Below are 85,382 nucleotides of genomic sequence, written 5' to 3' on the forward strand. Positions count from 1 at the left end.
GCGGTCAGGGGGAGGCGGCCGAGCCCGGGTGGTCGTCGCCGTCGGGCGGCAGGGACGTCGAGGCGAGCCCCGTCGGGGTCGGGGACAGCCCGCCCGGCGACGGGAAACCCGTGTCGGGCGGCGGCACCGACACCGAGGGAGAGGGCGAGGGCGACGGCGGTGCCGCCGGCACGCCCTGGTCGGATGCGGCCAGGCGGACCGCGGTCAGCGCGCCCGCCCCGGCCAGCAGGCACACCGCGCACACGGCCGCAACGGCGAGCGTGCGGCGTCGGCGCCGCGCCCCGCGGGCCACCACGAGCTGCGCCGGCTCGGGCACGACGGCCCGGCCGCCGGCCGCGGCGGCCCGCTTGAGGGCGGCTGACAGCGCCTCGTCGTGTCCGTCCGCGGCGGGGGCCGGGATGCGGCCCGGGACGTCAGACACCGTGCTCCTCCTCCGAGATCAGATGGGGCCGCAGCGCGGCCCTGGCGCGGGAGAGATGGGTCTTGACCGTGCCCGCCGAGATTCCCGTCTCGGCGGCGACCTGTTCGACGGTGAGATCGCACACGTAGTGCAGGACGGCGACGCGCCGCTGGCGTTCGGAGAGCTGCCGCAGCGCCGCGACCAGCGCGACGGTCTCCGCGTCCGGCGCGGGCGCCGAGCCCGGCAGCTCCCCGTGGCGCAGCCGCCAGGCAGCGGCCGCCCGGCCGCGCCCGTGCCACCGGCTCACCGCGAGCCGCCAGGCCGTGGTGCGGATCCACGCCTCGGGCCGGCCGTCCCACCGCAGCCGGGAGCGCCGCGCCCAGCCGCGTACGAACGCCTCCTGGACCACGTCCTGGGCCTCGTGCAGATCCCCCGTCATCAGATACACCTGCCCGACCAGGTGTTTCACGGAGTGCGCGTAGAACTCCTCGAACTCCTCGTCGGTCAATGCGGCTCCTGTCGGGTGGCGGGTCTCACCGCTTATACGCACGCGGGAGGTGATCCGGTTGACGCCGGTACGAGGTTTTCTTCTCTCCGCGTCCGCACGTGGCCGCCGCCCGGTCCGCGCGCCGCCCGCCTCGTCGCCCGGGACCGGGGCGCGGCTGTCGTACCACCGTCGTACGCTGGAGACCCCCGGCCCGCCCCTGGTCTTCGACATGGGGAACCCCAGACGTGTCGGGCGCATCGCGTTGCCCACCCCCGGGATCCTCCCGGATCCTCTGGACGGAAAGCCCTTCATGAGCCTGCACGGTCTGCTGGATGCCGTCGTACGTGACCCGGCCCTCGCCGAAGCGGTCAAGGCGGCCGGGGACGGCCACCGGATGCACGTCGACCTGGTGGGGCCGCCCGCCGCCCGGCCGTTCGCCGTGGCCGCCCTCGCCCGTGACACGGGCAGGCCGGTGCTCGCCGTCACCGCGACCGGGCGCGAGGCGGAGGACCTGGCCGCCGCGCTGCGCTCGCTGCTGCCCGGCGAGGGCGTCGTCGAGTACCCGTCGTGGGAGACGCTGCCGCACGAGCGCCTGTCGCCCCGCTCCGACACGGTCGGCCGCCGCCTCGCCGTGCTGCGCCGGCTCGCGCACCCCTCGGCCGACGATCCGGCGGCAGGCCCCGTGCAGGTCGTCGTCGCACCCGTGCGCTCCGTGCTCCAGCCGCAGGTCAAGGGCCTCGGCGACCTGGAGCCCGTGGAGCTGCGGACGGGACAGCAGGCCGATCTGAACGAGATCGTGGAGGGCCTCGCGGCCGCCGCGTACTCCCGTGTCGAACTGGTCGAGAGGCGCGGCGAGTTCGCGGTGCGCGGCGGCATCCTGGACGTCTTCCCACCGACCGAGGAGCACCCCCTCCGGGTGGAGTTCTGGGGCGACGACGTCGAGGAGATCCGTTACTTCAAGGTCGCCGACCAGCGCTCGCTGGAAGTCGCGGAGCACGGGCTGTGGGCGCCGCCGTGCCGTGAGCTCCTCCTGACCGACGAGGTTCGGCGACGGGCCGCCGTGCTCGCCGAGGCGCATCCCGAGCTCGGGGAGCTGCTCGGCAGGATCGCCGAGGGCATCGCGGTCGAGGGCATGGAGTCCCTCGCCCCGGTGCTCGTCGACGACATGGAGTTGCTGCTGGACGTGCTGCCGAAGGGCTCCATGGCCGTCGTGTGCGACCCGGAGCGGGTGCGGACCCGGGCCGCGGATCTCGTGGCGACGAGTCAGGAGTTCCTCCAGGCGTCGTGGGCGGCGACCGCGGGCGGGGGAGAGGCCCCGATCGACGTCGGCGCGGCCTCGCTGTGGGGCATCGCGGACGTACGCGACCGGGCGCGCGAGCTCGGCATGATGTGGTGGTCGGTGTCCCCCTTCGCGGCGGACGAGGAGATGTCGGACGACACCCTCAAGCTGGGCATGCACGCCCCGGAGTCGTACCGCGGCGACACGGCCCGGGCGCTCGCCGACACCAAGGGCTGGCTGGCCGACGGCTGGCGCACCGTCTTCGTCACCGAGGCTCAGGGGCCGGCCGCCCGCACCGTCGAGGTGCTGGGCGGCGAGGGCATCGCCGCCCGCCTGGAGGCGGACCTCGCCGTGATCGCGCCGTCCGTCGTCCACGTCGCCTGCGGCTCCATCGACCACGGTTTCATCGACCCGGCGCTCAGGCTGGCGGTGCTGACCGAGACCGACCTGTCCGGCCAGAAGGCAGCCGGCAAGGACGGCCGGCGGATGCCGACCCGGCGCCGCAAGACCATCGACCCGCTCACGCTGGAGACCGGCGACTACATCGTCCACGAGCAGCACGGCGTGGGCCGCTACATCGAGATGGTGCAGCGCACCGTGCAGGGCGCCACCCGCGAGTACCTGCTCGTCGAGTACGCCCCCGCCAAGCGCGGCCAGCCCGGTGACCGGCTCTACATCCCCACCGACCAGCTGGAGCAGGTCACCAAGTACGTGGGCGGCGAGGCGCCGACGCTGCACCGGCTCGGCGGCGCGGACTGGACGAAGACCAAGGCGCGCGCCAAGAAGGCGGTCAAGGAGATCGCCGCCGATCTGATCAAGCTGTACTCGGCACGGATGGCCGCCCCCGGCCACTCCTTCGGCCCCGACACCCCGTGGCAGCGCGAGCTCGAGGACGCCTTCCCGTACACCGAGACGCCCGACCAGTTGTCCACGATCGCCGAGGTCAAGGAGGACATGGAGAAGACGGTCCCGATGGACCGCCTGATCTGCGGCGACGTCGGCTACGGCAAGACGGAGATCGCGGTGAGAGCGGCCTTCAAAGCGGTGCAGGACGGCAAGCAGGTCGCCGTCCTCGTCCCGACGACGCTGCTGGTGCAGCAGCACTTCGGCACCTTCACCGAGCGGTACTCGCAGTTCCCCGTCGTCACCCGGGCGTTGTCCCGCTTCCAGTCGGACGCGGAGGCGAAGGCGACGCTGGAGGGGCTGCGGGACGGTTCCGTCGACATCGTCATCGGTACCCACCGGCTCTTCTCGTCCGAGACGAAGTTCAAGGACCTGGGGCTGGTCGTCGTCGACGAGGAGCAGCGCTTCGGCGTCGAGCACAAGGAGCAGCTGAAGAAGCTGCGGGCCAATGTGGACGTCCTGACGATGTCCGCCACCCCGATCCCGCGGACCCTGGAGATGGCGGTCACCGGCATCCGCGAGATGTCGACGATCACGACGCCCCCGGAGGAGCGGCACCCCGTGCTGACCTTCGTCGGCCCGTACGAGGAGAAGCAGATCGGCGCGGCCGTGCGGCGTGAACTGCTGCGCGAGGGCCAGGTCTTCTACATCCACAACCGCGTGGAGTCGATCGACCGGGCGGCCGCGCGGCTGCGGGAGATCGTGCCCGAGGCCCGTATCGCCACCGCCCACGGCCAGATGGGCGAGAGCGCCCTGGAACAGGTGGTCGTGGACTTCTGGGAGAAGAAGTTCGACGTGCTCGTCTCGACGACGATCGTCGAGTCCGGCATCGACATCTCGAACGCCAACACACTCATCGTGGAGCGCGGCGACAACTTCGGCCTCTCGCAGCTGCACCAGCTGCGTGGCCGTGTCGGCCGCAGCCGCGAGCGGGGGTACGCGTACTTCCTCTACCCGCCGGAGAAGCCGCTCACGGAGACCGCGCACGAGCGGCTCGCGACCATCGCCCAGCACACCGAGATGGGTGCCGGCATGTACGTCGCCATGAAGGACCTGGAGATCCGCGGCGCGGGCAACCTCCTCGGCGGCGAGCAGTCCGGACACATCGCTGGCGTCGGCTTCGACCTGTACGTACGGATGGTGGGCGAGGCCGTCGCCGACTACCGGGCCTCGCTCGAGGGCGGCGTGGAGGAGGAGCCGCCGCTGGAGGTCAAGATCGAGCTGCCGGTCGACGCGCACGTCCCTCACGACTACGCGCCGGGAGAGCGGCTGCGTCTCCAGGCGTACCGTGCGATCGCCTCCGCCAACTCGGAGGAGGACGTCAAGGCGGTCCGCGAGGAGCTCACCGACCGCTACGGCAAGCTGCCCGAGCCCGTCGAGAACCTGCTGCTGGTGGCGGGCCTGCGGATGCTGGCGCGGGCGTGCGGTGTCGGTGAGATCGTGCTCCAGGGGTCAAACATCCGGTTCGCGCCGGTCGAGTTGCGCGAATCGCAGGAGCTGCGGCTGAAGCGGCTGTACCCGCGGACGGTGATCAAGCCGGCCATCCACCAGATCTTGGTGCCGCGCCCGACGACGGGCAAGATCGGCGGCAAGCCGGTGGTGGGCCGTGAACTGCTCGCGTGGACGGGCGAGTTCCTCACGACGATCCTCGGGTCGTAGCGGCCGGGGCGGGTTCGGGGCGACGTGCCCCGGCTCGGGGAACCGGGGGCCGATGTGACCTGGGGCCGGCCTGGCCCGGCGCTCGGGAGCCCGGGGCCCGACATGACCCCGCCCGACGTTGCCCCGGGCCGACGTGACCCGGGCCGCCGTGCCACGGGGTTCCTGACCCGGGGCTCGGGACCCGGGGCTCGGGAGCCCCGGGTCGACTTGCCCCGCGGGCTGACCGCCCCGGGGCGTGCCGGGGACGGCCTGGCCGGGGCCGGCCCGGAGCGCTGCCCGCTGCCGGAGGGCGGCCCAATCCGGCCCGGAACCGGCGTCGGCCGCCGAAGCCGGCCCGGGCTCGGGCGGGTGTCAGAGCTCGTCGAGGTCCAGTGCCTCGGCCATCGCGCGGTAGCCGGCGTCGCCCGGATGCAGGTGGTCCCCCGAGTCGTACGCAGGGAGGATGCGGTCCGGGTCGGCTGGGTCGGCCACGGCGCGGTCGAAGTCGACCACCGCGTCGTACTCGCCCGACGTACGGACCCACTCGTTGAACGCCTCGCGCTTGGCTTCGTTGACCGGGGTGTAGTAGAAGGAGCCCTTGACCGGGGTCAGCGTCGCACCGATCACCTTGATGCCCTTGGCATGCGCCTGGCGGATCAGTGAGCGGTGGCCGTCGATCAACTCGTCGACCGACACCTCGGGGGTCGGCCCGCCGGGGATGCCCTCCCAGCCGTTGCCGCCGAAGTCGTTGATGCCTTCGAGGACGACGACCGTGCCGACGTTCGGCTCGCTCAGCGCGTCGAGCGCGAAACGGGTGGTGCCTTTCTCACCGGCCCAGACCGTGTCGTTGGTGACCTGGTTGCCGCCGATCCCGTGGTTGAGGACGCTGCGCGGGTGCCCGGCGGCGGCGAATCGCTCAGCCAGCTCGTCAGGGTAGCGGTTGTCGGTGTTCGTGCCGGCGCCGACGCCGTCCGTGATGGAGTCGCCGAAGGTCACCACGCCGTCCCGGCGCGCGGCGAGGCCGCCGGAGACCTCGACGCCGGAAAGGTAGTACCAGGACTCAGCGGTCTCCTTGAACGCCGAGCCGGCCAGGTCGGAGCGGTGGTCGCCCTGCGCCCGGTAGCTCGTGGCGCCGGCGAAGTGGTGGAAGGTGGCAGGGCCGGTCGGCCCGGCCAGATACAGCGTGACGGTCACCGACTCCAGGGCCCGGACCGGGAACGGCACCCCGTCGCTGCGTGCGGTGCCACCTGCCGGGATCGTGACGGACCGGCCCTTCCCGAAGGAGAGCGGCCGCACGGAACCGGCCCGCACCGCACCGCCCCCGGCCGTGCGGGCCACCGTCGCTCCGGTGATCCGCAGCGGAGTGGTGCCGTAGCGGTTGGAGAGTTCGATACGGGCCTTGGTACCGCCGGTCGAGACGCGGACCACCTGCCGGAGCGTGTGGTCGGAGAAGCCCTGCGTCGACCAGTTGGGGCCGAAGGGTGCCGTCGGCGCCTGCGGTGAGGCAGCCCAGGCACCCCGCCACGCACCGCCGTTGTACTCGACCGCGACGGCGGCGGAGCCTCCGGCCGGGCCGTGCGTGCCTGCTACCGGCAGCGCGGTGAGCGTGGCCGCGGCCAGCAGGGCAATGCCGGTGCGCCGCATGGATTTCGTGGATCTCATGTAGTCCCGCCCGTTGTAGGTTGCGAAGCCGATCTCGAAGGTGCTCGCGTACACGCGAACACCTTCAAGGGGTGATCGACTCCGCTTATTCCCCGGGCAGTTGGCGCCTGTCGGCCGTGAACAGAAGGCTGCTGAGGGCGCGGAACATCTCCTCCGGGTCCCGGCCGTCGAACGGGCCGGTCAGGTTGTGGCTCAGGAGCAGGGTCGCGAAACCGTGGGCCAGGGACCAGGCCGCTATGCCGGCGGTGCGGGGCTCCGGGGTCGCGGCGAGGCTGGTGATGCCCGCGCGCAGTTCGGCCGAGGCGCGTTCCTTGGCGGCCACGAGGTCCGGGTCGTCGCCGCGGTACAGGTCCGGCTGGAACATGACCTGGAAATGAGCGGGGTGGTCCAGGGCGAAGCGGACGTAGGCCACGCCCCGTTCGCGCAGGTCCGGCGCCTGGGCGAGCGCCCCGGCCAGCAGTTCGTAGCCCTCCGCCGCGATCGCGGTGACCAGGCCGGCCCGGTCCCCGAAGTGGTGGGCCGGTGCCGCATGGGAGACCCCGGCGCGGCGGGCGAGATCACGCAGGCTGAGCGCCGCGGGGCCGTCGGCGGAGATGACGTCGAGGGCCGCGGCCAGCACCGCGCGCCGCAGATCGCCGTGGTGGTAGGTGCGCTCGCTCATGAGCGCCAGGGTACGCGGAATCTAGCCATTGACAAGTTTGGCGGGGTGAGTCAATCTAGTCAATGTCTAGATGGAGCGGTCGAGGAAGCGGAGGAGACGTCATGACCGACGAATTCGGGCGTGTACGGCAGATGTGGCATCTGCTGGAGCCCCTGCACGCCGTGCTGTACTACGCGCCGCAGGCCTACGAGGAGGCCGCGGCCCTCGGCTACGGAACCGACGAACGCTGGCCCAGCTACTTCGCCTGGCGTGCCGCACCCCTGGGCGAGGCGGGGGCAGTGCAGGTCTCCTCCGCGTTCTACAGCTTCAGCCCGGCGATGGTGCGGCGGTACGTCCCCGACACCTGGCGCGTGGCATCACCCGCGGAGGTGATCGCCGCCAGGCTGCGCGCCGTGGACCGGACGTACCGGGACGTCCTCGGCGACGCCGTCGCGTCGAAGGAGCTCGCGGAGGCCGCCGGCCTCGCCCGGCGCGCCGCGGAGGCCGCGGACTGTGCCGGGCGTCCGCTCGCGGCTGCCAACTCCGCGCTCCCCGCCGACGAGCCGCACCTCGTCCTGTGGCAGGCCGCCACCCGGCTGCGCGAGCACCGGGGCGACGGGCACCTCGCCGCGCTGCTGACGGCCGGTCTCGATCCCGTCGAGTCGCTCGTCTCCTTCGCCGGTATCGGTGCCGCCCCGGTCGAGACCTTCGCGAGCCGCGGCTGGAGCGAGGCGGAGTGGACGGCCGCACACGAACGACTGGTGGCACGCGGTCTGTCGGCAGCCGACGGCAGGGCCACCGCCGACGGACGGGCACTGCGGACCGAGGTCGAGCGGCGTACGGACGAGATGGCCGCCGCCCCCTGGGCGGCGCTGGGTGCCGACGACACGGCGCGCCTTTCCGAACTGCTCGGCGCGTACTGGGTCGCGATGCTCGGCACCGGACTGCTGCCCGCGCAGAACACCCTCGGTATCGGCAAGGTCTGAGCCCGGCAGTACGGTACGGACCGTGAACAGACGTGGGGCGGTCGGGGGAGGGGCGGCGGCGCTGCTCGCGGCGCTGTTGCTGACCGGATGCGACACCGTCGGCATCGACGGGGGCGGCGCCGAGGGCGACGGGAGCCCATCGCATGCCGCTCCGGGCGGCGGTGGTACGAGTCCGCTCGTCAATCCGCGGGGCACGGAGCCGGGGCTGGCCGCCCTCACCACCGAGCAGGACAAGGCCGCCGCCCGCGCGGTGATGGCGAAGGTGGCCACCAAGGGGCGTGGCCCGAGGACCGGTTACGACCGGGACGAGTACGGCTACGCGTGGATGGACACGGCAGACGGCGTCCCTCTGGCGCGCAACGGCTGCGACACGCGCAACGACATGCTCGCCCGTGACGGGCAGCGCCTCGCCTTCCGTGCCGGCTCCGACTGCGTCGTCGTGGAGATGACCGTCCACGATCCGTACACCGGCAGGACCATCGAGTGGCGCAAGCAGCGCGCTGCCGAGGTGCAGATAGACCATGTCGTGCCGCTGTCGTACAGCTGGCAGATGGGTGCGGCCGGCTGGGGCGAGGCCAAACGCCGGCAACTGGCCAACGACCCGCTGAACCTGCTGCCGGTCGAAGGCCGGGCGAACAGCGCGAAGAGCGACTCCGGGCCCGCGTCCTGGCTGCCGCCGAACAAGGCGATCCGCTGCTCCTACGCGGTGCGTTTCGCGCAGGTCGCCGTGAAGTACGAGCTGCCGGTGACGGCTGCCGACAAGCGGATCATGCTGGCCCAGTGCGGCGGATAACCGGTGGGGTCCGTGGCCGGCGCTGATTAGCCTGCCGCCATGGACCTCACGATCACTACCCTCGCCGAGCGCCCCGAACTCCAGGGCCCCATGTGGCAGATGCTCGACACCTGGGAGGAGTTCATCGTCAACGACCCGGTCGGCTGGGCGTACGTCGGACGGATCGTCGGCGAGCTCCCCGAGTATGTGCTGGTGGCGACGGATCCCGAGGGGCAGGTCGTGGCACGGGCGTTCAGCGTGCCGTTGGCCATGGACGTGGACGGGCGCCGGGAACTGCCCGCCGGCGGCTGGGACCAGGTGATGCTGTGGGCGTTCTCCGACCTGCGGCACGGCCGGAAGCCGGACATCATGAGCGCCGTCGAGATCACTGTGGCCACCGACCGGCAGGGCCGGGGGACATCGGGCCGGATGCTGGCCGCGATGCGGGACAACGCCCGCCGTCTCGGCTTCGACCAGGTGATCGCACCGGTGCGACCGAGCGCGAAGAAGGCCGAACCGCAGACCCTGATCGACGAGTACGCCCACCGCACCCGCGAGGCGGACGGCCTGCCGCACGACCCATGGCTGCGGGTGCATGTGCGGGCCGGCGGTGTCATCGAGAAGGTGGCGCACACATCGATGACGGTCACCGGCTCGCTGGACCAGTGGCGTAAGTGGACCGGGCTGCCGTTCGACGCGACCGGTCAGGTCGAGGTCCCGGGCGCCCTGGTGCCGGTGCACTGCGAGGTGGAGCGCGGCTACGCGGTGTACGTGGAGCCGAACGTATGGGTGCGGCACCGGTTGTGACGCGCCGGAGCGGGCTGTCCGGGTGGGCGGCCCCGCTCGCGCTGTCGGGCGGAAGCCGGGGATGCGGCCGCGGCGGAGAACGCGTCAGCCGGGGAGGCCGCCCGCTTCGGCGGCCTCCCCGGCTGACATGGGTGGGACGGTCAGACCGTCAGCTCCCAGTGCGAGGCGTCGTAGTCGAAGCCGGGGGAGACCTCCACCGTCAGGTTCTTCGCATCGGCCGGGGCGTCGAAGGCGTAGGTGACCGTGGCCTTCTTGCCGGGCAGGATCGAGCCCTCGAAGCCGGTGCCCGCCTTGTCGTCGAAGATCTGCTCGGCGGTCACGCCGTCCTTTCCGGCGCGGGCGTCGACGGTGACGAGGTTCGCGTCGTACTTCTCCTTGCCGGCGTTCTCGATGGTGATGGTGACCTGGTAGGCCTTGTTTCCCTTGGTGTGGCCGACCGCGAACTCGCCGGGCGTGTACGGCTTGGGCGCGGAGACGGTGACCTGCACGTCGTCGTCGTAGACGGACGTCTCGTCCGCGGCAAGGGCCTTGCCCTTCTCCTCGGCCGAGTCGTCCTTGGCCGCGCCGTCCTGGTCGCCCTTGGTGGTGTCCTTGGTGGTGTCCTTGGGAGCGGTGTTCTCGACCGACTTGTTGATCTCGTCGACCGCTTCGTCCACCGCCATCACCGTGACGATGCCGATGGCGATGCTCGCGATCAGTGCCAGCAGGCCCAGCACCGTACCGGCCGTGGCCGCGCCCTTGTTGGTGGCCTCGCCACGCTTGGCACGGCCGCGGCCGACGAGGCCGAGGACCAGCGCGAGCAGTCCGAGGACGGTGCCGATCCAGAAGAGGAACGGGATCACTCCGAAGATGATGCCGATGATTCCGAGCACCAGGGCGGCGGTGCCGAGGCCGTTGCGCGCCGGGCTCGGCGCTGTGAACTGGCCCGGCTCCGGCTGCGGCTGGGTGTACTGCGACATGGGTCCCCCCCATTGGTTGTGGCGGGCCCGATTGCCGTGACCCGTGCTGCCGTGGGTCAATGACAGCAGAGCTTGTGAACCGAGTCAACATGGAATTTGTTGGCTCTTTAATTCGATGGTGTGAAGCGCACGCTGCGCGTGAACCCGAGTACAGTGCCGATCGCAGTACAAGCGGAACTTTGACGGGGAGACAGCCGAGTGCCGGAGAACCAGCCAGAGGTGACGGCCGCCGAAATCGCCCGGCTCGCCGGCGTGGGCCGTGCCGCCGTGAGCAACTGGCGGCGCCGGCACGCCGACTTCCCCAAGCCCGCCGGCGGGACGGAGACCAGCCCGTCCTTCGCCCTCGCGGATGTCGAGCGCTGGCTGCGTGACCAGGGAAAGCTGGCAGAGGTGCCGCTGCGTGAACGGGTCTGGCAGCAGCTCTCCGGCCACCCGGCCGGAGCCGTCACCGCACTCGTCCACGCCGGCTGTGCGCTCCTCCTCGTCCACCACAGGCCCTCCGGCTGGCCCGCCCTGAGCGCCGTATCCGACGCCCGGATGGCCGAGACGCTGCCCGCCGTGCTCGAGGAGGTGCTGACCCTGCGCTTCGGCGGTCCGCGAGCCGTACGGACACCGGTCGCGGGCGAGCTCGCGCCCTCCGTGCCCCTCATGCGCGGGGCCGCCGCGCTCGCCGCCGAGACCGGCGCCCGCCAGGCGTTCGAGTTCCTGCTGGGCCGCCACCTCGACGCCAACCCGCGCCAGTACACACTCACCCCGGCGGAGCCGGCCGCGCTGATGGCCGCCCTCGTCGGGGCGGCCGGGATCGTGCTCGACCCCGCCTCCGGGACCGGCTCCCTGCTGCGTGCCGTCGACCGCCCGGCCGCGCTCCACGCCCAGGAGCGCGACCCGGACCTCGCCGCACTCACCGCGCTGCGCCTCGCCCTGCACACGGACGCCGACGTACGGGTAGGGGTCGGCGACGCCCTGCGCGCCGACGCGTTCCCCGCGCTCGCGGCGGACGCCGTCCTGTGCCACCCGCCGTTCAACGAACGCAACTGGGGCCACGAGGAACTGGCCTACGACCCGCGCTGGGAGTACGGCTTCCCCGCCCGCACCGAGTCCGAGCTCGCCTGGGTCCAGCACGCCCTCGCCCGACTGCGCCCCGGCGGCACCGCCGTGCTGCTGATGCCGCCCGCCGCCGCCTCCCGCCGCTCCGGGCGCCGCGTCCGCGCCGGGCTGCTGCGCCGCGGTGCGCTGCGGGCGGTCATCGCCCTCCCCGCCGGCGCCGCGCCCCCGTACGGCATCCCGCTCCATCTGTGGGTGCTGTCCAGGCCCGACGCCACCGAACGCCCGTCGCCGGAGTTGCTCGTCGTCGACACCGCCACGACCGAGCACGCCGCCGCGGGCCGCGACAGACTCGACTGGCAGGCCATCCGCACCGCGGTGCTCGACGCCTGGCGGCCCTTCGAGCGGCACGGGTCGGTGGCGGAGACCCCCGGTGTGAGCCGGTGCGTCCCGGTCATCGAACTCCTCGACGACGACGTTGACCTGGCACCCGCCCGTCATCTCCCGCTCCCCGCGACAGGCGGTGGCACCGCCGAACTGGGCCGCGTCCGCGAGCGGTTGACGCAGACCCTCGGGCGGACCGCCGAGCTCACCCCCCGGCCGGCGCGCTCCGCGCCGCCCGCCGCCCCCGTGCACTGGCCCTCCACCACCGTCGGTGAACTCGCCCGCGCCGGCGCCCTCGTCCTGCGCGCCGGAGGCACCGGTGCCGCACCCGCGGACGGACCGGTGGCCGTCCTCACCGAGCAGGACGTCCTCGCCGGCCGGAACCCCTCGGGCGCACTTCCGGCAGGCCCCGAAGAGGAGCCCGTGCTGATCGAGGCGGGCGACGTCGTCGTCCCGGTCCTCGGGGCCGGCACGATCGTGCGCGTGGCGGACGAGGAGCTGGCCGGCGCCGCGCTCGGCCGCAACCTCCAACTGCTGCGTCCCGATCCGGCCGCGCTCGATCCCTGGTTCCTCGCCGGCTTCCTGCGCGGCAGCGCCAACCAGCGCCAGGCCAGCAGCTACGCCTCGACCGCGACCCGGCTCGACGTCCGCCGCCTCCAACTGCCCCGGCTGCCGCTCGCCGACCAGCGGCGCTACGGCGACCGTTTCCGTGCGCTGGGCGAGTTCGAGGAGGCGCTGCGTCTCGCCGGAAGGCTCGGCGAACAACTGGTGCAGGGGCTGTACGACGGACTCACGGACGGCAGCGTCCTGCCGGAATGACCGGCTCGGCAGCAAGGCCGGCACAGGGCCGTCGCGCACGGAGTGGCCCGCGCGCACCGGGGCCGTCGATCTCGGAGTGACGCATGGGACAACGGTTCCGTACAACCGGCAACCGTTTGTCGTCGTCGGTGTATACGCTTCAGTCCGCTTGAGTCCTTTTTCCCCGTTCAGGCCTCCAGGAGCAGGAATGCACGGCCACGGCTTCGCGCCGCCGCAGCCCCGGCGCCCTTCGACAGCGCTGCTCGTCGTCGTGCGCCTCGTCTTCGTGGCGCTCGCGCTGCTCAGCTTCGGACTTCTGGCCTGGGGCACGATGCTGCGCATCGCGATCATGAGGGGGCGGCGGTCGGACTGGCTGCTGTTCTGGCTGTCGCTCGCGGTCGCCGTGACCTGCCTCGTCGTCATCGGGGAGTTCTCTTCCGAAAGCGAGACGCCGGCGGCCGTGGCGCCCCCGGAGTCGGTGGATTACGTGTGCCTCCTCGCCATGCTGGGGCTGGCGCTCGGTGTGCCGACGCACTACCTGGTCGCCGACATCCGCCACTACCAGGAGCCGCGCACGGCCGCGGCATGGCCGCCGCCGTTGCCGACGGGCTCGCCGTACGGTCCGGCGGCAGCGGCCGCAGGGCTGTACGGGATGCCCCGACATCAGCCGGCGGGCTACGGCTACCCGCCGGCGCAGCCCCCGGCTCATGTCCCGGCCGACCGGCCCCCGACCCAGGTCCCGGCCGTGCAGCCCTCGATCCATGTCCCGGCCGACCAGCCTCCGGTGCCCCCGATACCGGCGCCCCCGATACCGGCGCCCGCCCCGTCCACACCGCCGTCCTCCGCGCCCGCCACCGGGCGGATCGACCAGGTCCGCGCCGAACTCGACGAGCTCAGCGACTTGTTGCGCAAGAAAGAGGACAAGTGAACGGCCGCGTCGTCGCGAACCGTTACGAGCTGTCCGCGCTCATCGGGCAGGGCGGCATGGGCCAGGTCTGGACGGCGTACGACGGGCGCCTCGACCGCCGCGTCGCCGTCAAGCTGCTGCACCCCGGCCACATGGCCGCCGCCACCGCCGCCGACGAGATGCGCCGCCGCTTCGTGCGCGAGTGCCGGGTGACGGCCCAGGTCAGCCACCCCGGTCTGGTCACGGTCCACGACGCCGGCAGCGACGACGACGACCTGTACCTCGTGATGCAGTACGTCGAGGGCGCCGACCTCGCCGACCACCTCGCGGAGCACGACCCCTACCCGTGGGAGTGGGCCGTCAGCGTCGCCGCCCAGTTGTGCGCGGTGCTCGGCGCGGTGCACGCCGTGCCGATCGTCCACCGCGACCTCAAGCCGCGCAACGTGATGGTGAAGCCCGACGGGACGGTCACCGTCCTGGACCTCGGAGTCGCCTCCGTCATCGACACGGACACCACCCGGCTCACCCACACCGGATCGCCCATCGGCAGCCCCGCCTACATGGCGCCCGAGCAGGCGATGGGCGGCGCTGTCGGCCCGTACACCGACCTGTACGCCCTCGGCGTCCTGCTCCACGAACTCCTCAGCGGCAACGTCCCCTTCGCGGGCTCCACCGCGCTCGGCGTCCTCCACCGCCATCTCTACGAGCCGCCGCTCCCGGTCCGGCAGCTGCGCCCCGAGGTCCCCGAGCCGCTGGAGGCCCTCGTCCTGCGCCTGCTCGCCAAGGACCCGGAGCACCGGCCGTCCGGCGCGCAGGAGGTGTACGAGGCGCTGGCGCCGCTGCTGCCCTCGCGCGGCGCCCCGGCAGGTCCGCTGGATCCCACCCGCCCCTTCCTTCGCCCGCACGCCCCCTGGCCGGACCGTGCGAGCACTCCGCCGCCGCCGGCCGCACCGCCGATGGCGCACGAGCCCAGGCCGGACGTCGCCGCCGCCGTCGACGAGGTCAAGCGCCTGCTCGGCGAGGGCAGCATCACCCGGGCCGTGGACATCCTCGGCGGCATCCTCCCGGCGGCCGCGGCCGAGCACGGCGAGCACTCACCGGTGGTGAGGATCCTGCGCAAGCAGTACGCGGCGACGCTCATGGACGACGGCCAGTACCGCCGCGCGCTGCCCGAGCTGCGCCGGCTCGCCGACGATCGCACGGCCGAGGCGGGGCCTTCCGACCCGCAGACCCTGCAGTTCCGCTTCGACGCGGCCCAGTGCCTGGAGCAGCTGGGCGAGGCGGCCGCCGCGCTCGCTGAATACCGCGCGGTCCTGCCGTACTACGAGAGTGCCGACCACGAACGGGCGCTCCAGGTGCGGCACCGCATCGGCCACCTGCTGCTTGCGGTCGGCGATCACAAGGCCGCACGGCACCAGTTCCAGGCGCTGCTGTCGGACGCGGAGCGCGTGTACGGCTCGTACCACCAGCTCCCGTTGGAGCTGCGGCGCGCACTGGAGCGGCAGCAGCAGTTCCGCGCGGGCTGAGACAACGGAAGCGGCCCCGCTGCCGTGCGCAGCAGCGAGGCCGCTCCCGGGCCCGGTCAGCTCGCCCGGAGATAGGCCGACGTCGAGACGCGTCCCAGCATCCGCAGCCTGGACGCGCCGGCCGCCAGGTGCTTGTCCAGGGCGTCCTGCACGCCCGGCCACTTGTTGTCCCCGTAGTCGTCGAGCACCACGATTCCGCCGGGGGCGACGATCTCCTCGACCCATTCCAGGTCCGCCCGGACCCCGTCACCGGAGTGGTCGCCGTCCACGATGACGACGCCGTACTCCCGGTCGGAGACTGCCTTGCGCACGTCGGGGTCGGACGAGAAGCCCCGCTCGATCCTCGACGCGTACGCCTCCGGGCTGCCGGCCAGCGCCAGGTTGGCCCGTACGACGTCCTCGTCCACGGGGGTGCCCGTCGGGTCGGCGTGGTGGGTGGTGCCCGGCTGGAGCTGCGAGCCGGCCAGCGGGTCGACGATCGTCAGGTCCGGCCGTGTCCCCGCCCGGTGCATCATCCGCAGCAGGGCGGACGCGAACTGCCCGTACAGTGTGCCGATTTCGAGGATGCTGCCGTTGGGCGGGGACAGCAGGGGGACCGTGGCGAGCTTCCCGCACACATTGGACGTTGAGCCCGCCAGCCGGCCGACGCCCAGTGCCTCCTGGGCGACGACCGTGCGGTAGGCGACGACGACGCTGCGGTGTGCGTGCTCGCTGCCGCCGCTCACCTGCTGTATCTGCCGCACCAGCGTGTCGATCGCGCCGCGCGTCGGCATCCGGTGCGTTCCCCTGCCCGTGCTGTCGAGGAGCAGGCCCAGCGCGTACTGCCGGGTCCGCATCTCCTCGACCTCTCTGCGCAGGGAATCGACGTCGGCCCGCAGGGGCTTGGTCACACGCTCCACGCCCCGTCTCACGTGCGGCTCGACCAACGTGAGGGCGGGACGCAGGACTTGCTTCGTCAAACGGCTGGGCACAAAAGGCATGCCCGGGAACGTACGCGTGATCAGCCCCCGACCCCACCAAGGGCCGATGCTGCGCAGGTGAAGTCTTGATGTCGCCGCCGTGAAGAAGGCCGCGGTCCTTCCTTGAGGGGAAGGGCCGCCCGTCACACCTCCCGGCGACCCGCTCCGGCGCCGGGACGCCGCCTGACGACCCAGACCGTGACGGCCAGCGCGACCAGCGCACCGGCGCCCGCGGCCGACCCCGCGAGCAGGCCCGGCGGCCGGAAGGAGCACGTGACGGTGGTACGGGTGCCGTCCAGCGGCACGGCGACCAGACCGAGGTACGCGTCCGCCGGGCGCCCGTCGCAGCTCCAGCCCGCGATCCGCGGTGCCGCGAGCACGGCCGTGCCCTTCGTACCGGGCGGCAGCTCGGCCGTGACGCCGCTGTCCGTGACCTCGACCGCCACCGCGCCGGTCCTGCTCAGCCGGGCGACCGCGGCCGTCAACCGGTCCCGGTCCAGACAGCCGATGATCGCGTCCCGCGGCGCCGCGCCGCCGTAGACGACGGGGGCGCCCGGCTCGGTGACCGTGCCGAGCGGCGTGAGCGCCGCCCGCCGCTTCGGCAGTCCGCCGAGCAGCCGGACCTCGGGGCCGTCGCCGACGCGCGCCGTTCCCGTGTGGTCGGGCGCCCACAGGAACACCTCGGTGCCGACGCGGCAGGCGCCCGCGACCGGGGACTCGTACACCTTCGCGCCCAGCAGCATCTCCTGGTTGCGGAACGGAGAGGTGCCGTAGCGCGGCTCCGGGCCCGCCGGGCGCACGGTCACCAGCGGGGGTGTGTCCTGCCGGATCACCCGCGGCCGCTGCCCGGGGGCGGTCCGCAGCCGGGCCCCGACCGAGAAGACGGCGTCCGTGACGGGGTTGTCCAGGGACTGCAGACTGCGGCCGCGTGACGTCCAGCCGCCGCCGAGCGCCGCCAGCGTGCGCGTCAGCACCTCGGGCGTGTGGCTGCTGTAGTACGACGCGCCCTGACCGCCCAGCAGGATCGGGTCGTTGCCCGTGAGCTGCGTGCGCCCGGGGTCCGTTCGGTAGCGGGGCCAGCCGTCGGCCGCGGCGACGGCGGCCGCCCGCTCGTCGTGCGAGGCGCCCCACGACGGGTAGTCGTCGAGCCTGGCCGGGCGCTCGCGATCGGCGTACGCGGTCGTCGCGGCGGCCTGGCCGACGAGCGCCCCGGTCAGCAGCACCGCTGCCACCGCCACGGCGCGGCCCCGCGCGGCGAGCAGCAGACCGCCGACCGCGGCGGCCAGGCCCGCGGCGAACAGCAGGTACGCCGGTCCGGTGACCAGTTCGCTGCTGCCGGCGCCGAGCGCCATCGCGGTCACCACCGCGCCGCCCCCGAGCAGCGCCCGCCGACTGGGCCAGCCGCGCGACAGGCACGTCCAGGCCGTGATCACCACAAGGCCGGCGAGGACGAAGGTCTGCCGGTAGGGGCTGCCGTTGGGGGTCGCGAAGGCGTGCCACACCAGATGCGTCGGCCCCCATTGCATCGAGACGGCGACCGCCACCGTGAGCGCGGTCCACACCCGTCTCTCGCGCCGGGGCACGGACCGGTTGAAGGCGAGCCCGCCGGCCAGCAGCAGTGCGCCGCCGCCGATGAAGACGGCGGGGGTGAAGAAGCTGTACGTCGCCGGCAGGGTCCGGGCGAACACGTCCGTCCAGCCGGCGGGGGTGAATTCCTTCGTCCACCCCGGGTAGGCGTGCCGCGCGCCGAGGAACACGGGGACGAGGACCGGAGCGGACAGGCCGATCCCGAGCAGCACCGTCCATCCGGACCGCAGCAGGGCCCGTATCCGCTCCTGCGCCTGAGTCTCCGCCAGCAGCCGGGCCACCAGCACCAGCGCGGCCCCGAGCGTGGCCATGTACGCGGTGTAGAAGTTGGCGACCCACGCGAGCGCGACGATCACCGGCCCCAGCAGCGGCCTGACGCCCTTGCGCGCCCACTCGCCGACGAGGCACAGCAGCGGGAAGGCGATCAGACCGTCCAGCCACATCGGGTTGTACGACGCCTCCACGACCGACCAGCCGCACAGGGCGTAGGACGCGCCGAGCACGCCCGCCGCCCAGCGGCGGCCGTTGCCCTTGTGCAGTGCGGTGAGCAGCCAGGTCATGGCCGCGGCGGCGGCCGCCATCTTGACAAGCGTCACGACGTACACGGCGAGGTCGATCTCGTCCCGCGGGAAGACACCGACGAGCAGCGAGATGGGACTTGTCAGATAGGTGCCGAGGTCGGGCAGTGCGCTGGTGCCGTAGCCCGACTGCCAGTTGAGCAGCACACCGCCGTCCGCGCGGCCGTGGAGCAGATCCCACAGGCGGGCGTGGAACGGGACGAACTGGTTGCCGAGGTCGTTCACGCTGCGGGTGCGCGGTCCGAAGGGAAAGGTACGGGCGACGGCGTCACCGGCGCTCATGGTCCCGACGGTGATCAGCGCGGCGAGTGCGGCGGCACGGCCGCGCGCGGAGGGCAGAGTCCACATGATGCATCGAATATGCCAGCGCCGATCGTGAAAACGTGCTGGGCGCGGGCCAGTTCACCCAATGGTCGCCTGTATGTCATGCGAAACACGGGGCGGCGACATTCGGGCGGGTTGTTGTTCTCCCGTGCTGATCTCGATAGTTGTCCCGTGTTTCAACGAAGAGGAGATCATCGGCCGCTTCCACGACCATGTGACCGCCGAAATGGACCTGCTGGAGCAGGAGTTCGAGCTGGTCTATGTGGACGACGGAAGCCAGGACCGGACGCTCGATCTCCTCCAGGAGATCGCCGAGGCCGACTCCCGTACGCGTTATGTGTCCTTCAGCCGCAACTTCGGCAAGGAGGCGGCGATGCTCGCCGGCCTCCAGCACGCCGAGGGCGACGCGGTCGTCATCATGGACGCCGATCTGCAGCACCCGCCGGAGCTGGTGCGGCGCATGCTGCAACTGCACGAGGAGGGCTTCGACCAGGTCATCGCCAAGCGCACCCGCAAGGGCGACCGGGTCACCCGCACCGTCACCGCGCGCGCCTACTACTGGCTCATCAACCGGCTGGTCGACGTCGAGCTCGTGGACGGCGTGGGGGACTTCCGGCTGCTGTCCCGCCGGACGGTCGACGCGATTTTGGAGCTCACCGAATACAACCGGTTCTCCAAAGGGATCTTCGCCTGGGTCGGATTCCGTACGACGACTTTCGAGTACGAGAATGCGGTACGTGAGCAGGGCCGCTCCAAGTGGAGCTTCGGAAAGCTGCTCAACTACGGTCTGGACGGGCTTCTCTCGTTCAACAACAAACCGCTGCGGGCGGCGATCTACCTGGGAATGCTGCTGCTCGCGGTCGCCATGGCGTACGCGGCGTGGATCGTCGGTGTCGCCCTGGTGAACGGTGTGGACACCCCCGGGTATGTCACCCTACTCGTGGCGGTCATCGCGCTCGCCGGCGTGCAGATGCTGATGCTCGGAGTGGTCGGCGAGTACGTCGGCCGCATCTACTACGAGGTGAAGCGGCGACCGCACTTCCTGGTGAAGGCGACCAACGCCGGCCTCCGCCGGGACGACGAGCGGAACAGGCGCACGGGGGAACTGGTAGGGCGATGACGGTACGGGGCCAGATGGTCAGGTTCGCCCTGGTGGGAGTGGTGAACACCGGGACGTACTACGGCCTGTACCTGGTGCTGCTGATCTGGCTTCCGTACGTGGCGGCGCATGTCGTCGCCTTCCTGCTGAGCATGGTCGGGTCGTTCTTCCTGACCTCGTACTTCACCTACCGCACGCGACCGACCTGGCGGAAATTCCTGCTGTTCCCGCTCACCAACGCGGCGAACTTCGTGGTCACCACGGCCGGCGTGTACCTGCTGGTGGCCGTGCTCGGGTTCGGCAGCCGGTACGCGCCGCTGATCGCGGCGGCGGCGGCGATCCCGATCACGTTCGTGGTCTCCCGCACGATCATGCTCCGCCCGGAGCGCCGGTCCGAGCCCGCCCCGGAGCCGGAGCGCACCTCGGCCGGCTGACACGGTGACGCGCCTGCGCATCCCCTGCCGCAGGCGAATCGTTTGGCGAATCAGTGGCCCAGGTCACTGTCGACTGCCTACCATCGATCACCGCAAGGTCTTGTGCATCGAAGCACAATCCCAGGGGAGGCCCCTTTGCACCGCCGCCGTCGCACCGCGCTCGCCGTCTCCGCCGCGATCATCGCCGCCGCGCCGCTCCTCGCCGCCTGCGGCAACGAGGCCCACCCCGGGGCCGCCGCCGTCGTCGGCGGGCAGCGGATCGACGTGTCCACCGTCCAGGCCAAGGTCAAGGACGTGCGCGAGGCGCAGCGGGCATCCGATCAGGCCGCTCAGATGATCAAGGACACCGGGCAGCTCGGGCGGGCCAAGCTGTACGACCTCATCGTGGACAAGGTCGTGGAGAAGGCAGCCGCCGACGCCGGGGTGAAGGCGAGCCGCAAGGAGGTCCAGGACGCGCGCGCCGCGCTCACGGAGCAGTCCGGCGGCCAGGAGCAGCTGACCGCCATGTACCTCCAGCAGCGCGGTGTCGCCCCGGACCAGCTCGACGACGTCGTGCGCCGGGACGTCCTCGTGAACAAGATCGCGGAAGCGCTCGGCGCGACGAACGGACCCGAGGGCCAGCAGAAGATGAACGAGGCCTTCACCGCTGCCGCCAAGTCGCTGCACATCGAGGTGAACCCGCGCTACGGCGCCTGGGACGACACCGAGCTGGAGCTCGGCACCTACAAGGCGCCCTGGATCACCCAGGTGACCAAGGAGGCGGAGGCGGCCCCGGCCGGTGCCTGAGCCGAGGACACGGTGCCTTGGCCAGGGGCGCCAGGCCGTGAGTCGAGGACACGGTGCCTTGGCCAGGGGGCGCCAGCTCCTGGGTCGAGGACGCCGGGGCTTTCGCCGGGGCACCTGAGTGGAAGGAGGGGACCCGGCCGAGGCAGGAAAGGGGCCCCTCCGGCCCGCTCCCGGGCCGAGGTAGGTTCGAGGAGTGACCGAACCTGTCGACGCCGGCCGTATCGTCCTGCTCACCGCCAGCCACCGGGTGGCGCCCGGACTGCTGTCCTGGCCGGCGTGGCAGACGCTGCACGCCGCCGACCGGGTGCTGTGCGCCGACGCCGCCCACCCCCAGCTGCCGTATCTGCGCGAGGCGGGCGTGGCCGTGGAGCATGCCGCGCCGAGTGCCCGCGAGCTCGTCGACGCCTGCGCTGGGGGCACCTCCCAGGCCGAAGGCTCTAGGGGAGGGCGCACCGTGGTCGTCCTCGCCGCCGGTGAAGGGGACCGGGCGCTGACCGACGGACTGGCCCGGCTCGGCGGCTCGGGACAGCTGAACATGCCCGACCTGGAGCTGCTCCCCGGCTCGTACGACCTGCCCGGCGCCCGGCTGCTCGACCTCGTCGAGGTCATGGACCGCATTCGCCGCGTATGCCCCTGGTCCTCGCAGCAGACGCACAAGGGTCTGGCCAAGTACGGCATCGAGGAGGCGTACGAGCTCGTCGAGGCCATCGAGGACGGCGACCGCGACGAGCTGCGCGAGGAGCTCGGCGACGTCCTGCTCCAGGTCGTCTTCCACGCGCGCATCGCCGAGGAGGACGCCGAGAGGCCGTTCTCGATCGACGACGTGGCGGGCACCATCGTCGAGAAGCTGATCCACCGGCATCCGCACGTCTTCGGCGACGAGAGCGCCGAGACGCCGGAGGAGGTCAAGGCGCACTGGCTGCGCACCAAGGCGATCGAGAAGCAGCGCACATCGGTGACCGACGGCGTGCCGCTCGGGCAGCCCGGCCTCGCCCTCGCGGCCAAGCTGGCCTCCCGGGTCCGTACGGCCGGCCTGGACGCGCCGCCCCCGGCCGGCGAGGGCATCGGCTACGAGCTGCTCGCCCTCGCCGTACGCGCGGAGGCGGACGGTGTCGACCCGGAGGCGGCCCTGCGCGCGGCGGCCCGCGCCTACCGCGACGCGATCCGCGCGGCGGAGGGGCACGGCGGGGCGGATACCGTCGAGGGGTGACCGACCCGAACACCCCGCCCGAGCTCTTCACCTGGGAGTTCGCCACCGACCCCTACCCCGCCTACGCCTGGCTGCGCGAGCACTCGCCCGTGCACCGGACCGCGCTTCCGTCCGGGGTCGAGGCGTGGCTGGTGACCCGTTACGCGGACGCGCGGCAGGCACTCGCCGATCCCCGGCTGTCCAAGAACCCGGCGCATCACGACGAGCCCGCCCACGCCAGGGGCAGGACCGGCATCCCCGGTGAGCGCAAGGCCGAGCTGATGACGCACCTGCTCAACATCGACCCGCCGGACCACACCCGGCTGCGCCGCCTGGTGTCGAAGGCGTTCACGCCCCGGCGCGTGGCGGAGTTCGGGCCGCGCGTGCAGGAACTGACGGACCGGTTGATCGACAACTTCGCTACAAAGGGGAGCGCCGACCTCATCCACGAGTTCGCCTTCCCGCTGCCCATTTATGCCATTTGCGACATGCTGGGCGTTCCCCGCGAGGATCAGGACGACTTCCGTGACTGGGCCGGGATGATGATCCGTCACGGCGGAGGTCCGCGCGGTGGTGTCGCCCGGTCCGTGAAGAAGATGCGGGGATACCTGGCCGAGCTGATCCACCGCAAGCGGAACGACCCGGGGGACGACCTCATCTCGGGGCTCATCAAAGCGTCCGACCACGGTGAGCACCTGACCGAGAACGAGGCCGCCGCCATGGCGTTCATCCTTCTCTTCGCGGGCTTCGAGACGACCGTCAACCTCATCGGCAACGGCGTGTACGCGCTGTTGCGCAACCCGGAGCAGCGCGAGCGGCTGCAGCTCTCGCTGGCCGCGGGTGAGAGCGGACTGCTGGCGACCGGTGTCGAGGAACTGCTGCGCTACGACGGGCCCGTGGAGCTCGCCACCTGGCGGTTCGCCACCGAGCCACTGACCGTCGGCGGACAGCGGATCGCGGCAGGCGACCCCGTACTCGTCGTACTCGCGGCCGCCGACCGCGACCCCGAGCGCTTCACGGAGCCCGACGCGCTCGACCTCTCCCGGCGCGACAACCAGCACCTGGGATACGGGCACGGCATCCACTACTGCCTGGGCGCCCCGCTCGCGCGGCTCGAAGGGCAGACGGCGATCGCGACCCTGCTCAAGAGAATGCCGGACTTGCGACTTGCGGGCGATCCGGCCGATTTGCGGTGGCGTGGCGGACTCATCATGCGCGGATTGCGCACTCTGCCCGTTGAGTTCACCCGCGAAACTAGCTGACGGGCCGTCAAAACTGTGACTTTCACGTGATCTGCGCTGCATCGACTTGTGACTTACGTTCGAGTGCGGCTACGTTCACCGTCGACTCGGCAGGCATCAGCAGGCCGCTCAGTCCCCAGTAGTCACGCGAAAGGCAACCGCATGCGCTCCGGGAACGGACGTCACCGTCGACCCCGTCAGGCTCCGGCCATCGTCGTTGCGGCAGGGGTGACCGGCTCGGCCATCGCGCTCCCGCTGCTCGGCGCGGGCTCCGCCTCCGCCGCCGACGCCAACGCCTGGGACCGCGTCGCCGAGTGCGAGAGCGGCGGCATGTGGAGCGCCGACCTCGGCAACGGCTTCTACGGCGGGCTTCAGTTCTCGCAGCAGACGTGGGAGGACTTCGGCGGCACGGTGTACGCGTCGAGCGCCGACCTGGCGAGCCGTTCGCAGCAGATCGCCGTCGCGGAGAGGGTGCTGGAAGCCAAAGGCCCCGAGGCCTGGCCCGTCTGCGCCTCGATCGCCGGCCTGACGGACGACGGCGCCGCGACCGGCGTCGACCCCGGAGACACCCTGCCGCTGCCGGACGCGAACTCGGAGCCCGACGCCGAAACGAATCCCGAAGCCGGTCCCGACGCAAGCGCGTCGGCCGATTCCGCCGACCCGTCCACCGGCCATGCGCAGGGCTCGGGGCGGGCCGCCGCGCCGGACGCGTCGACGACCCCCGCACCCAAGGACGGCGACGCCTCGAGGCCCCCCTCGTCCGATCCGGCCGACTCGTCCGGCGTGTATGAGCCGGGTGCTCCAGGCAGCGGCGAGGCGTCCGACGGGGCGACGGGCAAGCACCGTGGCACGCCCGCGCCGGACGATGCCGAAACGGGCATCGAGGGCAATGAGCGCGATAGCGGGCGTCATGCTTCACGGGGTGACGGATCGGCGCGTGACGGGGCAACGGGTGGCGCGTCCGACGGCGCCTACACCGTCCGGGAGGGCGACACCCTGTGGGCCATCGCCGAGGAGCGGGAGGTGCCCGGCGGCTGGAGCGCCCTCTACGAGGCGAACGAGGCGACCGTCGGTGCCGACCCCGACCTCATCCGGCCCGGTCAGAGCCTCGATGTCGGCCTGAACCGACCGTAGTTCGGGCGTCGATTCGCCGGTATATGTCCGATCTGTGCAAGTGAGACAAGGGTCTCTTTGCTGCAACTGCCGGATCTGGCCCAGCAAATTCGCCCAAGCCGTGCCCGACCTGCGCAAACACCTTCTTATTGGAGGGTGGTTCGGGCGATTTCTCCCCGATGTTCGACTTTGAACATCGGGGAGTGGTGTGTTTACGGTCTGAACCGCTCGCCATCGCGGGCACCGTCGACCGTCACGCCGAATCCTGCCGTCGGTCGGGGGGAACAGTCGTCGCTCAGTGCGCCGAAGGCAGGAGCGGGGGACCCAAGGTAAGTGCCGGTCCCGGTCGTCGATCACGACGGCCGTGAACGGCTTGGGGTGAAGCCGCGCGATGCACGATCGCGCGGCCGGGCAGCTCGTCCACAGGTCCTGACGGACCCGGGGACACCCACCGGCCCGAACCCGACAGCTCACCTCGCAGGCGTCGGTGAGGAGAAGCTCCATGCTGCGTTCCAGCAAGGCCGCGCACCGCCGTCCGTCGAAGGTCGCCCGTATCGCCACACTCGCCGGCGTCGCCGGTGCCGCCATCGCCGCCCCGCTGCTTGGTGCCACCTCGGCATCCGCCGCCACCGCCTCCGAGTGGGACGCCGTCGCCCAGTGCGAGTCCGGCGGTAACTGGTCCATCAACACCGGCAACGGCTACTACGGCGGCCTGCAGTTCTCCGCCTCCACCTGGGCCGCCTACGGCGGCACCGCCTACGCCGCCAGCGCCGACCAGGCCTCCAAGTCGCAGCAGATCGCGATAGCCGAGAAGGTCCTCGCCGGCCAGGGCAAGGGCGCCTGGCCGAGCTGCGGCGTCAACCTCTCCAGCGCCCCCTACAACGGCGGCTCCGCCGAGCCTGCGCAGCCCGCCGCCCAGCCGGCCGAGCGCGCCGAGGCCCCGACCACCCGCTCCGAGCGCGCCGAGGCCCCCGCCCCGAAGAAGGCCGCCGCCAAGCCCGTCAAGAAGGGCGACGGCGAGTACAAGGTCAAGGCCGGGGACACCCTGGGCAAGATCGCCGAGGCCGAGAAGGTCAAGGGCGGCTGGAAGAAGCTGTTCGACCTCAACAAGGACATCATCGACGACGCCGATGTCATCTACCCGGGTCAGCAGCTCCACCTGAGCTGACCCGCCGACCGGGCCGGCGGCTCCATGCGAGCCGCCGCGCGCCCGCTGTCCGCGCCCGCGCGCGGACACTCCCCAGCACCCCGGCCTGGCGCACCTTCCCCCGTTGCGCCGGGCCGGGGTTCGGCCATGAGGGCTTACTTACGAGTAGCTTGCGGGTGTTTTGTCCGGCACGCCCAGCGTTCATGCCCTTTTTCGTCCCACGGGGCGGGCATCGGCCGGGCTTTGCCCCCGCGCCGGTTAGGCTCTTGCCGCAAGGCCAAGCAGACCTCTGCATATTTCTCGCGTCACATCCCAGAAGGAGATGCTCGTGCCGTCCATCGACGTCGTCGTAGCCCGGGAAATCCTGGACTCCCGAGGCAACCCCACGGTCGAGGTCGAGGTTGGCCTCGACGACGGCAGCACGGGTCGTGCTGCTGTTCCGTCCGGCGCCTCCACCGGTGCGTTCGAGGCCATTGAGCTCCGCGACGGTGACCAGAACCGCTACCAGGGCAAGGGTGTCGAGAAGGCCGTCCTCGCCGTCATCGAGCAGATCGGCCCGGAGCTCGTCGGCTACGACGCCACCGAGCAGCGCCTGATCGACCAGGCGATGTTCGACCTGGACGCCACCGACAACAAGGCCTCGCTCGGCGCGAACGCCATCCTCGGCGTCTCCCTCGCCGTCGCACACGCCGCCTCCGAGGCGTCCGACCTGCCGCTCTTCCGCTACCTCGGCGGCCCGAACGCGCACCTGCTGCCCGTTCCGATGATGAACATCCTGAACGGCGGCTCGCACGCCGACTCCAACGTGGACATCCAGGAGTTCATGATCGCTCCGATCGGTGCGGAGTCCTTCTCCGAGGCCCTGCGCTGGGGCACCGAGGTCTACCACACCCTCAAGAAGGTGCTGAAGACCAAGGGCCTGTCCACCGGTCTCGGCGACGAGGGCGGCTTCGCGCCGAACCTCGACTCCAACCGCGCCGCCCTCGACCTCATCCTCGAGGCCATCAAGGAGGCCGGCTACACCCCGGGCAAGGACATCGCGCTCGCGCTCGACGTCGCCGCGTCCGAGTTCTACAAGGACGGCGCGTACGAGTTCGAGGGCAAGGCCCGCTCCGCCGCCGAGATGACCGAGTACTACGCGGAGCTCGTCGCCGCCTACCCGCTCGTCTCCATCGAGGACCCGCTGTTCGAGGACGACTGGGCCGGCTGGAAGGTCATCACCGACAAGCTCGGCGCCAAGGTGCAGCTCGTCGGCGACGACCTGTTCGTCACCAACCCGGAGCGCCTGGCCCGCGGCATCGAGGAGGGCACCGCCAACGCCCTGCTCGTCAAGGTCAACCAGATCGGTTCGCTGACTGAGACCCTGGACGCCGTCGAGCTCGCCCAGCGCAACGGCTTCAAGTGCATGATGTCCCACCGCTCCGGCGAGACCGAGGACGTCACCATCGCCGACCTGGCCGTCGCCACCAACTGCGGCCAGATCAAGACCGGCGCCCCCGCCCGCTCCGAGCGCGTCGCCAAGTACAACCAGCTGCTGCGCATCGAGGAGATCCTCGACGACGCCGCGGTGTACGCGGGCCGCTCGGCGTTCCCCCGCTTCAAGGGCTGATCACCGGCCGACGCCCTGTCGTCCGTACGTCCCCGGCCACGGTCCCGTACCGTGTCCGGGGACGTACGCGTGTGAAGGGGAGGCGAGAGAGATGGCCCGCAGGACGGAGCCGGACCGGTTCTCCACCGCGACCAGGCTGCGACTGCTCGGCGAGCAGACCGCCGCCCGCGTCTACCGCTCGCAGAGCCGCCGCCAGGCCCGCCGCTCCCGGCTCACCGGCCGCGCCGCGTTCCTCGCACTGGTCGTCTGCTCCCTCGTCGTCGCCCTCGCGTACCCGATGCGCCAGTACGTCTCCCAGCGCGCCGAGATCGCCGAAGAGAAACGCCGGATGGCCGAGGCCCGCGAGCGGGTCGAGGAGCTCCGGGACGAGAAGGCGCGCCTGAACGACGACATGTACATCCGGCGGCTGGCGCGCGAGCATCTGCACTATGTACTCCCCGGTGAGACCGGTTACACGGTGATCGACCCCGAGACCGCCGAGGAGCGCATCGAGGACGACGGCGCGGCGGACCGGCCCTGGTACTCCAACGTCTGGAACGGCGTGGACAACGCCGACCGCAAGTAGCCACCCAGCAGCGAACACAGCAACAAGGCAGGCATGGAAACCCCTCCTCCCACCACCGAGCACACCGCGCCGACCGACGCGGACATCGCCGCGTTCGAGCAGCAGCTCGGCCGGCCGCCGCGCGGACTGCGCGCCATCGCCCACCGGTGCCCCTGCGGGCAGCCGGATGTCGTCGAGACCGCACCCCGTCTGCCGGACGGGACGCCCTTCCCCACGCTGTACTACCTGACCTGCCCGCGTGCCGCTTCCGCGATCGGCACGCTGGAGGCGAACGGCGTCATGAAGGAGATGCAGGCCCGCCTGGCCACGGACCCCGAGCTGGCCGCCGCCTACCGCGCCGCGCACGAGGACTACATCGCACGCCGCGACGCGATCGAGGTGCTGCAGGGCTTCCCCAGCGCGGGCGGCATGCCGGACCGGGTGAAGTGCCTGCACGTCCTGGTGGGCCACTCGCTCGCGGCGGGCCCCGGCGTGAACCCACTGGGTGACGAGGCGATCGCGATGCTGCCCGAGTGGTGGCGCAAGGGTCCGTGCGTCTCGCCCGAGCTGCCCGAGGAGGCCGGGAAGTGACCCGCGTCGCCGCCATCGACTGCGGCACCAACTCCATCCGGCTCCTCGTCGCCGACGTCGACGCGGAGTCCGGCACCCTGGTCGACCTCGACCGGCGCATGATCATCGTCCGGCTCGGGCAGGGCGTCGACCGCACCGGGCGACTCGCACCCGAGGCGCTGGAGCGGACCTTCGCGGCGTGCCGCGAGTACGCCGCCGTCATCAAGGACCTCGGGGCGGAGACCGTGCGCTTCGTCGCCACGTCCGCCTCGCGCGACGCCGAGAACCGCGACGACTTCGTCCGGGGCGTCCTCGACATCCTCGGCGTCGAGCCGGAGGTCATCACCGGCGATGCGGAGGCCGAGTTCTCCTTCACCGGTGCCACCCGCTCGCTCGCCGGGCGCACCGACCTGGACGAGCCGTACCTCGTCGTCGACATCGGCGGCGGCTCCACCGAGTTCGTGGTCGGCGAGGAGCATTCCCGCCCGTCGCCCACCACCCTCAACGCAGGCGCTACGCGCCACCCCCTCTCTCTTGCCGCCCGGTCCGTCGACATCGGCTGCGTCCGGCTGACGGAGCGGCACGCGCCGAGCAGCCCTGCGACGCCCGAGCAGATCGCCGCGATCCGCGCCGACATCGACGCCGCGCTCGACCTCGCAGCCGAGACCGTCCCGATCGGCGAGGCCCGCACCCTCGTCGGCCTCGCCGGCTCCGTGACCACGGTGGCCGGGATCGCGCTCGGCCTGCAGAGGTACGACTCCACGCGGATCCACCACTCGCGGATCTCCTACGAGCAGGTCGAGGAGGTCACGACGATGCTGCTGAACGCGACGCACGACGAGCGCGCGGCGATCGGCGTGATGCACCCCGGCCGGGTCGACGTCATCCAGGCCGGGGCGCTCGTCCTGCTCACGATCATGCAGCGCATCGGTGCCCGCGAGGTCGTCGTCAGTGAGCACGACATCCTCGACGGCATCGCCTACAAGGCGGCCGAGGGCTGGATCTAGCGGCTCCGGCTAGGCGGCTTCCGCCGACGGGGCGGGGGTGAGCACGACGAACTCCGCCCCGGCCGGGTCGTTGCACACCGCCAGCCGGCCGACGCCCTCCGCGTCCTCCGGGCCCATCGAGACCGAGCCGCCGTTCTCCCGCACGAGGGCCACCGTGGCGTCGCAGTCCGCCGAGCCGAAGACGGGGTGCCAGTACGGCTTCGCGTCGCCGGACGCGAACATGTCGGGGACGGCCATGAGACCGCCGAACATCCGCTCCGGCGGATGGTCCTTCGGGGTGAGCATCGTGTACGTGCCGCCACCGCCCGGGAGCTCCATGTCCTGGCCGGTCCATCCGAAGACCGTGCCGTAGAAGTCCCGCGCGGCCGAGGAGTCGGTCGTGTACAGCTCGACCCAGCTCAGGCTGCCCGGGCCGTCCGCAACCTCGATGCCCGGGTAGCTGCCGGGCTGCCAGACGGCGAACTGGGCGCCCTGCGGGTCGGTGAGCTGGGCGAACCGTCCCTCCTCCGACTCTTCGGACGGCGCCGTGCGGACGGAGCCGCCGGCCTGCTCGACGGCCTTTGCGGTGGCCTCGATGTCGGGGGTGTGGAAGTAGACCATCCAGGCCGAGCGGGCGCCCTCCTCGGTGAGCGGCCCGATGGCGCCGACCGTCTTGCCGTCGAGTCGGAGGGCCTTGTAGTCGCTCGCCTCGGCGCCGAACGGCTTGGCTTCCCAGCCGAAGACGGCGTTGTAGAAGGCCGCCGCCGCCGGGACGTCGCGGGCGCCCAGGTCGATCCAGCACGGGGAGCCGGGGACGAAGTCGGTGGTGATCATGTTCTGGTTTCTCCCTCTCCTGGGCGTGGTGCGGGACTCCTGGCTCAGCTTTCCCAGCCTGGCACCACCGGTGGCCGGTCGCGCGCCGAACCGCCCGGCGGGTCACGTGACCGCCCGGCTGCGCGGGGACTGGTCGGTGCTTGCGGCTGCACGCTCACGTGACCGCCCGGCTGCCGGCTCCCAGTGGCCACGAGATGCACCTGCTCGTCGCCATCCGTGCCGCGCGCCGCACCGTCCCGCCCGCAGTTCCGCCACGCTCACCACGGCGCACGCATATGGGTGAGCACGACCAGTCCCCGCCCACCTCCACGTCGTCGACTGTGCGGTCGCGATCACGGCGCTCGGCCGCCCGCAGGGTCGCGCCGAGCAGTCGGAGGACGTCATCCCGCACAGTGCCGGGCTCGCCAAGTGCTTCGCGGAGGTCTTCGACCAGCGCTGGAGCACGGGCCGCCGGTACGGCACGGGCCCCGGTACCGGCGCTCCGGCCGAGGACCGTTCGCCGAGGGAGCGCGAGGTCCTCGCCCTGCTCGCCGCGGCGCCGTGCGGCGAGGCCACCGCGGGCGGGCCCGGCTACTCCGGGCGGACACCCCGCGCCGGTTGCTGACGGTGCCGGCCGGACGAAGCCGGGCGCCGACAGCCGCTTCGTGGCAGGCGTGCCGCGGACGGTCCGGGCTCGTCGACGGAGCGGAAAGCCGGGGCCCATGGCTGCCTCCACGGGCCCGCCGAGGCATCCCCGCGCGACCCTGCGGAGAAAGTTCGTGAAGTTCTTCACAAGGAAAAGTGCGCTGATGGGCCCATCAGGGCCCCGAAACCCTGTCTCTACCCCCGTGTTGGCCGTGTGACAGCGGATTCCAAGGCATTCGGTATGCGTGGCCCGCACAGGGGAAGGAGGAGTGGTTCACCGACGGAGAGGCCTTAGGGGCCAGCTCACGCGGGGTGGAGAACGTCTCCGATACACCGTGGTTCCCGTAGCCCGCCATGACCTCGGTCACGTGGGCGGCGGAGTGTAGCAGAGGACACCCGAGTGCTTGTGAAGGGGCTCACGAGCACCCCCTCCGAGGGGGGTGGATACTCGATGGCATGAGCACCACGGAGCGTCCCAGGATCCTCGTTGTAGGCGGTGGGTACGTAGGCCTGTACGCAGCACGTCGCATCCTGAAGAAGATGCGCTACGGCGAGGCGACCGTCACGGTCGTCGACCCTCGCTCGTACATGACGTACCAGCCCTTCCTCCCCGAAGCTGCCGCCGGCAGCATCTCGCCTCGGCATGTCGTCGTCCCGCTGCGACGCGTGCTGCCCAAGGCTGAGGTTCTCACCGGTCGGGTCACGACCATCGACCAGGACCGCAAGGTCGCGTCCATCGCGCCGCTGGTCGGCGAGGCGTACGAGCTGCCCTTCGACTACCTGGTCATCGCCCTCGGCGCGATCTCCCGGACCTTCCCGATCCCCGGCCTCGCCGAGCAGGGCATCGGCATGAAGGGCATCGAGGAGGCCATCGGCCTGCGCAACCACGTCCTCGAGCAGCTCGACAAGGCCGATTCGACGACCGACGAGGACGTCCGCCGCAAGGCGCTGACCTTCGTCTTCGTGGGCGGCGGCTTCGCCGGCGCGGAGACCATCGGCGAGGTGGAGGACCTGGCCCGCGACGCGGCCAAGTACTACACCAACGTCAAGCGCGAGGACATGCGCTTCATCCTGGTCGACGCCGCCGACAAGATCCTTCCCGAGGTCGGCCCCAAGCTGGGCAAGTACGGCAAGGAGCACCTGGAGGGCCGCGGGGTCGAGATCTACCTCTCCACCTCCATGGACTCCTGCGTCGACGGCCATGTGGTGCTCAAGAACGGCCTCGAGGTCGACTCCAACACCATCGTGTGGACCGCCGGTGTGAAGCCCAACCCGGCGCTCGCCCGCTACGGCCTGCCGCTCGGCCCCCGCGGTCACGTGGACTGCGGCGAGACGCTTCAGGTCCAGGGCACCGACTACATCTGGGCCGCGGGCGACAACGCCCAGGTCCCGGACGTCGCCGCCCGCAAGGCCGGCGTAGAGAACGCCTGGTGCCCGCCGAACGCCCAGCACGCGCTGCGCCAGGCGAGGGTCCTCGGCGACAACGTGATCTCCGGGATGCGCGGCTTCCCGCAGAAGACGTACGAGCATGCGAACAAGGGTGCGGTGGCCGGTCTCGGTCTGCACAAGGGCGTCGCGATGATCGTCATGGGCAAGGTGAAGATCAAGCTCAAGGGCCGGCTCGCCTGGTACATGCACCGTGGCTACCACGGCGTGGCCATGCCGACCTGGAACCGCAAGATCCGCGTCTTCGCCGACTGGACGCTGGCGATGTTCCTCAAGCGCGAGGTCGTCTCCCTCGGCGCCATGGAGTCGCCGCGCGAGGAGTTCTACGAGGCCGCCAAGCCGGCCCCGGTCGCCGCTAAGCCGGAGGCCGAGAAGGCCAAGGCGTCGTAACGACACCTGTGCACTGACCCGAAGGGGTCGCCCGCCATCCGTGGTGCGGGCGACCCCTTCGGCGTTCCCGCCCCCGCTCCTCCTGATAGGTGTGTCGCGCAGGCTCTTGCGTGTGCATTGCGTGGTGCAGGGAATCACACAAAGTGGGCATCTTGTTGACGGAAGCGGAGCGTTCCGGGGAACCACCGTCACGGAGGTGTGCGCCATGGCCGACGCCGCACTGCGGCTGACCAGTCTTGCCGAGGAAGTGCTGGGAGTCCCGCTCCCCGTCCGTATCCGGGCCTGGGACGGCAGCGAGTCCGGTCCACCGGACATGCCCGTCCTCGTCGTGCGCCATCGCCGGGCGTTGCGGCGGCTGTTGTGGCGGCCGGGCGAGCTGGGGCTCGCGCGGGCGTGGGTCGCGGGTGACATCGACGTCGAGGGCGATCTCTACCGGGCGCTCGATCTGCTGTCCGAGTTCGTGTGGGAACGCGATCCGGACGCCGCCACCGTCCACCCGCTGCGCGACCCACGGCTGCGTGCCGCCGCCCGCGGCCTGCTGAAGCTCGGCGGCGCGCTGCCCCCGCCCGCCCCGCCCGCCGAGGAGGTTCGGCGCCGCACCGGACCCCTGCACACCAGGCGGCGCGACCAGGAAGCCATCAGTCACCACTACGACGTCGGCAACGACTTCTACGAGCTGGTTCTCGGTCCGTCGATGGTCTACTCGTGCGCGTACTGGGACGAGGGCGAGGGCACCCTGGAGGACGCCCAGCGCGACAAGCTCGACCTGGTCTGCCGCAAGCTGGGGCTGGGCAAGGGTGACCGGCTGCTCGACGTCGGCTGTGGTTGGGGCTCGATGGCGAGGCACGCGGCTCGCGAGTACGGCGCACAGGTCACCGGCATCACGCTGTCCCGCGAGCAGGCCGCGTACGCCCGCAAGCGGATCGCCGACGAGGGACTCACGGACCGGATCGAGATCCGCGTGCAGGACTACCGGGACGTCAGGGACGGTCCGTACGACGCCATTTCGTCCATCGGCATGGCGGAACATGTCGGCCGGGTCCGCTACCGCCAGTACGCCGACCAGCTGATGTCCCTGCTGCGGCCGGGCGGCCGCCTGCTCAACCACCAGATCGCACGCCGCCCCGAGAAGAACGAAGCGGCGTACCACGTGGACGAGTTCATCGACCGCTACGTCTTCCCCGACGGCGAACTGGCCCCGCTCGGCCGCACGGTCGCCACGCTGGAGGAGGCGGGCTTCGAGGTCCGTGACGTGGAGGCCATCCGAGAGCACTATGCCCGCACACTGCGCGCGTGGGTGGCCAACCTGGAGACGGACTGGGCCCGCGCGACCCGGCTGACCTCCGTCGGCCGCGCGCGGGTGTGGCGTCTGTACATGGCGGCGTCGGCGGTCTCGTTCGAGCGGAACCGGATCGGAGTCAACCAGATCCTGGCGGTCCGCACGCCGGTGTCGGGCCAGTCGGGTGTCCCGGCGCGACTGCGGGACTGGCGGGGGTAGGGGGCGTTCCAGGCCCGGAGGCTTCGCCTCCGGGCCCTCCCCCTACGCCCTGCGGGCGTGGGGGGACCCCCAGCGCCTCAAACGCCGACGAGGCTGCATCGCAAGCCCGTCCGGCGTTTGAGGACACCGCGCGGAGCGCGGTACTGGTCCGGGCGGGCGCGGTATCGGGATGGGGCTCCCACCCACGGCCGCCAGGCCGTAGGGGGAGGGCGGGTAGGGGAGAACGACCCATGCAGCGGCCACCCCCGCAGCGGACCCGCCCCCCGCCCCGGCCTACTCCGTCTTGATCGCCGTCAGCATGTTCAGTCGCGCCGCACTCCGCGCCGGCCACAGCGCCGCCAGCACGCCCACCACTCCCGCCAGCAGCAGGAAGATCCCGATCCGGTCCCACGGCAGGATCAGCGCGTAGCCGGGGATCTCGCTGCGGATCGTCTCGCCGATGGCCCACGCCAGGAAGGCGCCCAGGCCCACGCCGATCACCGCGCCGAACACCGAGATCACCACGGCCTCCAGGCGGATCATCCGCTTCACCCTGGCCCGGTCCAGGCCGATCGCCCGCAGCATGCCGATCTCCTGCTGACGCTCGAACACCGACATCGCCAGGGTGTTGACGACACCGAGTACCGCGATGATCAGGGCCATCGCGAGCAGGCCGTACATGATGTTCAGCGCCGTATTGATGAAGCCGCCGAACATGTTCCGGATGTCCTGCTGGTCCATGACGCTCATCGCCGGGTTGTCGCCCAGTGCGTTCACCAGCGCCTGCTCGTTCGCCGCCGTCGCGCCGCCGTCCATCGTCACCCAGATCTCGGAGATGTACGGCTTGGTCTCGTACGGGGCCACGAGGCCGGTCGGCACCAGCACCGACGAGAGGAACTCGTTCCCCTTGTACACGGCGCCGATCGTCACGTTCTTCTTCTCCGGCTTGTCCGCGTCGCCGAAGTTCGCCGGCAGCGTGTCACCGACCTTGTAGCCGTTTTCCTCGGCCGTCTTCTCCGCTACCGCGATCTCGCCCTTGGCCAGCGTCGCGAGCGAGCCGGACACCGTCTTCAGGTCGAAGACCTTCTCCACGTCCCCGGGGGTGACCGCCGACGCTCCGTGCCACGTGCCCTTGATCTCCAGCGACGTCGACTGCTGCGGCGAGACCGCGCTGACGCCCTTCGCCTTCCCGATCGCCTCCAGCGCCGACCGGTCCAGTCCGCCGCCACTGGCCATCGACACCATGTAGTCGGCCCGGATGTTGTCCGTCGTCATCTTGTCCACGGCCCGGCCCATCGTCGCGCCGAGCACCGAAAGCCCGGTGACCAGCGTCAGGCCGATCGCCAGCGCGGAGGCGGTGGCGCCGGTGCGGCGCGGGTTGCGGACCGCGTTCTGCCCGGCCAGCTTGCCGGACACCCCGAACACCTTGTGGAGCAGTGGGCGCACCAGGGCGATCACCGGCCGCGACAGCAGCGGGATCAGGACGATCATGCCGACCAGGGCGAAGAAGGCGCCGGCGGCGATGAGCATCCGGCCGTCCTTGCCGACCGCCGCGCCGCCGAGGACGCCGGCCGCGCCGAGGAGGGTGATGGCGCCGCCGATGCTGTTGCGCAGGACGAGAGACTTGGTCGTCGCGGCCGCGTGCACGCTGCTCATCGCCGCGACCGGCGCGATCTTCGCGGCCCGGCGGGCGGGCAGCCACGCCGCCAGCATCGTGATCAGCACGCCGACACCGAACGCCGCCACCACCGCTGTCGGCGAGACGACCAGAGGACCGGCCGGCACCTTCGCGCCGAACGCGCTCATCGTGGACCGCAGTCCGGTCGCGAGCCCGAGACCGAGCAGGAAGCCGACCACGGAGGCGACCGCTCCGACGACCATGGCCTCCAGGATCACCGAGCGCTTGACCTGACGGCGCGAGGCGCCGACGGCGCGCAGCAGCGCCAGCTCCCTGGTGCGCTGGGCGACGAGCATGGTGAAGGTGTTGGCGATCAGGAAGACGCCGACGAACAGGGCGATGGCCGCGAAGGCGAGCAGCATCGTGTTGAGGTTCGACAGGCCCTGCTCGATCTGTGCGGCCTGGTCGTCGGCGAGCTGCTCGCCGGTCTGCGCCGAGGCGTCCTCGGGCAGCAGCGGCTCGACCGCGTCGAGGATCTTCGTCTGGGAGGCCCCGGCCGCGGCGGTGATGGTGACGTCCTTGTAGGAGCCGGGCTGCAGGTAGAGCTTCTGCGCGACGGCGGTGTCGAACAGGACCAGGCTGCCGCCCGCGTTCACCGCGCCGTCCTCGGTGGTGAACACACCGGCGAGGGTGTACTCCTTCACCGGTCCGTTGGTGGCCACACGCACGGTGTCGCCGACCTCGTACTCGCCCTTGGCCGCGGAGTCCTTGTCGAGGGCGATCTCGTCGGTCGACGCCGGCCCGCCGCCGTCGGTGAAGTCGTACGCCGGGTCCTTGCCGTCCTTGTCCGGGGCGAAGTTCGCTCCGGTGTTGGACCAGCCGTTGCCGATCAGCTTGCCGTCCTGGTCGGCGACGCCGGCGAAGCCGGAGACGCGTCCGGTGGCGGCGGCCACGCCGTCGAGGGCCCGGATCTTCTCCAGGGTCCGGTCGTCGATGCCGGGGTTCCTCTCGCTGTCACCGGGGTCGGCGTAGGTGGTGACGGCCACCGCGACGTCGTCGTAGCTCTTGGCGGACTGTTTCCGGTAGGCGTTGCCGAGGGTGTCGGTGAAGACCAGGGTGCCGGAGACGAAAGCCACGCCGAGCATCACGGCGAGCACGGTCATCAGCAGCCGGGCCTTGTGCGCGAGCACATTGCGCAGGGCGGTACGGAACATGGTGTGTGTCCTGGGAATGGGCCGGCACACCGTGGCCGAGCCCGACGGCTCGGCCACGGGGCCGGACGGTGACAACAGGAGGTGGGGGGGAGGGACGGGCGGCGGCCGGTGTACGGGTCGGACCCCGATGCCGCGCGCGAGCGCCGTGCAGGAGCAGACGCGCCCGTACGGCGCGGGGGGCGGGCGGTCCCGCCCGGTCGGCGAGACGTTCCGCCCCGATCGGCGGGCGGCGTCGCGCCCGCGCGGGACGGACCGGTCCGCGGCCGGAGGGAGCGTCAGCTCGTACGGCCCTTGGCGTCGAAGGCCTTCATCCGGTCGAGCACACCGTCGGCGCTCGGGCTGAGCATCTCGTCGACGATCCGCCCGTCTGCCAGGAAGATCACGCGGTCGGCGTAGGAGGCGGCCACCGGGTCGTGCGTCACCATGACGACGGTCTGGCCGAGTTCGCGCACCGAGTTCCGCAGGAAGCCCAGCACCTCGGCGCCGGAGCGCGAGTCCAGGTTCCCGGTCGGCTCGTCACCGAAGATGATCTCGGGCCGGGAGGCCAGGGCGCGAGCCACGGCGACGCGCTGCTGCTGGCCGCCGGAGAGCTGGGCCGGACGGTGGCCGAGCCGGTCCCGCAGACCGACCATCTCGATGACACGCTGCATCCACTCCTTGTCGGGCTTGCGGCCCGCGATGTCCATGGGGAGCGTGATGTTCTCCTGGGCGGTCAGCGTCGGCAGCAGGTTGAACGCCTGGAAGATGAAGCCGATCTTGTCGCGGCGCAGCTGGGTCAGCTGCTTGTCCTTCAGGGTGCCGAGTTCGGTGTCGCCGATGCGCACGGAACCGGAGCTGAAGGTGTCGAGGCCGGCGACGCAGTGCATCAGCGTCGACTTGCCGGAGCCCGATGGCCCCATGATCGCGGTGAACTCCGCCTGGCGGAAGTCGACGCTCACCCGGTCGAGGGCGACCACCTGGGTCTCGCCCTGTCCGTACACCTTGGACAGGTCCGTGGCGCGGGCGGCCACTGCGGTGGCGCGGTGAGCGAGGGGCGTGGTGGTCACGAGAAGGGCTCCTGTCGGCCTTGTGCTGCGGGGACCACTCCATCGTGTCGTCGGCCGGGCCGCGAATCGTCACTCCGGATGCCCGTTCAGGTGGCCATCTCCAGTCGGACCGGGCGGCCCGCTCGTCATCCTTGGGTATGACGGCGTCCCTGAGGCCGGGCGCAGGCGTGCCGACCTGACATAGGCGCCCGGCAATTTTCCGTCAATCCGGATGCCGTATGCCGGTGGCGACGACCCCTGTGCTGCGGGTGCGAACGGCTGCTCACCAGCGCTGACGGACCCTCAAGCACCAATAAAATAAGACAACATCGGGCCATCGGGCCCGATGTCGGTTCGATCTCCACCGATAGGCTCGTGTGCCAACGCGGAGCCGCGTACACGCCCGGATGGTGGAATGCAGACACGGCGAGCTTAAACCTCGCTGCCCCTCGGGGCGTGCCGGTTCAAGTCCGGCTCCGGGCACGGCAGGCGTCCGCCGGTGTGACCCGCAGGCCGCCCGGCCACCGGCCCGGCGGCCCTTCGGCACGTCATGATCCCGGAAAGATCCTCCCCGGGCACTAGGGCGTTTGCTTTGCTTCCCTATTACTCTTGCCTTCTAGGCCGCGCACGGTGGCCAAGGAGGAGTGAGATGAGGAGCAGCAACCCGGTCTTCTCGCGACGGGGGTTCAGCCGCGACAACGGCTACGCGGGCTTCAACGCGCAGCAGCCGCAGGCCGGGGGCCCCGCCGCTGGAACGAACCCGTATGCACAGGGCGCGGGCAACCCGTACGCCACCAACCCCTACGCCCCGGCAGGCACGCAGTTCGGCGCCCCGCCGCAGGCTCCCGCCCGCACGGGCGTGATGACGATCGACGACGTCGTCACGCGGACCGCCATGACCCTGGGCACGGTCGTCCTCACCGCGATCCTGTCCTGGGTGCTTCTGCCGGTCGACCCGGAGAACCTCGGCACGTCGTACGGCATCGCCATCGGTGCGGCTCTGGTCGCGATGGTTCTGGCACTCGTCCAGGCCTTCAAGCGCAAGGCCGCGCCCGCGCTGATCCTGTCGTACGCCGCCTTCGAGGGCGTCTTCCTCGGCGTGATCTCCAGTGCGGTGTCCACGTACATCTCCGACGGCGTCGTCGCCCAGGCCGTGCTCGGCACGATGGCGGTCTTCGCCGGCGTGCTGATCGCGTACAAGATGCGCTGGATCCGTGTCACGCGCCGCTTCTACGGCTTCGTGATGGCCGCGGCGATGGGCTTCGTCCTGCTGATGCTGGTGAACCTGCTGTTCTCCGTCATCGGCGGCGGTGACGGCCTCGGCTTCCGCACCGGCGGCCTCGGCATCCTCTTCGGAGTCATCGGCATCATCCTCGGCGCCTGCTTCCTCGCTCTGGACTTCAAGCAGGTCGAGGACGGCATCGCGTACGGCGCTCCGCGCGAGGAGTCCTGGCTGGCGGCCTTCGGCCTCACCCTGACCCTGGTGTGGATCTACCTGGAGATGCTGCGCGTGCTGTCGATCCTGCAGGGCAACGACTGACCGCGGTCGTCACCCGCGCGACAAGCGCACGAAGGGCCCGCCCGGCACGTGCCGGGCGGGCCCTTTCCGTTGTCGTGCCCGAGTTGGCCGAAGCCGCTAGAGCAGCTTGCGCGCGGCGCGCCTCAGGTCGTACTCATGGATGATCGCTTTTGCGTGGCCATACGCGAGGTTGTGTTCGCCGCGGAGCCAGCTCACCTTCTCCTCGAAATTGAAGAGGGACGGTCCTTCCTCGACGGTGCGCAGCCAGTCGGAGATCTCACGACCGGTGCATTCGGGGATTCGGGAGAGCAGATTTCGATGGGTCTCTTCGGAGAAGACTTGGGACATCGGCGCCTCCGGACGCATTGCGCGTGTGCTCTTCACGCCACCGTGCCTGAGCGCGGGCGTATTGGCAACAGTCCCGAGAAGGCGCGTAGGGTCGCGGGGTGCGTGATACGAGTGAACTGATCACCGTCGGTGAGCGTTTCGCGGACCGGCTGCGGGCGGCGCCGCAGAGCCGGCTCCAGCGCGGTGCGGCGGCGGAGGGACTGGCGCTGGCCAGGGAGTTGTCGGTGCGGGCGCAGCGTCTGGAGGACCCGGTGGGAGAGCCGGCGATCATGCCGGACGAGGGGGTTTTCGTGGTGGCGGATCAGCTGATGGTCGCGGTCCGTGACCTTGCCGAGGCACTGCGTGTCACTTCGGTGTTTTCGGACGAGGTTGACGCCGCGATCGCTCTCGTCGAGGAATCCACGGCGCGCGCGGGGCTCTAGGGCGCGCCGGAATCCGGGACGTCCGATCAGGGAAGCCCGCGGGCCTCAGTGGGAGGCGATCACGCGGTCCGCGAGGATGTACACGCTCTCCTCGCCGCAGGCGAAGGTCAGGGCGTACGCGCCGGAGACGCCGGAGCCGCCGAGCAGCACGGGCGCGTGGCCCGCGCGCAGCGCGTCGGCGAGGCGTTCGGCGGTCTCGCGGTGGCCGGGCGTCATGCACAGCGTCGTCCCGTCGGCGAAGACGTAGACGTCGAGCGTGCCCAGCGGGCCGGGTCGGACGTCGGCCAACTCGGTACCGGTCTCGGCCAGCTCCTCCAGACGGGCCACCGTGCGCTCGTGGTCGGTGACCACCGGGGTCTGCACCGGGACGAAATCAGGGTGCGAGGGGTGGCGGCGGCGGGCGGCGGCCAGTTCGGGGGAGTCCTCGGCGAACTCCGTCATCTCCGGCAGGTCCGCCATGTCGTCCAGCGCCTCCACGGCGTCCAGGTCCATGGCCTCCATGCCCACGAAGTCGGCCTGGCGGGGCACATAGAACGGCGGGTTCTCGTCCCCGGAGCCGGCGAGTCCGCCGAGCAGCGAGGAGCCGTCGCCCGGGAAACGGGCGGAGGCGTCCGCGGCGTCCCGCGCCTCCTGCGCCGCCCAGAAGGCGCGCGCCTCGGCCAGCTCACGCTCCCGCTCCTCGGCCAGCGCCTCGGCGACGGCCGCGCGTATCTCGGCGGTGTCGCCGCTGCGGGCCGCGGGTACGGAGGCGGTGCGGCCGGGCCCGTACGACGCGGCGAGATCGGCCCGCAGGGCGGTGACCTGCTTGCGGAGTCCGTGTGCGGCGTGCAGGGCAGCGGCGCCCACGGCCGTGGCGGCGGCCGCGGTCAGCAACAGGGCAAGAGACATGGCGCTCACTGACGTACTCCCGATGTGGATCGATACCCCCGACTTCCTACATCAGCTTGCGGTGAGCCCGCGCCTCCTGTCAGTGCATTACGTCACGAATTGGACAGGACTTTGTCCCCTGCCGTCAGCCGGGAAACGGCCTTGACCTGGTAAAAGGCTCTCCCCCAGGAGATAGGTCACATCCTGGGGGAGATTGCGTCACGAACTGAGATCCACAGCGCGTAGACCGCTACGGGGGCCGTACTGTCCCGGTTTGGCTCAGCCGCTCGACTCTTTCGTCGCGTTCCGCTTACCACCGCGGAGGGCGGGTGCCGCAGGAGGAACGAGGGTGACTCCTGCCCTCCGCTACGGCTCAGCTCAGCCGCCTGGTTTCTTGGTCGCGCTGGGCTTCGCCACCGCTGCGTGCAGGTGCCGCCGCTCGTTCCTCGGGCGGCCCCTACCCTCCGCTACGGCTCAGCTCAGCCGCTCGATGACCATCGCCATGCCCTGGCCGCCGCCCACGCACATCGTCTCCAGGCCGAACTGCTTGTCGTGGAACTGGAGGCTGTTGATCAGCGTGCCGGTGATGCGCGCGCCGGTCATGCCGAAGGGGTGGCCGACCGCGATCGCGCCGCCGTTGACGTTGACCTTGTCCAGGTCGAAGCCGAGCTCGCGGTAGGACGGGATGACCTGTGCCGCGAACGCCTCGTTGATCTCGACCAGGTCGATGTCGGAGGCGGTCAGGCCCGCGCGCCGCAGAGCCTGCTTCGACGCCTCGACCGGGCCGAGACCCATGATCTCCGGCGAGAGGCCCGAGACACCGGTCGAGACGATGCGGGCGAGCGGGGTCAGGCCGAGCTCGCGGGCCTTGGTGTCGCTCATGATGACGAGCGCGGCCGCGCCGTCGTTGAGCGGGCAACAGTTGGCCGCGGTGACCATGCCGTCGGGGCGGAAGACGGGCTTGAGGCCCTGGACGCCCTCCAGGGTGACGCCCGCGCGCGGGCCGTCGTCCTGGCTGACGACGGTGCCGTCGGGGGTCGTCACGGGGGTGATCTCCCGCTCCCAGAAGCCGTTCTTGATGGCTTCCTCGGCGAGGTTCTGCGAGCGGACGCCGAACTCGTCCATCTCCTGGCGGGTCACGCCCTTCCAGCGGGCCAGGTTCTCCGCGGTCTGCCCCATGGCGATGTACGCGTCGGGGACGAGGCCGTCCTCACGCGGGTCGTGCCAGGTGGTGCCCTCGGTCTCGGCGACGGCAGCGGTGCGCGCCTGAGCCTCGGCGAAGAACGGGTTGTACGTGTCCGGCAGCGTGTCGGAGTTGCCCTTGACGAAGCGGGACACCATCTCGACACCCGCCGATATGAAGACGTCGCCCTCGCCGGCCTTGATGGCGTGCAGGGCCATGCGCGACGTCTGCAGCGACGATGAGCAGTAACGGGTGACGGTGCAGCCGGGGAGGTGGTCCATCCCCATCTCCACGGCGACGATACGGCCCAGGTTGTGGCCCTGCTCGCCGCCGGGGAGGCCGCAGCCGAGCATCAGGTCGTCGATGTCGCGGGGGTCGAGCTCGGGCACCTTGGCGAGCGCGGCCTGAATGATCGTGGCGGCGAGGTCGTCGGGCCGCAGTTCCTTCAGGGAACCCTTGAAGGCCCGGCCGATGGGGGAACGGGCGGCAGAGACGATCACGGCTTCGGGCATCACGGCTCCATGAGGGGGAGGAACGACGGGCAGGTCTGTCTGGGAAGTTACCCGTACGTACCGCCCCGGTCACCGTACGGGCCATGTGATGCGGACCTCTTTTCTAAGCGGGCGCTTGCTCAGTGCGGGCGCTCGGCCGGCGGGCCGAGGCGGCGGACGGCTCGGAGCTCGCGCCGGCGGCCGGGTCGGCAGTCGGTCGTCACTCGGTCTCCACCCGCGCGTCGGCGGGTTCCCGCTCCGGGGTGGGCGGAACCTCCGCCGCCGGGAGACGGCGGCGCCTGCGGTGCTTGAGCAGCGCCCACGGGGCCCGCACGCCCGTGACCTCGGTGCCCGCCTCGGCAGCGGCGGTCGCGGCCGCACGCGCCACCGGCAGCACGTCCTCGTCACGGTCCACATCGATGGCGTCGGTCTCCGGCCACAGGCCGAGCGCCGCGCACAGGGTCGGCAACATCGCCATCGCCGCCGTCGCGTACCCCTCGGCGGACGGGTGGTAGTTGTCCGCGCCGAACATCTCCCGGGGGTTCGCGGCGAACTCGGGGCCCAGGAGGTCGCCCAGCGAGACCGTGCGTCCGCCCTGTTCCACCACCACGATCGTCTGCGCCGCCGCCAGCTGCCGTGACACCCGGCGCGCCAGCCAGCGCAACGGCTGGTACACCGGCTCGATCGTGCCCAGGTCGGGGCAGGTACCGACGACAACCTCCGCCCCCGCGGTGCGCAGCCTGCGCACCGCGGAGGCCAGACAGCGCACCGACTGCGTCGGCGGCATCCGGTGCGTGACGTCGTTCGCGCCGATCATGATCACGCACACGTCGGGCGTACGCGTACGGTCCGCGAGGAGCTGGGTCACCTGCCGTTCGAGATCATCCGACTGGGCGCCCGGCAGCGCGATGTTGCGGACCTCGACCGGACGCTCGGCCACCGCCCCCAGACCGGACGCCAGCAGCGCCCCCGGCGTCTGCCCGGCCCTGCGCACGCCCTGGCCCGCCGCCGTGGAGTCGCCGAGGACCGCGAGATACAGCGGGTTGTCCCGGCCGAAGGCCAGCCCGTACAGGCCGTTGCCCCGTGGCGGGAGGGGGGCCGTGCCTCCGCCGACCGAGCGCTTCGCCAGCTGGACCTCCGCCAGCAGCACGCCCACCGCCGCCGCACCGATCAGGCCGATACCGCCTCCGCCGTAGGCCGCACCCGCCGCGATGCGCCTCGCCACCCTCGCCCTCGACACAGCCACCTCCTCGCGGCCCCCGTGCAGGCCGCTGCCTTGCCGTACACCAGCTAACTGCCCCGTAGCCGGTGTCGCCCAATCCCGCGCGCATCCGGCATACGCTGGCGAGACCATTACGGAGACCCCGGAGAACACTGTGCGTATCCACAACTCGATGATCAGCCTCGTCGGCGACACCCCGCTGGTGAAGCTGAACAACGTGACCGCAGGCATTTCGGCGACCGTCCTCGCCAAGGTCGAGTACTTCAACCCCGGCGGGTCGGTGAAGGACCGCATCGCGCTGCGGATGATCGAGGCGGCCGAGCAGAGCGGGGAACTCGAGCCCGGCGGCACCATCGTCGAGCCGACCAGCGGCAACACCGGTGTCGGACTGGCGATCGTGGCCCAGCAGAAGGGCTACAAATGCATCTTCGTCTGCCCGGACAAGGTGTCCACCGACAAGATCAATGTGCTGCGGGCCTACGGCGCCGAGGTCGTCGTGTGCCCGACCGCGGTGGACCCTGAGCACCCGGACTCGTACTACAACGTCTCCGACCGCCTCGTCCGCGAGACTCCCGGCGCCTGGAAGCCGGACCAGTACTCCAACCCCAACAACCCCCGCTCGCACTACGAGACCACGGGTCCCGAGCTGTGGGAACAGACGGAGGGGAAGATCACCCACTTCGTCGCGGGCGTCGGTACCGGCGGCACGATCTCCGGCACCGGCCGCTACCTCAAGGAGGTGAGCGACGGCCGTGTGAAGATCATCGGCGCCGACCCGGAGGGCTCGGTGTACTCCGGCGGCTCCGGCCGGCCCTACCTGGTCGAGGGCGTCGGCGAGGACTTCTGGCCGAGCGCGTACGACCGGACCGTCACCGACGAGATCGTCGCCGTGTCCGACAAGGACTCCTTCCAGATGACCCGGCGCCTCGCCAAGGAGGAGGGCCTGCTCGTCGGCGGGTCCTGCGGTATGGCGGTCGTCGCCGCCCTGCGCGTCGCCGAGCGGCTCGGCCCCGACGACGTCGTGGTCGTCCTGCTCCCCGACAGCGGCCGCGGCTACCTCTCCAAGATCTTCAACGACGAGTGGATGGCCGACTACGGCTTCCTGGAGGAGACCGGGTCCGCCACCGTCGGCGACGTGCTGCGCCACAAGGAGGGCGGTGCCATCCCCAGCCTGGTGCACATGCACCCGGAGGAGACGGTCGGTCAGGCCATCGAGGTGCTGCGCGAGTACGGCGTCTCGCAGATGCCGATCGTCAAGCCGGGCGCCGGTCACCCGGACGTGATGGCCGCCGAGGTCATCGGTTCGGTCGTCGAACGCGAGCTGCTGGACGCCCTGTTCACCCAGCGCGCCTCGCTGCACGACCCGCTGGAGAAGCACATGTCCGCCCCGCTGCCGCAGGTGGGCTCGGGTGAGCCGGTCGCCGACCTGATGTCGGTGCTCGGCGATGTGGCGGACGCGGCGATCGTGCTGGTCGAGGGCAAGCCGACGGGTGTGGTGAGCCGTCAGGACCTGCTGGCCTTCCTGGCGGTCGACGCCAAGTGACCGCAGACAGGCGTCTCTTCGCGGAAACGGTACGGGGGTGTCACGTCCGCGCAGCACCCGCTTAACACGCGTCCGGCACAGTGGTGGATGTCGGCAGGGGGACCGGGCAGGTAACCCGGCCGGCAACCAGCGGCGTCAAGGACTTCCGGAGCGGCTCCCGGACCCCTGGACGCCCTGGACGCGGAGACCGGTCCTGACCCGGTCCGTGTCCTTCGCGGGGACCGCCGTCGTCCCGCCCCCCGGTCCGCCGGGGGTGCGGCGGTCCCCGCGCCAGTCTTTCTCCCGCGCGGCCCTCTCAGCACCTCGGTCCTCCCGGTGGGATGGGGTCCCCGCGCCCCCCGGCTGTCAGTGCCACGGGTGCGTCGCGTGGGCCGCGTCCACGCCGACGAGAGCCGACGTCCGGTGGTCATCTCGCGCGACCGCCGCGTCGGTTCCAGCGGGTTGGAGCAGTACGGGCAGTGGAGCGGGCCGGCATGCGTGAGTTCCGCCGGCGGGGCCCAGGGGCGGGCGGTGTGCCGGTCGCGGCGGCGGTCATCGGAGCCAGCCCTCCTTTCGCAGTCGGTCGAGGAAGGACGGCACGTCGGTGGCCAGCGGAGCACCGGGGAAGCGTTCGGCCAGTTCCTCGACGATCGCCCGCACGCTGCGGGTGCCGTCGCACAGGCCGACGACCAGGGCGGCCCGGCCCGTGAGAACGACGACACGTTCGGGCAGCACCAGCAGGTCCGTGCCGCGTACGCGGTCGTGCCGCCGCTCGATGACCGGGTCGAGGGCCGGCCGCCACTCGGCCGACGCCCTCACGCCCCCTCCGGACAGCCTGCGTGGGCCACCGCGTCGAGGAGTGACCACAGGAGGTCGCACTTGAAGCGGAGCGCCGCCACGGCACGCTCTTGTTCTTCGCGCGTGCGAGCCCAGCCGAGCACGAGGCCGAGCGCCTCGGCGCCGTCCCGGTGCCCCTGGGAGACCCGGGTGCGGAAGTAGCCGAGGCCGTCGGGCTCGATCCATGGATAGTGGCGTTCGAAGGCGTTGATGCGGGTGCGCATCAGGTCCGGGGCGGACAGCTCGGTGAGTGAGGCGGCGACGCCTTCGAGGGGCGGGCGCAGGCGGCAGAAGTTGACGTATCCGTCGACCATCAGTCGTACGCCCGGCAGCACGGTGTCGCCGCGGAGCAGCGTCTCGCGGTCCAGCCCGGCCGCCTCGCCCAGCCGCAGCCACCGCTCGATGCCGCCCTCGCCGTCGTGCTGCCCGTCGTGGTCCTGGATGCGGCGCAGCCACATACGGCGCAGGCGGGGGGTGTCCAGCTTGGCGGTGATCAGGGCGTCCTTGACGGGGATGTGGCGCTGGTAGTGGAAGCGGTTGACGATCCAGCAGCGAAGTTCCGCCGGATTGAGGGCGCCGCTGTGCATACGGAGGTGGAAGGCATGGCGGTCGTGATACCGCTCCTCCGCGACAGCGCGCAGCCGTGCCTCGAACTCGGCTCTGCTCCAGGGCGCGTCGACCGGGGTGAGTGTCGTGGTCACAGTGCGATCACCATCCCGTCGTAGGCCACCTCGACGCCCTGCTCGGCGAGCCGCTTGTGCTGCGGCGCCTCCGGGTCGACGAGGGGTCGGTGTTGTCGAGGTGTGCGTAGAGGCGCCGGGCGGCGGCGCGGGGCGAGGCTCGGCGGTGACTCCCGGGCGGATTGATCATGCCCGCGACATAGCAGGCGCCTTCGCGCACTGGCCGGCCGCGGTTTCCGTCGGCGGCTGCGCAGCCTCCCCCGGTCCCGGCCGGAACCCCTCGCCGATACCGCCGGACCGTGGCCAGGAGTGCCGTCACGGCGGTGAGCGAGGCCGTGCCCGCCCCGTCGGCCGTACGGGAGCGACTGCCACGGCGATTACGGGAGGGGTGCAGCGCCGGGCGCCATGGACGTGCCATGTCGACACCTTTCTCTTGTTCCGCCTTGGTCGGCACGCGCGCCACCGGCAGAACCGGCAGGCGGACCGGACAGCCTCCACGGTGTGGCAGGCCCGGACCCGCCCGGAACGGCGAACGACGCGCCGCGACCCTCTGCTACGGAGCCTTGACTCTTCGTATGCGGCCTGCCACTTGGATTGACCCGTCAGTGAGAGCCGTCGCTTGAAGTGACACTTGACACAGCTGCTTGCCAGGCCACTCTCATTTGCGTTCCGGGTGCCAGACATCCGTTCCGCACCACTGAAGGTGAGAGTGGCCGCGGTGTACGCGACGGGCAGGGATCGGTAGCGGCTGAGCGCTTCGGGAGGGAGGAGGGCGTGCACGTCCTACTGCGCCGACTTGCTCTGGTGCCTGAGCCTCACCCTGGTGAGTCCCTGCTCAGCTGGGTGGACGCGCTCGCCAGGGTCAACCGCGTTTCCCACTCACGGCGTTGAGACTGGCGGGCCTGATCTGTCCCAACGCTCTCTCGGTTCAGCCGCCGGTATCCTTCGGCTTCCACGTCGCGGACACCGTCGCGCGTGATGTGTACCTGGCCACCGGAGTACCGCCGGAGCGCATTCCGGAGATGGTGCTCGCCAAGTACGCGGGGCGTGGGCTGACACGGCTGCCACAGCACCATCCACAAGGCGCCGAAACCTGCGCACGTGGCGGAATCAGCAGCAAATGGTCCTGCGCCGCCGCTCCAACGTCTGCCCGACGTGACTGCGCGGGAGCGGCGGCCGGTGGTTGCTGAAATCGCGCCTGGCCTGGGCGTTCGCCTGCGTCCACCATCAGCGGTATCTGATCTCCGCATGTCGGGGCTGCGGCGCCGCGCTCCATCCCCCTGCGACCCGGGACCGCGGAATCGTGGATCTGCCCGGGCCCTGCGCCAAGGCTGGGATTGTTCAAGCCGACGCGACCGTGTGGGCGGGACATCCCGGGCATGCGTCCGGAGCCTGTACGGGACACACAGCTGCTTGAGTGCCAGCAGCGTATCGACATGCTCCTGGAGGGCCGGGGCGACGGTGGCGCCGATGTATTGGAGGCCTTCGATGCGCTCTACCGCTCGCTCCAGGGCGCCTGCTCTTCGGTATGGCCCGCAGCGCTCTCAGACACCGACGACGTAGTCCGTCGGGCCTGGGACGGGTTCCAAGCGCCGGAAGGCTACAAGACGTGGCGCGAGCCGCTGATCGTGGCCGGCGCCATCAAGATCGCCACCGGCAACGGTTCAGCTCGCGGAGATGTTCGCTGTGAGTACGCGGATGGCTTCGCGGGTGTTGTCCGCGGCGAAGCGAACCTCTCGCACCTCCTGCGGAGGCTTCCCGGGCTTGGGCGTCACCGAGTAGGGTTCGCGCAGCTTGATGCTGAGCGTGGTGGAGTCGCCGATCGGCATCGCCAGCACCCCATCGCTGATGTTGACCGCCCTTCGGTAGCCGCTGTGCCGGGACGAACGAACCGATTCGACGAGTTCCAGCGGAATGGTGATCCGAGTGAAGTGGGCGAAGCGCAGGACGATTTTGCCGTCACCGACCGTGTGAGGGCGGATGGAGAGCGCCGCGATGAATCCGAGCACCCATACCATTCCATACACGGAGAGTACGAGCAGGGCGATGCGCGCCACCGCCCAAGGGATCAGCAGTTCGACGGCGAGGATCTCCAGTGGCACAAGGAAGACCATCACCCACATAATTGGCTTGATTTCGGAGCCATAGCTCAGGATCTGGTGTCCTTCAGGCGCGTCCGGCTTCCGACGGATCCAGCGCCAAAGTGCACGGAAGAGTCCGAACTCCATGCCCATCGCTTTGGCGACGGGTGCGGGTAACACCGCGGACAGCGCCTGGTTGAGGGCCTCTTGCCCGTCGGCTCCCTGGCTCTTAGAGGTGCGGAACGCCCGTCTGGCCAGGGTGATTTCAGTGATGACAATCCCGGCCAGCAGGAGTTCGAGGAGCAGTCCCACCGCGACAGCTTCGCCTAGGCTGAACACGCCGGTCCATACGAGACAGACCTGGGCGAGGACCACGGTGGGTGCCGCCCACCGGGCAGCGGCTGCAAAGAACTTCCTCAACGTTACTCACCTGTCCTTGCGCGGGTGCTCGGTGTCCTGGCAATCATGGCAGGCACCTCTTCATGAGGAGCCGGTGGGCAGGCACCTCTTCATGAGGAGCCGGTGGTAAGTGTGTTGGTGGCCATATTCGTTCGCATAAATCAGGGCGCGGAGGGTGCACGGCAGAGAGATGACCCGGCCTCCCTGGTGGCCGTCACAGTTTCACCCAGTCCTGTTCCACGACAATCCAGTGTTCACCGGTCAGTTGCTGTTCGAGGAATGCGTAGGGCAGGAGGCCGTAGCCCTTGTTGCCCCATTGGGGCCCCCAGCTGTTGCGCACCTGGAACGCGCCTGGCCCGGTTCCTCGGTCGTACGGAGCGGTGTCGACGCGGTCGTCGTAGCCGGTCAGGAGGATGACGTGTGGCCCCACGGACTGCTCAGTCGTCATCTGTACGGGGATGACACCGCCATTGACCAAGGACATGGAGATCGAGGGGCAGAGCCGGATCTCCACGCTCACCGGGATCCCCAGGGCAATCGCGCGGCGGGTCAGGTCCAGCGCGCCTGCTCCGTCGGGGGTGGACAGTCGGCTGATTGCGGGGTGTGTGCGCCGGGCGGTGGCACGGCAGTGCTCGGGTGGGTCTCGATCCACCCTGGTCAGGCCGTGCTGATCGTAGGGCCAGGCTGCTTCCTCGCACAGCCCGGATTCCGCCCAGGCCCGGAAGCTGTGTTCCAGCCGCGAGCCCTTGCGGTCGGCGGATCCCGCGAGTACGCGGGAGAGGCGGTAATTGAACAGGACCGAGCCGGTGAACTCCACACGCTCAGCCCGCCGGGCGTAGTAGCCGGCTATGGCTGTGGTGACTGCGGCGGTGCACAGCGGAACCTGGCCCTGGTTGATCACGGGCGGCATCCAGCTGGACAGGTCCATGTGTTCCGGTGTCCGGCCGCTACTCCACCAGGGGGGGTGGATCCGGGAGAGATAGGCGGCGTCGGCGGTCATGGTGTTCGGCGGGGTGTCTTGCCCTGTCGTTCCGCCAGTCATGTCCGGTCCTGCTTCTGAGTGGTGCCACGGTTCAGAATCGTCTGGTCGATTCGCTTCTGGCGGCGGGCTGCGCCGGCGTAGAACTGCTGCAGTGCTGCGCCGTCGAAGTCCGATACGGGCCTGGCCTCGGGGAGGAAGGCGCCGATGCTTTCACCGCGGACGAGGAGCGCGCTGTCCTCTCCCGCTGTGGGGACAACCTGCGGGGTGATGTAGTCGATCGCGAGGTTGAAGCGCCCGTTGCCTGTGTGGTTGGGACCTGAGCAATGGCATGGGAAATTGCCCGCCGGTATTTTCTGGCAGGCGATCGTGGTGGCATGTTGAGATGCTGGATTTGATGAATGTTGGACTTGTGCAGGTGGAGATAGGGGTGCGAGATGCCCTTGAGGCGTCTACTCGTTCACCAAGGTCCTTGGTGGTTCGAGCCGACCTGTCGCCGGCGAGGGGCGATTCGGGTCCTCAGGTGAAACTGGCAAAGCTCAATCTCGTCAGCGTCCTGCGGTCCTGTGCCGTGCGGCTGCGAGGCGTCGGTGTTGTTGAACGCTGGAATGTCCACCTGGCAAGAAAATCAACAGAAGCCCCCGTGATGTGATCTTTGCTTGAAGGCAATCACATGCCAGGTTCTTTCGGTAGGGGGCTGTCGGGCTGATGGAAGATATCAAGCTTTGTGTGACTGGGCGGGGCTACATAGTTGCTGGTGACATGCCTCCAAGTCTCTCTACGCCCGGTCGAATTGGCTCGAAGTGTTCTGCTGTAGATGGTCATCGACTGATGAAGGGGTCCTTGGCGAGATCTCGACGCCCGTTGCCGCGGCAAAGGGTCTCTTGGTCCGGGGCGGATTCTGAGACAGTCAAGGGTGCCCAATCAAGATCTTGACCGGCGGCTTGGCTTCGTCCCAGTTCCGCTTGCGGGGGAAGCCTTCGTTAGCTGGGTCGACGCGATGTCGGCCACTCTGAGGCTCTCCAGACCGGACAATGGGGGCTCTCGGTCTGGCTGGCCGTGCTGCGTTCAGTAGCTACCTTCCGTTTGAGTGAACCGGAGCTGGCGTGCGTGGAGCGCCGCACGGGGCTGCGGCCGAGGCAGGTGGAGCGGATGCTGTTCAGCTTCCATGCGCCGACGGCGCTGCCTTGGCTCGATCCGGCCAGCGGGCGGAGCTGGCGGGCTTCGGATCCATGGCTGCGGCGGGAGCACTCAGCCGCGTGCCCGTTGTGCGTGCAGTCGTCCGGCGGGCGGTGGCTGCTGAGTTGGCGGCTGAAGTGGACGTTCCTCTGTGCGGATCACCTCGTGCACCTGGTGTACCGCTGTCCAGCCTGCGGTACACGGTTGTACTGGCGGTTGGAGGCGACAGGGGCTGGCCGGCGTACGCACTGCACCAAGCCGTTGCGCGGCGTTGATGGTGGTGGGCGCGGCCGTCGGGGGGCCGCCGCCTGTGGCTTCCCTGTGGCGGAGATCCCGGCCGTGCCGGTGGAGGACGTAGAGGCGGTGCACATACAGCGCCGCATCAACGCCCTACTCATGCCCGCGGATGTCGAACACAACGCTGCCTCTCCCCGCATGCTGGGCGATCTCGCCGCGCTGGCCCAAGTGGTGCAGAGCCAGGGCTCTCTCACCCTCACCGTCCTCGAGGGGATGGAAGCCGAGGTGGCTCGTGCTGTCGGGGAGGCTCAGGGGCAGCCCTTCCATCCCGATCTGGCGTGGGTGCTGGAGAACGGGTCACCCGCTGCGGTCTCTGTGCTGGTGCGGGCCGCCGGCCGGGTGCTGCTGGCCGGCGATCTGGCGGCCGGTGCGGCCTGGCTGGTGGAGCGGTGCCGGGAGCGGAACTGGAACGGGCCGCTCACCCGCGGAGCTCCACTGCGCTCTCCGGATCTGCAGCGTCTGGTGGCCTTGCTCAGGCGCGGTGAGGGTGAGGCGGAGCGGCGCCGCGCCGGGCGGTGAAAGCCGTGTCAGGGCATGGGCTGGGATGGCTGGCCGAGGGCCTCGGTGGGGTGTTCGCCCGCGCGCGGCAGCCATGCCGGTTCGAAGTCGGGATGGTGGGCGTAGGCCAGGAGCAGAGATCGTACGGCGTAGCGCAGTGCGCAGCCTTCTCGGCTTCGGGGATCTGTGCCTTCACAGGCGTCGAGGATGAGGCGGCAGCGTACAGGTGGAGGGCGCGGGTCTCGTTGGTGGGGTCGCCGGCCTGGAGTTCCTCGGCAAGGCGGGCGCGTAGAAAGACGGTCTCCGGGGCTGTGCACCACCCGGTGCTCGTCAAGGGTTGTGGCTGGGCCCGGGTCGTGGCGCGGGCGGTGTGCTCGGCGCACAGCATGCGGGGGCCTGCCGCTGAGGGGATCACGCTGGCTCCATACCCTCACGGTCGACGAAGCGCACCAGCACCGGCATCACCACGGCCAGGAACACCGTTGCCTCCGCGGGAGCGGGACCCCAGCCGAACCGGGCCCGAGACAGCCATCGCGCCTCCCGCTCGCCCATCAGCACCCGCCTCCACTAGGCGCACCCTGAAGCCGCTCCAGGACCCCCGGCAGACCCAAACGCAGCAGCACCACGCACGCCCGGTACGCCGCGAACCACTCAGCCCGCGACACCTCCACCCCGCCCAACATGGGCCGCACCGGCCCGCCCGCGATCTCCAGCCACCTCTGCTGAAGCCCCGCGACACCAGGAGGCGCCGACCGTACGCGCACCATCGGCAGCCACTGCGGACACGGTCGCCGACCGACCATGCTGGCGCAGGACAGCGGCGCGCCCCCTTCGCGACGCGTTCGACAACACCCGAGGCCGCATCCCACCCCACCGCAGCACGCACCGGCACGACGGACACTGGTCCAGCAGCACCACCTCATGCACGGGGCACACACCCGCGCAGGCCAGCTTCCACCACAGCGGCCACACCCCACCAGATGACAGCAGACACAGCTGCTCCCATAGACCTCCACCCAGCCACTGCCGGCGGTTGCCCTCGCCACTTGCCCGTCACGAGTGCCTCTGCATATGGTCATGCAGAGGCAGAGGTGACTGAATAGATGTTGCCGGAACCTTGATGCGCTGAGGGGGATGGCATGAACGACAGCCCGGCCGCGCGGCTGCAACTGCTCTTCGAGGGGCACCGCCTGACCCCCACCCAGCGGCGCATCGCGCACAGCATGGTCCGCCGGGCCGCGGACGTGCCGTTCCTGTCCAGCGTGGAGCTCGCCGAGCTCGCGGGCGTCAGCCAGCCCTCGGTCACCCGCTTCGCCGTCGCCCTGGGCTTCGACGGCTACCCGGCGCTGCGCAGGCATCTGCGCGAGGTCGCGCCGCCGGAGGCCGTCGCGCAGGAGGACACGTACAACGAGTACCAGCAGGCGGTGCAGGGCGAGATCGAGAATCTGCGGCAGCTGGCCGAGATGCTCGCCGATCCTTCCCCCGTGGAGCGCGCGGGCCGGCTGCTCGCCGCCTCCCGCCCGCTGCCCGTGCTCGGGCTGCGGGCCGCCTCTTCGCAGGCCCGCGGCTTCGCCTACTTCGCCGCCAAGGTGCACCCGGACGTACGCCTCCTCGACGAGGGCGGCTCGATGCTGGCCGACCGCATCGACACCGCGCGGCGGGCCGGGGCGAGCGCGCTGCTGTGCTTCGCGCTGCCGCGCCACCCCCGGGAGGTGGTGGCGGCGCTGGAGTACGCACGCGGGGCCGGGCTGAGCGTGGTGACCGTCGCGGACTCCGCGTTCGCGCCCGTCGCAGCCCACAGCGATCTGTTGATCCCGGCCGCCGTTGGCACCGGCCTCGCCTTCGACACGGCGTGCGCCCCGATGCTGCTGGGGCGGGTGCTGCTGGAAGCCATGTGCGACGGTCTCCCGGACGCCCAGGCACGGCTGGAGGACTTCGACGCGCAGGCGGCGGAGCGCGGCCTGTTCGTGGACTAGCCGCGGGGGCCTGATTTCCGCCGATTCTCATGCACCGCTCAGAAACGGCCGCTACTCTCCCGCCGGAACGGCAGCTCGACGTAACTGGGCGGAACTCGGCGGAAAGGACTTTGCAGTGGGGCGCGGGGCGCAGTCGTTGGCGCGAGTGGCGGTGGCGGTACGGGCGGGGGCGGCTCCCCTGTGGTGGCTCGGCGTGCTCGCCGCGGGGATCGGCACCCTGGTACCGGGGCTCACCGGCCGCCGGATCGGGCTCCTCGCCTCCGCGGCGGTCTTCCTCGTGACCTCCGCCGTCGGCGCACTCGCCCGGCGCCGTCGCTACACGCACCTGGCCGGCTGCGCCACGCGCGCGGGACGCCACGACATACTCCAGGACCGGCGCGTGACGCTGCGGCTGCGACGGCGCGCCCACCGCTGGTGGCTGGTGCTCGCCTTCCTGGCCGCCGTCGGCTCGTCGTTCGCCGTGCCGGTCGTGGGCGGCGCGCTGCTCGCGGGCGCGGGGGCGGGCCTGTGGGCCAAGGCGCTCTGGCTCGGACGGCGGGAGCGGGCGGAGGAGACCCTGCTCTGGCTGCGCACCGACTGGCTGGCGCAGGGCCCGGCCGGCAAGCGGGTCAAGGGCTATACCACCACCGGGATCGCGGCCGGGGACGCCGCGCCCGGAGGGGCGCGGCGCCGGAGGTGAGCGGGCTGGGTCAGACCTCCAGTTCGGCCTCGATCTTCTTCAACTGGTGCCTCGCCATCGCCAGGTTCGCGCGCTCCTTGTCCAACGCCAGGTACAGGAACAGGCCGTTTGCGCCGCGGCCCTTCATCAGGCGGATCAGGTGGTACTGCGAGCCGAGGGTGATCAGGATGTCCTCGATCTCGTCCTTGAGGCCCAGGTGCTCCATGGTGCGGACCTTGGCGCGGACCACGTCCGTGTTCCCGGCGGCGGCGACGGTGAGGTCCAGGTCCTTGCCGCCGCCGATGGTGCCCAGCGCCATGCCGCTGGTGTAGTCGACGAGCGCGGCGCCGATGGCACCTTCGATGGTGGTGGCTTCCTTGAGCGCGGTCTCGGTGTTGGCCATGGCAGGCGCACGTTCCTTCCGTCGGTTGGTTGTCGTTCTTGCGGTGGTTCTGTTGTGGGTCGTTCCGGTGCGGTTTCGTGCGGGTGGGTCTGCGGGGGCGGCGGCCATGTGTCAGGCCTCCTGCGGTCGTTCGAGGGCGGCGTCCACCAGCGCCCCGACACGGACACAGGCTCGGCGGGCCTCGAGATGGAGCCGGCCCACGTTGATACGCGGCTCGGCCAGTACGGTGAGCACGGCCGACGAGCCGGCCGCATAGGTGGCGATGTAGCCCGCCTCGCCCCGTACGAGCAGCTCCTTGAAGCCGCCCTGTCCGGTCGCCTCGGTCAGCCGCAGCGCGACCCCGAGCGCGGCGGCGGTGAGCGCTGCGACGCCCTCCGCGTCCGGAGTGTCGGTCGCCAGCACCAGGCCGTCGACGCTCGCGGCGAGCGCACCGGTCAGCTGCGGCACACGAGCGCGCAGTCTTCTGAGTTCACCGAGCACCTCGGTCTCGGCCGTCATGAGCTGTCTCCTCTCGGCGCGCAGCCTCAAAGCACGCCTCATGACGGTGTGCGCAGGGCCCGGTGGGTCGTGCGGTGGGTCACAGGCTTGCCTCCAGAGCGTCGCGGAGCCGGCGTAACAGGGCGATGTCCGGGTCGGCGGGGAATCCGGCGACCCAGTCGGGCAGCGGGGCGGGGGCGGGCGCGACGGGCTCCGACGGTGTCTCGACGAGCCCTGCGGCGGCCATCCGCCGTACCTCGATCAGAGTGTTGAAGGCGGGCCGGCCGACGGCCCGGGCGATCGCCGGCGGGGTGCGCACACCGTCGGCCAGCTCCAGCAGCGTCCGCTGTCTGCGGGTGGCCGTGGCGCCGTGGCCCGGCGGACGGCGGCGCAGCGGTGCGGTGTCAACCCCGGGGTGCGGCCACACGGAGTCGAGCAGCCCGCGCCGCCGACGGGCCTCCCGGACGACGGCCGCGGCGGGCACGGGGCGCACGGTGCCGATCCAGTGCGCGACGCCGTAGCGGAAGCGGGTCGGTCCGCTGCAGGGCGCCAGGGCGAAGAACGCGGCGTCGTGGAGGGCACCGAGGTGGCAGATCTCCAGTGCGCCGCCGGTGACCTGGCCGCTGTCGACGAGGAAGCGTGCCACCTCGCGGCGTGCGCCGGCCCTGGCCACCGCCTCCTGCCAGCCTTCGGGGGCCAGTTGGCCGCCGGCGGTCAGCAGCACGTCGAGGCCGGGTGCTGCCGGGCTCTCGGCGTGCACCACCTGGCCGTCGGCGAGGTAGAGGGCCCCGTGGTCACGGACCAGGACGCCGGTGGCACGCTCCTCGGCCAGCCGCACGAGCATGGGGGAAACGGCCGTGGCCGCTGCGGTCATCCGAGGACCAGCCGCTCTGCGAGGTCCGCGAGGCGCAGCCGGGCGAGCGCCAGATTGCCGGTGTCCCGGTCGAGCCACAGATGCAGGAACACACTGCTGTCGAACGTGGTCTCCACGAACCGCATCACGTGGTATCCGGTGCGGGTGGTGACGATGAGGTCCTCGACGGGTAACCCCTTGGCGCCGTCGGGTGCCGGGGGCTCGTCGGTCGCGAAGGACGGGTACTCGGCGGCCATCCTGGCCAGTTCGGCCGTCTCGGCCGCGGTGGCCTCGTGGTCGCCGCCGGGGGTCTCCCCGACGGTGCCGAGGGCGAGGCCGCTGGTCCAGTCAACGATGGAGGCTCCCCGGGCCCCGGGCACCACCATGGCTTGCAGCAGGCACTCGTCGATTCCGGGCACGCGGACTCCCCTCCCCGCCTCGGTGCGCCGCGCAACCGGCACGGCGTGACGGAGAGGTTACTCAACGTGGCGCCCGCTGGGGGTGAGTTCTGGCATTTTCCAACGGAACATGCGTGCGCCCGATAGGGTTCACCCCCGTCCGAGGCCTATCCGGCGCGGGTGCCTGCCTCCTCCTCGTGGCGCACCCTCATCACCAGTTTGTTGACTCCCCACAGCACGATGCCGATGCCGATCAGCACACCGGCTCTGATGTAGACGTCCGCCGCCCGGTCGGCCAGCGGGCTGGCGAGGATCAGCGAGGTGACGGCGCCGAGGACCGGCAGGATCGTCGGCGTGCGGAAGTGCCGGTGTTCCACGCGGTCCTTGCGCAGCACCAGGACGGCCACGTTGACCACGGTGAAGACGCAGAGCAGCAGGAACGCGGTGGTGTCGCCGAGCCCGGCGATCTCGCCCGTCGACACCAGCCCGACGGCCAGCAGCGTCACGAACACGATGCCGGTGACGGGGGTGCGGCGCCTGCGGAGGACCTTTCCCATGCCGCGCGGCAGCACCTTCTCGTTGGCCAGCCCGTAGCAGAGCCGGGAGGCCATCATGATGTTGATCAGGGCCGAGTTGGTGACCGCGAACAGGGCGATCAGCGCGAAGAGTTTCGGCGGGAAGGCGACGCCGCCCGCCTTGACCACCTCCAGCAGCGGGCCGCTCGACTGCTCCAGCGTGCGGTAGTCGACGAGCAGCGAGGACACCAGCGCGACGAGCACATAGATGGTGCCGGTGACGGCGACACCGGTGAAGATCGCGCGGGGGAACGTACGGACCGGATCACGGGTCTCCTCGGCCATGTTGACCGAGTCCTCGAATCCGACGAACGCGAAGAAGCCCAGCGCCGTCGCCCCGAGGACGCTCGTGATCAGCGCGTATCCGGTGCCGGACGCCTGGAACTCACCCAGCCGGGACGGCTCCCCGTCGCCGGTCACCACCGCCCAGGCGCCGATGCCCAGGACCACCACGAGGCCGGTGAGTTCGACGAGGGTCAGCACCATATTGGTCTTCACGGACTCCGACACGCCCCGCAGTGCCAGTGCGGCGAGGGCGAGGATGAAGACGATCGCGATGAGCGTCGGCGGGACGGCGTCGGTGAACTCCTGGAAGTAGTCCCCGCCGAAGGCACGGGCGGCCGCGCTCGCCGAGGACAAACCGGAGCACATCACCATGAACGCGACGATGAAGGTCAGGAAGGGGACCTTGAACGCCTTCTGGGTGTACAGCGCCGCCCCGGCGGCCTTCGGGTACTTGCCGACCAGCTCCACGTACGACGCGGCCGTCAGGATGGCGACCACGAAGCCGATCGCGAACGGCAGCCACAGCGCCCCGCCGACCTTGCCCGCCACCTTGCCGGTGGTGGCGTAGATGCCGGTGCCGAGGATGTCGCCGATCACGAAGAAGATCAGCAGCTTGGGCCCGATGGCCCGTTTGAGCCCGCCCTCCGCCGCTGGTGCCTCGGACGCTTCGGATGTGGCCATGGAACACCTCTCCCGGAGTCGGATGGGAAGGTTTCTGCCCTGCGTGCTGTGCGTGATGCGTGCCGCCACCCGTGCGGCGGACCCGCCGGACGCGGGTGTCCGGTCAGTCGCCCCGGCGCTCGACAGCGGCGGCAACGTCGTGCAGGTCCCTGGTGACCGCGTTGCGCACGGCTCTGGCGCCGAGCCCGCCGAGGACCTTCGCGAGCAGGCCCATGAAGCCCCCGGGCAGCTTGGCGCCGAAGGTGATGCGGACCGTCGTCGAGTCCCGGCCCGCCGGCAGCAGCCTGAACTCCGAGATGTAGTGGGTGCCTTGGGAGTCCGCCTCGACGACATAGCGCCCGGGCGGCTCGCAGGCCGTCACGTACATCTCCTCCGTGGCCTGCCGGCCGAGCATCCGCCGGGTCTCGCGCCACCGGGTGCCCACGCCGAAGCCGCCGGACGAGAGCACCTCGATCCGCTCCACGCCGCTGAGGATGCGCTCCCAGCCCTGGATGTCGGTGAGGGCCTGCCACACGGCGCCGGGCTCCGCGAGGATCATGCGCTCGACGACGACACTGCTGGTGGCCATGGGTCCATGGAACCACCGGCGTCCGGCGATCGCCCCCGCGCCACGGCGCGTCGGCCGATCAGGGCCGTCGGGCGGGGGCTCGGCCGAGGAGGGCGTCCCGCTGAGCTCCGCCGGACTCCGCGACGATCTCGTCGAGGGTCTGGGCGGCCCGTACGCGGGTGAAGCGGACCCCCTCGGGGCCGGTGGTGAAGCCGTGCACGGCGGGCCTGGGCAGGCTGTTGTAGCCGTAGTGGCTGGAGAAGTAGTACGCGCCCGTGTCGAGCGCCGCAATCACGTCGCCCTGCTCCAGCAGCGGCAGCGCCCGCCTCTCGGCGAGCAGGTCACCGGCGAAGCAGGCCGGTCCCGCGACGTCCTGCTCCACCTCCGGTCCCGACCGCGGCAGGCCCTTGCCGTCGTACGCGGCGATGCGCAGCGGCCAGGACACGGGGTCGTAGACGGTGCGGGTGGCGACCTGGACGCCGGCGTGGGTGACGGCGATGTGGCGGCCGCCCGCCGTCTTTGCGTACTCGACGCGGGCGAGGACGACGCCGTGCTTGGCGATCAGCGACCGGCCGAACTCGGTGACCAGTCCGTAGCGGCCGTCGAAGAGGCCCGGCACGTGCTCCTTCAGCTGCCGCGCGTACTCGGCAAAGGTCGGCGTGTGCTCGTCGGAGGCGAAGTTCACCGGCAGGCCACCGCCGATGTCGATCGTGTCGACCTGGCGGCGTCCGGCCGCCGCGTTGATCTCTTCGGCCAGCTCGTACACGGCGAGGACGCCCTGGGCCATGCGCGCGAGCGCGATCCCCTGGGAGCCGGAGTGGGTGTGCAGCCGGGTGAGCCAGGGCCGCGCCAGGAACGCGTGTACGACCGCTTCCCTGGCCCCCTCGTCGGTGAGCGCGAACCCGAACTTGGAGGTCGCGGTCGCCGTCGACAGCGCGCCGATCGAGCCGCCGCCGACCTGGGGATTGACCCGCAGGCCCACGGGGGAGGCCGTCGGCCCCTCGGCCGTCAGGGCGTCGAGACGGGCGAGTTCCTGGACGTTGTCCGCGTTGACCGCGATCCCGAGGGCGAGCGCCTCGCGCAGCTCGGCGGCGGACTTGGCGGGGGAGTCCAGCACGGTCAGCCCGGGCGGCAGGCCCGCGGCCCGGGCGAGCGCCAGCTCCCCGGAGCTCGCGACCTCCGTGCCGATGCCCTCGGCGTGCAGCAGGGCGAGGACCGGTACGAGCGGCGCGGCCTTGACGGCGAAGGCGTGCAGCACGGGGGCGTCGGTGACCGCGGCGAACGCAGCGCGCAGGGCGGCGGCCGACGCTCGGATTCCCGCCACGTCGAGCAGGGCGGTCACGGGCTCCGCCTCGGAGAGAACTCCCTGGTCCACGGCCGCGCGCACGGCCAGGTTCCGACGCTCGGCAGCCAGGTCGGCAGTCAAGTCGGCAGCCAGGTCGGCAGTCATGTCCGCGGTCATGCCCTTCAGCCAATCATCCGGCCGGTCGCACCGCAGCTGTTGACTAAAACTATTCAGACGTACAGGATGTGAATAGGAGATCCACATTCGAGGGTCGTCGTAGTCGCTGTCGCGAGGAGGCATCGCCATGTCAGGACCCCGCCCCGTTCGGGCGCCGCGCGGTACGGAGCTGAGCGCCCTGGGTTGGCAGCAGGAGGCCGCGTTGCGGATGCTGCAGAACAACCTGGATCCGGAGGTGGCGGAGCATCCGGACAAGCTGGTGGTGTACGGAGGCACGGGCAAGGCGGCGCGGGACTGGCGCTCGTTCGATGCCATGGTGCGCACGCTGCGGACCCTGAAGCAGGACGAGACGATGCTCGTGCAGTCAGGCCGTCCCGTCGGCGTCATGCAGACCCACGAGTGGGCGCCGCGGGTGCTGATCGCGAACTCCAACCTGGTCGGCGACTGGGCGAACTGGGAGGAGTTCCGGCGTCTGGAGCAGCTGGGTCTGACGATGTACGGCCAGATGACGGCCGGGTCGTGGATCTACATCGGCACGCAGGGGATCCTGCAGGGCACCTACGAGACGTTCGCCGCCGTCGCCGCGAAGAAGTTCAACGGCACGCTGGCGGGGACGATCACGCTGACCGCCGGGCTCGGCGGCATGGGTGGCGCCCAGCCGCTCGCCGTCACCATGAACGACGGCGTCGCGATCTGCATCGACTGCGACCCGCGCGCGATCGAGCGCCGTATCGAGCACCGCTACCTGGACGTGGAGGCCGACTCCCTGGAGCACGCCCTCCAGCTGGCGGTCGAGGCCCGCGATGCGCGCCGCCCGCTCTCCATCGGCCTGCTGGGCAACGCGGCGGACCTCCTTCCACACATGCTCGCCGAGAGCGCGCCCATCGACATCGTCACCGACCAGACCAGCGCGCACGACCCCCTGTCGTACCTCCCCGTCGGCGTCGACTTCGGCGACATGCAGGCGTACGCGGCGAAGGACCCGGCCGGGTTCACCACCCGGGCCCGTGACTCCATGGCCCGGCACGTGGAGGCCATGGTCGGCTTCATGGACGCGGGCGCCGAGGTCTTCGACTACGGCAACTCGATCCGCGGCGAGGCCCAGCTCGCGGGCTACGAGCGGGCGTTCGCCTTCCCCGGCTTCGTCCCCGCCTACATCCGGCCGCTGTTCTGCGAGGGCAAGGGCCCGTTCCGCTGGGCGGCGCTCTCGGGCGAGGCCTCGGACATCCACAAGACCGACAAGGCGATGCTGGAGCTCTTCCCGGAGAACGAGTCCCTGGCGCGCTGGATCAAGATGGCGGGCGAGCGCGTCCACTTCCAGGGCCTGCCGGCGCGGATCTGCTGGCTGGGCTACGGCGAGCGGGACAAGGCCGGTGAGCGGTTCAACGACATGGTCGCCTCCGGTGAGCTGGCGGCGCCGCTGGCGATCGGCCGGGATCACCTGGACTGCGGTTCGGTGGCCTCGCCGTACCGGGAGACCGAGGCGATGCTGGACGGTTCGGACGCGATCGCGGACTGGCCGCTGCTGAACGCGATGGTGAACGTGGCCTCGGGCGCCTCCTGGGTGTCCATCCACCACGGTGGCGGAGTGGGAATGGGCCGCTCCCTCCACGCCGGTCAGGTCACGGTCGCGGACGGCACGAAGCTCGCGGGCGAGAAGGTCCGCCGGGTGCTGACCAACGACCCGGGCATGGGCGTCATCCGCCACGTCGACGCCGGCTACGACATCGCCGAGACCGTCGCCACCGACAAGAACGTCCGCATCCCCATGCGGGAGGAGTCGTGACCGACGGCGCCGCGGGCGCCGCCGGCCGGTCGTTCACGCAGATGTGGCGGGAGCTCCTGCCCATCGGGCGGGACGCCCGCACCCGCGGGTACCGCCGCTACGCCTGGACCGGCGCCGACGCCGAGTGCCGTGCCTGGTTCCGGGAGCAGGCCGAGGCGCGCGGGCTCACGTACGAGACCGACCGCAACGGCAACCAGTGGGCCTGGCTCGGCGACCCCACCGCCGGTGACGCCGTCGTCACCGGCTCCCACCTCGACTCGGTCCCCGACGGCGGAGCCTTCGACGGCCCGCTCGGTGTCGTGTCCTCCTTCGCCGCGCTCGACGAACTGCGCCGCAGGGGTGCGGAGTTCACCCGGCCGCTCGCCGTCACCAACTTCGGCGACGAGGAGGGCGCCCGGTTCGGGCTCGCCTGCGTCGGCTCCCGGCTCAGCGCCGGGCAGCTGACGCGGGAGGCCGCGTACGAGCTGCGCGACGGCGACGGGATCAGCCTTCCGCAGGCGATGGAGGCGGCCGGGTACGACCCCGCCGCCATCGGGCCCGACCCCGAACGGCTCGCCCGCATCGGTGCCTTCGTCGAGCTGCATGTCGAGCAGGGCCGCGCGCTCGCTGCAATGGACAGCGGCTCCGCCGCGGGGACGGGCCACGCGGTCGGCATCGCCTCCGCCATCTGGCCCCACGGCCGCTGGCGCTTCGACTTCCACGGCGAGGCCAACCACGCCGGCACCACCCGCCTCGTCGACCGGCGCGACCCGATGCTGACGTACGCGCAGACCGTGCTCGCGGCCCGCCGTGAGGCGGAACTCGCGGGCGCCGTCGCCACCTTCGGCAAGGTCTCCGTCGAGCCGAACGGCGTCAACGCCATCCCCTCCCTCGTCCGCGGCTGGCTCGACTCGCGCGCCCCCGACCAGGCGGCGCTCGACACCGTCGTCACGGCGATCGAGCACGCGGCGAAGGAACGCGCGGACCGCGACGGCGTGGATCTGACCGTCGTACGGGAGTCCTTCACCCCGGTGATCGACTTCGAGCACGCCCTGCGCGACGAGCTGAACAGGATCCTCGGCGGTGCCGTGCCGGTCCTCGGCACGGGTGCCGGACACGACGCGGGAATCCTGTCCGCGTCCGTCCCGACCGCCATGCTGTTCGTACGCAACCCCACCGGCGTCTCGCACTCCCCGGCCGAATTCGCGCCCGAGGACGACTGCGTGGCCGGGGTGATCGCACTCGCCGACGTACTGGAGGGCCTGGCGTGCAGGTGACGTACTGGCTGGAACACGCATGGCTCGGCGCCCACGTCGAGCCGGGCGTGGCCCTGGAGGTCCGCGACGGGCGTATCACGGCCGTCCGTACGGGGGCCGGCGGCCCGCCGCCCGGGGCGGTGGTCCTGCGCGGGCTCACCGTCCCCGGCCTGGCGAACGCCCACTCGCACGCCTTCCACCGGGCACTGCGCGGCACCGTCCAGGTCGGCAGCGGCACGTTCTGGACCTGGCGCGAGGTGATGTACCAGGTCGCGTCGCGGCTGTCCCCCGACACGTACTTCACGCTGGCCCGCGCGGTGTACGCCGAGATGGCGCTCGCCGGGATCACGGCGGTCGGCGAGTTCCACTACGTCCACCACGCGCCCGGCGGCGCGCCCTACTCCGACCCCAACGCCATGGGCGAGGCCCTGATCGCGGCGGCGGCCGAGGCGGGCATCCGCATCACGCTGCTCGACACGGCGTATCTCTCCTCCGCCATCAGGAACAAGCACAGCGGCGAACCGCCGAACCCGCACCAACTGCGGTTCTCCGACGGCACGGCGGACGCCTGGGCACAACGCGCCGACGCGCTGAAGGACGGCGAGCAGGTACGCATCGGAGCGGCGATCCATTCCGTACGGGCCGTCCCGGCGGAGCAGCTGTCGACCGTCGCGTCCTGGGCGTCCGCTCGCAACGCGCCCCTGCATGTCCACCTCTCCGAGCAGACCGCGGAGAACGACGCCTGCCTCGCGGCGCACGGGGTCACACCGACCCGGCTGCTCGCCGACCACGGCGTCCTCGGCCCGCGCACGACCGGCGTGCACAACACCCACCTCACGGACGACGACATCGCCCTGCTCGGCGGCACGGCGACGGGCACCTGCATGTGCCCCACGACGGAACGCGACCTCGCCGACGGCATCGGCCCCGCCCCCGCGCTGCAGGCGGCGGGCTCGCCGCTGTCGCTCGGCAGCGACAGCCACGCGGTGATCGACCTGTTCGAGGAGGCGCGGGCGATGGAGCTCGACGAACGGCTCCGCTCGCGTACCCGCGGCCACTGGACGGCGGCGGCGCTGCTGCGCGCCGCGACGGCCGACGGCCACGCCGCACTCGGCTGGCCCGACGCGGGCCGCCTGGAGCAGGGCGCCCTCGCCGACTTCACCACCCTCACGCTGGAGTCGGTGCGCACGGCCGGACCGGTGCCGGGGCTGGGCGCGGAGACGGCGGTCTTCGCGGCGTGCGCGGCGGATGTGCGGGACGTGGTGGTCGGGGGCCGCCGGATCGTGCGCGACGGGTCCCATGCCACGGTCCCGGACGCGGGGCCGGCGTTGGCGGAGGCGGTGGCCGCGCTGCGGTAGTGACGCGCTGCATTGTTCCCCACCCCGCCCCCTTCCCTCCCTTTACCGGGGGCTCTGCCCCCGGACCCCGTCTCCTACGCCCTGAGGGCGTGCGGGACCCCCAGCGCCTCAAACGCCGGCGGGGCTGGATTTCGCGGAGCGAGAATCAGCCCGTCCGGGGGCACTCCCCTGGCTTCGCCGGGGGGCCACCCACGGGCGCCAGGCCGTAGGGGGAGACCCCGGACACCCCACGGCGCGCGGTACGGGTCCGGGGCTTGCCCCGGTTACGGGAAGGGGCGGGGTGGGGAAGGAAAGACTCCCGGAAAGGACCCCATGACCACCACCCTCGTCACCAACATCGCCACCCTCGTGACCAACGACCCCGCCCTCGGCAACGGCCCCCTCGGACTCATCGACGACGCCGCGCTCGTCATCGACGGCGACCGCGTCGCCTGGGCCGGGTCCGCGAAGGACGCGCCCGACGCCGACACGCGGCACGACGCCCAGGGGCGCGCCTGCATCCCCGGGTTCGTGGACTCCCACTCGCACCTCGTTTTCGCGGGGGACCGTACCCAGGAGTTCAACGCCCGCATGTCCGGCCGTGCCTACTCCGCCGGCGGCATCCGCACCACCGTCGCCGCCACCCGCGCCGCGAGCGACGAGGAACTGGAGGCCAACCTCACCCGCTACCTCGACGAGGCCCTGCGCCAGGGCACGACCACGTTCGAGACCAAGTCCGGTTACGGCCTGACCGTCGAGGACGAGGCCAGGGCGCTGCGCATCGCCGCCCGGCACACCGACGAGGTGACGTTCCTCGGCGCGCACATCGTGTCCCCCGACTACGCCGACGACCCGGCGGCCTACGTCGCCCTCGTCACCGGCGAGATGCTGGACGCCTGCGCGCCGCACGCCCGCTGGATCGACGTCTTCTGCGAGAAGGGGGCCTTCGACGGCGACCAGGCCCGTGCGATCCTCACCGCGGGCAGGGCGAAGGGCCTCGTGCCCCGCGTCCACGCCAACCAGCTCGGTCACGGCCCTGGCGTCCAGCTCGCCGTCGAGCTCGATGCCGCATCCGCCGACCACTGCACCCACCTCACCGATGCGGACGTCGACGCGCTCGCGAACGGCGCCACGGTCGCGACCCTGCTGCCGGGCGCCGAGTTCTCCACCCGCGCCGAGTGGCCCGACGCACGCCGGCTCATCGACGCGGGCGTGACGGTCGCGCTGTCGACGGACTGCAACCCCGGCTCGTCGTTCACGTCGTCGATGCCGTTCTGCATCGCGCTCGCCGTACGCGACATGGGGATGACACCCGACGAGGCGCTGTGGTCCGCGACGGCGGGTGGCGCGGCCGCCCTGCGCCGCACGGACGTCGGCCGCCTCACCCCCGGAGCCCGGGCCGACCTCGCCCTGCTCGACGCCCCGAGCCATGTCCACCTCGCCTACCGGCCCGGAGTGCCGCTGGTGCGCGACGTGTGGCGGGCCGGGAAGCGGGTCTGAGGCGGGTCTAGGGCAGAAGGTGCGCGTAGCTGCGCGGGTGCTCGGCCAGATAGTCGCGCAGCGACTGCGCCGGGTGCCCCGTCAGCCGCGGCACCGCGTCCGAGACCGCGGCCATCTCGCCGGCGGCCATCGCCTCGTACGAGGTCACCCAGCCGGTCACCTCCCACTCCGCGGCGCCGTAATGGGCGCGGGAGGCGTACGCCTCGTCGTGCGACTCGGGGACATAGCGCACGGTGCGGCCCGCGGCGCGGGTCAGCTCGGCCGCGGCCTCGGCGAGGGAGAACGCGGTGGGACCGGTCAGGTCGTACACCGCGCGGTCGTGCGGGCCGACCCCGTCGAGCAGCACGGCCGCCGCCGCGTCGGCGATGTCGTCGTGGGCCACGGCGGCCACCCTGCCCTGTCCGGCCGGACCGCGCAGCATCCCGTCCGCGCCGGTCATCGCGGGGAACGCGGCCAGGTAGAAGTTGTCCCGCAGGAACGTGTGGTGCACCCCGCGGCCGCGGATGTACTCCTCGGTGTGGAAGTGGTCGCGGGCGAACGTGAACGTCGCGTCCGGCGCGGCGCCCACGAACGACACGTACACGATCCGCTCGATGCCCACGGCGAGCGCCGCGTCCACGGCCGTGTGGTGCTCCTGCACCCGGCCGGGCGACTCGTGCGCCGAGACCAGGAACAGGGTGTCCGCCCCGTCCAGCGCCGCCCGCATCGCCTCGCCGTCCCCGTAGGAGGCGGGCGGCGCGACGGCGGCGTCGGGCAGGTCCGGCAGCCGCGCCGGGTCGCGGCCCACCAGCCGGGTCGCGAGGCCCGCCGCGGAGAGCCTGGCCGCCACCCGGCCGCCGACGCGTCCGCTCGCTCCGGTGACCGCGATGACTGGGGGCATGGCAGGTGTCCTCTCGTACGACCGGGGCTGTGCCGACCAGTGTCACGGGCGGCCGCGCCCGCGCGGGGTGCGACATGCGACAGTGGGCCGATGCGAACCATCGGACTGATCGGCGGCATGAGCTGGGAGTCCAGCGCGGAGTACTACCGGCTGCTCAACGAGCTCGTACGACAGCGCCTCGGCGGGCTCCACTCCGCCCGATGCGTGCTGCACTCGGTGGACTTCGCCGAGATCGAGGCACTCCAGGCCGCGGGCGAGTGGCAGCGGGCCGGCGACATCCTCGCCGAGGTGGCGAAGGGTCTGGCGGCGGCGGGCGCCGAGCTGCTGCTGATCTGCACCAACACCATGCACAAGGTGGCGGACCAGGTGCAGGCGGCGGTCGGTGTGCCGCTGCTGCACCTCGCGGACGCCACCGCCGGCGCCGTACGCGCCCAGGGCCTTGCCACCGTCGGACTGCTGGGTACCGCCTTCACCATGGAGCAGGACTTCTACCGTGACCGGCTGGCCTCTCACGGCCTCACGGTCCTCACCCCGCACGCCGCGGAGCGCGCCCTGGTCCACCGGGTGATCTACGAGGAGCTGTGCCTCGGAGTCGTGCGCGAGGAGTCCCGGGCCGCGTACCGGCAGGTCATCGACGGGCTGGTGGCACGCGGCGCCGAGGGCGTGATCCTCGGCTGCACGGAGATCGAGCTGCTCATCGGCGCGGACGACAGCCGGGTGCCGGTGTTCCCGACGACCCGGCTGCACGCGGAGGCGGCGGTGACGGCCGCGCTGGCACCGCAGGCACCGTAAGGGCCCGTTCCTTTGGCGGAACGGGCCCTTACGGGACGAGGGGAGGTGTCGGCTCACTCCTCGAGAGTGAGCGCCTTGCGCATCTTGACCAGCGTCTTCGTCAGCAGCCTGGACACGTGCATCTGTGAGATGCCGAGTTCCTCGCCGATCTCCGACTGCGTCATGTTGGCCACGAACCGCAGGCTGAGGATCGTGCGGTCCCGCGACGGCAGGCCCGCGATCATCGGCTTGAGCGACTCGATGTACTCGATGCCTTCGAGTCCGTGGTCCTCGTAGCCGATGCGGTCGGCGAGCGCGCTCTCGGTGTCGTCCTCCTCGGGCTGGGCGTCCAGCGAGCTCGCGGTGTACGCGTTGCTCGCCGCCATGCCCTCGACGACCTCGTCACGGCTGATGTCCAGGCGTTCGGCGAGCTCGTCGACGGTGGGCGCGCGGTCCAGCCGCTGGGAGAGCTCGTCACCCGCCTTCGCGAGATCCAGGCGCAGCTCCTGCAGCCGCCGCGGCACCCGCACCGACCAGGACGTGTCCCGGAAGAAGCGCTTGATCTCGCCGATGATGGTCGGCATCGCGAACGTGGGGAACTCGACGCCGCGGCTGAGCTCGAACCGGTCGATCGCCTTGATCAGGCCGATCGTCCCGACCTGGACGATGTCCTCCATCGGCTCGCTGCGCGTGCGGAAGCGTGACGCGGCGAACTTGACGAGAGCCAGGTTGAGTTCGATCAGGGTGTTGCGGACGTAGGCGTACTCGTGTGTGCCCTCTTCGAGGGTCGTGAGCCGCGCGAAGAGCGTCTTCGACAGCGCTCGGGCGTCCAGCGAGTCCACCTCGTCGCAGGGCGGAATCGCCGGCAGATCCGCAAGGCCTTCCAGTCCCTCGAAATGCTGCTGCCCGAGGGCCGCGGTCGCGGCCGCACCGGCGGGGCCGGGGTCGGGAGCGGACGTGGGGTCAAGGGGTGCCGACGGCGCGGTGGGGGTACGCGGTGCGTCGAGCCGGGGTGACATGGTGTCCTCCATCGTTCTCGGCATACGGCTGCCGATGCCATGCATGCTGCTGCGGTGAGCGGCGCCTCCAAAGCCGGCCGTGTCGGGTGTGTCCTTACTAGCCCTACCCGTTGACCAGGGGCGATCGCAAGTGTCATATGTCATGTATGTCCGGTTTATGGGGGAGTTCGGGTACCGGTCGACGCCGGGAAGGCGTAGGGTTCGACGGGCGTCCTGCGCCGCCCGGGCGGCGGCGATGTGACGTGCGACACGAAAAACGGTGGACGACACGGCGAAGAGGGACGGGCATGGACCGCGAGACGGTCGGCAGCGTGAATCGGGGCCGACTTCAGGTCGAGGTTCGGACCGAGGGTCGCAGCGAGATTGTGCAACCGGCGGGTGAGCTGGATCACCACACCGCCGAACTGCTGCGCGCGCCCTTGGACGAGGCGCTCGAGCGAGGCCGTGTGCGCCTCGTGATCGACTGCTCACGGCTCGAATTCTGCGACTCCACCGGACTCAATGTTCTGCTCGGTGCCCGGCTGAAAGCCGAGGCCGCTGGGGGAGGGGTCCATTTGGCCGGGATGCAGCCCGTAGTGGCGAGAGTCTTCGAGATCACCGGAGCCGAGGCGGTCTTCACCGTGCACGACTCCCTCGAAGCGGCCCTGTCCGACTGACCCTGCTTCCGGCCCGCCCGCCCCCTGTTGTCAGCGTCACGTGCGTCGCGACGACCTAGTGGGTGTTGTCACGATTCGGCCGGGCAGGAGAACCTCCGCGGAACGTTGAACGCCCAGCACTCTGCGTACTCAATCCATGGCGAACTGGTGAACCGGTGAATCGGTGAGGTGAAGCGCTGATGAGCACCACCCGGCAGCAACAGCCGGGCGATCTCGGCCCCGAGCCGGGAGCCGCCGCCGCGGCGCCGACCGTCCCCGTATCCGCCGCGTCGCCGGTCGGCGGGACGGTGCGCAGCCTCGCGCTCGGCAGCGCCAGCGGGATCGTTCCGCTTGCCCGCGACTTCACCCGGCAGGCCCTCCACGACTGGGGCTGGCTGCCCGCCGGGACGGCAGACCGCAGGGCGGCGGCCGAGGACGTGCTGCTGGTGGTCTCCGAGCTGGTCACCAATGCCTGCCTGCACGCAGAAGGCCCCGAGGAGCTGCGCATCGGATGCGACGGGAAGGTGCTGCGGCTGGAGGTCACCGACCGCGGTACGGGCCAGCCCGCGCCGCGCACCCCGCACCGGGCGGGGCGGCCCGGTGGTCACGGCATGTTCATCGTCCAACGCCTCTGCCTGGACTGGGGCGTTCTGCGCAAGCCCGGTTCGCCGGGCAAGACGGTGTGGGCCGAGCTCGCCGCACCAGCGTGAGCATGGGGCGGCACCTTGCCGAATCTCTTGTGGAGCACGTCGATACGGCGTGCTCTTTGTCTTCCCTCCCCAGGGCCCCCGGCGTACCTTGAGCGCCCGATCTGATGTGCCGTCAGTAAGCCGTCAGTCCATGTGCGCACGAGGGGAACCGAGGTGTCGTACCGGAACCGCAAGCGGACAGCTCTCGCGGCGGCGGCCGCCGCGGCGGGCTCGGCAGTGCTGATCGCCGCCCCCGCCGCGCAGGCCGCCGTCGTCGACGTCGACTACCAGTGCCGGACCCCCATCGGCCCCAAGGGTGCGGTCTCGCCGATCGACATCAGGGCGGAGAAGAGCGGCAGCGCCTACCGGCTCACGATGTCCTTCGAGAAGGGTGTCTCCTCCAGCCCGGTCGAGCTGGGCAAGGGTGCGATGAACCCGAGCGCCGTCATCGAGGTGGGCGGCGCCGACCCGGGAGAGGTGCGGGTCTCGGGACCTGCCAATGCCGAGGCGATCCCCGCGAACACGCCTATCAGGATCAACGACCTGTCGGGCACCTACACGCCACGCCGGAGCGGCAAGGTCACCTTCACCGCGGGCGTGCTGACGATCAAGGCACTCGGTACGACGACGACGTGTACGCCCCGGAACAGCCCCGGTCCGTCGCTGGCACTGGACGTCACGGCCGTGGGCGGCGCCTCCGCGTCCGAGCTGCCGAGGACGGGCCCGCTGGACTCGGCGTTGGCGCTCGGCACGCTCGGCGGGACGGTGCTGCTCACCGGTGCCGCGGGAGTCCTGTGGCTGACCCGGCGCGGCGGCGCCCGGGCCGCGGACTGACCGTGCGGGCCGTGCTCGCGCTCGCCCTCGCTCTCACGGCGGCACCCCTCGTCCCGGCGGCGGCCGTGCCCGACGCCCCTGCGGCGGATGCGGCGGCGGGTTCGGCTGTGGCGGGGTCCTGGCCGTGGGCGGCGGGTTCGGCTGCGGTGGCGTCCGGGACATGGGCGGCGGACCGGGACCACCTGTATCTGGAGGGCCCCCCGGGCGCCGTTCTGGAGGACCGGCTGACGGTGACGAACCGGGCCACTGAGCCGGTCACCCTGCGACTGCGGGCCGAGGCCGCGGGGCTGTGGATCGCGCTCGCCGCCCGTACCGTCACCGTTCCCGCCCGCACCCGCGCGAAGGTTCCGTTCACCGTCACCCTCCCCGTGGACACCCCGCCGGGCGGCCGGACGGTGACGATCACGGCGTCCGGCGCGGGCCGCGAGGAACCGGTACGACTCCATCTGCGGGTGGGCGGCCCCACGTTGGCAGCGCTCACGGTCGAGGACGTGTCGTACGCGAACGGCTCGATCCGCTACGCCCTCGTCAACCGCGGCAACATCACGCTGACGCCGAGCGTGGCGTTCCGCGCGGACGGCCTCTTCGGCGAGGTCCTGCATCGTGCGGCCCGCCCGCGCGCCGAGCTCCCGCCCGGCCGCCGGATCGCGCTCACCGAACGCTGGTCCGACCCGCCCCACCTGGACGCCGTGGACCTGCGGGTGACGGCGACGGCGCCCGGAGCCGCCCGGGCCGAGGCGACGTCCTCCACGACCTTCGCGGCCCGGCCGGTGACGGCGGCACTGCTGACCTGCCCGGCCGCCGCGGCGGCCTTGGTCCTCCGCCGTCTGCTGCGCCGCCGCCGTCCGCGCACCGTCCCCGAACGCCGACCGGCGGGAGCAGGAGCCTGACCATGCAACGAGCCCTGCTGGCCGCCCTGTTGGCCGTCCTGCTCCTCCTCCTGCCCGCCGCCCCCGCCCTCGGTGCGTCCGCGCCCACGCCGGCCGTCGAGCTCTCCGCGTCCCAGGCCGGCAAGGGTGGGGACATCACGGTCAGCGGTACCGGCTGGCGGGCCGAGACCCTGCTGATCCTGCTCATCTGCGGAAGCTCCGCCCCGGGCACGGGCGTCATCGGCGGCACCAACTCCTGTGCCAACGCCGACGGCCGTGCGGTGACCACAGACTCCCGGGGCTCGTTCGAGAAGCGGTTGCCGGTCGCCGAGCCGCCCGAACCGTGTCCCTGCGTCGTGCACGTCGCCACCGTGACCGGGGAACAGCAGGTGGTGGACGCCGAGTTCGTCGTCGCCGGGCATCCCACCGCGCCGCTCCCCGAGCAGACGGGCGGTGGCCGTCTCGCCGTCGTGACCGGCACCCGGCTGCGGGGCGAGTCCGGCCTGCTCGTCCGCTTCGGCGCCCCGCCCACCCGCACGCTGGAGTTCACCGTGGGCAACGTCGGGACGACGCCGGTGAAGGACCCCCTCTTCCAGGTGGGCACGGCGCACGGCGTGTTCGCGCCCCAGTGGGAGGAACAGCAGTGGCGCGGGACGATCGCGCCAGGGCGCAGGGCGCGGATCGAGCTGCCCGTCCGGCTCGCGGCGGGCGCCCACGGCGACTACTCGGTCTCGGTGAAGTACGGCGGCAAGGTCATCGCCGAGCAGCCGTGGGGCGTCGGCCGGCCCTGGGGCGTGACCGTCTTCTGGATCCTGCTGGTCGTGGTCGTCCCCACGGCGCTGTTCCGCATCGGCATGGCGATCGTCGACCGGGTACGTCCGCCGGGCTCGCGCCACGCCCGCCGCTCCGGCCGGGTCCGCCCGCCCGCGGCCCCCTCGACCACCACGGCGGCACTGCCGTGGTTCACCCCTGACTCCGCACCGTCAGAGAACCGGACCGAACGGCCCACGACGAAGGGACATTCGTGAGAACGCAACGGAGGATGAGCGCGGCCGGGGTCGCGCTGATGCTCGGCGGCGCGGGGATCCTGCTGGCCGCGAGCCCCGCCGAGGCCGCAGAGGTCTCGTACGCGACGGAGTGCATTCCGCCCCCGATCTCCGGCCTGCCACCCGTACAGGGCACGACCACGGTGCAGATCTCCGCGCCCGCGGAGGCCAAGGTCGGCGACGAGATCGAGATCATCTGGAAGACGGTCCAGGCCGCGTCCAAGAACCCGGACATCCTGGACCTGGCGAAGGACACCGTCAAACCCACCGGCACGCTCACGCTCGGCGGCGCGGCGACGGGCGACCTGGCGATGGAGGGCCCGCGGCAGAACCCGCCGATCCCGAAGAACAGCCCCATGGTGCTGCCCGACATGAAGGGCACGCTGAAGCTGGAGAGGGCGGGCGAGATCACGCTGATACCGGGGGCGTACGCCATCAACGTCTCGAAGCCGATCTCGACGGACACGAAGTGCACGCCTGAGGAGACCGTCGGGGTCGGAGCGACGATCAAGGTGACGGACGGCGGGGGCACCACCTCCGGCGGCACGACCTCCGGCGGCACGACTTCTGGAGGCACGACCTCCGGCGGTACAACGGACGGAGGAACGACCTCCGGGGGCACGAGCAGCGGCGGCAGCTCCGGCGGTACGACCGACGGGGGCACGAGCAGCGGCGGCAGTTCGGGCGGAAGCTCGGGCGGCAGCACCTCGGGTGGAACGAGCGGCGGCGGTGGTGGCGGCCAGACCGACTTCGAGGGCAAGGAGGTCAGCGTCCACTACTCCTGCAAGACGCCCATCGGAGGCAAGGAGGCCACCTCCCCGGTCCGTATCAACGCCGCGAAGAAGGGCGGCGACTACGGCATCACGGTGAAGTTCTCGAAGTCCGTCATGGACAGCCCGGCCGATATCCCCAAGGACTCGGTCAAGCCGTCCATGGAGGTGAAACTCGGCGGCGCCGACAAGGGCTTCGTCCATGTCGAGGGCCCGACGAACAAGGAGCCCATCAAGGCCGGGGACCCGATCGAGATCCCCGACCTGACGGGCGTCCACAAGCCGGGCGCCACGGGGAAGACCACGCTCACCCCCGGCGTCCTCACGGTCAAGGCACTCGGCACGACCACCACCTGCACCCCGCCCGCCGACGTGCCGTTCTCCCTGGAGCTGGACACCTCGGCCCAGCCGGGCGGTGCCTCGGGCGGCACGTCCGCGTCCGGAGGCGACTCGGCCGCGTCGTCGGGCGGTTCGTCGACGAGCGGCGGCCTCGCCCAGACCGGCGCCGAGGACACCGCGGCGCTGCGTGCCCTGGCCCTCGTGGCGGGCACGGTGATCCTGCTGGGCGGCGCCGTCTTCACATTCACGCCGTGGCAGCGCCTGCGCGGCACGCGCTGACAGCCCGAACGCCGGCCCGAACGTCCAACCCCGGCCCGAACGTCCAACCCCGGCCCGAACGGGCCGAACCGGCCCGGAGGCACTGAACGGCGGAGGGCCGCCGCACCGAATCCGGTGCGGCGGCCCTCCGTGCCCGTGCGGGGGGTGTCAGTGCACGCCGCCCATGAGCGGCTGCACCTTCTTGCGGTACATGAAGATCGCGACGCCGCCGAGCACCGCGAGGGCGCCCTGGGAGGCGAACCACCACTCGGTGTCCGTCGGCGCGCCGATCAGCTGAAGCAGGGCGATGACCGAGTCACCGGCGGTGACGGCCAGGAACCAGACACCCATCATCTGGGACGCGTACTTGGCCGGCGCCAGCTTCGTGGTCAGCGACAGGCCGACCGGCGAGAGGGTCAGCTCACCGACGGTCTGAATCAGGTAGACCGAGCACAGCCACAGCGGAGTGACCATGACACCGCCCGCGGAGGCGGCCTGGGCCAGCATCATCACGAAGAACGAGGCACCGATGAGGACGAGGCCCTGGGTGAACTTGACCAGGGTGCTCGGCTCCTTGGAGCGGCGGGCCAGCCCCACCCACAGCCAGGCGAAGACGGGGGCGAGCGCCATCACGTACAGCGGGTTCAGCGACTGGAACCAGCTGGCCGGGAAGTCGAAGCCGAACAGGGAGCCCGAGGTGTTGTTCTCGGCGAACAGGCTCAGCGTGGAACCGGTCTGGTCGTAGATACCCCAGAAGACGGCGGCGGCAACGAAGAACCAGACGTACGCCGACATCCGGGAGCGCTCGACGGGCTCCAGGTCGGTGTCGCGCTTGATGCGGATCAGGTACCACGCGGGCAGGACCAGACCGAGGACGGTCAGCGGCCACAGGACCCAGTCGATGGTGAAGGAGCCCGACAGGCCGACGAGGCCGTAGGCGGCGGCCGCGACGGCGAGCCAGATCAGGGCCTTCTTGATGATGCCGACGCGCTCGGCGTCCGACAGCGGGGCGGGCACCTGGTTGGACTCCGGGGCCAGGTTGCGCAGGCCCAGGAAGAAGAAGACGAGGCCGAGGGCCATGCCGACACCGGCCATGGCGAAGCCGTAGTGCCAGTTGATCTTCTCGCCCACGTAACCGATCGTCAGCGGGGCGACGAAGGCACCGAGGTTGATGCCCATGTAGAAGATCGTGAAGCCACCGTCACGGCGCGGGTCGTTCTTGTCCCGGTAGAGGTGACCGACCATCGTGGAGATGTTGGCCTTGAGCAGACCGGAGCCGGCGGCGATGAGCGCCAGACCGATGAAGAAGGAGATCTCCATCGGGAGCGCCAGCATGAAGTGGCCGACCATGATGATCGTGCCGGAGATCGCGACGGTCTTCCGCGCTCCCCAAAGGCGGTCACCGAACCAGCCGCCCGGCAGGGCGAGCAGGTAGACCATGGCGTTGTACACGGAGTAGATGGCGACGGCCGTGGCCGTGTCGAAGCCGAGACCGCCCTTGGCCACGGTCGCCGACAGGTAGAGCACGAGCAGAGCCCGCATGCCGTAGAAGCTGTAGCGCTCCCACATCTCGGTCATGAAGAGATTGGCCAGACCGCGGGGGTGGCCGAGGAACGTCTTCTCCTGGCCAGCGGTACTGGCCGAGTCCCTCGTCAGGCTGGACGCCATGGTCGATCCTCGCTTGCTCGGGACGCGGCGCTTCGTGAGCGTGACGCGCCCGGTGGGGGCGGCCGGCACCGGTGCGGGATCCGCCCGGACCCCACCCTCGCTCGTCGTGGGGACGAGGATGCGGACGCGGAACGGCCCCACCGGGCTCCATGCCCTGCGCGCTGTCACGCGTGGGGCCCGGCCGACAGGTCATTCACTTCTCGCTGCCGTCAAGACGGCAGGGCCACCCTTTGCAGAAATGAGACCTTTGGCGCGCACGGCATGCCAAAGGCCCAGTCACCACTTCGGGTGCCGCGCCACGATACGTCATGACACTGCGCCATATGAAATGACTTGAGACATGAATCACAGGTGATCACGGAGCCTTCTGCCCTTAATCGAAGGTCGTAACCAGGATCTCATCACCAACTCGGAGCCCTTGTGGATCACGCCCCGATGGTTGCTCCACGCGGACTACCATCACCTTCATGACGCGTGTACTGCTCGCCGAGGACGACGCATCCATCTCCGAGCCACTGGCGCGAGCCCTGCGCCGGGAGGGGTACGAGGTGGAGGTGCGCGAGGACGGTCCGACCGCACTCGACACCGGACTCGCGGGCGGAGTCGATCTCGTGGTGCTCGACCTGGGGCTGCCCGGGATGGACGGCCTGGAGGTCGCCCGGCGGCTGCGCGCCGACGGTCACACCGTGCCGATCCTGGTGCTGACCGCCCGCGCGGACGAGGTGGACACCGTGGTCGGCCTGGACGCGGGCGCCGACGACTACGTCACCAAGCCCTTCCGCCTCGCCGAACTGCTCGCCCGGGTCCGGGCCCTGCTCCGGCGCGGTGCCAGCGAGCCCGCGCCCGCCCCCGCCACGCACGGCGTGCGGATCGACGTCGAGTCGCACCGGGCCTGGATGGGCGAGGAGGAACTGCAGCTCACCGCCAAGGAGTTCGACCTGTTGCGTGTCCTCGTGCGGGACGCCGGCCGGGTCGTCACCCGCGATCAGCTGATGCGCGAGGTCTGGGACACCACCTGGTGGTCGTCCACCAAGACCCTGGACATGCACATCTCCTGGCTGCGCAAGAAGCTCGGCGACGACGCGGCCAACCCCCGGTACATCGCGACCGTGCGCGGCGTCGGCTTCCGCTTCGAGAAGTCCTGACAAGCAGCCGCCATGCGCCGCCGCCTGATCAACTCCACGCTCGCCGTGGTGCTCGTCGTCATCGCCGTCTTCGGCGTCTCGCTCGTCCTCGTCGAGACCCGCACCATCAGCAGCAGCGCCCAGGAGAGTGTGGACTCGGAGGCGGTGCGCCTGGCGAGCATCGTCGACAGCAGGCTGGTCGGCGGGGAGCCGGTCAATCCCGACATCATCGCCCGGCAGGGCGACGTCACCCGCTACGCCGTGATCCGTATCGCGGGCCGCGCCCCCATAGAGATCGGCAAGCGGCCCGCCGGCAGCGTCATCCGCGGCGTGGCCGAGGGCGAGCGGGACATCACCGTCACCGTGGAGGAGTCGCGCTCGGTGGTGACCCGCGAGGTGGGCCGGTCGCTGCTGATCATCGGCGCGGTGGCCCTGGTCGCTGTCGTCGCGGCCGTCCTGCTCGCCGTCCGGCAGGGAAACCGGCTCGCCGCGCCCCTCACCGACCTCGCCGAGACCGCCGAGCGCCTCGGCTCCGGCGACCCGCGCCCCCGCCACCGGCGCTACGGGGTTCCCGAGCTGGACCGGGTCGCCGATGTGCTGGACGCCAGCGCCGAGCGGATCGCCCGGATGCTCACCGCCGAGCGCAGGCTCGCCGCGGACGCCTCCCACCAGCTGCGCACCCCGCTGACCGCGCTGTCGATGCGGCTGGAGGAGATCACGGTCACGGACGATCTCGCGACCGTGAAGGAGGAGGCGAGCCTCGCGCTGAACCAGGTCGAGCGGCTCACCGACGTCGTGCAGCGCCTCCTGACGAATTCACGAGACCCCCGGATCGGGTCCGCCGTCGCCTTCGACCTCGACGAGGTCGTCAAGCAGCAGTTGGAGGAGTGGCGCCCGGCCTACCGCAGCGCGGGCCGCGCGATCGTCCACTCCGGCCGGCGCGGCATGCGGGCGGTCGGCACCCCCGGCGCGGTCGCCCAGGTGCTCGCCGCGCTCATCGAGAACTCCCTCATGCACGGCGGCGGCACGGTCGCGGTACGGACCCGGGTGACCGGCAACCAGGCCGTCGTCGAGGTGACCGACGAGGGGCCGGGCGTTCCGGCGGATCTCGGGGCGCGCATCTTCGAGCGGACGATCAGCGGCCGCAACTCCACCGGTATCGGGCTGGCGGTGGCCCGGGACCTCGCGGAGGCGGACGGCGGCAGGCTGGAACTGCTTCAGCAACACCCGCCGGTCTTCGCCCTGTTCCTCAGCAGGGTCGCGCGCAGGCGCAAGGGCGAGGACGACAAGCCGACGGTGCGGTGACGACCGGCGCGGCCGTGCGGCGACGACAGACGGTGCGGTGACGCGCCCCGTGAGCCGGGCGACGGTGCGGCCGGTCAGCGCGCGACAGTGCGGCGATGCGGCCGCGGCCGGTCAGCGCGCGACGCGATGCGGCACGGACCGGGGCTCGGACTCGGGCGGCTGTCCGGCACGTGAACGGCGTTGCTCCAGCAGCGTCTGCGCCTGCTGCACGGGCAGCGCCCGGAAGACCCAGGTGCGGTACGACCAGAAGCGGAACAGGGTCGCTATCCCGATGCCCAGGAACTTGAACACGTTGTTCTGCAGCGGGGTGTCCCAGCCGAAGCCGTACGTCGCCGCGTACAGGATGCCGTTCTCGATCACCAGGCCCGCCGCGCTGAACAGCAGGAAGAGCGTCAGCTCCCGGGTGCGCCCGCTCTTGTCGCGGTCACGATAGGTGAAGTAGCGGAAACCGAGGTAGTTGAACGCGATTGCGACGATCGTGGCGATGATCGACGCCCGGACAACCGGGATCTCGGTAGTGTTCCGCACCAGATTGAAGACACCGAGATTGACCAGCACGCCCGCGCCGCCGACCGCACCGAACCTGGCGATCTCACGCGTGAGCTGCCGTACCCGCCCGCGCAGTCCTCCGCCTCGTTCACTCATGGTGAGAGCCCAGCCTCGTCGGATCGGCAGCGTCGAGCGGCAGCGTCGACACCGCAATGCTAACCAGCGGTCCCCTGCGCCGCCTGTGGGTCCTGAGGGCGATGTGACGGCGGCTACAGCGCTTGTCGGAACATACGGCGGACAGCGCCGGTCGGCTCGGCAGATACCCTGAAGGGGTGACGTTCCCGGTAGTCGGCATGGTCGGCGGCGGTCAGCTCGCCCGCATGACCCATGAGGCGGGTATCCCCCTCGGCCTGAAATTCAAGCTCCTCAGTGACACCCCTCAGGACTCTGCGGCCCAGGTCGTCAGCGATGTCGTCATCGGCGACTACCGCGACCTGGACACCCTGGTCGAGTTCGCGCGCGGCTGTGACGTGATCACCTTCGACCACGAGCACGTTCCGTTCGAGCACCTGCGGGCCCTGGAGGCGGACGGCATCAATGTCCGTCCGGGTCCGGACGCCTTGGTGCACGCACAGAACAAGGGCGTGATGCGCGCCAAGCTCATGGAGATCGGCGCGCCGTGCCCGCGGCACCGCATCGTCTCCGACCCGGCCGACGCGGCCGCCTTCGCCGAGGAGGCCGGGGGCTTCCCCGTCATCCTCAAGACGGTGCAGGGCGGCTACGACGGCAAGGGCGTGTGGTTCGTGCGTACGCAGGCCGACGCCGAGGCTCCCTTCAAGGCCGGCGTTCCGGTTCTCGCCGAGGAGAAGGTCGACTTCGTCCGCGAGCTCGCGGCGAACATCGTCCGGTCCCCGCACGGACAGGCCGTCGCCTATCCGGTCGTCGAGTCACAGCAGGTCGACGGCGTCTGCGACACGGTGATCGCGCCCGCGCCCGGCCTGTCGGACGAGCTGGCCGGCCAGGCCCAGGAGCTCGCCCTGCGGATCGCCAAGGAGTTGGACGTCGTCGGCCACCTCGCCGTCGAGCTGTTCGAGACGACGGACGGCAGGATCCTCGTCAACGAGCTCGCGATGCGCCCGCACAACTCCGGCCACTGGAGCCAGGACGGTGCGGTCACCTCCCAGTTCGCCAACCATGTCCGGGCGGTGCTCGACCTGCCGCTCGGCGACCCGCGCCCACGTGCCAAGTGGACCGTGATGTGCAATGTTCTGGGCGGCGACTACCCCGACATGTACGCGGCGTATCTGCACTGCATGGCGAGGGATCCGCAGCTCAAGATTCATATGTATGGCAAGGACGTGAAGCCCGGCCGCAAGGTGGGGCACGTCAACACCTACGGCGACGACCTGGACGACGTGCTCGAGCGCGCCCGCCACGCCGCCGGCTATCTGCGAGGAACGATCACCGAGTGAGCAGCACGAGCCCCCTCGTCGGCATTGTCATGGGATCGGACTCCGACTGGCCCGTCATGGAGCTTGCCGCGCAGGCCCTGGACGAGTTCGAGATCGACTACGAGGTCGACGTCGTCTCCGCGCACCGCATGCCGCGCGAGATGATCGCGTACGGCGAGGAAGCCGCCGGCCGCGGGCTCAAGGCGATCATCGCGGGCGCCGGGGGAGCGGCCCACCTGCCGGGCATGCTCGCCTCCGTCACCCCGCTGCCCGTCATCGGCGTTCCCGTTCCGCTGAAGTACCTGGACGGCATGGACTCGCTGCTGTCCATCGTGCAGATGCCCGCGGGGGTCCCGGTCGCCACCGTCTCGGTCGGCGGCGCGCGCAACGCCGGACTGCTCGCCGCCCGCATCCTGGCCACCCAGGACGAGGAACTGCTCGGCCGGATGCGCGAGTTCCAGCAGGAGCTGAACGACCAGGCCACCGAGAAGGGCAAGCGACTGCGCGCGCGCGTCGCAGGTGAGGAGTCCTTCGGCTTCGGGAAGTAACAGCCCATGGACACCCCCATGGATCCCCTCGGCCGGGCGCGGGAACTGCTCGTCGCCCATCCCGTCGTCGACGGCCACAACGACCTGCCCTGGGCGCTGCGCGAGCACGTCCGCTACGACCTGGACCGGATGGACATCTCCGCCGACCAGACGGGCCGCCTGCACACCGACATCCCGCGACTGCGCGCCGGCTGCGTCGGCGCGCAGTTCTGGTCCGTGTACGTGCGCAGCGACATGGCCGGCGACGAAGCGGTCAGCGCCACGCTGGAGCAGATCGACGTCGTCGACCAGCTCATCACGCGCTACCCCGCCGACCTGGTGCGGGCGCTGAGCGCCGAGGACATGGAGATCGCCCGCTCCGAGGGCCGTATCGCCTCCCTGATGGGCGCCGAGGGCGGCCACTCCATCAACAACTCCCTCGCCACACTGCGCGCCCTGTACGCGCTGGGCGTGCGCTACATGACGCTCACGCACAACGACAACATCGCGTGGGCGGACTCGGCTACCGACGAGCCGGGCGTCGGCGGCCTGTCCCCGTTCGGCCACGAGGTCGTCCGGGAGATGAACCGCATCGGCATGCTGGTCGACCTCTCGCACGTCGCCGCGACGACGATGCGCGACGCACTCGCCACCTCGGTCGCGCCGGTGGTCTTCTCGCACTCCTCGTCGCGGGCGATCTGCGAGCACCCCCGCAACATCCCCGACGACGTGCTGGCCCTGCTGCCCGCCAACGGGGGTGTCGCGATGGCCACCTTCGTACCGAAGTTCATCCTGCCCGCGGCGGTCGAGTGGACCCGCGCCGCCGACGAGAACATGCGTGCGCACGGCCTGCACCACCTGGACACCACGCCCCAGGCGATGAAGATCCACGAGGCGTTCGAGGCCGCCCACCCCCGGCCGGTGGTGACCACGGCGACCGTCGCCGACCACCTCGACCACATGCGCGAGGTCGCCGGCATCGACCACATCGGCATCGGCGGCGACTTCGACGGCACGGCGTTCACCCCGGCCGGGCTCGACGACGTGGCGAGCTACCCCAACCTGATCGCGGAGCTGCTCGGCCGCGGCTGGTCGGACGCCGACCTGGCCAAGCTGACCTGGCACAACGCGGTCCGCGTGCTGCGCGTCGCGGAGGAGGTGGCCCGCGACCTCCAGGAGCGCCGCGGCCCGTCCATCGCGACGATCGACCAGCTCGACGGGGTGTGACGAACCGGGGGTGCGCCGACGGTCACGGCGTACCCCCGAACGCGCCGTCCGCCGCGACCGCCGCGTGCCCTCGTGCCGCGGCGCGGCCGACCACCTCCCAGGCGGTGATCGGCGCGCTGCACCTCTCTGGCCCGTCGGCGGGCTCGGAGCCTGTCGGCAGCCTCAGCAGGCGCAGAGACAGAACGGGTGCCCGGCCGGATCGGCGTACACCCGCCAGCTCCGCTTGCGGTCCTCGGCGTCCAGCACGGTCGCACCGATGGCCAGGACCTGTTCCTCCGCTGCGTCCATGTCCTCGACGGTCACATCGAGGTGGAACTGCTGCGACTCCTTGGGGGACGGCCACTTCGGAGGTACGTACCCGGGCGAGAGCTGGAAGGCGAGAGGTGCACCCGGCACACCCTTGAGGTCGACCCAGCCCTCGCCGTCGTCCTCGATCTTCCCGCCGAGCAGCTCGGCGTAGAACCGCCCGAGCACGACCGGATCGGGACAGTCGAGTACCACGGCCCCGAGTCTTGCGATGCTCATGCTTCCTCCTCGGTGTTACCTGTAGAAGTGTTCAACCGGTAACGGTTACTGCATGCTCCCGCAGAAGCGGTAACGTCGCAAGCATGAATGAGAGGGCGCCCGCACCCGGAGGTCTCGCGCTGGTCGAAGCCCTGGTCAACACGCTGGACGTCGAGAGCGGCGCGGACAGCCTGGACACGCCGGAGGCTCTCGCGCGATTCGCCCTCGCGCCACAGGACGTCCCCGCCGCCCGCGCCCTGCGCGAAGCGCTGCGCGAGGCATGCCTGGCCCATGCGGGGCACGGCACCTCGACGACCCTCGACGCACTCCTCGCCGATGCGCCCCTGCGCGTCTCGATCTCCCCGGTCGGCGAGGCCGCGCTGCGCCCCGCGGGACCGCCGACCCTCCTCGCCCGCATCGCGGAGGCCGTCGCGACGGCCTCGGCGGAGGGGACATGGCTGCGCCTGAAGGCATGCGAGGCCGAGGACTGCCGCTGGGCGTACTACGACCGCAGCCCGGCGGCCCGCAGCCGCTGGTGCTCCATGGCGGTGTGCGGCGCGCGCAGCAAGATGCGCACGTACCGCTCCCGCCGCTCGGGCGGCTGAGGACAGCGGTCGGGCGCGCGTTCCCGCCGCTCGGGCGGCTGACGGACAGGCGTCAGGCGCGCGGCCGGCCCATGGCCCGGTACGTCCAGCCCGCCGCCCGCCACGCCTCCGCGTCCAGCGCGTTGCGGCCGTCCAGCATGATCCGGGACGTCACCGCCTCGCCCAGCTCGGCCGGGTCGAGGTCGCGGAACTCGCGCCACTCGGTCAGGTGCAGCACCACGTCCGCGCCGCGCACCACGTCCAGGGCGGAGTCCGCATAGGCGAGCGTGGGGAACAGGCGGCGGGCGTTGTCCATGCCCTTGGGGTCGTAGACCATGACCTGCCCGCCCTGGAGCTGGATCTGGCCGGCCACGTTCAGCGCCGGGGAGTCGCGTACGTCGTCCGAATCCGGCTTGAACGTGGCACCCAGCACCGCCACCCGCTTGCCCAGGAACGAACCGCCGCCCACGGCCTCGCGCGCCAGCTCCACCATGTGGCCGCGGCGGCGCATGTTGATCGAGTCGACCTCACGCAGGAAGGTCAGGGCCTGGTCGGCGCCGAGCTCACCGGCCCGTGCCATGAACGCCCGGATGTCCTTGGGCAGGCAGCCGCCGCCGAACCCGACGCCGGCGCGCAGGAACTTGCTGCCGATCCGCTCGTCGTGCCCGATCGCCTCCGCCAGCTTCGCCACGTCGCCGCCGGCCGCCTCGCACACCTCGGCCATCGCGTTGATGAACGAGATCTTGGTGGCGAGGAAGGAGTTCGCCGCGGTCTTGACCAGCTCCGCGGTGGGGAAGTCCGTCACGACGAACGGCGAGCCCTCGGCGATCGGCGTCGCGTACACCTCGCGCAGCAGCTTCTCCCCGTAGGCGCTGCGCACGCCGACGACGATGCGGTCCGGGTGCAGGGTGTCGTCGACGGCGAAGCCCTCGCGCAGGAACTCCGGGTTCCACGCGAGCTCCACGTCGCCCGGGGCCAGCTCGGCCAGCAGGGCCGCCAGCCGGTCGGCGCTGCCGACCGGCACGGTCGACTTGCCGACGACCAGGGCCTGGCCGGTCAGGTGGGGCGCCAGAGAGGTGAAGGCGGCGTCGACGAAGGACATGTCACAGGCGTACTCACCTTGCTTCTGCGGAGTGTTCACACACACGAAGTGGACGTCGCCGAACGCGCCGGCCTCCTCCCACGACGTGGTGAACCGCAGCCGCCCGGTCGACCCCTCCATCCCGGCCACATGCCGGCGCAGCAGGTCCTCGAGACCCGGCTCGTACATCGGCACCCGGCCCGCCGACAGCATCTCGATCTTCTCCGGGACCACATCCAGCCCGAGGACCTCGAAACCCAGCTCCGCCATGGCCGCGGCATGCGTGGCGCCGAGGTAGCCGGTGCCGATCACCGTGATCTTGAGGGACATACGGATTGCTCCAGTGCTGTGCGGGCTCGGGGTGCGGGCCCGAGCATATCGGCGGCGCCGCCGGTGCTGTATTCCTGTGCTGTCGGCAACCTCACGTATGCCTCGGTCCGGGCCGCCGTCTAAAATTGGGTTACTTAACGGTAGTTAGCACTTGGGGAGTGAGAGACCTTGGCAGGATCGGCCGATTTCGATCTGTACCGCCCGTCCGAAGAGCACGACATGCTCCGCGAAACGGTCCGCTCCCTCGCCGAGGCGAAGATCATGCCCTTCGCCGCCGCGGTGGACGAGGAGGCGCGCTT

At 71.2% G+C, this 85,382-nt stretch carries 75 protein-coding genes, 1 tRNA gene, 1 pseudogene and 1 riboswitch; of the genes and pseudogenes, 46 read left to right on the top strand and 31 right to left on the bottom strand.

Features of this window, described 5'->3' with window-relative positions:
* Positions 1–4 precede the first annotated feature (4 nt).
* Together ACH5AF_RS09405 and ACH5AF_RS09410 are read right to left on the bottom strand one after the other, a co-directional pair.
* The gene (locus ACH5AF_RS09405) at positions 5–421 is read right to left on the bottom strand and encodes a hypothetical protein (protein WP_398900911.1); all 417 of its coding nucleotides are present in this window, start codon (positions 419–421) and stop codon (positions 5–7) included.
* The gene (locus ACH5AF_RS09410; RefSeq protein WP_398900912.1) at positions 414–908 is read right to left on the bottom strand and encodes a SigE family RNA polymerase sigma factor; all 495 of its coding nucleotides are present in this window, start codon (positions 906–908) and stop codon (positions 414–416) included. The genes ACH5AF_RS09405 and ACH5AF_RS09410 overlap by 8 nt, the downstream gene beginning before the upstream one ends.
* A gap of 289 nt (positions 909–1,197) precedes the next feature.
* Here ACH5AF_RS09410 and mfd point away from each other — a divergent pair, with 289 nt between their 5' ends.
* The gene (gene mfd, locus ACH5AF_RS09415) at positions 1,198–4,728 is read left to right on the top strand and encodes a transcription-repair coupling factor (protein ID WP_398900914.1); all 3,531 of its coding nucleotides are present in this window, start codon (positions 1,198–1,200) and stop codon (positions 4,726–4,728) included.
* 351 nt (positions 4,729–5,079) lie between these two features.
* Here mfd and ACH5AF_RS09420 read toward each other — a convergent pair whose 3' ends face one another.
* Together ACH5AF_RS09420 and ACH5AF_RS09425 are read right to left on the bottom strand one after the other, a co-directional pair.
* Positions 5,080–6,369, bottom strand: coding sequence for an SGNH/GDSL hydrolase family protein (locus ACH5AF_RS09420; protein ID WP_398901021.1), 1,290 nt, complete (start codon positions 6,367–6,369; stop codon positions 5,080–5,082).
* Between the two features lie 85 nt (positions 6,370–6,454).
* Entirely contained in the window at positions 6,455–7,030 is a 576-nt protein-coding gene (locus ACH5AF_RS09425; RefSeq protein ID WP_398900916.1) for a TetR/AcrR family transcriptional regulator, read from the bottom strand.
* A 101-nt stretch (positions 7,031–7,131) separates the two neighbouring features.
* Here ACH5AF_RS09425 and ACH5AF_RS09430 point away from each other — a divergent pair, with 101 nt between their 5' ends.
* From ACH5AF_RS09430 to ACH5AF_RS09440, 3 genes are read left to right on the top strand one after another with little or no spacing between them, the layout of a single operon-like run.
* The gene (locus ACH5AF_RS09430) at positions 7,132–7,995 is read left to right on the top strand and encodes a hypothetical protein (protein WP_398900918.1); all 864 of its coding nucleotides are present in this window, start codon (positions 7,132–7,134) and stop codon (positions 7,993–7,995) included.
* Between the two features lie 22 nt (positions 7,996–8,017).
* Positions 8,018–8,788, top strand: coding sequence for an HNH endonuclease family protein (locus tag ACH5AF_RS09435; RefSeq protein ID WP_398900921.1), 771 nt, complete (start codon positions 8,018–8,020; stop codon positions 8,786–8,788).
* A gap of 39 nt (positions 8,789–8,827) precedes the next feature.
* Positions 8,828–9,574, top strand: a complete 747-nt coding sequence (locus tag ACH5AF_RS09440; RefSeq protein ID WP_398900922.1) for an N-acetyltransferase — start codon at positions 8,828–8,830, stop codon at positions 9,572–9,574.
* Between the two features lie 140 nt (positions 9,575–9,714).
* Here ACH5AF_RS09440 and ACH5AF_RS09445 read toward each other — a convergent pair whose 3' ends face one another.
* Positions 9,715–10,533, bottom strand: coding sequence for a DUF4352 domain-containing protein (locus tag ACH5AF_RS09445; RefSeq protein ID WP_398900923.1), 819 nt, complete (start codon positions 10,531–10,533; stop codon positions 9,715–9,717).
* Positions 10,534–10,731: 198 nt separating this feature from the next.
* On the opposite strand from ACH5AF_RS09445, the gene ACH5AF_RS09450 reads away from it, so the two are divergent.
* The 3 genes from ACH5AF_RS09450 (at position 10,732) to ACH5AF_RS09460 (ending at position 15,192) form a co-directional block, all read left to right on the top strand.
* Positions 10,732–12,780 (top strand): N-6 DNA methylase, encoded by a 2,049-nt coding sequence (locus tag ACH5AF_RS09450; RefSeq protein WP_398900925.1) that lies wholly within the window; start codon positions 10,732–10,734, stop codon positions 12,778–12,780.
* A 187-nt stretch (positions 12,781–12,967) separates the two neighbouring features.
* Positions 12,968–13,687 carry a hypothetical protein gene (locus ACH5AF_RS09455; RefSeq protein ID WP_398900926.1) on the top strand — a complete coding sequence of 240 codons (720 nt, stop codon included), beginning with the start codon at positions 12,968–12,970 and terminating at the stop codon, positions 13,685–13,687.
* Positions 13,684–15,192: a protein kinase gene (locus ACH5AF_RS09460; RefSeq protein WP_398900927.1), complete on the top strand. Its 1,509-nt coding sequence runs from the start codon at positions 13,684–13,686 to the stop codon at positions 15,190–15,192. The genes ACH5AF_RS09455 and ACH5AF_RS09460 overlap by 4 nt, the downstream gene beginning before the upstream one ends.
* Positions 15,193–15,248: 56 nt before the next feature.
* On the opposite strand, the gene ACH5AF_RS09465 is transcribed toward ACH5AF_RS09460, so the two are convergent.
* Together ACH5AF_RS09465 and ACH5AF_RS09470 are read right to left on the bottom strand one after the other, a co-directional pair.
* Positions 15,249–16,172 carry a class I SAM-dependent methyltransferase gene (locus ACH5AF_RS09465; protein WP_398900928.1) on the bottom strand — a complete coding sequence of 308 codons (924 nt, stop codon included), beginning with the start codon at positions 16,170–16,172 and terminating at the stop codon, positions 15,249–15,251.
* Between the two features lie 122 nt (positions 16,173–16,294).
* On the bottom strand, positions 16,295–18,664 hold the full coding sequence (locus ACH5AF_RS09470) for a YfhO family protein (RefSeq protein WP_398900930.1): 2,370 nt from the start codon (positions 18,662–18,664) through the stop codon (positions 16,295–16,297).
* 124 nt (positions 18,665–18,788) lie between these two features.
* Between ACH5AF_RS09470 and ACH5AF_RS09475 the strand changes: the two genes are divergently transcribed.
* From ACH5AF_RS09475 to ACH5AF_RS09525, 11 genes are all read left to right on the top strand, one after another.
* The gene (locus ACH5AF_RS09475) at positions 18,789–19,760 is read left to right on the top strand and encodes a glycosyltransferase family 2 protein (RefSeq protein WP_398900931.1); all 972 of its coding nucleotides are present in this window, start codon (positions 18,789–18,791) and stop codon (positions 19,758–19,760) included.
* Positions 19,757–20,173 (top strand): GtrA family protein, encoded by a 417-nt coding sequence (locus ACH5AF_RS09480; RefSeq protein ID WP_398900932.1) that lies wholly within the window; start codon positions 19,757–19,759, stop codon positions 20,171–20,173. Before ACH5AF_RS09475 ends, ACH5AF_RS09480 begins: the two co-directional genes overlap by 4 nt.
* Positions 20,174–20,308: 135 nt before the next feature.
* Positions 20,309–20,959 carry a SurA N-terminal domain-containing protein gene (locus ACH5AF_RS09485; protein ID WP_398900933.1) on the top strand — a complete coding sequence of 217 codons (651 nt, stop codon included), beginning with the start codon at positions 20,309–20,311 and terminating at the stop codon, positions 20,957–20,959.
* A 193-nt stretch (positions 20,960–21,152) separates the two neighbouring features.
* Positions 21,153–22,169 carry a nucleoside triphosphate pyrophosphohydrolase gene (locus ACH5AF_RS09490; RefSeq protein ID WP_398900934.1) on the top strand — a complete coding sequence of 339 codons (1,017 nt, stop codon included), beginning with the start codon at positions 21,153–21,155 and terminating at the stop codon, positions 22,167–22,169.
* Positions 22,166–23,410, top strand: coding sequence for a cytochrome P450 (locus ACH5AF_RS09495; RefSeq protein ID WP_398900935.1), 1,245 nt, complete (start codon positions 22,166–22,168; stop codon positions 23,408–23,410). The genes ACH5AF_RS09490 and ACH5AF_RS09495 overlap by 4 nt, the downstream gene beginning before the upstream one ends.
* 141 nt (positions 23,411–23,551) lie before the next feature.
* Complete coding sequence (locus ACH5AF_RS09500; protein WP_398900936.1) at positions 23,552–24,523, top strand: transglycosylase family protein; 972 nt, start codon at positions 23,552–23,554, stop codon at positions 24,521–24,523.
* A gap of 270 nt (positions 24,524–24,793) precedes the next feature.
* Positions 24,794–25,001, top strand: a riboswitch (cyclic di-AMP (ydaO/yuaA leader).
* Positions 25,002–25,004: 3 nt separating this feature from the next.
* The gene (locus ACH5AF_RS09505) at positions 25,005–25,670 is read left to right on the top strand and encodes a transglycosylase family protein (RefSeq protein ID WP_398900937.1); all 666 of its coding nucleotides are present in this window, start codon (positions 25,005–25,007) and stop codon (positions 25,668–25,670) included.
* 301 nt (positions 25,671–25,971) lie between these two features.
* Positions 25,972–27,258, top strand: coding sequence for a phosphopyruvate hydratase (gene eno, locus ACH5AF_RS09510; protein WP_398900939.1), 1,287 nt, complete (start codon positions 25,972–25,974; stop codon positions 27,256–27,258).
* Between the two features lie 91 nt (positions 27,259–27,349).
* The gene (locus ACH5AF_RS09515; protein ID WP_398900940.1) at positions 27,350–27,823 is read left to right on the top strand and encodes a septum formation initiator family protein; all 474 of its coding nucleotides are present in this window, start codon (positions 27,350–27,352) and stop codon (positions 27,821–27,823) included.
* 33 nt (positions 27,824–27,856) lie between these two features.
* Positions 27,857–28,393 (top strand): DUF501 domain-containing protein, encoded by a 537-nt coding sequence (locus tag ACH5AF_RS09520; protein ID WP_398900941.1) that lies wholly within the window; start codon positions 27,857–27,859, stop codon positions 28,391–28,393.
* On the top strand, positions 28,390–29,379 hold the full coding sequence (locus ACH5AF_RS09525; RefSeq protein ID WP_398900942.1) for an exopolyphosphatase: 990 nt from the start codon (positions 28,390–28,392) through the stop codon (positions 29,377–29,379). Before ACH5AF_RS09520 ends, ACH5AF_RS09525 begins: the two co-directional genes overlap by 4 nt.
* A gap of 9 nt (positions 29,380–29,388) precedes the next feature.
* Here ACH5AF_RS09525 and ACH5AF_RS09530 read toward each other — a convergent pair whose 3' ends face one another.
* Entirely contained in the window at positions 29,389–30,192 is an 804-nt protein-coding gene (locus tag ACH5AF_RS09530; RefSeq protein ID WP_398900944.1) for a VOC family protein, read from the bottom strand.
* A 1,080-nt stretch (positions 30,193–31,272) separates the two neighbouring features.
* Between ACH5AF_RS09530 and ACH5AF_RS09535 the strand changes: the two genes are divergently transcribed.
* The gene (locus ACH5AF_RS09535) at positions 31,273–32,652 is read left to right on the top strand and encodes an NAD(P)/FAD-dependent oxidoreductase (protein ID WP_398900946.1); all 1,380 of its coding nucleotides are present in this window, start codon (positions 31,273–31,275) and stop codon (positions 32,650–32,652) included.
* 205 nt (positions 32,653–32,857) lie between these two features.
* Complete coding sequence (locus ACH5AF_RS09540; RefSeq protein ID WP_398900947.1) at positions 32,858–34,150, top strand: class I SAM-dependent methyltransferase; 1,293 nt, start codon at positions 32,858–32,860, stop codon at positions 34,148–34,150.
* 273 nt (positions 34,151–34,423) lie between these two features.
* On the opposite strand, the gene ACH5AF_RS09545 is transcribed toward ACH5AF_RS09540, so the two are convergent.
* Together ACH5AF_RS09545 and ACH5AF_RS09550 are read right to left on the bottom strand one after the other, a co-directional pair.
* Positions 34,424–36,961: an ABC transporter permease gene (locus ACH5AF_RS09545; protein WP_398900948.1), complete on the bottom strand. Its 2,538-nt coding sequence runs from the start codon at positions 36,959–36,961 to the stop codon at positions 34,424–34,426.
* A 275-nt stretch (positions 36,962–37,236) separates the two neighbouring features.
* Positions 37,237–38,007 (bottom strand): ABC transporter ATP-binding protein, encoded by a 771-nt coding sequence (locus ACH5AF_RS09550; RefSeq protein ID WP_398900950.1) that lies wholly within the window; start codon positions 38,005–38,007, stop codon positions 37,237–37,239.
* A 380-nt stretch (positions 38,008–38,387) separates the two neighbouring features.
* Between ACH5AF_RS09550 and ACH5AF_RS09555 the strand changes: the two genes are divergently transcribed.
* Both ACH5AF_RS09555 and ACH5AF_RS09560 read left to right on the top strand, forming a co-directional pair.
* A tRNA-Leu gene (locus ACH5AF_RS09555) sits at positions 38,388–38,469 on the top strand.
* A 166-nt stretch (positions 38,470–38,635) separates the two neighbouring features.
* A complete protein-coding gene (locus ACH5AF_RS09560) occupies positions 38,636–39,526 on the top strand; it encodes a Bax inhibitor-1/YccA family protein (RefSeq protein ID WP_398900951.1) in 891 nt (296 codons plus the stop codon).
* Positions 39,527–39,622: 96 nt separating this feature from the next.
* Here the strand turns inward: ACH5AF_RS09560 and ACH5AF_RS09565 are convergent, their stop codons facing one another.
* Complete coding sequence (locus tag ACH5AF_RS09565) at positions 39,623–39,853, bottom strand: DUF4287 domain-containing protein (RefSeq protein WP_398900952.1); 231 nt, start codon at positions 39,851–39,853, stop codon at positions 39,623–39,625.
* 98 nt (positions 39,854–39,951) lie between these two features.
* Between ACH5AF_RS09565 and ACH5AF_RS09570 the strand changes: the two genes are divergently transcribed.
* Positions 39,952–40,275 carry a hypothetical protein gene (locus ACH5AF_RS09570; RefSeq protein WP_398900954.1) on the top strand — a complete coding sequence of 108 codons (324 nt, stop codon included), beginning with the start codon at positions 39,952–39,954 and terminating at the stop codon, positions 40,273–40,275.
* Positions 40,276–40,320: 45 nt separating this feature from the next.
* On the opposite strand, the gene ACH5AF_RS09575 is transcribed toward ACH5AF_RS09570, so the two are convergent.
* The 3 genes from ACH5AF_RS09575 to ACH5AF_RS09585 form a co-directional block, all read right to left on the bottom strand.
* Positions 40,321–41,172 carry a hypothetical protein gene (locus ACH5AF_RS09575; RefSeq protein ID WP_398900955.1) on the bottom strand — a complete coding sequence of 284 codons (852 nt, stop codon included), beginning with the start codon at positions 41,170–41,172 and terminating at the stop codon, positions 40,321–40,323.
* A gap of 444 nt (positions 41,173–41,616) precedes the next feature.
* On the bottom strand, positions 41,617–42,837 hold the full coding sequence (locus ACH5AF_RS09580; RefSeq protein WP_398900956.1) for an acetyl-CoA C-acetyltransferase: 1,221 nt from the start codon (positions 42,835–42,837) through the stop codon (positions 41,617–41,619).
* Between the two features lie 199 nt (positions 42,838–43,036).
* Positions 43,037–44,041 (bottom strand): SGNH/GDSL hydrolase family protein, encoded by a 1,005-nt coding sequence (locus tag ACH5AF_RS09585; RefSeq protein WP_398901022.1) that lies wholly within the window; start codon positions 44,039–44,041, stop codon positions 43,037–43,039.
* 151 nt (positions 44,042–44,192) lie between these two features.
* Here ACH5AF_RS09585 and ACH5AF_RS09590 point away from each other — a divergent pair, with 151 nt between their 5' ends.
* Entirely contained in the window at positions 44,193–45,581 is a 1,389-nt protein-coding gene (locus tag ACH5AF_RS09590) for a cystathionine beta-synthase (protein ID WP_398900958.1), read from the top strand.
* Positions 45,582–46,112: 531 nt separating this feature from the next.
* Here ACH5AF_RS09590 and pqqD read toward each other — a convergent pair.
* From pqqD to ACH5AF_RS09610, 4 genes are all read right to left on the bottom strand, one after another.
* Positions 46,113–46,379, bottom strand: a complete 267-nt coding sequence (pqqD, locus tag ACH5AF_RS09595; protein WP_398900959.1) for a pyrroloquinoline quinone biosynthesis peptide chaperone PqqD — start codon at positions 46,377–46,379, stop codon at positions 46,113–46,115.
* The gene (gene pqqC, locus ACH5AF_RS09600; protein ID WP_398900960.1) at positions 46,376–47,098 is read right to left on the bottom strand and encodes a pyrroloquinoline-quinone synthase PqqC; all 723 of its coding nucleotides are present in this window, start codon (positions 47,096–47,098) and stop codon (positions 46,376–46,378) included. Before pqqC ends, pqqD begins: the two co-directional genes overlap by 4 nt.
* Positions 47,099–48,741: 1,643 nt before the next feature.
* The gene (locus tag ACH5AF_RS09605; protein WP_398900962.1) at positions 48,742–49,470 is read right to left on the bottom strand and encodes a hypothetical protein; all 729 of its coding nucleotides are present in this window, start codon (positions 49,468–49,470) and stop codon (positions 48,742–48,744) included.
* Positions 49,471–49,771: 301 nt separating this feature from the next.
* Entirely contained in the window at positions 49,772–50,485 is a 714-nt protein-coding gene (locus ACH5AF_RS09610) for a C1 family peptidase (RefSeq protein ID WP_398900964.1), read from the bottom strand.
* 1,110 nt (positions 50,486–51,595) lie between these two features.
* On the opposite strand from ACH5AF_RS09610, the pseudogene ACH5AF_RS09615 reads away from it, so the two are divergent.
* From ACH5AF_RS09615 to ACH5AF_RS09630, 4 genes and pseudogenes are all read left to right on the top strand, one after another.
* Positions 51,596–51,877 (top strand): annotated as a pseudogene (locus ACH5AF_RS09615) (TniQ family protein); the annotation flags it as partial.
* 159 nt (positions 51,878–52,036) lie between these two features.
* Positions 52,037–52,531: a hypothetical protein gene (locus tag ACH5AF_RS09620; RefSeq protein ID WP_398901028.1), complete on the top strand. Its 495-nt coding sequence runs from the start codon at positions 52,037–52,039 to the stop codon at positions 52,529–52,531.
* A gap of 1,118 nt (positions 52,532–53,649) precedes the next feature.
* Complete coding sequence (locus ACH5AF_RS09625; RefSeq protein WP_398900965.1) at positions 53,650–54,486, top strand: MurR/RpiR family transcriptional regulator; 837 nt, start codon at positions 53,650–53,652, stop codon at positions 54,484–54,486.
* Positions 54,487–54,601: 115 nt separating this feature from the next.
* Positions 54,602–55,165: a hypothetical protein gene (locus ACH5AF_RS09630; protein ID WP_398900966.1), complete on the top strand. Its 564-nt coding sequence runs from the start codon at positions 54,602–54,604 to the stop codon at positions 55,163–55,165.
* A gap of 10 nt (positions 55,166–55,175) precedes the next feature.
* On the opposite strand, the gene ACH5AF_RS09635 is transcribed toward ACH5AF_RS09630, so the two are convergent.
* From ACH5AF_RS09635 to ACH5AF_RS09665, 7 genes are all read right to left on the bottom strand, one after another.
* Positions 55,176–55,547 (bottom strand): hypothetical protein, encoded by a 372-nt coding sequence (locus ACH5AF_RS09635; RefSeq protein ID WP_398900967.1) that lies wholly within the window; start codon positions 55,545–55,547, stop codon positions 55,176–55,178.
* Between the two features lie 111 nt (positions 55,548–55,658).
* Complete coding sequence (locus tag ACH5AF_RS09640; RefSeq protein WP_398900969.1) at positions 55,659–56,045, bottom strand: roadblock/LC7 domain-containing protein; 387 nt, start codon at positions 56,043–56,045, stop codon at positions 55,659–55,661.
* Between the two features lie 79 nt (positions 56,046–56,124).
* Positions 56,125–56,898 carry a transcriptional regulator gene (locus ACH5AF_RS09645; protein ID WP_398900970.1) on the bottom strand — a complete coding sequence of 258 codons (774 nt, stop codon included), beginning with the start codon at positions 56,896–56,898 and terminating at the stop codon, positions 56,125–56,127.
* Entirely contained in the window at positions 56,895–57,296 is a 402-nt protein-coding gene (locus ACH5AF_RS09650) for a hypothetical protein (RefSeq protein ID WP_398900971.1), read from the bottom strand. The genes ACH5AF_RS09645 and ACH5AF_RS09650 overlap by 4 nt, the downstream gene beginning before the upstream one ends.
* 146 nt (positions 57,297–57,442) lie before the next feature.
* The gene (locus ACH5AF_RS09655; protein ID WP_398900973.1) at positions 57,443–58,816 is read right to left on the bottom strand and encodes an APC family permease; all 1,374 of its coding nucleotides are present in this window, start codon (positions 58,814–58,816) and stop codon (positions 57,443–57,445) included.
* Between the two features lie 103 nt (positions 58,817–58,919).
* Positions 58,920–59,384 (bottom strand): SRPBCC family protein, encoded by a 465-nt coding sequence (locus tag ACH5AF_RS09660; protein WP_398900975.1) that lies wholly within the window; start codon positions 59,382–59,384, stop codon positions 58,920–58,922.
* A gap of 58 nt (positions 59,385–59,442) precedes the next feature.
* The gene (locus ACH5AF_RS09665; protein ID WP_398900976.1) at positions 59,443–60,813 is read right to left on the bottom strand and encodes a diaminopimelate decarboxylase; all 1,371 of its coding nucleotides are present in this window, start codon (positions 60,811–60,813) and stop codon (positions 59,443–59,445) included.
* Positions 60,814–60,952: 139 nt separating this feature from the next.
* On the opposite strand from ACH5AF_RS09665, the gene hutU reads away from it, so the two are divergent.
* The 4 genes from hutU (at position 60,953) to hutI (ending at position 66,683) form a co-directional block, all read left to right on the top strand.
* Complete coding sequence (gene hutU, locus ACH5AF_RS09670) at positions 60,953–62,611, top strand: urocanate hydratase (protein ID WP_398900977.1); 1,659 nt, start codon at positions 60,953–60,955, stop codon at positions 62,609–62,611.
* 41 nt (positions 62,612–62,652) lie between these two features.
* Complete coding sequence (locus ACH5AF_RS09675) at positions 62,653–63,867, top strand: allantoate amidohydrolase (protein WP_398901023.1); 1,215 nt, start codon at positions 62,653–62,655, stop codon at positions 63,865–63,867.
* Positions 63,858–65,204, top strand: coding sequence for a formimidoylglutamate deiminase (locus tag ACH5AF_RS09680; protein ID WP_398900979.1), 1,347 nt, complete (start codon positions 63,858–63,860; stop codon positions 65,202–65,204). Before ACH5AF_RS09675 ends, ACH5AF_RS09680 begins: the two co-directional genes overlap by 10 nt.
* A gap of 312 nt (positions 65,205–65,516) precedes the next feature.
* Entirely contained in the window at positions 65,517–66,683 is a 1,167-nt protein-coding gene (hutI, locus tag ACH5AF_RS09685) for an imidazolonepropionase (protein ID WP_398900980.1), read from the top strand.
* A gap of 7 nt (positions 66,684–66,690) precedes the next feature.
* On the opposite strand, the gene ACH5AF_RS09690 is transcribed toward hutI, so the two are convergent.
* Positions 66,691–67,563 carry an NAD(P)H-binding protein gene (locus ACH5AF_RS09690; RefSeq protein ID WP_398900981.1) on the bottom strand — a complete coding sequence of 291 codons (873 nt, stop codon included), beginning with the start codon at positions 67,561–67,563 and terminating at the stop codon, positions 66,691–66,693.
* Between the two features lie 90 nt (positions 67,564–67,653).
* On the opposite strand from ACH5AF_RS09690, the gene ACH5AF_RS09695 reads away from it, so the two are divergent.
* On the top strand, positions 67,654–68,355 hold the full coding sequence (locus ACH5AF_RS09695) for an aspartate/glutamate racemase family protein (RefSeq protein ID WP_398900982.1): 702 nt from the start codon (positions 67,654–67,656) through the stop codon (positions 68,353–68,355).
* Between the two features lie 53 nt (positions 68,356–68,408).
* Here the strand turns inward: ACH5AF_RS09695 and ACH5AF_RS09700 are convergent, their stop codons facing one another.
* Complete coding sequence (locus ACH5AF_RS09700; protein WP_398900983.1) at positions 68,409–69,365, bottom strand: RNA polymerase sigma factor SigF; 957 nt, start codon at positions 69,363–69,365, stop codon at positions 68,409–68,411.
* A 275-nt stretch (positions 69,366–69,640) separates the two neighbouring features.
* Between ACH5AF_RS09700 and ACH5AF_RS09705 the strand changes: the two genes are divergently transcribed.
* The 6 genes from ACH5AF_RS09705 (at position 69,641) to ACH5AF_RS09730 (ending at position 74,814) form a co-directional block, all read left to right on the top strand.
* Positions 69,641–70,009 carry an STAS domain-containing protein gene (locus tag ACH5AF_RS09705; protein WP_398900985.1) on the top strand — a complete coding sequence of 123 codons (369 nt, stop codon included), beginning with the start codon at positions 69,641–69,643 and terminating at the stop codon, positions 70,007–70,009.
* A 179-nt stretch (positions 70,010–70,188) separates the two neighbouring features.
* Complete coding sequence (locus ACH5AF_RS09710; RefSeq protein WP_398900986.1) at positions 70,189–70,698, top strand: ATP-binding protein; 510 nt, start codon at positions 70,189–70,191, stop codon at positions 70,696–70,698.
* A gap of 153 nt (positions 70,699–70,851) precedes the next feature.
* Complete coding sequence (locus ACH5AF_RS09715; protein WP_398900987.1) at positions 70,852–71,511, top strand: peptidase; 660 nt, start codon at positions 70,852–70,854, stop codon at positions 71,509–71,511.
* Positions 71,472–72,401 (top strand): hypothetical protein, encoded by a 930-nt coding sequence (locus ACH5AF_RS09720; protein WP_398900989.1) that lies wholly within the window; start codon positions 71,472–71,474, stop codon positions 72,399–72,401. The genes ACH5AF_RS09715 and ACH5AF_RS09720 overlap by 40 nt, the downstream gene beginning before the upstream one ends.
* 2 nt (positions 72,402–72,403) lie before the next feature.
* The gene (locus ACH5AF_RS09725; RefSeq protein ID WP_398900990.1) at positions 72,404–73,408 is read left to right on the top strand and encodes a hypothetical protein; all 1,005 of its coding nucleotides are present in this window, start codon (positions 72,404–72,406) and stop codon (positions 73,406–73,408) included.
* 14 nt (positions 73,409–73,422) lie between these two features.
* Positions 73,423–74,814, top strand: coding sequence for a hypothetical protein (locus tag ACH5AF_RS09730; protein WP_398901024.1), 1,392 nt, complete (start codon positions 73,423–73,425; stop codon positions 74,812–74,814).
* Between the two features lie 147 nt (positions 74,815–74,961).
* On the opposite strand, the gene ACH5AF_RS09735 is transcribed toward ACH5AF_RS09730, so the two are convergent.
* The gene (locus tag ACH5AF_RS09735; protein ID WP_398900991.1) at positions 74,962–76,461 is read right to left on the bottom strand and encodes a peptide MFS transporter; all 1,500 of its coding nucleotides are present in this window, start codon (positions 76,459–76,461) and stop codon (positions 74,962–74,964) included.
* A gap of 467 nt (positions 76,462–76,928) precedes the next feature.
* On the opposite strand from ACH5AF_RS09735, the gene ACH5AF_RS09740 reads away from it, so the two are divergent.
* Entirely contained in the window at positions 76,929–77,606 is a 678-nt protein-coding gene (locus tag ACH5AF_RS09740; RefSeq protein ID WP_398900993.1) for a response regulator transcription factor, read from the top strand.
* A gap of 12 nt (positions 77,607–77,618) precedes the next feature.
* Positions 77,619–78,890 (top strand): ATP-binding protein, encoded by a 1,272-nt coding sequence (locus ACH5AF_RS09745; protein WP_398900994.1) that lies wholly within the window; start codon positions 77,619–77,621, stop codon positions 78,888–78,890.
* Positions 78,891–79,001: 111 nt separating this feature from the next.
* Here the strand turns inward: ACH5AF_RS09745 and ACH5AF_RS09750 are convergent, their stop codons facing one another.
* On the bottom strand, positions 79,002–79,535 hold the full coding sequence (locus tag ACH5AF_RS09750; protein WP_398900996.1) for a GtrA family protein: 534 nt from the start codon (positions 79,533–79,535) through the stop codon (positions 79,002–79,004).
* 122 nt (positions 79,536–79,657) lie between these two features.
* Between ACH5AF_RS09750 and ACH5AF_RS09755 the strand changes: the two genes are divergently transcribed.
* Genes ACH5AF_RS09755 through ACH5AF_RS09765 form a run of 3 tightly spaced genes read left to right on the top strand, consistent with a single transcriptional unit; the run spans position 79,658 to position 82,584 of the window.
* The gene (locus tag ACH5AF_RS09755) at positions 79,658–80,851 is read left to right on the top strand and encodes a 5-(carboxyamino)imidazole ribonucleotide synthase (protein ID WP_398900997.1); all 1,194 of its coding nucleotides are present in this window, start codon (positions 79,658–79,660) and stop codon (positions 80,849–80,851) included.
* A 29-nt stretch (positions 80,852–80,880) separates the two neighbouring features.
* Positions 80,881–81,378, top strand: a complete 498-nt coding sequence (purE, locus tag ACH5AF_RS09760; protein WP_398901025.1) for a 5-(carboxyamino)imidazole ribonucleotide mutase — start codon at positions 80,881–80,883, stop codon at positions 81,376–81,378.
* A gap of 6 nt (positions 81,379–81,384) precedes the next feature.
* The gene (locus ACH5AF_RS09765) at positions 81,385–82,584 is read left to right on the top strand and encodes a dipeptidase (protein ID WP_398900998.1); all 1,200 of its coding nucleotides are present in this window, start codon (positions 81,385–81,387) and stop codon (positions 82,582–82,584) included.
* 162 nt (positions 82,585–82,746) lie between these two features.
* Here ACH5AF_RS09765 and ACH5AF_RS09770 read toward each other — a convergent pair whose 3' ends face one another.
* Entirely contained in the window at positions 82,747–83,109 is a 363-nt protein-coding gene (locus tag ACH5AF_RS09770) for a VOC family protein (protein ID WP_398901000.1), read from the bottom strand.
* A gap of 83 nt (positions 83,110–83,192) precedes the next feature.
* Here ACH5AF_RS09770 and ACH5AF_RS09775 point away from each other — a divergent pair, with 83 nt between their 5' ends.
* On the top strand, positions 83,193–83,693 hold the full coding sequence (locus ACH5AF_RS09775) for a CGNR zinc finger domain-containing protein (RefSeq protein WP_398901002.1): 501 nt from the start codon (positions 83,193–83,195) through the stop codon (positions 83,691–83,693).
* Between the two features lie 52 nt (positions 83,694–83,745).
* Here ACH5AF_RS09775 and ACH5AF_RS09780 read toward each other — a convergent pair whose 3' ends face one another.
* Entirely contained in the window at positions 83,746–85,083 is a 1,338-nt protein-coding gene (locus ACH5AF_RS09780) for a UDP-glucose dehydrogenase family protein (protein ID WP_398901004.1), read from the bottom strand.
* Positions 85,084–85,251: 168 nt separating this feature from the next.
* Between ACH5AF_RS09780 and ACH5AF_RS09785 the strand changes: the two genes are divergently transcribed.
* The coding region (locus ACH5AF_RS09785; RefSeq protein ID WP_398901026.1) for an acyl-CoA dehydrogenase family protein at positions 85,252–85,382 on the top strand (131 nt) is incomplete at its 3' end.

Origin of the sequence: Streptomyces sp. NPDC018833 (assembly GCF_044390825.1) — a bacterium.
Classification (GTDB): domain Bacteria; phylum Actinomycetota; class Actinomycetes; order Streptomycetales; family Streptomycetaceae; genus Streptomyces.

Coding starts and splice junctions, on each gene's coding strand:
- mfd (WP_398900914.1), top strand. CDS start 1,198: ATGAGCCTGCACGGTCTGCTGGATGCCGTCGTACGTGACCCGGCCCTC.
- ACH5AF_RS09420 (WP_398901021.1), bottom strand. CDS start 6,369: ATGAGATCCACGAAATCCATGCGGCGCACCGGCATTGCCCTGCTGGCC.
- ACH5AF_RS09425 (WP_398900916.1), bottom strand. CDS start 7,030: ATGAGCGAGCGCACCTACCACCACGGCGATCTGCGGCGCGCGGTGCTG.
- ACH5AF_RS09430 (WP_398900918.1), top strand. CDS start 7,132: ATGACCGACGAATTCGGGCGTGTACGGCAGATGTGGCATCTGCTGGAG.
- ACH5AF_RS09440 (WP_398900922.1), top strand. CDS start 8,828: ATGGACCTCACGATCACTACCCTCGCCGAGCGCCCCGAACTCCAGGGC.
- ACH5AF_RS09445 (WP_398900923.1), bottom strand. CDS start 10,533: ATGTCGCAGTACACCCAGCCGCAGCCGGAGCCGGGCCAGTTCACAGCG.
- ACH5AF_RS09455 (WP_398900926.1), top strand. CDS start 12,968: ATGCACGGCCACGGCTTCGCGCCGCCGCAGCCCCGGCGCCCTTCGACA.
- ACH5AF_RS09465 (WP_398900928.1), bottom strand. CDS start 16,172: ATGCCTTTTGTGCCCAGCCGTTTGACGAAGCAAGTCCTGCGTCCCGCC.
- ACH5AF_RS09470 (WP_398900930.1), bottom strand. CDS start 18,664: ATGTGGACTCTGCCCTCCGCGCGCGGCCGTGCCGCCGCACTCGCCGCG.
- ACH5AF_RS09480 (WP_398900932.1), top strand. CDS start 19,757: ATGACGGTACGGGGCCAGATGGTCAGGTTCGCCCTGGTGGGAGTGGTG.
- ACH5AF_RS09500 (WP_398900936.1), top strand. CDS start 23,552: ATGCGCTCCGGGAACGGACGTCACCGTCGACCCCGTCAGGCTCCGGCC.
- ACH5AF_RS09505 (WP_398900937.1), top strand. CDS start 25,005: ATGCTGCGTTCCAGCAAGGCCGCGCACCGCCGTCCGTCGAAGGTCGCC.
- eno (WP_398900939.1), top strand. CDS start 25,972: ATGCTCGTGCCGTCCATCGACGTCGTCGTAGCCCGGGAAATCCTGGAC.
- ACH5AF_RS09515 (WP_398900940.1), top strand. CDS start 27,350: ATGGCCCGCAGGACGGAGCCGGACCGGTTCTCCACCGCGACCAGGCTG.
- ACH5AF_RS09520 (WP_398900941.1), top strand. CDS start 27,857: ATGGAAACCCCTCCTCCCACCACCGAGCACACCGCGCCGACCGACGCG.
- ACH5AF_RS09530 (WP_398900944.1), bottom strand. CDS start 30,192: ATGATCACCACCGACTTCGTCCCCGGCTCCCCGTGCTGGATCGACCTG.
- ACH5AF_RS09535 (WP_398900946.1), top strand. CDS start 31,273: ATGAGCACCACGGAGCGTCCCAGGATCCTCGTTGTAGGCGGTGGGTAC.
- ACH5AF_RS09540 (WP_398900947.1), top strand. CDS start 32,858: ATGGCCGACGCCGCACTGCGGCTGACCAGTCTTGCCGAGGAAGTGCTG.
- ACH5AF_RS09545 (WP_398900948.1), bottom strand. CDS start 36,961: ATGTTCCGTACCGCCCTGCGCAATGTGCTCGCGCACAAGGCCCGGCTG.
- ACH5AF_RS09560 (WP_398900951.1), top strand. CDS start 38,636: ATGAGGAGCAGCAACCCGGTCTTCTCGCGACGGGGGTTCAGCCGCGAC.
- ACH5AF_RS09565 (WP_398900952.1), bottom strand. CDS start 39,853: ATGTCCCAAGTCTTCTCCGAAGAGACCCATCGAAATCTGCTCTCCCGA.
- ACH5AF_RS09580 (WP_398900956.1), bottom strand. CDS start 42,837: ATGCCCGAAGCCGTGATCGTCTCTGCCGCCCGTTCCCCCATCGGCCGG.
- ACH5AF_RS09610 (WP_398900964.1), bottom strand. CDS start 50,485: ATGGACCTGTCCAGCTGGATGCCGCCCGTGATCAACCAGGGCCAGGTT.
- ACH5AF_RS09625 (WP_398900965.1), top strand. CDS start 53,650: ATGAACGACAGCCCGGCCGCGCGGCTGCAACTGCTCTTCGAGGGGCAC.
- ACH5AF_RS09635 (WP_398900967.1), bottom strand. CDS start 55,547: ATGGCCAACACCGAGACCGCGCTCAAGGAAGCCACCACCATCGAAGGT.
- ACH5AF_RS09640 (WP_398900969.1), bottom strand. CDS start 56,045: ATGACGGCCGAGACCGAGGTGCTCGGTGAACTCAGAAGACTGCGCGCT.
- ACH5AF_RS09645 (WP_398900970.1), bottom strand. CDS start 56,898: ATGACCGCAGCGGCCACGGCCGTTTCCCCCATGCTCGTGCGGCTGGCC.
- ACH5AF_RS09655 (WP_398900973.1), bottom strand. CDS start 58,816: ATGGCCACATCCGAAGCGTCCGAGGCACCAGCGGCGGAGGGCGGGCTC.
- ACH5AF_RS09660 (WP_398900975.1), bottom strand. CDS start 59,384: ATGGCCACCAGCAGTGTCGTCGTCGAGCGCATGATCCTCGCGGAGCCC.
- ACH5AF_RS09665 (WP_398900976.1), bottom strand. CDS start 60,813: ATGACTGCCGACCTGGCTGCCGACTTGACTGCCGACCTGGCTGCCGAG.
- hutU (WP_398900977.1), top strand. CDS start 60,953: ATGTCAGGACCCCGCCCCGTTCGGGCGCCGCGCGGTACGGAGCTGAGC.
- ACH5AF_RS09675 (WP_398901023.1), top strand. CDS start 62,653: ATGTGGCGGGAGCTCCTGCCCATCGGGCGGGACGCCCGCACCCGCGGG.
- hutI (WP_398900980.1), top strand. CDS start 65,517: ATGACCACCACCCTCGTCACCAACATCGCCACCCTCGTGACCAACGAC.
- ACH5AF_RS09690 (WP_398900981.1), bottom strand. CDS start 67,563: ATGCCCCCAGTCATCGCGGTCACCGGAGCGAGCGGACGCGTCGGCGGC.
- ACH5AF_RS09695 (WP_398900982.1), top strand. CDS start 67,654: ATGCGAACCATCGGACTGATCGGCGGCATGAGCTGGGAGTCCAGCGCG.
- ACH5AF_RS09700 (WP_398900983.1), bottom strand. CDS start 69,365: ATGGAGGACACCATGTCACCCCGGCTCGACGCACCGCGTACCCCCACC.
- ACH5AF_RS09705 (WP_398900985.1), top strand. CDS start 69,641: ATGGACCGCGAGACGGTCGGCAGCGTGAATCGGGGCCGACTTCAGGTC.
- ACH5AF_RS09710 (WP_398900986.1), top strand. CDS start 70,189: ATGAGCACCACCCGGCAGCAACAGCCGGGCGATCTCGGCCCCGAGCCG.
- ACH5AF_RS09725 (WP_398900990.1), top strand. CDS start 72,404: ATGCAACGAGCCCTGCTGGCCGCCCTGTTGGCCGTCCTGCTCCTCCTC.
- ACH5AF_RS09730 (WP_398901024.1), top strand. CDS start 73,423: ATGAGCGCGGCCGGGGTCGCGCTGATGCTCGGCGGCGCGGGGATCCTG.
- ACH5AF_RS09735 (WP_398900991.1), bottom strand. CDS start 76,461: ATGGCGTCCAGCCTGACGAGGGACTCGGCCAGTACCGCTGGCCAGGAG.
- ACH5AF_RS09740 (WP_398900993.1), top strand. CDS start 76,929: ATGACGCGTGTACTGCTCGCCGAGGACGACGCATCCATCTCCGAGCCA.
- ACH5AF_RS09745 (WP_398900994.1), top strand. CDS start 77,619: ATGCGCCGCCGCCTGATCAACTCCACGCTCGCCGTGGTGCTCGTCGTC.
- ACH5AF_RS09750 (WP_398900996.1), bottom strand. CDS start 79,535: ATGAGTGAACGAGGCGGAGGACTGCGCGGGCGGGTACGGCAGCTCACG.
- purE (WP_398901025.1), top strand. CDS start 80,881: ATGGGATCGGACTCCGACTGGCCCGTCATGGAGCTTGCCGCGCAGGCC.
- ACH5AF_RS09765 (WP_398900998.1), top strand. CDS start 81,385: ATGGACACCCCCATGGATCCCCTCGGCCGGGCGCGGGAACTGCTCGTC.
- ACH5AF_RS09770 (WP_398901000.1), bottom strand. CDS start 83,109: ATGAGCATCGCAAGACTCGGGGCCGTGGTACTCGACTGTCCCGATCCG.
- ACH5AF_RS09775 (WP_398901002.1), top strand. CDS start 83,193: ATGAATGAGAGGGCGCCCGCACCCGGAGGTCTCGCGCTGGTCGAAGCC.
- ACH5AF_RS09780 (WP_398901004.1), bottom strand. CDS start 85,083: ATGTCCCTCAAGATCACGGTGATCGGCACCGGCTACCTCGGCGCCACG.